Origin of the sequence: Butyrivibrio sp. FC2001 (genome assembly GCF_000424125.1) — a bacterium.
Lineage (GTDB): Bacteria > Bacillota > Clostridia > Lachnospirales > Lachnospiraceae > Butyrivibrio.
Genome location: NZ_KE384132.1, coordinates 413,319 through 528,661 on the forward strand (window position 1 = coordinate 413,319; position 115,343 = coordinate 528,661).

General features: G+C 41.0%; 97 protein-coding genes and 1 pseudogene (2 of these 98 cut by a window edge). 23 read left to right on the forward strand and 75 right to left on the reverse strand.

Features of this window, described 5'->3' with window-relative positions:
• The 3 genes in view from nadD to rsfS are tightly spaced (at most 28 nt apart) and all read left to right on the forward strand, a layout consistent with a single transcriptional unit that may run on beyond the window.
• Positions 1–165: the final stretch of a nicotinate-nucleotide adenylyltransferase gene (nadD, locus tag G601_RS23660; protein WP_051200476.1), read on the forward strand. Its footprint begins 495 nt before the window's first position; only the last 165 of its 660 coding nucleotides appear in the window; its start codon lies beyond the left edge, outside the window; it ends in the stop codon at positions 163–165.
• Positions 166–193: 28 nt separating this feature from the next.
• Positions 194–784: a bis(5'-nucleosyl)-tetraphosphatase (symmetrical) YqeK gene (yqeK, locus tag G601_RS0115485; RefSeq protein ID WP_026665896.1), complete on the forward strand. Its 591-nt coding sequence runs from the start codon at positions 194–196 to the stop codon at positions 782–784.
• Positions 777–1,142, forward strand: coding sequence for a ribosome silencing factor (gene rsfS, locus G601_RS0115490; protein ID WP_035785252.1), 366 nt, complete (start codon positions 777–779; stop codon positions 1,140–1,142). Before yqeK ends, rsfS begins: the two co-directional genes overlap by 8 nt.
• Before the next feature lie 95 nt (positions 1,143–1,237).
• On the opposite strand, the gene lexA is transcribed toward rsfS, so the two are convergent.
• Positions 1,238–1,852, reverse strand: coding sequence for a transcriptional repressor LexA (lexA, locus tag G601_RS0115495; protein WP_026490672.1), 615 nt, complete (start codon positions 1,850–1,852; stop codon positions 1,238–1,240).
• A 399-nt stretch (positions 1,853–2,251) separates the two neighbouring features.
• Here lexA and G601_RS0115500 point away from each other — a divergent pair, with 399 nt between their 5' ends.
• The 5 genes from G601_RS0115500 (at position 2,252) to G601_RS0115520 (ending at position 8,713) form a co-directional block, all read left to right on the forward strand.
• The gene (locus tag G601_RS0115500) at positions 2,252–2,659 is read left to right on the forward strand and encodes a LysM peptidoglycan-binding domain-containing protein (RefSeq protein ID WP_026665897.1); all 408 of its coding nucleotides are present in this window, start codon (positions 2,252–2,254) and stop codon (positions 2,657–2,659) included.
• 147 nt (positions 2,660–2,806) lie between these two features.
• Entirely contained in the window at positions 2,807–3,934 is a 1,128-nt protein-coding gene (locus G601_RS0115505; protein ID WP_026490674.1) for a DUF5692 family protein, read from the forward strand.
• A gap of 91 nt (positions 3,935–4,025) precedes the next feature.
• The gene (locus G601_RS0115510; RefSeq protein ID WP_051205918.1) at positions 4,026–6,818 is read left to right on the forward strand and encodes an FAD-dependent oxidoreductase; all 2,793 of its coding nucleotides are present in this window, start codon (positions 4,026–4,028) and stop codon (positions 6,816–6,818) included.
• Positions 6,819–6,875: 57 nt separating this feature from the next.
• Complete coding sequence (locus G601_RS0115515) at positions 6,876–7,229, forward strand: hydrogenase maturation nickel metallochaperone HypA (RefSeq protein ID WP_026665899.1); 354 nt, start codon at positions 6,876–6,878, stop codon at positions 7,227–7,229.
• Positions 7,230–7,453: 224 nt separating this feature from the next.
• Positions 7,454–8,713 (forward strand): 6-phosphofructokinase, encoded by a 1,260-nt coding sequence (locus tag G601_RS0115520; RefSeq protein WP_026490677.1) that lies wholly within the window; start codon positions 7,454–7,456, stop codon positions 8,711–8,713.
• Between the two features lie 66 nt (positions 8,714–8,779).
• Here G601_RS0115520 and G601_RS0115525 read toward each other — a convergent pair whose 3' ends face one another.
• Positions 8,780–9,835, reverse strand: a complete 1,056-nt coding sequence (locus G601_RS0115525) for a tyrosine-type recombinase/integrase (protein WP_026665900.1) — start codon at positions 9,833–9,835, stop codon at positions 8,780–8,782.
• Between the two features lie 182 nt (positions 9,836–10,017).
• On the opposite strand from G601_RS0115525, the gene G601_RS0115530 reads away from it, so the two are divergent.
• Together G601_RS0115530 and G601_RS0115535 are read left to right on the forward strand one after the other, a co-directional pair.
• Positions 10,018–10,746, forward strand: a complete 729-nt coding sequence (locus G601_RS0115530) for a DUF975 family protein (RefSeq protein ID WP_026665901.1) — start codon at positions 10,018–10,020, stop codon at positions 10,744–10,746.
• A 112-nt stretch (positions 10,747–10,858) separates the two neighbouring features.
• Positions 10,859–11,779, forward strand: coding sequence for a GDSL-type esterase/lipase family protein (locus G601_RS0115535; protein ID WP_026665902.1), 921 nt, complete (start codon positions 10,859–10,861; stop codon positions 11,777–11,779).
• Between the two features lie 54 nt (positions 11,780–11,833).
• Here G601_RS0115535 and pepF read toward each other — a convergent pair whose 3' ends face one another.
• A complete protein-coding gene (gene pepF, locus G601_RS0115540; RefSeq protein ID WP_026665903.1) occupies positions 11,834–13,633 on the reverse strand; it encodes an oligoendopeptidase F in 1,800 nt (599 codons plus the stop codon).
• 125 nt (positions 13,634–13,758) lie between these two features.
• Here pepF and G601_RS0115545 point away from each other — a divergent pair, with 125 nt between their 5' ends.
• The 7 genes from G601_RS0115545 to G601_RS23665 all read left to right on the forward strand — a co-directional run bounded on the left by G601_RS0115545 (position 13,759) and on the right by G601_RS23665 (position 22,015).
• Positions 13,759–14,928, forward strand: a complete 1,170-nt coding sequence (locus G601_RS0115545; protein WP_026490682.1) for an NAD(P)-dependent malic enzyme — start codon at positions 13,759–13,761, stop codon at positions 14,926–14,928.
• A gap of 77 nt (positions 14,929–15,005) precedes the next feature.
• Positions 15,006–15,689, forward strand: coding sequence for a GntR family transcriptional regulator (locus tag G601_RS0115550; protein WP_026490683.1), 684 nt, complete (start codon positions 15,006–15,008; stop codon positions 15,687–15,689).
• Between the two features lie 147 nt (positions 15,690–15,836).
• Positions 15,837–16,754: an ABC transporter permease gene (locus G601_RS0115555; protein ID WP_026665904.1), complete on the forward strand. Its 918-nt coding sequence runs from the start codon at positions 15,837–15,839 to the stop codon at positions 16,752–16,754.
• A 12-nt stretch (positions 16,755–16,766) separates the two neighbouring features.
• On the forward strand, positions 16,767–17,684 hold the full coding sequence (locus tag G601_RS0115560) for a carbohydrate ABC transporter permease (RefSeq protein ID WP_242834433.1): 918 nt from the start codon (positions 16,767–16,769) through the stop codon (positions 17,682–17,684).
• Between the two features lie 63 nt (positions 17,685–17,747).
• Complete coding sequence (locus G601_RS0115565) at positions 17,748–19,490, forward strand: extracellular solute-binding protein (RefSeq protein WP_026665906.1); 1,743 nt, start codon at positions 17,748–17,750, stop codon at positions 19,488–19,490.
• Positions 19,491–19,574: 84 nt separating this feature from the next.
• The gene (uxuA, locus tag G601_RS0115570) at positions 19,575–20,648 is read left to right on the forward strand and encodes a mannonate dehydratase (RefSeq protein WP_026665907.1); all 1,074 of its coding nucleotides are present in this window, start codon (positions 19,575–19,577) and stop codon (positions 20,646–20,648) included.
• 170 nt (positions 20,649–20,818) lie between these two features.
• Complete coding sequence (locus tag G601_RS23665) at positions 20,819–22,015, forward strand: hypothetical protein (protein ID WP_035790834.1); 1,197 nt, start codon at positions 20,819–20,821, stop codon at positions 22,013–22,015.
• Between the two features lie 5 nt (positions 22,016–22,020).
• On the opposite strand, the gene G601_RS0115580 is transcribed toward G601_RS23665, so the two are convergent.
• Entirely contained in the window at positions 22,021–22,914 is an 894-nt protein-coding gene (locus G601_RS0115580; RefSeq protein ID WP_051200481.1) for a helix-turn-helix domain-containing protein, read from the reverse strand.
• Positions 22,915–23,194: 280 nt separating this feature from the next.
• Here G601_RS0115580 and G601_RS23670 point away from each other — a divergent pair, with 280 nt between their 5' ends.
• The 4 genes from G601_RS23670 to G601_RS0115605 all read left to right on the forward strand — a co-directional run bounded on the left by G601_RS23670 (position 23,195) and on the right by G601_RS0115605 (position 30,291).
• Entirely contained in the window at positions 23,195–25,144 is a 1,950-nt protein-coding gene (locus G601_RS23670) for a beta-L-arabinofuranosidase domain-containing protein (protein ID WP_051205920.1), read from the forward strand.
• A 164-nt stretch (positions 25,145–25,308) separates the two neighbouring features.
• Entirely contained in the window at positions 25,309–26,046 is a 738-nt protein-coding gene (locus tag G601_RS0115590) for a leucine-rich repeat protein (protein WP_081673555.1), read from the forward strand.
• Between the two features lie 278 nt (positions 26,047–26,324).
• Positions 26,325–28,253 carry a hypothetical protein gene (locus tag G601_RS0115600; RefSeq protein WP_026665910.1) on the forward strand — a complete coding sequence of 643 codons (1,929 nt, stop codon included), beginning with the start codon at positions 26,325–26,327 and terminating at the stop codon, positions 28,251–28,253.
• Positions 28,254–28,446: 193 nt separating this feature from the next.
• Positions 28,447–30,291: an HD-GYP domain-containing protein gene (locus G601_RS0115605; protein ID WP_026665911.1), complete on the forward strand. Its 1,845-nt coding sequence runs from the start codon at positions 28,447–28,449 to the stop codon at positions 30,289–30,291.
• Between the two features lie 104 nt (positions 30,292–30,395).
• On the opposite strand, the gene G601_RS25280 is transcribed toward G601_RS0115605, so the two are convergent.
• The 41 genes from G601_RS25280 to G601_RS0115810 all read right to left on the reverse strand — a co-directional run bounded on the left by G601_RS25280 (position 30,396) and on the right by G601_RS0115810 (position 79,027).
• Positions 30,396–31,505 (reverse strand): sortase domain-containing protein, encoded by a 1,110-nt coding sequence (locus G601_RS25280; RefSeq protein ID WP_155834556.1) that lies wholly within the window; start codon positions 31,503–31,505, stop codon positions 30,396–30,398.
• Positions 31,506–31,806: 301 nt separating this feature from the next.
• A complete protein-coding gene (locus tag G601_RS0115615) occupies positions 31,807–33,540 on the reverse strand; it encodes a leucine-rich repeat protein (protein ID WP_026665912.1) in 1,734 nt (577 codons plus the stop codon).
• A 121-nt stretch (positions 33,541–33,661) separates the two neighbouring features.
• Complete coding sequence (locus G601_RS0115620; RefSeq protein ID WP_026665913.1) at positions 33,662–36,118, reverse strand: adenosine deaminase; 2,457 nt, start codon at positions 36,116–36,118, stop codon at positions 33,662–33,664.
• A 44-nt stretch (positions 36,119–36,162) separates the two neighbouring features.
• Positions 36,163–36,756 (reverse strand): 5'-deoxynucleotidase, encoded by a 594-nt coding sequence (yfbR, locus tag G601_RS0115625; RefSeq protein ID WP_026665914.1) that lies wholly within the window; start codon positions 36,754–36,756, stop codon positions 36,163–36,165.
• Between the two features lie 65 nt (positions 36,757–36,821).
• Positions 36,822–37,448, reverse strand: a complete 627-nt coding sequence (locus G601_RS0115630) for an AAA family ATPase (protein WP_026490695.1) — start codon at positions 37,446–37,448, stop codon at positions 36,822–36,824.
• A 63-nt stretch (positions 37,449–37,511) separates the two neighbouring features.
• On the reverse strand, positions 37,512–38,456 hold the full coding sequence (locus tag G601_RS0115635) for an RluA family pseudouridine synthase (protein ID WP_081673556.1): 945 nt from the start codon (positions 38,454–38,456) through the stop codon (positions 37,512–37,514).
• Positions 38,453–38,992: a signal peptidase II gene (gene lspA, locus G601_RS0115640; protein ID WP_026490697.1), complete on the reverse strand. Its 540-nt coding sequence runs from the start codon at positions 38,990–38,992 to the stop codon at positions 38,453–38,455. The genes G601_RS0115635 and lspA overlap by 4 nt, the downstream gene beginning before the upstream one ends.
• A 21-nt stretch (positions 38,993–39,013) precedes the next feature.
• Positions 39,014–40,117, reverse strand: coding sequence for a 3-dehydroquinate synthase (gene aroB / locus G601_RS0115645; protein WP_026665916.1), 1,104 nt, complete (start codon positions 40,115–40,117; stop codon positions 39,014–39,016).
• 100 nt (positions 40,118–40,217) lie between these two features.
• Entirely contained in the window at positions 40,218–40,742 is a 525-nt protein-coding gene (locus tag G601_RS0115650) for a cell division protein SepF (RefSeq protein WP_026665917.1), read from the reverse strand.
• A 47-nt stretch (positions 40,743–40,789) separates the two neighbouring features.
• Positions 40,790–42,205, reverse strand: coding sequence for an HlyD family efflux transporter periplasmic adaptor subunit (locus tag G601_RS0115655; protein WP_026665918.1), 1,416 nt, complete (start codon positions 42,203–42,205; stop codon positions 40,790–40,792).
• A 66-nt stretch (positions 42,206–42,271) separates the two neighbouring features.
• A complete protein-coding gene (locus G601_RS0115660; RefSeq protein WP_026490701.1) occupies positions 42,272–42,691 on the reverse strand; it encodes a hypothetical protein in 420 nt (139 codons plus the stop codon).
• A gap of 101 nt (positions 42,692–42,792) precedes the next feature.
• Positions 42,793–43,767 (reverse strand): D-alanyl-D-alanine carboxypeptidase family protein, encoded by a 975-nt coding sequence (locus G601_RS0115665; protein WP_242834434.1) that lies wholly within the window; start codon positions 43,765–43,767, stop codon positions 42,793–42,795.
• Positions 43,751–44,146 (reverse strand): methylglyoxal synthase, encoded by a 396-nt coding sequence (gene mgsA, locus G601_RS0115670; protein ID WP_026490703.1) that lies wholly within the window; start codon positions 44,144–44,146, stop codon positions 43,751–43,753. Before mgsA ends, G601_RS0115665 begins: the two co-directional genes overlap by 17 nt.
• Positions 44,147–44,169: 23 nt before the next feature.
• Complete coding sequence (locus G601_RS0115675; RefSeq protein ID WP_026490704.1) at positions 44,170–45,306, reverse strand: FtsW/RodA/SpoVE family cell cycle protein; 1,137 nt, start codon at positions 45,304–45,306, stop codon at positions 44,170–44,172.
• A complete protein-coding gene (locus G601_RS0115680; RefSeq protein WP_242834435.1) occupies positions 45,296–48,106 on the reverse strand; it encodes a penicillin-binding transpeptidase domain-containing protein in 2,811 nt (936 codons plus the stop codon). Before G601_RS0115680 ends, G601_RS0115675 begins: the two co-directional genes overlap by 11 nt.
• Before the next feature lie 46 nt (positions 48,107–48,152).
• Positions 48,153–48,671 carry a rod shape-determining protein MreD gene (mreD, locus tag G601_RS0115685; protein ID WP_026490706.1) on the reverse strand — a complete coding sequence of 173 codons (519 nt, stop codon included), beginning with the start codon at positions 48,669–48,671 and terminating at the stop codon, positions 48,153–48,155.
• Positions 48,672–48,676: 5 nt separating this feature from the next.
• Positions 48,677–49,543, reverse strand: coding sequence for a rod shape-determining protein MreC (gene mreC, locus G601_RS0115690; RefSeq protein ID WP_081673557.1), 867 nt, complete (start codon positions 49,541–49,543; stop codon positions 48,677–48,679).
• Positions 49,544–50,551 (reverse strand): rod shape-determining protein, encoded by a 1,008-nt coding sequence (gene mreB / locus G601_RS0115695; protein ID WP_026490708.1) that lies wholly within the window; start codon positions 50,549–50,551, stop codon positions 49,544–49,546.
• Positions 50,552–50,567: 16 nt separating this feature from the next.
• On the reverse strand, positions 50,568–51,284 hold the full coding sequence (radC, locus tag G601_RS0115700; protein ID WP_026665921.1) for a RadC family protein: 717 nt from the start codon (positions 51,282–51,284) through the stop codon (positions 50,568–50,570).
• 118 nt (positions 51,285–51,402) lie between these two features.
• The gene (locus G601_RS0115705; protein WP_026665922.1) at positions 51,403–52,692 is read right to left on the reverse strand and encodes a methionine gamma-lyase family protein; all 1,290 of its coding nucleotides are present in this window, start codon (positions 52,690–52,692) and stop codon (positions 51,403–51,405) included.
• Positions 52,674–53,633, reverse strand: coding sequence for a tRNA (adenosine(37)-N6)-dimethylallyltransferase MiaA (gene miaA, locus G601_RS0115710; protein WP_026490711.1), 960 nt, complete (start codon positions 53,631–53,633; stop codon positions 52,674–52,676). Before miaA ends, G601_RS0115705 begins: the two co-directional genes overlap by 19 nt.
• A gap of 61 nt (positions 53,634–53,694) precedes the next feature.
• Positions 53,695–55,794, reverse strand: a complete 2,100-nt coding sequence (gene mutL, locus G601_RS0115715; protein WP_026665923.1) for a DNA mismatch repair endonuclease MutL — start codon at positions 55,792–55,794, stop codon at positions 53,695–53,697.
• A 3-nt stretch (positions 55,795–55,797) separates the two neighbouring features.
• Complete coding sequence (gene mutS, locus G601_RS0115720) at positions 55,798–58,440, reverse strand: DNA mismatch repair protein MutS (protein ID WP_026665924.1); 2,643 nt, start codon at positions 58,438–58,440, stop codon at positions 55,798–55,800.
• Positions 58,441–58,498: 58 nt separating this feature from the next.
• Complete coding sequence (miaB, locus tag G601_RS0115725) at positions 58,499–59,956, reverse strand: tRNA (N6-isopentenyl adenosine(37)-C2)-methylthiotransferase MiaB (protein ID WP_026665925.1); 1,458 nt, start codon at positions 59,954–59,956, stop codon at positions 58,499–58,501.
• Positions 59,953–61,227 (reverse strand): peptidase T, encoded by a 1,275-nt coding sequence (gene pepT, locus G601_RS0115730; RefSeq protein WP_242834436.1) that lies wholly within the window; start codon positions 61,225–61,227, stop codon positions 59,953–59,955. Before pepT ends, miaB begins: the two co-directional genes overlap by 4 nt.
• Positions 61,224–61,841, reverse strand: coding sequence for a DUF5662 family protein (locus G601_RS0115735; RefSeq protein ID WP_051205926.1), 618 nt, complete (start codon positions 61,839–61,841; stop codon positions 61,224–61,226). The genes pepT and G601_RS0115735 overlap by 4 nt, the downstream gene beginning before the upstream one ends.
• A 7-nt stretch (positions 61,842–61,848) precedes the next feature.
• Positions 61,849–63,768 carry a hypothetical protein gene (locus G601_RS23680; RefSeq protein ID WP_207638063.1) on the reverse strand — a complete coding sequence of 640 codons (1,920 nt, stop codon included), beginning with the start codon at positions 63,766–63,768 and terminating at the stop codon, positions 61,849–61,851.
• A gap of 177 nt (positions 63,769–63,945) precedes the next feature.
• Positions 63,946–64,293 carry a DUF1292 domain-containing protein gene (locus tag G601_RS0115745; protein ID WP_051200492.1) on the reverse strand — a complete coding sequence of 116 codons (348 nt, stop codon included), beginning with the start codon at positions 64,291–64,293 and terminating at the stop codon, positions 63,946–63,948.
• A gap of 12 nt (positions 64,294–64,305) precedes the next feature.
• Positions 64,306–65,091 (reverse strand): DUF6033 family protein, encoded by a 786-nt coding sequence (locus G601_RS23685; RefSeq protein ID WP_051205930.1) that lies wholly within the window; start codon positions 65,089–65,091, stop codon positions 64,306–64,308.
• Between the two features lie 130 nt (positions 65,092–65,221).
• Positions 65,222–65,965, reverse strand: coding sequence for a response regulator (locus G601_RS0115755; protein ID WP_026490718.1), 744 nt, complete (start codon positions 65,963–65,965; stop codon positions 65,222–65,224).
• Between the two features lie 15 nt (positions 65,966–65,980).
• Positions 65,981–67,054, reverse strand: a complete 1,074-nt coding sequence (locus G601_RS0115760) for a response regulator (RefSeq protein ID WP_026665928.1) — start codon at positions 67,052–67,054, stop codon at positions 65,981–65,983.
• Positions 67,055–67,072: 18 nt separating this feature from the next.
• Positions 67,073–69,070 carry an ATP-binding protein gene (locus tag G601_RS25285; RefSeq protein WP_051205931.1) on the reverse strand — a complete coding sequence of 666 codons (1,998 nt, stop codon included), beginning with the start codon at positions 69,068–69,070 and terminating at the stop codon, positions 67,073–67,075.
• A gap of 172 nt (positions 69,071–69,242) precedes the next feature.
• A complete protein-coding gene (locus G601_RS23695) occupies positions 69,243–70,370 on the reverse strand; it encodes a DUF4349 domain-containing protein (protein ID WP_051205932.1) in 1,128 nt (375 codons plus the stop codon).
• A gap of 74 nt (positions 70,371–70,444) precedes the next feature.
• Positions 70,445–72,304: an ATP-dependent helicase gene (locus tag G601_RS23700; RefSeq protein ID WP_081673559.1), complete on the reverse strand. Its 1,860-nt coding sequence runs from the start codon at positions 72,302–72,304 to the stop codon at positions 70,445–70,447.
• Positions 72,285–73,739, reverse strand: coding sequence for a glutamate--tRNA ligase (gene gltX / locus G601_RS0115780; protein ID WP_026665929.1), 1,455 nt, complete (start codon positions 73,737–73,739; stop codon positions 72,285–72,287). Before gltX ends, G601_RS23700 begins: the two co-directional genes overlap by 20 nt.
• A 10-nt stretch (positions 73,740–73,749) precedes the next feature.
• Positions 73,750–73,998: a ferrous iron transport protein A gene (locus G601_RS0115785; protein WP_026490721.1), complete on the reverse strand. Its 249-nt coding sequence runs from the start codon at positions 73,996–73,998 to the stop codon at positions 73,750–73,752.
• Positions 73,999–74,106: 108 nt separating this feature from the next.
• Entirely contained in the window at positions 74,107–75,030 is a 924-nt protein-coding gene (aguB, locus tag G601_RS0115790; RefSeq protein WP_081673560.1) for an N-carbamoylputrescine amidase, read from the reverse strand.
• 14 nt (positions 75,031–75,044) lie between these two features.
• Positions 75,045–76,265, reverse strand: coding sequence for an agmatine deiminase (gene aguA / locus G601_RS23705; RefSeq protein WP_051205934.1), 1,221 nt, complete (start codon positions 76,263–76,265; stop codon positions 75,045–75,047).
• 84 nt (positions 76,266–76,349) lie between these two features.
• The gene (gene upp, locus G601_RS0115800; RefSeq protein WP_026490723.1) at positions 76,350–76,979 is read right to left on the reverse strand and encodes a uracil phosphoribosyltransferase; all 630 of its coding nucleotides are present in this window, start codon (positions 76,977–76,979) and stop codon (positions 76,350–76,352) included.
• Between the two features lie 66 nt (positions 76,980–77,045).
• On the reverse strand, positions 77,046–78,284 hold the full coding sequence (nspC, locus tag G601_RS0115805; RefSeq protein ID WP_026665930.1) for a carboxynorspermidine decarboxylase: 1,239 nt from the start codon (positions 78,282–78,284) through the stop codon (positions 77,046–77,048).
• A complete protein-coding gene (locus G601_RS0115810; RefSeq protein ID WP_026665931.1) occupies positions 78,281–79,027 on the reverse strand; it encodes a tRNA threonylcarbamoyladenosine dehydratase in 747 nt (248 codons plus the stop codon). The genes nspC and G601_RS0115810 overlap by 4 nt, the downstream gene beginning before the upstream one ends.
• Positions 79,028–79,236: 209 nt before the next feature.
• Between G601_RS0115810 and G601_RS0115815 the strand changes: the two genes are divergently transcribed.
• Positions 79,237–79,605, forward strand: a complete 369-nt coding sequence (locus G601_RS0115815; protein ID WP_026490726.1) for a response regulator — start codon at positions 79,237–79,239, stop codon at positions 79,603–79,605.
• A gap of 108 nt (positions 79,606–79,713) precedes the next feature.
• Here the strand turns inward: G601_RS0115815 and G601_RS0115820 are convergent, their stop codons facing one another.
• From G601_RS0115820 to G601_RS25290, 15 genes are all read right to left on the reverse strand, one after another.
• Positions 79,714–80,976, reverse strand: coding sequence for a saccharopine dehydrogenase family protein (locus G601_RS0115820; protein WP_026665932.1), 1,263 nt, complete (start codon positions 80,974–80,976; stop codon positions 79,714–79,716).
• Between the two features lie 77 nt (positions 80,977–81,053).
• Entirely contained in the window at positions 81,054–81,917 is an 864-nt protein-coding gene (speE, locus tag G601_RS0115825) for a polyamine aminopropyltransferase (RefSeq protein WP_026490728.1), read from the reverse strand.
• Positions 81,918–81,944: 27 nt separating this feature from the next.
• On the reverse strand, positions 81,945–83,393 hold the full coding sequence (locus tag G601_RS0115830) for an aminotransferase class I/II-fold pyridoxal phosphate-dependent enzyme (RefSeq protein ID WP_026665933.1): 1,449 nt from the start codon (positions 83,391–83,393) through the stop codon (positions 81,945–81,947).
• Between the two features lie 145 nt (positions 83,394–83,538).
• Positions 83,539–84,774: a DUF1015 domain-containing protein gene (locus tag G601_RS0115835; RefSeq protein WP_026665934.1), complete on the reverse strand. Its 1,236-nt coding sequence runs from the start codon at positions 84,772–84,774 to the stop codon at positions 83,539–83,541.
• A gap of 69 nt (positions 84,775–84,843) precedes the next feature.
• Positions 84,844–86,013 (reverse strand): phosphoglycerate dehydrogenase, encoded by a 1,170-nt coding sequence (locus tag G601_RS0115840; protein WP_026490731.1) that lies wholly within the window; start codon positions 86,011–86,013, stop codon positions 84,844–84,846.
• A gap of 29 nt (positions 86,014–86,042) precedes the next feature.
• Entirely contained in the window at positions 86,043–87,125 is a 1,083-nt protein-coding gene (gene serC, locus G601_RS0115845; RefSeq protein ID WP_026665935.1) for a 3-phosphoserine/phosphohydroxythreonine transaminase, read from the reverse strand.
• A 212-nt stretch (positions 87,126–87,337) separates the two neighbouring features.
• Complete coding sequence (locus G601_RS27460) at positions 87,338–87,613, reverse strand: GtrA family protein (RefSeq protein WP_442852402.1); 276 nt, start codon at positions 87,611–87,613, stop codon at positions 87,338–87,340.
• Entirely contained in the window at positions 87,598–89,091 is a 1,494-nt protein-coding gene (locus tag G601_RS0115855; protein WP_081673561.1) for a L,D-transpeptidase, read from the reverse strand. The genes G601_RS27460 and G601_RS0115855 overlap by 16 nt, the downstream gene beginning before the upstream one ends.
• 18 nt (positions 89,092–89,109) lie before the next feature.
• A complete protein-coding gene (gene ilvB / locus G601_RS0115860; RefSeq protein ID WP_026490735.1) occupies positions 89,110–90,795 on the reverse strand; it encodes a biosynthetic-type acetolactate synthase large subunit in 1,686 nt (561 codons plus the stop codon).
• A gap of 77 nt (positions 90,796–90,872) precedes the next feature.
• Positions 90,873–92,537 (reverse strand): dihydroxy-acid dehydratase, encoded by a 1,665-nt coding sequence (gene ilvD, locus G601_RS0115865; RefSeq protein ID WP_026665938.1) that lies wholly within the window; start codon positions 92,535–92,537, stop codon positions 90,873–90,875.
• An 11-nt stretch (positions 92,538–92,548) separates the two neighbouring features.
• Positions 92,549–94,237 carry a glycosyltransferase family 39 protein gene (locus tag G601_RS0115870; RefSeq protein ID WP_196808904.1) on the reverse strand — a complete coding sequence of 563 codons (1,689 nt, stop codon included), beginning with the start codon at positions 94,235–94,237 and terminating at the stop codon, positions 92,549–92,551.
• A complete protein-coding gene (gene leuB, locus G601_RS0115875; RefSeq protein ID WP_026665940.1) occupies positions 94,173–95,273 on the reverse strand; it encodes a 3-isopropylmalate dehydrogenase in 1,101 nt (366 codons plus the stop codon). The genes G601_RS0115870 and leuB overlap by 65 nt, the downstream gene beginning before the upstream one ends.
• A 126-nt stretch (positions 95,274–95,399) precedes the next feature.
• Positions 95,400–95,765, reverse strand: a complete 366-nt coding sequence (gene yajC, locus G601_RS0115880) for a preprotein translocase subunit YajC (protein WP_242830010.1) — start codon at positions 95,763–95,765, stop codon at positions 95,400–95,402.
• A 74-nt stretch (positions 95,766–95,839) separates the two neighbouring features.
• Positions 95,840–97,021, reverse strand: coding sequence for a tRNA guanosine(34) transglycosylase Tgt (gene tgt, locus G601_RS0115885; RefSeq protein WP_026490740.1), 1,182 nt, complete (start codon positions 97,019–97,021; stop codon positions 95,840–95,842).
• An 82-nt stretch (positions 97,022–97,103) separates the two neighbouring features.
• On the reverse strand, positions 97,104–98,195 hold the full coding sequence (locus tag G601_RS25290) for a M15 family metallopeptidase (protein WP_081673562.1): 1,092 nt from the start codon (positions 98,193–98,195) through the stop codon (positions 97,104–97,106).
• Between the two features lie 195 nt (positions 98,196–98,390).
• On the opposite strand from G601_RS25290, the gene aroC reads away from it, so the two are divergent.
• Positions 98,391–99,488 carry a chorismate synthase gene (gene aroC, locus G601_RS0115895; protein ID WP_026490741.1) on the forward strand — a complete coding sequence of 366 codons (1,098 nt, stop codon included), beginning with the start codon at positions 98,391–98,393 and terminating at the stop codon, positions 99,486–99,488.
• Between the two features lie 48 nt (positions 99,489–99,536).
• On the opposite strand, the gene G601_RS0115900 is transcribed toward aroC, so the two are convergent.
• The 15 genes and pseudogenes from G601_RS0115900 to G601_RS0115965 form a co-directional block, all read right to left on the reverse strand.
• Positions 99,537–100,625, reverse strand: coding sequence for a lactonase family protein (locus tag G601_RS0115900; RefSeq protein WP_026665941.1), 1,089 nt, complete (start codon positions 100,623–100,625; stop codon positions 99,537–99,539).
• A 55-nt stretch (positions 100,626–100,680) separates the two neighbouring features.
• Positions 100,681–101,763: a class II aldolase/adducin family protein gene (locus G601_RS25295; protein ID WP_081673563.1), complete on the reverse strand. Its 1,083-nt coding sequence runs from the start codon at positions 101,761–101,763 to the stop codon at positions 100,681–100,683.
• Positions 101,764–101,802: 39 nt separating this feature from the next.
• The gene (locus G601_RS0115910; RefSeq protein ID WP_035790837.1) at positions 101,803–103,074 is read right to left on the reverse strand and encodes a glutamate-5-semialdehyde dehydrogenase; all 1,272 of its coding nucleotides are present in this window, start codon (positions 103,072–103,074) and stop codon (positions 101,803–101,805) included.
• Positions 103,071–103,682, reverse strand: a complete 612-nt coding sequence (locus G601_RS27370) for a 5-formyltetrahydrofolate cyclo-ligase (RefSeq protein WP_255346224.1) — start codon at positions 103,680–103,682, stop codon at positions 103,071–103,073. Before G601_RS27370 ends, G601_RS0115910 begins: the two co-directional genes overlap by 4 nt.
• A pseudogene (locus G601_RS23720) lies at positions 103,674–105,404 on the reverse strand (NAD(P)/FAD-dependent oxidoreductase); the annotation flags it as partial. The gene G601_RS27370 and the pseudogene G601_RS23720, both read right to left, overlap by 9 nt.
• Positions 105,401–106,633 (reverse strand): aminoacetone oxidase family FAD-binding enzyme, encoded by a 1,233-nt coding sequence (locus G601_RS23725; protein ID WP_051205938.1) that lies wholly within the window; start codon positions 106,631–106,633, stop codon positions 105,401–105,403. The gene G601_RS23725 and the pseudogene G601_RS23720, both read right to left, overlap by 4 nt.
• A 4-nt stretch (positions 106,634–106,637) precedes the next feature.
• Positions 106,638–108,260, reverse strand: coding sequence for a hypothetical protein (locus tag G601_RS0115925; protein WP_026665943.1), 1,623 nt, complete (start codon positions 108,258–108,260; stop codon positions 106,638–106,640).
• A 20-nt stretch (positions 108,261–108,280) separates the two neighbouring features.
• Entirely contained in the window at positions 108,281–108,784 is a 504-nt protein-coding gene (gene ybeY / locus G601_RS0115930; protein WP_026490744.1) for an rRNA maturation RNase YbeY, read from the reverse strand.
• Complete coding sequence (locus tag G601_RS0115935) at positions 108,768–110,012, reverse strand: hypothetical protein (RefSeq protein ID WP_026665944.1); 1,245 nt, start codon at positions 110,010–110,012, stop codon at positions 108,768–108,770. The genes ybeY and G601_RS0115935 overlap by 17 nt, the downstream gene beginning before the upstream one ends.
• A 3-nt stretch (positions 110,013–110,015) precedes the next feature.
• Entirely contained in the window at positions 110,016–111,044 is a 1,029-nt protein-coding gene (locus G601_RS0115940) for a PhoH family protein (RefSeq protein WP_026665945.1), read from the reverse strand.
• Positions 111,041–111,520: a 23S rRNA (pseudouridine(1915)-N(3))-methyltransferase RlmH gene (rlmH, locus tag G601_RS0115945; protein WP_026490747.1), complete on the reverse strand. Its 480-nt coding sequence runs from the start codon at positions 111,518–111,520 to the stop codon at positions 111,041–111,043. Before rlmH ends, G601_RS0115940 begins: the two co-directional genes overlap by 4 nt.
• Positions 111,520–112,008, reverse strand: a complete 489-nt coding sequence (locus tag G601_RS0115950) for a hypothetical protein (protein WP_026665946.1) — start codon at positions 112,006–112,008, stop codon at positions 111,520–111,522. The genes rlmH and G601_RS0115950 overlap by 1 nt, the downstream gene beginning before the upstream one ends.
• Positions 112,009–112,109: 101 nt before the next feature.
• The gene (gene gltA, locus G601_RS0115955; RefSeq protein ID WP_035785275.1) at positions 112,110–113,501 is read right to left on the reverse strand and encodes an NADPH-dependent glutamate synthase; all 1,392 of its coding nucleotides are present in this window, start codon (positions 113,499–113,501) and stop codon (positions 112,110–112,112) included.
• A gap of 15 nt (positions 113,502–113,516) precedes the next feature.
• Positions 113,517–114,392 carry a sulfide/dihydroorotate dehydrogenase-like FAD/NAD-binding protein gene (locus tag G601_RS0115960; protein ID WP_026665947.1) on the reverse strand — a complete coding sequence of 292 codons (876 nt, stop codon included), beginning with the start codon at positions 114,390–114,392 and terminating at the stop codon, positions 113,517–113,519.
• Between the two features lie 106 nt (positions 114,393–114,498).
• Positions 114,499–115,343 carry the 3' portion of a chitobiase/beta-hexosaminidase C-terminal domain-containing protein gene (locus G601_RS0115965; protein ID WP_026665948.1) on the reverse strand. 610 nt of this gene lie beyond the right edge of the window, so the window shows 845 of its 1,455 coding nt (coding positions 611–1,455); the start codon falls outside the window, past its right edge; its stop codon occupies positions 114,499–114,501.

The window sequence follows — 115,343 nt, forward strand, 5'->3', positions numbered from 1 at the left end:
AACATTGATATTTCAAGCAGCGATATCAGATCAAGAATTATGACCGGAAGATCTGTAAGATACATGCTTCCTGAATCTGTTATCGAATTTGCCAGCTTGAAAAATATATATAATGGCATGGCGTCTTCAGATGATGACGACGATATGAAAATCTATCACGGTTGATGTATCGGAGGCTTAGTCTTTATATATTATGAAAATGATTGAATTATCACATAAGCTCAGAAAAGAAATGAAGCTTGTACTTAATGCAGACAGATTTGACCATACACTTGGCGTTGCCTACACGGCTGCCAATATGGCTGCGGTTCATGATGTCTCCATTGAAAAGGCGCTGATAGCAGGATTTCTGCATGACTGTGCCAAAAATCTTGATCATGAAGAGCAGATTAAGATCTGTAATAAGTACGGCGTTGAAATAACTGACATAGAAAAGCGTAATCCGGCGCTTATCCATGCCAAGGCAGGAATGTGTCTGGCTGAGCATAAATACAGTTATGATGATCCTGAAATACTTGGTGCCATCAGATGGCATACCACTGGGCATCCCGGTATGAATGATCTTGAGAAAATCGTATTTATTGCCGATTTTATTGAACCAAACAGGAAGCCTTTAGAGCACATGGATATAATCCGGAAGCTTGCATATGCTGATCTTGATAAGTGTATGCTTAAGATATTAGAGGATACGATTCATTATCTCAATAATATTGATAAGGAATGCGATCCTATGACCTGGAACACTTACGAATACTATTTAAAAAAGGAAAAAGAAAATGGCTGAACACTCAATTGAAAATTCTAAGGAAATGGTAAAACTTGCAGTAAATGCACTTGAAGATACAAAGGGCCTTGATATTGAGATCATCGATATCAGCGAGGTATCAACCCTTGGCGATTTCTTTATCGTTGCAAGCGGATCTAACCGTTCACAGATTCAGGCTATGGCAGACAGAGTTGAGGAGACTCTTGGCAGAGCAGGATATGAGAAGAAGGATATCGAAGGCTATGAGAGCGCATTTTGGATTCTTCAGGACTTTGGTGATATCATTGTCCATATCTTTGATCAGGAGAACAGACTTTTCTATGATCTTGAGAGAATCTGGAGAGATGGTAAGCATATTACAAAGGATGAATTATAATTTATAATCACTTTTGAGCATAAAAAAACGCTGCATGCAATGAACATGCAGCGCTTTTTACATTTAAATACTTATTTCGAAATACTAATATCAGATTAGTATAATCTCAGAACACCAAATACACGTCCAAGAATCTCGCAGTCATCTACGATAATGGGATCCATGGTATCATTCTCAGGCTGGAGTCTGATGTGGCCCTTCTCCTTATAAAAGGTCTTAACAGTAGCAGAGTCATCGATAAGAGCTACGACCTGCTCACCGTTACGGGCTGTGTCACAGGCCTCAACAAAAATGCGGTCACCGTTAAAAATACCAGCATTTATCATTGAATCACCCTTAACATTAAGAATGAACATCTGTCCCTTAGGACACATCTCTGCAGGAATAGGGAAGTAACTGTCTATATTCTGCTCAGCCAGAATAGGTGTACCTGCAGCCACCTGGCCAACAACAGGGATGTTAACCATCTCTGTTCTGATCATATTAAATGAATCATCACATATCTCAATGGTACGGGGCTTGGTAGGATCGCGCTTGATATAGCCGTTCTTCTCCAAGGTCTCGAGATGAGAGTGTACGGATGATGTTGATTTCAAATGTACGGTTTCGCAAATCTCGCGAACAGTAGGCGGATAGCCCTTTTCTAATATCTTTTCTTTAATGAATTCGAGAATTTCACTTTGCTTTTCGCTGATCTTTCCTTTTTCCATTGTTATCCTCCATATATTAAGAACCTATGTTCAGTTTAACATATAAAGAAAGAAAAGGCAAACATATATTCGCTGTACTTTTTATTGGACAGGAGATTGTATAGAGTATATACATAAGATCTTTGAATTAATCACAAAACACTCACATTGCTGTGAGTGTCCTGCGATTTTCTTATGAGGGGGAGATAGTGTGATTTGTTTATCAACTACCTTGATACATATATTAAAGGATAAATATGAACAAAATATGAACTCAAACGAAGGAATTATTTAAGATTTTTTTTATAATTTCAAAAGAACAAACGTACGAAAAATGTGTTGACAAAAGAATGGATGTTCGATATATTGTTCTAAGAACAGTTGTTCGTAACATTTGTTCGACAAACGGAGGAGCGAAGGATGAATAAGAGAACAGCAATGAACAGAAACAATTATGTTAATGAGAACGACAGATATAGGAGAGCAGCTCTTGCTAAGAGAAGACGCGAGCGCGCTGCTAGAAGACGACTTGTTATTCTTGGTGTTATGACTTCTGTTATTATCTTCATGGCTATTATTCTAAGCTTTTCATTTAGTTCAGATGCGAGCAACAAGAATAACGAACAGTATAAATACTATACCTCTGTAAGCGTAAATGTAGGTGACTCCGTATGGACTATAGCTGAGGAATATATGGATGATCTTCATTATAGAAGTACTAAGGAATTCGTTAATGATATCGCCAGAATAAACAAGATATCACCTGACACTATGCTTAAAGCAGGAACGAATCTTATAGTTCCTTACTATTCAGATACACTGAAATAACATAGGAAACTACAATTTAAATAATAGTACCCAAAAATATCACCTTAATTATATTACTTTTTGCCAATAGCAATTCTGTATGCAGAATTGCTATTATTAGTTTATAAAGATTTTATAAAAATATAATAAATATTTTGGAGGTGTCTTATGTTATTTCAACTTTACGGCGCCAATGCAAGTTCTCAGCTTATAGGCTGGATACTTGTTTTCGTGGGACTTATTCTCATGAACGAAGTTGGCCGTAGAACAAAGCTTGGGGGAATGATCGTATTTGTGTTCATTCCGACTGTTTTAACAGTTTACTTTATTGCCGCTCATATGGGTGCATTTGGTGGTTCTTCCAATCCCACAGTTGCATTTATGGACGGATGGTTCCATTACTTTAAGTTATATGCTGCTGACATCGGCTGTGTCGGCTTTATGATGATCAAGTATAAATGGGGTATCGGTAAGGAGAAGTGGTTTGCATGGTTCCCCTGGTTTATCGTAGCTGCTAACATCATGATCGCTAATGTTTCTGATATGGAGTCAGCTCTTGCTGCATTCTCTATCTCAGGTAACCTTAACGGCGCATGGTGGGCGTCAAATGAAGGTGTATTCATCTATGGTGGATGGTGGAACGTAGTTAACGCCATTGCAGGTATGATCAACATTTTCTGCATGACAGGTGTTGTTCACCTTTATTCTTCAAGTGATAAGAATCACGCTGACATGCTTTGGCCTGATATGACTATCTGGTTCATCATTGCTTATGATGTATGGAACTTTGAGTATACATACCTCAACCTTCCTACACATTCATGGTATTGCGGCGTAGCATTGCTTCTTGCTCCTACATTTGCTAATGCATTCTGGAACAAGGGTGCATGGATCCAGAACAGAGCTAATACACTTGCAATCTGGTGTATGTGGGCACAGGTAGTTCCCGGATTCCAGCTCTCAAGCAGATTTGCGGCAGCACTTCCTTCAGTTTACGGTGGAGCTTCAGAGAATGGCATTACTACCATGGCTCTTTATGACAAGGCTATCGAGCTTTATAACAACAATTTAGGTAAGACTGCTCAGGCAGGCGAAGTTATCAGTCAGATGGGAATTACGGCAGATCCCAGAATGCAGGGCTTTGTTGCTGTTCTTGCAATAGCAATAAACGTTATCTGCATGGCAGAGATAATTATGAGAGCCTGCAAGCTTGGTAAGAATCCTTATGCTAACGAAGTATTTGGCGATACAAGAGATTTCAAGCTTGCTATGGAGAGAGCAGAAAAGGCTAGCTAAGAAATAATAAATATGTAGCTTTATCAGACAGGGAGCTATCTGGCTCCCTGTTGTTATCTAAAGCTTCAGGGTAAAGGAGATTTTGAAGAAAATGGGTAGAAAGCCACCTTATAAACCGTCTTATGTAAAAGAAGACACAGCTTTACGTGAGCCTATCGTAAAGCTTGGTAAAATGATCACGGACCGTGTACCTTATCATCTTGGTTTAAAAAAGCTCACAAGTGATGACCCGGAATACTGGGCACTTGCAGCTGTTGCAACTGACGAAGAGGCAGAGCTTGCACTCAAAATGGGAGTAAGAAAGCCTAAGACCTTTGCACAGCTTAAGGCTATTTCAGGACTTGAAGAGGAGAGACTTCAGCAGCTCCTTGATCATATGTCGTGGACAGGACTTGTAGAGTATAACTGGGAAAATGAGAACAGAGAAAAGCAGTACCTCGTTCCCATGTATGTTCCTGGCAGTGCTGAGTTTACAAACATGAACGAAGAGCTTATAAATAAGAATCCTGAGATGGGTAAGTTCTTTGATTATATGTCAACACTTCCTCTTGAGAAGATAACACCTATGGTACCTCCGGGAGGAGCAGGAATCGGAATGCACGTTATTCCTGTTGAGAAGGCCATTGAAATGAATAATGAATCTATTTCACTTGAGCATATTTCTCACTGGCTCGATAAATATGAGGGTAAGTATGCAGCATCTCCCTGCTCATGCCGTCGTTCACGTAAGACCTACAACGAGGGCTGTGCGGATGATGAGACTGATTGGTGCATCGCAGTTGGAGATATGGCCGATTATGTTGTAGAAACAGGAAAAGGTGGAAGATATGTTTCCAAGGAAGAGGTTCTTGAGATCCTTAAGAAGGCCGAGGATAACGGATTTGTACATCAGATAACAAACATTGACGGACAGGACAAGATATTTGCTATCTGTAACTGTAACGTTAATGTATGTTATGCACTTAGAACATCACAGCTTTACAATACACCCAACCTTTCACGTTCAGCCTATGTTGCAAAGGTAACAAAGGAAGACTGTGTTGCCTGCGGACGCTGCGTAGAGGTATGTCCTGCAGGTGCTGTTAAGCTTGGACAAAAGCTTTGCAGAAAGGATGGCTCTGAAGTAAAATATCCTAAGCATGTGCTTCCCAGTCAGAAAAAATGGACTGAGGATGACTGGGATTGGAATTACAGAGACAACAACAGAATCAACTGCTATGATTCAGGAACTGCTCCCTGTAAGACAGCTTGTCCTGCACATGTAGCTGTACAGGGTTACCTTAAGCTTGCTGCTCAGGGTAAATACACAGAAGCTCTTGAGCTTATTAAGAAGAATAATCCGCTTCCTGCAGTATGCGGTCATATCTGTAACAGAAGATGTGAGGAGGCATGTACCAGAGGAACAATCGATCAGGCTGTTGCTATCGATGAAGTAAAGAAATTCTTGGCAGCTAGGGATCTTAATGCAGATACAAGATTCATTCCCAAGAAGGTTATTCCTAAGGTTAACGGCGAGTTTGAAGAGAAGATCGCTATTATCGGTGGCGGTCCTGCAGGCTTATCCTGTGCCTTCTATCTTGCAGAAAAAGGCTACAGACCTACAATTTTTGAAAAGAATAAAAGAGCAGGCGGAATGCTTGTATATGGTATTCCTTCCTACAAGCTTGAAAAGGATGTTGTTCAGGCTGAAATAGATATCATAAAGGAGATGGGCGTTACCATTAAGACCGGTGTTGAAGTAGGTAAGGACATCACTATTGAGGAGCTTCGCGAACAGGGCTACAAGGCATTTTACATTGCTATTGGATGCCAGGGCGGAAGAAAAGCAGGAATTCCCGGAGAGGACGCTGAAGGCGTTGTAACAGCCGTTGATTTCCTTCACGCAGTAACAGATGATGAGTCACTTAAGGTTGAGGGCGATGCAGTTGTTATCGGTGGTGGTAACGTTGCTATCGATGTATCCAGAAGTGCAGTTCGCTGCGGCGCATCAAATGTCAAGCAGTTCTGCCTTGAGAGCAGAGATATCATGCCTGCATCCGATGAAGAGGTTCAGGAAGCTGAAGAGGATGGCGTTGAGATTAACTGTGGCTGGGGTCCCAAGGAGATTCTTACTGAAAACGGTAAGGTAACAGGCATTGTATTTAAGAAGTGCCTCTCTGTATTTGACGCAGATCACAGATTCAATCCTCAGTACGATGAGAGTGACACTGTTACAATTAAGTGCCAGCATGTATTCTTAAGTATTGGACAGAGCATCGTATGGGGCAACTTACTTAACGGCTCTTGCGTTGAGCTTGGAAGAGGTAACGGTGCAGTTGCTGATTCACTTACATATCAGACTACTGAGCCTGACATCTTTGTAGGTGGTGACGTATATACAGGCCCTAAGTTTGCAATCGATGCTATCGCAGCAGGAAAACAGGGTGCTATTTCAATCCACCGCTTTGTACAGCCTCATTCATCCCTGACAATCGGAAGAAACAGAAACGATTTCAAGGAGCTGAATAAGGATGATATCTCTATTAAGGATTATGATACCTGCAAGAGACAGATTCCCGGAAAGAGCAATGCTATAGCTGATCCTAAGCATTCCTTCCGTGACCCTAAGCTTGTATTCACAGAGAAACAGGTTAAGGCTGAGACAGCAAGATGTCTTTCCTGCGGAGCTTCAGTTGTTGATACAAACAAGTGTATCGGCTGCGGACTTTGCACAACAAAGTGTGAATTCGACGCTATCCATCTCTACAGAGATAATCCGGATTGCAGCGTGATGAGAAAGAGTGAAGATAAGCTTAAGTATATTCTTCCATATGCTGCAAAGCAGAGAGTTAACATCAGAAAGCAGACTATAAAAGTTAAGTTAAAGAAGGTTAAAAAGAAGTAATTTATAGACCATCTCCTTTTGCAGTAAATGCAGGAGGAGATGGATGAGGGTATTAAAATGCACGAACTTGGTGTAGTATTCCATATCATCGACGACCTGAAGGTAGTTGCTGATGAGAACCAAATAGATAAAATTGAAAAGGTTACAATAGAGCTTGGGGAGGTTTCAACAGTCATTCCTCATTTCCTGACAGATTGCTGGAAATGGGCAGCTGCAAAGGAAACACTCCTTGAATCTACAGAACTAAAAATAGAAACTATCCCGGCTATTACTGAGTGCTCCGACTGTGGCAAACAGTTTGGAACAATCGCCCATGGTAAAATATGTCCATTCTGCGGTAGCGAAAAGACATACCTTGTACAAGGAAACGAATTTCTTATAAAAGAAATTGAAATCGAGGAGCAGGGCTGAAACTATATGTGAATTTTTGGAGAGCATAATTCCTAAGACCATCAGCATAAGGATGACCTTTTATCTAATTTTTTTATGCTCTCCATAAAATTTATATATAGATTTCAGCCCTGCGATTTATATTAATTTTATATATTTATACATTTTTAATGACAAACGTCCCTTTGAATGATAAAATATATGCATGTTGCATAACAAAACTAGATAAGGGGGTATTCATAACCATGGCAACGAAGGAGAAAAGAAACGTTATTGTTGGACAGTCAGGAGGACCTACAGCTGCAATTAATTCCTCGCTTGCAGGTGTTTATCGTACAGCTAAAGATCGTGGATACAAGAAAGTATACGGAATGATCCACGGCGTACAGGGTCTTATGGAAGGTCGTTATATTGATCTTGCCGACCACATTAAGACAGGTCTTGATGCTGAACTGTTAAAGAGAACACCATCTGCATATCTTGGCTCATGCCGCTATAAGCTGCCTGAGATCTTTGAGAGCAAAGAGACTTATGAGAAGATTTTCCAGATATTAACTGACTTAGAGATTGACTGCTTTATCTACATCGGCGGCAATGATTCTATGGATACCATTAAAAAGCTATCTGATTATGCTATTATTTCAGGTTCAGCAGTAAGATTCGTTGGTTGTCCTAAGACAATTGATAATGACCTTGCACTTACTGATCACACACCCGGATATGGCTCAGCAGCTAAATATATCGGAACCTCTGTAAAAGAGATCATCCGTGATGGATGGAGTCTTGAGACAGAGCACGGACAGGTTGTAATCGTTGAGATCATGGGTAGAAATGCCGGATGGCTTACCGGATCAGCAGCACTCTCCAGAGGTGAGGACTGTGACGGACCTGACGCTATCTATCTTCCTGAGCTTCCTTTCGATGTTAAGAAGTTCGTTGACAAGGTTAAAAAACTCCTTAAGGAAAAGGCAAATGTTGTTATTGCTATTTCTGAGGGTATTCATGATAAAGATGGCAAATACATCAGTGAGTATGACAACGGTGTTGAATACATTGATGCATTTGGTCATAAGCAGCTCACAGGTACTGCAAGATACCTTTGCACACTGCTTTCAACTGAGATCGGATGTAAGACAAGAGCTATCGAGCTTTCAACTCTTCAGAGAGCTGCAAGCCACTGTGCTTCCCGTGTAGATATCCTTGAAGCATACGAGGTTGGTGGTGCTGCTATGAAGGCTGCTGATGAAGGTGACAGCGGTAAGATGGTTGTTATCGAGAGACTTTCAGATGATCCTTATCAGGCTGGTACTGAGGTTAAGGACGTTCACAAGATTGCTAATGATGAGAGACTTGTTCCCAGAGAATGGATCAACAAGGAAGGCACATATGTAACAGATGAGTTCATCACATATGTTCGTCCTCTTATCCAGGGTGACGTAGGACCGATCATGGTTGATGGTATTCCGAGACACCTCTTTGTACCTGGATTCCAGGAACTGCTTTAATTTCATAATAACAACAATAATAAGGGCCATTCTTCGTATGAAGAGTGGCCTTTAAATAATTAATGTTTAGTTTGAATAAGGATCGATAGTAGCGGCTCTGCGTCTGTGTTCATCCTCGATAGCAGCGTAGTGCTTGGCGGTAGTATTTATATCCTTATGACCAAGAACGTCAGCTACAAGCCTTATATCACCGGTTTCTTTGTAGAGAGCAGTACCGTAGGTGCTTCGCATCTTATGAGGCGTAAGCTTTTTTCCGGGAACTGCCATCTGAGTAAATTTCTTTACGAGAAGCTCGACGCTTCTTACTGTGATACGTCTTTTTCTAAGAGATAAAAACAAAGCTTTTTCCTTATCGTCAGCGCAAAGTCCGGGCCTTTCAAATTCCATATATTCCTTCAAGGCCTCGGCCGTGGTGCGGTTAAAATAAAGAATCTGCGTATTTCCACCTTTTCGAACAACAGAAAAGGAATTCTCATCAAAATTAAGATCGTCAATATCGAGCCCTACACACTCTGAAACACGGATACCTGTATTAAGCAGAAGAGTGAAAATAGCAGTATCTCTAAGGTTTGTCTTTTCAAGAAGAGATTTTTGCCTGTCAGAGACATTCATCTCGGTATTTATTACCGTATCCATAAGAGTATTAACCTCTTCGGAATTCATCCTGATAATGTCCTTCTTAGGTGTCTTCTTACGCTTTGCAGCACCGAGAGTAGGGTTGTTTTTAAGATAATGATGCTGACACATAAACTCGTAAAAGCCCCTTACGGCAGACATCCTGCGGGCAATACCTTTTTCCTTATTAACGTGCTTGTTTTCGCCGTTATTAAAGGATAAAAATCTTTGAAACTCATTAATGTCCTCAAAGGAAAGATTATCCAAAAGTGATAGATCAATATCCTTTATTTCAGATACATTTTTTAAAAGCGGGTTCTTTTCCTTGAGAAACTGGAAAAAGTTAATGAGATCATAAGCGTAGGATATGACCGTATTTATCTGAGAAGTAAGCTCCTTATCATCTAAAAAAGGCATACAGTAAACCGGAAGTATGCCCTCTAATTCGTGAAGCTTCTCTAAACGTGCTAAATGAAGTTTTCTGTTATATTCTGAATCTGCTCCCATAGCTCCTCCAATCAAGAATAATTTTACCACAAAACATATATGAAGAGATACGGCTGATAATTCACCAAATTATATTATTAAATTATCTTAAATTTCCATAATATTATATACAATTATATGAATTATTATGTATAATCTAATCATCAAAGTAAATTGTTTTAATTGGAAGGGAGATATATAACATGTGGACAAATTCAATGCTTAAACAAAACGGTATGGCTAACTTTACCAAAAACCGTTGGGCCTGCGTTGTAGTTTGCCTGATTTTAGGTATAGCTACAGGAGGCGGTAGTGGCTCCGTAGGAAGTAATGTCGGAAGAAACGCAGGTGGTTCTTCTTCAAACGGCAGTCTTGATTTTAACAATATTGATTGGGATGTACTTATTCCCATAATCATGGCTGTTATGGCAGTTTTGCTTGTTGTTCTTGTAATTGGTCTTGTACTCAAGATTGCAGTTTTTGCTCCTCTTGAAGTAGGCTGCCAGAGATTCTTTATTGTGAACCGTGTTCAGGAAAAGGCACAGATTAACAACGTTGCCTTTGGCTTTAAGACCAACTGGAAAAATATTGTTAAGGTTATGTTCTTTAAGAATCTTTACCTTTTCTTCTGGGGACTGCTTTGCGGTATTCCTGCAATCATAAAGGGCTATTCTTACAGACTTGTACCTTATCTGCTTGCTGAGAATCCTGATATGACAGCAGATGAAGCTATTACACTTTCAAGACAGATGATGAACGGACAGAAGATGAACGCTTTCGTTTATGATCTTTCATTCCTTGGCTGGATCCTTCTTAGCGCACTTACCTGCGGTATTCTCTACATCTTCTATGTAGGACCTTATAAGAAGTGCTCTGACGCTGAGCTTTACACAGCTATCAAGGAGACCTACAATCCTCAGGCTGTTATGTAATAGGCAGCAATAATAAAATTATTATTAAGTTTTAAGGCCTGTACTTATGTACGGGCCTTTTTAATGCGATAATATTCATATAGTTTTCTAAACTTATGAGGGTGAATGGATTATGAAAAATAATAAAAGTTTTAACGTTTGGGCGGTACTTCTTTGGATGTGCTTTGTTTTAGCATTTCCTCTTTTCCTGCAGGGCAATTTTGCCATCCATGCAAAGGCAGCCAATGATGAAAAGGTCTATATCGCAACTAATAAGAGACTATTCCAGAAGTCTGTTCTAAAAAATGAGACCTTTCAGATTAAAATCATAGACTATGGAAAAAGGCTTAAACCCAGCACTCTGAAATTTTCATCAAGTGACGAATCCATAGCTTCCGTTGATTCATCGGGGCAGATAACAACGCACGAGCTTGGTAAAGCAAAGATAAAGGTCTATACAAAGAAATGGCATCATTATCTTTGTACCTTTACCGTGAAGGTTCAGGAGGAGATACCGAGAATCCTGTTTATTGGCGACTCCAGAAGTGTTTATATGTTTAACAGGCAAAACGTAGAGCTGTGCGGCGATATCCGAGACGGCATGTATGTCTACGCAAGAGGCGGAGCCCAGGCGAGCTATGTTAAGGAAGTCATCAATGCGGTAGATCCCAATACCTACGATACGGTAGTGACCTGGATGGGAGCTAACGACAGAGGACAGTTCAAGGAATATAAGAAGTATTATAAGAAAATCCTCAGGATGAATAAAAAGATGGTGGTCTGCACTGTAGGACCTGTTAAGGATGCACTTCTTGATGATATAGGAAAGATATGCTTTAACAGTAAGCTTATGGAAAAATATAACCACGCCCTTGATAAATGGGCTGATGAAAACGACGTCTATCTGGTAGACCTGTACGACTGGATTTTCAAGAAGAGACTTAAAATCGACTCAAATGACGGCGTTCATTATCTGCCGAGACCTACAAAAAGAATATGGAGGCATATTATAAAACATGTAGAAAAGGCAGGAGTCGTAATTAAAAAGGATTAAAAAATAACCCATATCCTCAAATCAAAGGGGATATGGGTTTTATAATGATCAAAATTATTTATATAATTCTTCCATCTCAACGAGTGCTTCTTCAAATACCTTAAGAGCATCCTCGATAGGAGCTGCAGTAGTAAGGTCAACGCCTGCAATCTTAAGAAGACTTACAGGATCCTGTGTGCAGCCGCTCTTTAAGAACTTTTTGTACTGCTCAACAGCAGGTGCGCCTTCCTCGAGAATCTTCTTTGCGATAGAAACAGAAGCTGCAAAGCTTGTAGCATACTGATACACATAGAAGTTGTAGTAGAAGTGAGGTATTCTGCACCACTCATAAGCGATCTGAGGATCAGAAACCATATTCTCGCCGAAGTATTCCTTGTTGAGGTTGTAGTAAACATCAGAGAGGCTCTCAGCTGTAAGAGGTTCGCCCTTTTCAGCCATCTCGTTGGTCTTTCTCTCGAATTCCTCAAACATGGTCTGTCTGTACATGGTTGATTTGAAGCTCTCAAGGAAGTGATTGATGATATAAGCCTTTTCTTCCTTGCTCTTAGCATGATCCTTCAGATAGTGGTAGAGAAGTACTTCGTTAGTAGTAGAAGCAACCTCCGCTACGAAAATCTTGTACTCGGAATTCCAGATGCTCTGCTCGTGCTCAGAGTACCAGGTGTGCATTGAGTGGCCCATCTCATGAACAAGAGTGAACACATCCTCAAGAGTATTGTTGTAGTTAAGAAGCATGTAAGGATGAACGCCGTAAGCACCGCTACTGTAAGCGCCGCTTCTTTTTCCTTCGTTCTCAACAACATCGATCCAGCGATCATCATAAGCCTTCTTAACGATTCCGAGGTACTCATCACCCAGAGGAGCAAGAGCCTTTAAGGAAATATCCTTTGCCTCTTCATAGCCTACTTCCATATCAAAATCGCTTATCATTGACACATAGACATCGTACATGTGAAGCTCGTCAACGCCGAGGAGCTTCTTTCTGAGTGCAACGTATCGGTGCATCTTATCAAAGCCCTTATGGATTGAATTGATAAGTCTGTCGCAAACAGCGGGATCAACATCATTCTCGTTAACGGCTGCTTCGAAATTGGAGTTATATTTTCTGGCCTTAGCATTGAAAATACGAGCCTTAACCTCGCCGTCGTAAAGAGCAGCCCATGTGTTCTTGAACTCCTCGTATCTGCCATAGAATGCCTCAAAAGCCTTCTTTCTGAGCTCTCTGTCCTTGGACATCTGAACAGGAACGAAGCGTCCGTTTGAAAGAACAACCTCTTTTCCCTCAGAATCGGTTACACTGGGGAATTTAAGGTCAGCATCTGAGAGCATATTAAAGCCATTGTAGGGAGTCTGGCTCATTTCGCCTGCAGAAGCGAGAAGCTGCTCAAGCTCCTTGCTTAAAATGTGATCCTTAAGTCTTCTGATTTCCTTTATCTTAAGCTCATAGTTTTTAAGCTCAGGCTCATCAGCATAGAAGGATGCGAGAGTATCGTCAGAAATAGAAAGAACCTCAGGCTCAAGGAAGGATGCCTTCTCACCGATCTGAAGATAAGCAGAGGTAGCTCTCTGATTCATTCCTGTATATTTTGAATCAGCTGAATCCTGATCATGTCTCATGTGAGCATAGGCATGGAATCTGCTGATTAAAAGTGAAGCCTTTTCGAAAAGCTTTAAAACTTCAAGAAGGTTCTTAGCGCTGTCTGCAACCTTTCCGTTGAACTCAGCGATCTTATCAGCTAAGGAAAGAGCTTCCTTTACTTCTGATTCCCACAATTCTTCATTTTCATAAATATCTTCAAGTCGCCAGGTCAGTGCCTCTTCGACTTCGTTTCTTTTAGGTAATTTTCCTTGCATTTACTTATTCTCCTTATTATTATGATAGATAGTGCGCCAAAGTTACTTGTGCACACTCGATAAGTATAGCAAAAATAAATGACTGATACTAATAAATAATTATATAAAATGAGGAGATGAAATCTATGAACTATGCTGAAGAGTCCTTGAGATTACACGGTGAGTGGCAGGGAAAAATTGAAGTTGTTTCAAGAGTTAAGGTTGAAAACAAGGAAGACCTCTCACTTGCTTATACACCCGGAGTTGCGCAGCCCTGTCTGGAGATTCAGAAGGATTACGACAAATCCTACACACTTACAAGAAGACACAACCTTGTAGCTGTTATTACCGACGGAACCGCTGTACTTGGACTTGGAGACATAGGTCCCGAGGCAGGCATGCCTGTTATGGAAGGAAAATGCGCACTGTTTAAGGAATTCGCTGATGTAGACGCATTCCCCATCTGTGTTCGCAGTAAGGATGTTGATGAGATTGTCCGCACAGTTTACCTGATTTCAGGATCCTTTGGAGGAATAAACTTAGAGGATATAGCAGCTCCCAGATGCTTCGAGATAGAGAGAAAGCTTAAGGAAGTCTGCGACATTCCTGTTTTCCATGATGATCAGCACGGTACAGCCGTTGTTGTTGGAGCTGCACTTATCAATGCGCTTCGCGTGGTAGGAAAAGAGATTTCAGAAGCTAAGGTCGTTATAAACGGCGCAGGTTCAGCAGGTATTGCAATCGGAAAACACCTCATGAACCTTGGTGTTAAGAACCTTAAGATGGTTGACCGCTTCGGTGTTCTCTGCGAAGGAGTTGAGATGAACTCAGCTCAGGAGGAGATGGCTAAGAAGACCAATCCTGAAAAGTTCTCCGGCACACTTGCAGATGCCATGAAGGGCGCAGATGTATTTATCGGAGTAAGTGCTCCTCACATCGTAAGTAAGGATATGATTAAATCCATGGCTCCCGGTGCGGTTGTATTCCCTATGGCTAACCCCGTTCCCGAGATTGAGCCCGATGAAGCACTTGAAGCAGGTGCTGCAGTAGTTGGTACCGGCAGAAGTGATCATCCCAACCAGATAAATAACGTACTTTGCTTCCCCGGACTTTTCCGTGGAGCATTAGATGTTCGAGCTAAGGACATCACAGAGGAGATGAAGCAGGCAGCTTCCTATGCACTTGCTAACCTGGTTTCTCCTGAGGAGCTTAATGACAAGTACATTCTTCCTCTGGCTTTCGATAAAAGAGTCGGACCTACAGTAGCTGAGGCAGTTGCAAAAGCAGCGAGAGAGTGCGGAGTCGCAAGAATTTAACTCTCTAAGCAAAATATGAAAATTGCAACCTCGGAACATGTATGGTAGCATACATGTTAAAGAACTTGAGGTGGGCAATGAGAAAAATAGAAAAATATTCATACGAAACAGCCAGAGAATATGCGCTCAGAGCTATAACTGAGAACATCATATCTCTTGATTTGGAACCGGGTACCGCTATAAGTGAAAATGAGATCGCTACTTTTATTGGTGTCAGCAGAACACCTGTAAGAGAAGCCATTCAGGAGCTTCATAAGGCTGCTGTAATTGAGATATATCCTCAGAGAGGAAGCTTTGTCTCAATGATAGACAGTAACTACATTGATGAAGCAGTATTCCTTAGACGTGTACTTGATATTGCAGTTATCGAGGAAGCCTGTGATATAGCTACTGAGGATGATATCAAGGGGCTTGAAGAGAACGTAGCTCTTCAGGATTTCTATCTTCAGAACAATGCCACGGATAAGATATATGAGCTTGATAACGAGTTCCATGAGAAAATCTATGTAGCAGCGAAAAAAGAGACCATTTACGCAATGAAGAGGTCTATTATGATCCATTTCGACCGTGTGCGTAACATGTCCATGCAGACTGTTAAGGACACCAAGATCGTAAATGACCATAAGCTTATGGTTGCTGCGATAAAAGAGCGTGATAAGAGTCAGGCCAGAGAACTGGTAGAGAAGCACCTGAACAGATACCGCGTAGATCACGAGGCACTTATAAAGGCATATCCTCATTATTTTAAAGAGAATAACTAAATACTTAATATTTTTCGTAAATATGCTTGTATAAAACAACCAAAAACACATTTTTGTTTTTGGTTGTTTTTTTAGTTGATTTTCGTACTGAAAAACACTAATATACTTGTATACTAGTAGAGAAGATTATTTGTTGGGAGGATATGTATGAAGACAAACTGGAAAGCATACATTAAAAGGTACTGGCAATTATATGTATTGCTTTTCTTACCTATGGTGTATTTGCTTGTATTTAAGTATGTACCTATGAAATATGTACTTATCGCTTTTAAGAAGTACAGTATAGTTCAGAAGGTAGGAGAGATGCCGTGGGCTGATAACCATGGTATGCAGTATTTCATTCAGGCATTTAAGAACAGAGACTTTTTGAATGCATTGAAAAACACAGTAGTTCTTAATCTCTTGGATCTTATAGTCGGATTTCCTGTTCCGATCATCTTTGCTCTTATTTTGAACGAGCTTACATTTAAGAGATTCAAAAAGACAGTTCAGACCATAGCATATATGCCTCACTTTTTATCATGGGTCATCATCTATGGACTGGCAATTCAGCTTTTTACCCCCAGTACAGGTCTGGTAAATATGCTTATCACCAAGCTCGGTGGAGAAGCAGTTCCATTCCTTAATGATCCGAAGAAATGGGTTGGCACTTATATCTTCCTGGGAATCTGGCAGAGCTTTGGATGGAACTCAATCATCTATCTTGCAGCTATCGCCGGAATTTCACCTGAGTTATATGAGGCAGCAAGCGTAGACGGTGCCGGAAGATTCCGTAAGATGTGGCACATCACACTTCCCGGAATCAAGAGTACGATCATCGTTCTTTTGATCATGGCTCTCGGTAACATCATGGGATCCAGCTTCGACCGTCCTTTCGCACTTCAAAACAACCTTGTTATGAGCAGTGCTGAAGTTATTTCGACCTTCGTTTATAAGAACGGTATTAAGGGTCTGCAGTTCTCATTGACGACGGCAGTAGGACTTTTCCAATCAGTAGTTGGCGTGGCATTCCTGCTATTTGCTAACTGGCTCTCCAGAAAATTGGGCGAGCGCGGAATATGGTAGGAGGATAGCACAGTGGCAACTAGAGTAAAGAAAATTAACGACGAAAATGAAATAACCAGAATGGTGCGATCCGGACATACAAGATTTGGCGATATCATATTCGTGATCATCTGTGTGATCATAAGCCTTGTTTGTCTGATACCGATGATAAACCTTTTATCAAGATCACTTTCAGGAGCTGATTTCCTTGTAAAACATCAGGTTTACCTCCTTCCTAAGGGACTTAACTTCAAGGCTTACCAGACAGTTCTTGGTGATCCCAAGTACATCAAGTCATTTGTATGGACAGTAATACTTACATTCGTATGTACAGTTTTATCACTTACAATGACAACACTGTGTGCTTATCCGCTTATATTCAGTAAGTTGAAGGGACGCGGAATATTCAACGTTATCATCACGATCACAATGTTCTTTAATGCAGGAACAATCCCTAACTACCTGCTTATGAAGGATTTGAAGCTCCTTGATAATCCTCTTGTACTTATAGTTCCGGGATGCCTTAGCGTTTACAACATGATCATTATGAGAAGCTTTTTCTATGGAATCCCTGATTCACTTCAGGAATCCGCTGAAATCGATGGTGCTTCCTTCTTCAGAATACTCTGGAGCATTTACATTCCGCTTTCAAAGCCGGTTCTTGCAACCCTTGCACTTTTCTATGCAGTAGGAAGATGGAACGGTTACTCAGATGCTCTTATGTATATGAAGAACAAGGATTATTATCCGCTGCAGCTTCTTTTGTATAACATCCTTAATAACATGAACTCAGTAGAAGTGGCGACCCAGGAAGGTTTCTCAACTCCTGGATTATCTGAGTCATTAAAGGCTGCAATAGTAATGTTCTCAACCATACCGATTCTCTGCATCTATCCTTTCCTGCAGAAGTACTTTATTCACGGAGTTACACTCGGTGCGGTAAAAGAGTAATGAAAATGACGACAGTATGTCGTTGTTAATAAAACACTTTTCACTACAAAAGGGAGGCAAAAAATGAAGAAAAAAATCGTTTCATTAATGCTTGCGCTCACAATGGCTGCTGGTTTAACAGCTTGTGGCGGTTCAGGTTCAAATACTGCACCCGCTTCAACAGGTGACGGACAGTCAACAACTGAGAGCGGCACAGACACAGCTGACTCTGCACAGAGCACAGACGCTGCTGAAGCTGGGGATGCAGCAGAAGCTACAGGTGAGCTTGTTGACGGTAAGTTCCCGGAGACAAAGCACATCACAGTAGAGGTTTATGATCGTGGTAATGACGGCGGTACAGATCCTACAAACAACATGTACACAGAGTATATTAAAAAGGGAATGCTCGAAGATCACAACGTAGAGGTAGAGTTTGTTTCAGTTCCTCGTTGGACAGAGACAGATGAGATCAACAATCTCCTTGCAGCTGGTACAGCTCCTGACATCTGCCTTACATATTCATATCCTACAATTCAGACCTATGCAAACATGGGTGGTGTAACAGACCTTAAGCCCCTTCTTGATCAGTACGGCAGCCAGCTTACAAACCTTCAGAACTGGCTTGGCGATACCAATATCTATTGGGACCTCAACGATGAAGACGGCACATTATGGGCAATCGAAGGTAAGAGAGCAGTTTCAAGAAGAATACTTACATTCATGAGAAAAGACTGGCTTGATAAGCTTGGTCTTGAAGAGCCCAAGACACAGGAAGAGTTCTACAACGCAATCTGTGCATTCAGAGATAACGCTTCAGAGCTTCTTGGCGCTGACGCTGACAAGATGGTACCTTTCTCAGTATCCTACGATGTAGGTTGGAGAGCAGCTCTTCTTATCGAGTCACAGATGGATCCCGATATCACAGATAAGGAATTCTACATCAACGGCTTCGATGACAGAAAGCTTACACAGAACGGAACAAAGGACGCTATGCGTATCCTTAACAAGTGGTACAACGAAGACCTTCTTTGGAAAGATTTCGCTCTTTACACAGCAGGTGACAGCACAGAGGATGACATGATGAAGGCTGGTTACGTAGGCGCATTCCAACACAACTGGGATTACCCTTACAGAAACGGTGAAGATTCAATCCAGGCTAACTTACAGAGAATCGTTGGTCCCGACGCTAAGTATGTAGCAGTTGACTGCTTCGAGAACAGCAAGGGTGAGACACTTAAGTATGTTGATTCAACAGCTGGTGACAGAAAGATTTTCTTCCCTGCAACAAACCAGGAGCCTCTTGCATCACTCCTTTACCTTGACTGGATTTCAGATCCTGAGCACATTCAGTATCTCCAGATCGGCGATGAGGGCGTTACACACAACAAGCTTGATGATGGCGCTATCGAAGTTGTTCCTGCACAGGGCGATGCTATCATGAACTCCGGTAACAACATCGACTACACAATCACATGTAACGGCTTACACCTTGTTGATGACAACCAGACACTTCTTTCAGCTGCACACGCTTACAGCCCTGCAGATCCTGCAGACGTACAGCAGGCTATCGACTATGCTGATACAGCAAACAAGGTAGCTAAGAACGTTAAGGTTCCTGAGATCAAGGCTGAAGATGGTATGGGTGAAGCTTTAGGTTCAAAGAGAGACGTTGTATTTGATACAGCTCTTGTTGCTAAGCCTGAGGAGTTTGATCAGGTTTGGGATGATGCTATTGCAGATTACCTTTCATCCGGCGGACAGGCTATCATAGATGAGCGTACTACAGCATTTGAAGGCGTATATGGCGATTCAACATCTGTAGATTGATAAAGATTTCAAAGCGCCCCATAATTAAATGTGGGGCGCTTATTAAAAAAAGTATATAAGCTAATTACAGGAGATATCATTGTTATGGAAATGACATTTAGATGGTTTGGAAGTGGATTCGACACAGTTACTTTAAAACAGATTCGCCAGATTCCCGGAGTAACAGGTGTAATTACAACTTTATATGATACCAAGCCCGGAGAAGTTTGGACAAGAGAAAAGATACATGCTTTAAAGGAAGAAGTTGAAGCTTCAGGCCTTCATATCTCCGGAATTGAATCAGTTAATATCCACGATGCAATTAAAACTGGAAGCAGCGAACGCGACCAGTACATTGATAACTACATTGAAACCTTAAGAAACTTAGGCGAAGAGGGAATTCACCTTGTATGCTATAACTTCATGCCGGTATTTGACTGGACAAGAACAGAGCTTGCAAGAGTAAGACCTGATGGTTCTACAGTTCTTGCATACACACAGAAAGCAATTGATGAGCTTAATCCCGAGGAAATGTTCAAGAGTATCGAGGGCAGTGCAAACGGTGCAATCTTACCCGGTTGGGAGCCTGAGAGAATGGCTATTATCAAGGATCTTTTTGAGCAGTACAAGGATATAGACGAAGAGAAGCTCTTTGAAAATCTTAAGTACTTCCTTGAAAGAATCATGCCCGTATGTGATGAATATGATATCAACATGGCAATTCATCCCGATGATCCTGCGTGGTCAGTATTTGGACTTCCCCGTATCATAATCAATCTTGAGAACATACAGAGAATGATGAAAATGGTAGATAATCCGCACAACGGTGTTACTTTCTGTGCCGGATCCTACGGTACAAACCGTGCAAATGACCTGCCTCACATGATTAGATCACTTAAGGGTAGAATACACTTTGCACATGTAAGGAATCTGAAATTCCATTCAGATGATAACTTTGAAGAGGCAGCGCACTTATCAAGTGATGGCGATTTCGACATGTACGAGATAATGAAGGCGCTTTACGATATAGGCTTTGAAGGTCCCATCAGACCTGATCACGGTCGTATGATCTGGGACGAGGTTGCAATGCCCGGTTATGGTCTCTATGACAGAGCACTTGGTGCAACATATTTGAACGGCTTATGGGAAGCAATCGATAAGTCAAACAAAGCTAAATAATAATATGCGAATACCTTACAGCTTCAGCATTAATTTGCTGAGGCTGTTTTTTTATTTCACGAAAACTAGTCCTTCTATGAAAGATAATTAATAGCAATTTAATAATTTTGTATGTGATTATTGTTTATAATCTAAATGGGTAATTGTCAAATGTAAGAGGGGGACACAATATGTATAAAAAGATTCTGGTCTATTTTATGGTTCTTACAATGGCACTGTCTATGTCTGCGTGCGGTTCAAAAAAGAATTCCGATGATACCAATTCAGAAAGCTCTTCAGCTATGTCTGCAGGAAAGCTGAAAGCAGGCACTACAGCCAGTGATGTTAAAGTAGAAGACACTGCTGAAGAAAAGAAACAATCCACAAATCCCATGGTCGGTTATTACAAAATCATAAAATTTATATCCGAAGGTGAAGACATTACCGAAGAGCTTCATGAGATGGAATCCATGGGCTCAAGTATTTATCTTATTGTAAGGGAAGACGGAACCGGCTATGTCAGCATGCTCGGAGAAAATACTGATTTTGACTGGAATGATAAGATATTTACTATGCATGATGCAGACATGGGAGATACTGATACGCCATACACCTTTAAGGATGGTCAGATAACCCTGGCTGCAGATAATACAGAAATGGTATTTGTAGCCATGACAGAAGATGAAGTAAAGGCATTTGATAATGGCGAATCAAATAAAACTGTAGATCAGATCACTGATGAGCTTCTTGATAATGCCCTGGGTGAAGCGATGGATGATGCAACAAAGCAGCTTGATGAAGCCGCTTCGGAAGCAGGGGAAGAAATTGATAAGGCTGCTGAGGATGCGTCAAAAGCTATAGAAGAAGCCAAAGACGATGCAGCAGAGGAAATTGAAAGTGCTCTGACTGACGGAAAGGATGCCATAACCGGTTCATTATCAGGAGGATTATCCGGATCTCATTCAAATAAAAAGGGGGATTCAGGTAATACTTCTTCAAAGTTTGATTCATCATATCTTCCTGATTTGTCAGGCGGAAAGCATATCAATGCCGGATATTACGAAATAATGGCATTCCAGGAAAATGGTACAACCTATTCAAAGGGACAGCTTAAAAATGCTGGTGTTGATTTTGACATGATGCTTTGCCCTGACGGAAAAGGCTATGCTCACTTTATCGGAACCTACTACGATCTGTCATGGGATGATGGAAGCATCTATGTCGCAACAGATGAAGGTCAGGAAAAGATGATCTACTTTGTATCCGATTATGATGGAAAGAACGTAATCACCATAAGCGATTCTTCAATGGCAATGGTCTTTGAATATGTAAAAGAAGCCGATCCAACCTACGAGTGGGCCGGCAATTCAGGGCTTATGCCTAACTGATTAATTTAATAATGAAATAGAAGACGCTTGGAGTAGGTGTTGCGGTATTCACTGGGAGTAAGACCGGTCAACCGCTTAAAGGTACGTGAGAAGTTATGCATATCCGAAAAACCTACTTCAGAAGCTATCTCTGTAATTGTACGGTCACTGTCAGTTAGATAATAACTGGCAGTTTCCATTTTTGTAGATAAAATAAACTGCTTAAGAGAGGTTCCGTTGACTTTACTAAACAGATGGGAGAGATATTTGGGACTATAACCAAAGGCATCTGCAATATCAGATAGTTTTATGTTTTCAGAGATGTTGCGCCTTATGTAGTCTGCAATATCAGAGTAAATCTGTTTGTTTCCCATGGGATCATCTTCAGAAGGAACCTCAACGCGAAGCTGACCAAAAAGCTCGGTAATTATGGCTGTGACTTCTGCATTAAGAGACAGCTCAGGGTAATTATTTCTCTCAAGATCCTGAAGCTGTTTCATTTTTACTATCATTTTCTGAGGTCTTGGAACTACAGACTTCTGAGGCATAATGAAACAATTGGATCTCTCATAGGAAGCATATTCGCCCTGTGAAATGCGAGCAGGGAAATTACACATATCAACAGTAAAGTGAAGCCAATAAAAGGAACAGTAGGCTTTTTTACTGCCTGATCTTAAGGAATTACTGGGCGGAAGAATCAGATATTCTCCGGCTTCCACAGTAAAGTCTTCATCCATATATCTAAGGAATAAAGTGCCTTCTGTAACTACGATCAGCTCGTAGTCAAATATAAGTGGCATTGTTTCATGCTGCCATTCATCTGAAAGGGCTTTAAATTTCCCTGACCGAAGATAACCGAATATCTGGTTCTTTGGAAATAGCATCAGCTTATCTTCCTGTTTTTTCTTCCTTCCTGCCATAGAAACCTCATAAAAAACGGATTATTTAAATAAAAAATGTTAATTATGTCCATTAAGTCAAGACTAATCAATATGTCAATTATACACTAAATAGGTCAAAATGACACAACGACATCATATATCTACACTAATATATATTAAATATTAAGAAAATGCTGATAAATACATGATTTATACATAAGATACATATTGACACCTTTTATATAGTTTTACTATTTTCCTAGCCATTCGAAAATGATATTTTTTTATCGTAAAAAATATATGAGAGAGGCCATATATCATGAAAAATAGAATTATATCTGCAAAACTTTCTGATGTAAAAATAAAAGACAAATATATAGATGAAGCATTCAATCTTCAGCTGACGAATATGCTTAAGCTTGATGATGACAGATTGCTAGCGGGCTTCAGGGAGACTGCCGGACTAATTGCAGGAATGAGTGAACCTCAGATAACTGAGTTTATGAAAAACAAACAGCGGTACGGAGGTATGTGGGAGGATGGACTTATTGGAGGTCATACTCTCGGACACTACCTTACAGCTTTGGCTCAGGCTAAGGTAAATCCTGCACTGACTGCGACTGAAAAGAAGGATGTTGAAAACAGACTTATAAATATACTTGAAGCCTTGAAGGAATGTCAGGAATATACTAAGGAAACTGATGGCGAAGGATTTATATTCGGAGGAGCTTTTCCGAGTAAGGAATTCAGAGAGAATCCTTTTTTACAGTTTGATAATGTAGAACACGGGCTTCAGGAATTATTTACTCAGGCGTGGGTTCCGTGGTATACGATGCACAAAATTTTGTCAGGATTAAATGCAGCTTTCCTTATTGCAGGAGAAAGCCTTGCTCTTGAGATAGCAAATAACCTTGGAATCTGGATTGCAAAGAGAACAGAGGGCTGGTCTGAGGAAGTAAATAAAACTGTTCTTAGCATAGAATATGGCGGTATGAATGACTGCCTTTACGAGCTTTACAGGATAAATCGTGAATTGCATGAGTCGGGAAAAGGCGGCGATCATCCTGAATACGAAAGGTTTAAGGCTGCTGCTCATCGCTTTGATGAGGATAGTCTTTTTGAGAAAGTTTTGACAGGTGAAAAGAACCTCTTTAACAATGTTCATGCCAATACTACAATTCCTAAATTTATCGGTGCGCTGGCAAGATATGAAGCAGATCATAATGAAACAAGATACCTTGAATATGCAGAGAGATTCTTTGATATCGTTGTTTCAAGGCATACCTATGTAACCGGTGGAAACAGTGAGAATGAGCATTTTGGAGAAGACAATATCCTTGATGCTGAGAGAACAAATGTAAATAACGAGACCTGTAACACCTATAATATGCTTAAGTTTGCAAGGCGACTTTATCAGGAGACAGGTAAAAAGAAGTATCTGGACTATGCGGAGAGAACCTTTATTAATGCTATTATGGCTTCGCAGAATCACGAAACAGGCTTTACAACATATTTCCAGGCTATGGCTACCGGCTATCAAAAGGTATTCAATAATCTTGATGGGAATTTCTGGTGCTGCACAGGAACAGGATATGAGAACTTCACCAAGCTTCAGGACGGAATATTCTTTGAGGATGAAAATAAACTTGTTGTAGCAATGTATATTGGTTCTGAGTATAAATCAGAGAACTATACAGTTTCACTTGATTGTGATCTTAGCGTTTCTGATGAAGTGAAACTGACTATAAGACCTAAGGCAGGCATATCATTTGATAAGGATTTATGGCTTATAGTTCCGACATGGGTTAAAGGTGATATTACAGTTGTAAAGGACGCAAAAAAAATAAAGGCTACTGTAAAGGATGGCTTCATGATTATTACTAATGAAAAGCTTAAGTCAGGTTGTGAGCTTAAGTTAACATTGCCTATGGGAATAACATGCCATAATTTACAAGATGGTAAGGACACCTATTCATTTATGTATGGCCCTTATGTATTATCAGCAAGACTTGGCACAGCTAAGATTAAGACTAAATCCCATGGCGTAGCAGTTAGCGTCGCAGCAAAGAAGGCTATAGATAATGACGAGATCGTTGTATCAGGTGAAAGCAGCGTTGATGATTTTATAAATAACATTGATAAGCATCTGATAAAAAGAGATGGCGAAATGGAATTTGATTTATCAGATACAGATAAGAAGCTGATTTTCACAACACATTATAACCAGTATAAAGAGAGCTATGGTATCTACTGGAAGCTTAGAGTATAAGCTTAAATAAAAAGTCAAATTACTTCCCGGAGGCATACTTTCGTATGTTTCCGGGATTTTGTATGTGGTATGAAAAAAATACTCTATCTAGCGGTAGTGAAAATGAAATAATTTTTCTATAATATGTATTGAAGAAAAGGTCCTTATTTTAGAAGGGGGATGAAATGATGAATATAAGAAGAAAGTTTCTATTGTCGACGCTATCATTCTGTTTAGCGTTTTGTTTGCTTGGGACAAATTCCTATGCTGCTCCAACTACTTTTGACAAAAATGATGATGATTATGGCTTTGGTGAGTTTGATCTTGGTACTCTGGTCATTGATTTGTCAAAAGGTGATGCAGTTGTAGACATAGGCAAAGAACCTCAAGGTGAAGCCTATTATTATTCGTTTAAGGGATTGTTATTTCCAGAAACAACCCCGGATGAAAAGCCGGCTACTGTTGAAGCAAACGCTCACACCGTAGGTGAACAGATCACTATTGATGGTGCGATTTATCAGATTACAGACCTCACAGCCGGTAATGAAAGCATAATGTACGTTAAGCCTGAGGATACGGGTATTAAGAGCGCAATTATTCCTGATACTGTGAATATTGATGGCGTAGATTATAAGGTTACTGATATTGAAGATAATGCCTTCAAGGGCTGCAAGAAGCTTAAGAAGGTTACAATAGGCGAGAACGTCCTCAGAATCGGAACAAAAGCATTCTATAAGTGCAAGAAGCTTAAGAAGATCACAATTAAGACATCCGCACTTACAAAGGATTCAGTTGATAAGGGTGTATTTAAGGGCATCAACGAAAACGCAAAGGTGAAGGTTCCTAAGAAGAAGGTAAAGGCCTATAGAAAGATATTTAAGAAGAAGGGATTAAACGGTAAAAACCAGAAGGTAACTAAATAATGAACTGACACAAGAGCAAGCGGAAACAAGCAGGAGGTTCTCATGAGGGAAAGCTGATGAGCTTCCGGATAAGGAATTATTACATCTATATAAATAAATATGAATTAAAAAGGCGGCTAAAATGCCGCTTTTTTAATTATTTTGACACAATTAAGCATGTAGTGGCAAAGCTTAATAAAACATTAAGAAATTCCTTTAATTTAGCACTAGAATATGCGCAATTTTCTGATAATATAGAAACCCGAGGGGAAAATTAAAGGATGTGAAAGAGGAAAAGTATGCCAATACTAGATTACGTGCTGAGAGAAAAATGGGGATACAATGAGGAAATAGAGTCACATCTAAATCATTTGGAAGAAATAAAGCTAGAGCTCCCCAGCAGGGAGACATGTGATGCGGATTATTATGATGCACCACTTATAAAGGTATGTGTCAACTGTCTGAAAAGTGGCATATACTTAAAACCGGATCAGGATATAAAACAACCTATCTATGCGCCAAAGCTTAGGGTTGGTCTTGATTATCTATTAAAATCCATAGAAGAATTACCATCAAATATCAAACTGAATATGGAAGAGATTGTAGAGGAGCTTGAGGCATTTTTCAGATTAAAGCTTCTTGCTGATGATGCAGAGACCTGCGAGCGCATTTTAAACTTCTTTGAAATGCTAAGAGCCTCAAACAGGGAAAATACCACACCTTTAAAGAGTGCACTTTTTCATAGAATGCTGGTGCTTATCTATGAGACAGGAGATTATTATCTTCTAAAATACAACAGATTCCGTCATGCGCTGCAGTTCTACAAAACCGTTGCAGATGTTTCAAAGGATGAGATTGTATTTGAACATGGCAACGATATCAGCCATGAGGATCTTGTTCAGTTAACCAATATCAGACTCTTCGCGGAGCAGTACGCAGAGCTTGATGAAAAATTAAAAGCAAGACAGTACTACGAAGCCATTGCTAACTTCCGCAGAAGAATTCAGTTCGATCACTTAGAGCTTTTGTCATCATACATAGAGACCAACATGATAAGAACAACAGGTAAGGATACTGATGCTCAGCAAAAGCTCATGCTCTGGAATCTTACAAATAAATATTTTGAGACCGGCAAGGATGAGATAAAAAGCTATACCAAAAAGAACCTGTCTGCTCTTAGAAATGAGGTTATAATACTGAACCTTCTTCTTGATCATGCCCTTGATAACGGCTTTTATCTGCACTATATGACTAAGCCTGATGAAGCATTTAAATTCGGTAAGCTCCTTGCAAATTACCCTGAGCTTTCATTTTATATGGATCTTAAGAAGGTGTTCTATACCGGTGGCAGGAAGTTCAGAATGCTGAATAAGTGTCTTGCCACAATGAATTATTACATAAGACTGCTTGATATGAGTCTCGGTGAATTTGAGTGGCCAAAGGAGCTTTCATTTTACACATCAAATGAGAATCTGGAAGACATCCTTCCTATTTCAGGCGATGGTGGGGACACCGGGCATTTTACAGTTATGCATGTAGGTCATATGAATGATCCAATGGAAGGCAGAACCATTTTTGAGGCGATCTCTGAAGACCAGGTATATCCTGAGTACACGGAATCCATAGAATACCCTTATGTTTTCATGAAGAACTTCACTACCAAGATTGATGATCTCACCATGTGGGAGATGTATGGCGACAGAGCAAAGGGCTTCTGCGCAGTAATAGACAGTGCCAGAGCTTCGAAGCATTATGTTCTGAAAAAGGTATGCTATTTACGTAATGAGACAGGCCGCCCCAAAGCATGGATGGAGGATAACGAATCCATGTCAGCAGCGACTGTATCCATGATAAATGACCTTATCTGGAAACTCTCTGACGAATATGCCTGCTTCATAAAAAGAGGCGGCGAAAAGGCAAAGATCATACCTCTTATGCAGCCTATCGCATATTTATTTAAAAAGGCCTCCAATGCTCATGAGGATGAGTACAGAATTATCAGACTTGAAGATGCGGACAGCCCGGCGATAAGACATACATCAGATAAGGGCGGAAAGCTCTTTGTCAAAAGCAATGAGAACACATATATAAAAGAGCTTATCCTAGGACCAAAGGCTGAAAATATTGAAGATAAGATTCCTTATTTACAGTATAGATGCCATTTCTTAAGTAAAACACTGAACATGAGTAGGGTAAACATAAAGGTATCCTCAAAAGAATATATTTAAAAACATGTGTAGAAGTACTTTATATAGTATTTAGAAAAACATAATATCCATCTAATAAAACCAAGGGATGAGAAACAGTATAATAAATTCAGAGCTATGCTTTTTTTCGTATGGAGGAAACCGAGAAAAAGCTATATTTGAAGCGAAATTTTGTTGACATAGATTCATCTACAGGCTGGAGAATGGCGGACAGATGGAAAAAACATTATCCACTTTTTTTAAAGAATATACGGCAAACAGACAGAAGATCTGGAAGACAAACCAGCATCTTCTTGAAGAGATGACCTTTAATAAGTGGAGAGATGTCCTCGTAGAGAGAGCAAAGATTACAAGAGACATCTATTCGGATAATAACAGGTTCATTATAGAAATACGACATTTTCTGCAGAATGGCATAGATGAAAGCATTGCCAAAAAGCTCTTCGAGGTTGTAAAAGGCTTTTATGATGGGGGATACGATGATCTTTTTGTAATGAGAAATCTCGCTAAGCCAGCGATCAGATTCTATGAAGAGCGAAGCGATTATGAAAAGCTCTGCCATCTATATAAGATACTGGGATACGAGTTTTTTGAGTTCTATGGAAGAATCGATAAGGAAAATGGTCCCGATGAGGCAGCGCAATATTACGAGAAATGTATAGCTCTACAAAAGCATTACAGGGATTTAAAGGACGCATCTGCAAGACTATGTATTTTTACTTCTTATAACAACCTGATAGCTCCCATAGGACAGACGACTACTGAATACAGGAGCAGGATGTTCAGGTATTACCACGAGGCCATGGATCTCTGGAATCAGAATTATGTTCAGGAGCTTGACGGAAAGAATGAAGATTTCTTGGCCTGTATAGGCCAGATTGAGGCGAATATCCTGTTTGCTGAGGAATTTGTCGAGAAAATGCCTCTGGATTTTACAATCGAATTTGCTGCAGCTGTTCCATATATAAAAGAAAAATGGAATAAGGAAGGAATGACTGATGATGAAGGCTCGCTGTTCAGAGCTGAAATAAAATGCCGCCTTATTAAAGGTGAAAAATATGAGCCGCTAATCGAGGATACAATAGAATACCTTGATAACATGGGTGATGTCGATTTTGAAAAGGATGAAGAAGAATCAATTATAAAAGTTATGAATTATCATAACTGCAGCTGTACCATTTTTTCGATATTTAAATGGAAGAATGTGGAGCATGACGTGCGCAGAATTTATATGGACAGATTCTGCAAAAAGGTCACTGATTTTCAGAAAAGAATCCCCTTCGGTGTGTGGCCTCAGCTTGTTGATGAGATGTGTGCAGAATGGTTTACAGAATATGCACCCTTCATTGACGATCCCGTTGAAAAGAAAGAACTGCTTCTTAAGCTGGTAATAATCAGGCAGCCTCTGACGTATATTCACAGCCTTATGGTAAGTGAGATTGCAATGCGAATAGCGCATGCTCTGATAACCCAGAAACCTTCATATTTTGTTGGCATTCCTGGATATCCTGATGAAAAAGCTGTGAAAGATAATCAGAAGGAGTTACTGGATTATATCGCAGACTGCGGATTAATACACGACTGCGGAAAATGCAGAATAGTAGGTGTTGTTAGCCGTCAGGATCGCCATCTTTATGATGAGGAATTCGAGATTATAAAACGTCATCCTATGGATGGATTTTTCATGCTAAACCATGATCCCAAATATTCAAAGTACTTTGACATTATTCGCGGGCATCACAAATTTTTTGATGGAAATGGCGGATATCCTGAAAGCTTTGACAATTTAAAGTCTCCATATAAACCGGTCATAGATCTGATATCCATTTCTGACAGCATCGATGCTGCGACTGACATATTGGGCAGAAATTATACAAAAGGTAAGGATTTTTCTACTGTATTTGAAGAGCTATCACATGAAGCAGGAACAAGGTACAGCCCTTCAGTAATAGAGCTGATAAAAAATAAGCACGGTCTGTATGAGGATCTAGATTACCTGACAAAGGATGGCAGGTTCGAGATTTATTTCAGGGCTTACAAGGAAATTCTCTATATTTAAACGTAGCTACAATATTCATTGTGGATAGCAGAATGTATTATTTCGTTAAATCCCTCTTTAACGAAATGGTAGCCAAATAAGCGCAAAGCCCATGGATACTGGGCTTAGTCCACCAATACGCCTAAAACTACGAATCTGAGCTGATCCTTTGAAGTACATGTTGAAAGTGTAACTACCTTCTTGGATTCATTCACAGGTATCTCCGAATCCATATAGGACTTCAATCTTACAGGCTCAGCATCTGCTACGAATTCCTTGGATTTTTCTCCTACATAATCATAGATGACGTAATCGTTAGGTACATCCATGTAAGCAAATATCTCGTATTTGTAGAGATTATCCTCGGTTATTATGTAGAAATACTGATGATCATTGTAGTAGTTCTTATTGTATCTGAAATTCCTCAGGGTACCGAACATAGTACGATTCTTCATATTATGGCCGTATACGATGGAATTAGAATCTGAGAAATCAGCTGCAGATCTGTAATCCAGGAAAATTGCACCTGTATCTGCAGGATTGCCATCATATCCATAGGTCAAATATTTCTCATTATCTTCGCTCTGCATTATGGGATAACTTATGGAGCCATCCTCAAAGTAAAGCCATCCCACTGCATCGTGATATTCGTTCTTTAATTTTTCAAGATACTCATCCATTGCATACAATTTATTATCGCCGGAAGAGTTGTCGGATGAATTATCTTCTTCTGAGTTTTCCGTAGCTTCTTCTGAAGCTTCTTCATCTTTATTTTCAGGCTCAGCCTCTGCTACTTCATTTTCCTGTTCACTGTCTGTATTCTCTACAGCTTCTACAGTTTCTTCAGTTTCTTCAGCTTCATCTGCTTCAGCATTATTATCAGAAACAGCTGCAGTAGTTTCTTCTTCAGTATTACCGGAATTAGCTTTATCATCGGTATTTCCTTCTACATCACCTGCAAAAGCTTCCTTTGTCTGCTCCTCTTCTGCTTTAGGCTCTTCCTCAGGTATCTCTTCTTCAGGTTCATCAACCTCAGTGGTTTCAGGCTCGGTAGCCTCCGGAGCCTCATTTTCATCGGCAGATACTTCTACATCGTTACTTGCAACTGTCTCAGGTTCAACATTTTCTGTAACAGCGACAGGCTGATTATCAGGAGCGATGACCTTGAACTTCCATATAAAGACTCCGACGATCGCTATAATAAGTGCTGCAACAAGAGCGATTTTATTCTTCATAAAGAACCTGAAGATATTAGCAAGAAGGCCAATTATCTTTTCGGGAATATACAAAATAATACTCAGAAATACAATCAGTCCGAGTGTTATATATGTGATATTCCTGGCATGTTTTTTATGCTTTGAATTATAATCTTTTGCGCTAAGCACTATTTTTGTAAAAAGCTTGTTCTTAAAATTATTCACGTAAATCTTCTTTCAGTTATATTAATATAAAAGTCGGACAACTATCGACACTAATAGATTGTATCACAGTTGCCCGACTTTATAATATCAAATTATAAAATTACTAAATAATTTTTTATTCTGCTCTGTACTTGTAAACAGAATTCTTTCCGCCTGCCTTCTTGATCTTCTTGACGATCTTCTTATACTTACTGTAGCTGGGAGCCTTAATAAGGAAGAATGTATCATCATTAGCTGACTTGAATGCGTCCTTACCGAACTTATCAAGTGCAAAGCCCTGGTTCTCAACACGGATGAGCTTTGTCTTTCCTGAGAAAGCGTTGCTTCCGATCTCAGTTACATAAGCACCGATCATTACAGTCTCAACCTTCTTGCACTTCTTGAATGCGTTCTTCTCGATCTTGGTTACCTTGTAAACCTTGCCATCGATAGTAACAGTTGAAGGAATCTTTACGTTCTTGATCTTTGTCTTTGTGCACTTTACAAGAGCTGCTGTGTCTTCGCCTGTTGTCTTGTATACATAGCTGCCTGTTGTGTCATTCTCGTCATTTAAAGAAGTGTTTACAGTAACCTGTGTTCCGTTACCATTGTTTGAACCATCATCAAGTACAAATGTTAATGTAAGGTTTCTGTTGCCACCCTTGCCACCTTTTCTAAGTGTGATGTAAGGATGATTAACTGTCCACTTATCAGCTGTAGCTATAGGAGCAAAAGCACTGTCAGCGGGAAGTGTTATTGTGCAAGCCTTAAGTGCGGAGCTGATGTTCTTAAGAGAACTTCCTAATACAAATACAGGAACTACGTTAGATACCTGATCATTTACAGTAAGGTTTGTACGTGTAGTTGTATTATCAGAATTAAGAACTGCTAACTTATAGTTGCTTGCTGAATATAACTGGTCTTCCTCGTACTTAGCAACCTTTTTATTGGAATCGCTGTGCTTACCATTGGATGTACGAAGCTTTGTGCAGTAATTAACTCTTGTATAGCCATTGTTCTTCATTGTCTTCTGAGAAACGTTGAAGCTATCGTAATTAACCTTGCCCTTCTTTGCCTTGTCGCAAGCAGGGATGTTTGTCTCATACCACTTACCGATCTTAACCTGGTTCCAGCACTTACTCTCATTGAAAAGAATATCGTTCTGAACATCACACTCATCTAAAAGAAGTGAAAATGCAAGAGCATAACCCTGCGAGGAAGCTCTGTGTGTTACAAGTGCGCCATAAGCTGTGTTCTTAAGATCCTTGTTATCGATACCAACCTTAACATTAGTTACGTTATCGATGATCATATTGAAGCACTCAAGCTCCTTTGTGAAAACTGAAGCATCATCATCAATGTTCTTCATGATTCTTTTTACAGCTGACTTAAGATTCTTCTTCTCTGTTGAATAATCGCTGTCACCTGTTTTTCTAAGATATGCGAAGCAGCTATACTTACCGCTTGAATTCTTTACTGTGACAAACTTAAGCTCTGCCATTGCAGGTGCGATCTCATAAGGATTGCTGTAAATGTAAGCACGTCTTGCATACTTGAGATCATCGTTTGAATACTTTTTCTTTTCATCAGAATTTGTATACATGGTATAGAAATTAGATGATTCAAACTGACCCTTGTTAGCAGATGTTACTTCAACACCCTTATCCATAATTCTGGTATCAAGGTACTCATAAGCATCGAAGATCTTCTTCTGACTTTCATTCAGAGCATCCTTAACAGCTGATGATGCAGCTTCTACAGTTACAGGCTCTGAAGCTACGAATGAAACCGGTACTACTGTTACAGCGACTGCTGCAGCAAGAAAAATTGACTGTAAACTTTTGCGAAGCTTACCCTTTGAATTGAACATATAGAACCTCCCTCTAAATTGTTAACTTTTTTCAAAACTAAATTTCATACATTAAGTATAAAATAATATGTCCAACAAATGTCCAACAATATTGCTATCTTTTTCGTAATTATTGTCAAGTTCAGTTTTTATCCGTATTTTGAAGCTTTAAAATTTGAGAAACGATTGGTGAGTCACTATCAAAATATCGTACATAGCCATGTAATGAAGTAGCTTTTTGTTTTAAAGTCTGAGAATGACTCCATATAAAAATAACAGATTTCCCCTTGCCGTTTTTGGCTTCCTGAATAAGATTAGCCGCGGCACTGTTACCATCAAAGGCTACTACCATCGAAGGCCTTCTCTCAAAAATCTCATAGTTAAAGCTCTTATATATGCCCATTCCCTCAGCTTCCGGAGACACTCTTATAAATACGCCGGCTTCCTTAAGCTTATCCCTTTCGTGCCTGGAGATAAGTGAGGGCACAACAGCATATATTTTAAAATTCTTATCATTATGCTCTATCAGATACTTTTCATAGCCTGAGAGCTTATGTCCTATAACAAAGCAGACTTCATCCGGATTAAGGAGCTGTAGAAGCTCATCAAGCTCCTTCTTTCCATCAGGTGTGATCCTTGTTGCTCTTTTTTCAGTATTAAAACTGCCCCCAAGAAGTACTATGGGGAATCTGTCCCAGGTTATATCTTCAATTTCATCCTTCAGTTCTTTATTAGCATCAAGTCTCTTAAGCTTACGCTGACCTGTCTTAGAAATTTTGACGGTCTTCATCTTCTCAAGGAGGACCTCCTCCATATCCCTGTTTTTAATAAGTGAGATGAAGGCAGCCTTTTTATCGGAGTAGGCAATCTGCCCCTCTTCTATTATTCCGCGCTCAGCTTCTCTCATGAGAGCAAGGTCTTCATCAGAGAGCTCAAGCATCTTCTTTAATGAAAGCTCCTCATCGATTGAATTTGTTCCATAAAGGGCTGCTCCGTCAGTTCCCTGAACACAGCGTATTCCCTGTTTAAGGTAGTACTTAAGCGGATGATCCTTTAGGGAATTAAGGTTATTCAGGCGCACGTTACTTGTGAGCTGGAACTCCAGAACAACGTTATTTTCCTTAAGCTGCTTTATAACCTCTTTTCCCTTTTGAGACCTTGGGCTGTAGGTATATAAGCCGTGTCCAAGTCTCATTCTGGGCATGGTCTGTCCCGGAAGAAGGCAGTCCTTAACGCAGGATATACTGTGAGCGATATTATCCTTAAGACTGTCATTTTCACCGGCATGAACCCTTATTACGAAGGATGGATCAATCGCTGCGAATTTTACAAGCTCCTTAAATACAGGCTTTAATGTGATGATGTCATTTATTTCCTCACCTACAAAGTCGCAGCCTGCAACGTAAGGATCAAGGAAGGTCGCCCTTAATACCTCAAGGTTCTGTTCAAGGTAATCAGAAGGTGTTACAGCGTCCTTAACGATTGTCAGGGGTATACGCCTCATGGCCGCAAGGAATCTTATCATTACGCCCGTTTCCTGATAGATTTTGGGCATGACCTCATGAACCTGCTTGAGCATTTCAACAGATTCGTATTTTTTAACCAGGGTTGTATCACTTATTTCTGCGTAGCAAACGCCTTGCTTTTTATAATTTCTTGCTATCCACAGTAGCTTATCCTGGAAAATTGTATTGCCTGCATAATCAGGATTTTCCTTATCCTTAAGCATCTGCCTTAAGGTGTTTTTTACATCAATATCAGGAATCTGACTAATGTTCTCAAGGTCTATCTTTTCCTCATGCTCCTTTGCCTTACAGAATACATATCTGTAGAGATAAACCTTCTCAAGGTTTGTAAATACGGCCTGTCCGTCCTTAATAACAGCAAGGGAACCTCTTATCTTAACTATGTTCATTTCAGCGTTATCGAGATTATTAAGGATAAGGTCTGCAAAATTTATAAAGGTATTATCATTAATTCTTCTATCCAGATATTTTCCCTGAAGACCTGAGGAAATAAACTGCCTTGCAACCTTTTCGCGCTGCTTACTCAGTTTCTCTTCCTGAGCCTCAGTCAGCTTTAAGCCAAGCTTTCTTATGTAATATAGGGGATACCTTATCTGATGATAGATTCCAAGCGCAATAAGAACGTCTCCCGGTAGGTTGCCGTTCATGTGAGTATGGAGATCCGCCTGGAATTTTATATTCTTTTTTATCTGTGTTTTGAAAATTGTTTTGGATAGATCAAGCTGATAATTCTTGGTCTGGCTCATAAGCGTTTTGGCGATTGCAGGAATCGTCGCCTTTAGATCAACGCTGCCATCAGGATAAATACTTGCAACCTCAGTTTTACCGAGCCTGAAAACATAGAATTCCGTATTTGAGGAATCTACGAAGCACGGAACCTCACCCTTAATAACAAGCATTCCTTCGTCGTCCTCTGACAAAGGAAGCTCGCATATAGCAGACAAATTTCTTATCAGATTGCCTGTGTGGTGATTAGGAGTGGACAGCACATAGTACATCCTGTCCAGATCCTTATAGAGACTTACGATTATATCTTTTTCAGTATCAAGGAAAAAACATGTAAAATATGTCATATCAGATCCTTTCGTGATAAAAAAGATTCTTATTAAAAATCAAATCATGAAAGCTCATCAAGAGTTTTGCCATAGGGCTCAAGGAAGTCACTCATGAAATCCTCGACCTCAGGAAGCTCCTTCTTCATCTTTTCAAGTGATTTTAATGTACTCTGCTCCGCTGTCCTGAACTCACTGTTTCCGGCGTTCTTTTCTTCGATACATTTGATAAGTGCTGAGAGCTTATCAGCTGCCTTAACAAGTCTTCGCATGTATTTTTCATCAGCGCCGTCCTGGGGCTTAAATATCACCTCAAAGGCAGGGCGGAGGTCATCCGGAAGCTTATGGAGAAGCTGCGTATCAGCAATTGCTTCTACCTGCTTATAGGCGTTTTTCAGCTCGTCATTGTAATACTTAACAGGTGTAGGCATATCTCCTGTGATTATCTCTGATGCATCATGATAAAGGCCGATGAGTGCAACCTTTTCAGCATTAAGATTTTTGCCATATCTGACATTGCCAATTACACAGAGTGCATGTGCAATCATTGATACTTCAAGGGAGTGCTCGCTCAAATTCTCAGGTCTTGAGTTGCGCATGAGCGCCCATCTCTCGATATACTTCATTCTTGATATTGTTGCGAAAAAATTATAAGCCATGATGTTACAAAAAAAGGAGCAAACACATTTTGTCTGCTCCTTATTCCTTTCTTTTATTATCCAGATTATTTGTTTTCGAAATCTTCAACAAACTGTGCTATAAGATTAACTGTTCCGTCAATGCCGAGAACGCTGCTGTTTATTGTAAGATCGTAGGTATCGGATCTGCCCCATTTCTTGGATGAATAATAGTTGTAATAGCTCTGTCTCTGCTTATCTTTCTTTAGAATCATCTCAAGAGCCTTGTCCTTAGTCGTCACGTCGTCATAACGGCTCATAACTCTCTTGATTTTATCCTCCTCATCACCGTGAATGAAAATGTTGATAACATTGGGATAATCAGCAAGAGCATAATCAGCGCATCTTCCAACGATTACGCAGGGGCCTTCATCAGCAATTTTCTTGATGGTATCAAACTGAGCCAGGAAAATCTTATGGCTGATGGGCATATCCACGAAGCTGGATGAATTATATCCAAATGAATACGTATCCATAACAAGATTATAAAGGAATGATGTTGTAGGTCTTTCATCATGATCCTGTATCATTTCCTGTGCAAAGCCACTCTCCGATGCTGCTCTTGTAAGGAGCTCCTTGTCATAAAACTTAATGCCAAAGCGCTCAGCAACCTTCATACCAATCTCACGACCGCCTGAACCAAATTGTCTGCCTATTGTTATGATTGTATTCATAATAAAACCTCCGTGATAAAAGATTTCATAAATTTGATACAATTATACCACAAAATCGCTCAATCAGTTTAATATATTTAGCAGATGGCTAAAGTATTCCGGCAGCGGTGCATCGGTCTCGATATATTCCCCGGTTACAGGATGCTTAAAGCCAAGGGTCTTTGCATGAAGACATTGTCCCTCAAGCTTAAACTTACTTTTCATTGAAGGTCCGTATACGGTATCACCAAGTAAGGGATGTCCTATATGAGCCATGTGAACCCTTATCTGATGGGTTCTGCCCGTTTCAAGCTTACATTCCACATAAGTCATCTTGTCCTTCTCAAATCTCTTAATAACGCGATAATGGGTAATTGCATTTTTACCCTGCGAATCCGGAACAACGCTCATCTTCTTTCTGTCATTCTGGCTTCTTCCTATATGAGAGATAATTGTTCCTTCGTCGTCCTTAAGGATTCCATGACAAATAGCATGATAAACACGGTTTATGCTGTGCTCCTTTAACTGGTCAGCGATTCCTCTGTGAGCTATATCGTTTTTACAGATGATTACTGAACCTGTGGTATCACGGTCAATTCTATGAACGATACCAGGCCTCATAACACCGTTTATTCCAGAGAGATCATCCCCAAGATAATACATAAGGGCGTTTACAAGGGTTCCGTCGTAATGTCCGGCTGCAGGATGAACAACCATCCCCTTGGGCTTGTTGACTATCAGTACGTCCTTATCCTCATAGATGATATCAAGCGGGATATTCTCAGGCTCGATGTCAGGAATTATGGACTTCGGTATCTCCATGAAAATTGTATCGCCCTCAGAAACTACAGTACTTGGCTTTACATTTTTCCCATTAACAAGAACCTTGTTATCCTTGATGAGCTTCTGAATATAACTTCTGGACATAGAATCAGAGAGAGAGCTCATAACCTTATCAACTCTCTCTCCATCCATATCTTCGTTAACTACATAACTTACACTGTTTTCTTTTTCGATAGAATCTGTCATTTAAACTCCCTGTACTTTTTCTGCTGTTTAAAGCTAAGGAAATCGAAGTCCTTTTCCTTATAATAAAACAGGAACAGAATAATGAACAAAAACGTTGAAACAGTCACATAAATATCCGCCACATTAAAAATGGGGAAATTGATAATTACGAAGGAAATAAAATCAACTACGTAATCATTAACAAGTCTGTCTATCATATTACCTGCAGCGCCGCTGGCTATCATTACAAGTATGATCTGCAGGAATGTGTACTTCTTCTCAAGAGGAAGCTGGAATAATACGTAAGCGATTACAAGAAGTATCATTATAGCTATCATTACGAAGAATACCTTCTGATCCTGAAGTATTCCAAATGCAGCTCCTCTGTTCTTTAAAAATGTAAGCTCAAGGACCCCAGGGATAAGCACGATTGAATCCTTATCCATAAGATGTGTCACAGCAAGGTGCTTGGTAAACTGATCAAGAACAACAAGTAAAACAATAGCTATAAGATCAATTACAAGAAATAATTTCTTTTTGGTTGTTAATTTATTCATAAAAACTCCGGATTATATTTATTATTCAAAGTCCTCAGACCATGTGATTTCTTTGATTGCAGCCCTGGCCTCATCATCTGTAACTGTACTGTCAAGAACAGCCTTACCGACCTTCTTAAGAAGAACGAACTTTATTGTATTACCGTCAGCCTTCTTATCGGAATGCATCAGCTTAATTACTTCGTCAGCATCGATGTCTGTCTCAGAGATTGGAAGTCCAAAAGGAACAAACATATCCCTTATCTCATAATACTCTTCCATTGAAAGGAGCTGTCTCTTCCAGGAAATGAAGGCAGCTGCTACAGCGCCAAGAGCAACACACTCGCCATGGGATAATGTAAAGTTTTTATACTTTTCAATTGCATGTCCGATGGTGTGACCATAATTAAGAAGTGCTCTGTCACCCTTCTCAGTGGGATCCTTTTCAACAACTGCTCTCTTAATGTCGCAGCTCTTCTTAACCATCTTGATAAGAATTTCGGGATCTCTTTCCTGAATCTCATACATATTTTCAATGAGCCAGATATAGAAGTCAGAGTCTTTAATAAGACCGTGCTTCATTACCTCAGCAAAGCCTGAAGCAAACTGCTCTCCTGATAACGTATCAAGTACCTTTATATTCATATAAACAAGTGAAGGCATGTAGAAAGCGCCAACCATGTTTTTATAGCCGTCGAAATCAACGCCTGTCTTACCACCTATACTGCTGTCAGTCTGGGCAAGAAGTGTTGTAGGAATCTGAACAAAAGCGATTCCTCTAAGGTATGTAGCTGCAGTATAGCCAGCCATATCACCGACAACTCCGCCGCCAAGAGCAATGATAAGATCATGCCGATCGAATTTATTCTCAATAAGCACCTTATATATCTTCTGAATCTCAGAGAGGTTCTTGTTCTCTTCACCTGCAGGAATTGCATAAACAATAACCTTGGATGAAATAGCTTCAACTGTCTTAACTACTGTATCTGCATACAGAGGCTCTACATTGGAATCAGTAATTATTGCGAATTTTCTGTTTTTGAATCCAAGCTCTTCAATACGCTTTGAAAGCTCATCGAAGGATGTATCAAAGACGATATCGTAGCAGGGATTACCGTTATACTTTACGTTTAATACTTCAGACATAGTAATCTATCAGCCAGGCTGAAATTCCTTTCAAAGTTTGCTTTATACTCAAAGAAAAGGCAGAAACAAAAGTTTCTGCCTGATAGTTAACTTCTGTAATTTACATAGACTGGAGACCTGATGTTCCCATGGAACTATCAAATGCACCGCCTAAAATGTCCTGAAAATCTCCTGAAATATCAACACTTGCAGGTGTTACGATAAAGATATATCTGGAAATCTTCTGAAGATTGCCGTTGATTGCGAAGCAGGAACCTGATGTGAAATCGATGATTCTCTGTGCAAGCTCAACATCAATGCCCTCAAGATTAAGTACAACTGTACGGTTGTTGAGAAGAGTCTCAGTAATCTCTCTGGCATCCTCGATTGAAGTGGGCTTTACAACGCAAACCTCCATTCCGCTAGCGCTTCTGCTTCTGGGAGCTGCAGTACTTCTGGGAGCAGCCGCAGGTCTCTTAAGCTTCTCTTCATTTATTTCAATTGAGGGATCGTCCTTACCGATTGCGCTAGCCTTATGAATAGGCTCGATGGTGCTATCATAGTAATCATCGTCCTGATCATAGTATCCGCTTTCGTCATCCCCGTTCAGCTTCATAGCTGATAAAAACTTATCCATTACACTCATGTGATTAAACTCCTAACCCCAACAAAATATACAACGATTATATTATGCTAGTTTTCATTCGAAGTGTCAAGGTTCTTAGCATCTCCTTCTACAGTTGACGCATCCAGCACTATGTAATCATATACGCTTAAACCGTAATTTGTATTTGATTTAACGATAGAATACTCATCGTTCTGGTACAAAATGCTTATCTGTCTGAAGTCTGCATAACCCTTATTGATATTGTATACACCGATAAGGGTGTCCTTGGTGTTAACAGTAAACTTCTCCTGAGAATCAGGCATTATCAATAGATCACCATTTCTCAGAGTATCATCATCCACGTAATAGGAATCTTCGTTCTCATTATAAAGCTCAACTTCAATGAACTCAGAAGTCTCATTACCATTTTCATCATATTTATCTCGAAGAACACCGTAGTTGTTATTATTCCCCTTAGTCACGTATGACTTTGGAACAACAAAGAAGCTCTTCTCGGCGATTGAGGAATTGGGGATCTTAAGTCCACTCTCATCCTCTGTGATAAGTTCCACGTTAAGGAATCTGTCCTTTGCAAAGGTGATCATTGAATTTGTAAAGGAAAGTCCAACGAAGGTATCACCTGCATCATTGGTGACATAAGATACCTTGCCCCAGGCCTCATCCTGATTCTTAAGGAATCTGACCTTAACATATTCTCTCTCAGCAAGGCTCTTTACCTTATCAAGGTCATTCTCCTGAATTACTATCATCCAGTCTTCACTGGTTGAAAGCTTAAATGCCGGATCGCCGACACCAACAAGAGAATTATTTATAAGCTGCTTACGCTCATACTTGGAACTGTCCATTAGGTCTGCGGTCATGCTCCCCAAGGTGATGCCTTCATAACCGTCAGTATAATATTGAACAATTCCTGTTCCTGCAGAATAACAATAATTTATACTCTGCATAGCTCCTGAGTTATCTCCAAGAGAATTGATACTTTGAAGTACGCTGGCGCTTGCAAGCTTTTGAACAGTACCATCAAGACTCAGCTTAAAATCATATACAGAGCCAAAGCTCTTGGGGTCAAAATCTGCGCTGTAGCTTACTATCTGGGTTCGAAGCTCGCTAAGATCCTCGTCCGTAAGAGCAGCCTGTTCAGACCCTTGTGTTTTAAGGTAATCAAGCAGATCTCCTGATTCATCAACCGTATATACAAGGTTACCGACAGCTACTCGCTGTCCTTCAGGAGCAAAATAGTTGACATAGCCTGCATTGGCAGCCTCTACTATCTGTTCATCCCTTAGTGCAACCGCTTCATATATGTTGTTTGATGAAAGAGATCCCTCTTTAACCTCATAACCGACTATATGCTTTTTACTGAAGTAAGTAAAAACACAGATAACGACATAAATAAGCATGAATGCAAAAAATACCATTCCCACATTAACATGCAGAAAAACAGGATATCTCGCTATCTTGTTTTTTTGTTTCTTTGCCATATTTTAAAACTAAAGATAAGCCGCGAGATAAAACCGCGGCTTATCCATCCTATCCATAATATATAATTAGAGCGCTGTCATAACCTTAGACTTAACAGCCTCAGGAAGTTCAGATTCATCCATAGATACGCTAAGTACGAAATCTACGTTAAATTTCTCTCCAAGACGCTCAAGCTTTTCAATTGTAGAAGTGATATCTTTTCCCTCAAGACATGCGATACTGAGGAAACCATCGAAATACATTTGCTGAAGATCGTGATCCTGTGAAATCACGCCACTGACGAAACCAAGAAACTCGTCGGAATTCTCAATCATGAACTCCGGAACTACAATAAGGCGAACTTTATTGTTAAGTTCAAACATGTGCTTTGTATTTCTATCAAGAAATACAACGTTCCCCAAAATGTTTTTTACCTCGGTATTGACCTTGTTCAACAGGCATTTTGTTTTACCTTTACCTTTATTCCCAACGATTAATTGAACCATATCCATACCCTCCAGTTTTATATTATTTTTGTGTTTGAGATACTTAGAAATATTTCTAAAAACTTAATGAAAAGTTTTTATCTCGTTAATAATATTATAAATTACTGATTAGTTATCTGCAATAACAAATCGGACATTTCACTATAAAGGGTTCCGGTATCCTCAGCCCTCATAACTACAGCAATATAATTATTACCTGATGTATCGGAAGCAAGCTGAACAAGGCAGTGTCCTGCAGCTGCTGTCGTTCCGGTTTTACCTCCAAGAACTGTAATTCCGGCAGGCATTTCATAATTTCCGTTTATAAATCCATTTGTATTCTTAACATTTACGTCTCTTAGCTCTCCGGAGGCTGTATAGAACTGAGTTGAATAATTGGACATGTGTATGATCTCGGTAAACTTGTCATACTTAAGAGCCTCGTTGAACATCAGATACATATCATAAACACTTGTGTAATGATCATCAGCAGTAAGACCATTTGGATTCATGAAATGTGTATGTGTAGCACCAAGCGCCTTTGCTTCGTTATTCATCTCTTCAACGAAGGCTTCCATGCTTCCGGATATATTATTGGCAATAAGAACAGCTACGTCATTAGCTGAATACAATAAAAGAATATGCAGAGCCTGATCAAGGGTCATGGTATCGCCCTCTTTCAGATTTATCACCTGTGCACCGTCTTCACTGATATAAACGCTGGAATCAGCCCTCAGAACCTGATCAAGAGATCCCTTTTTCAGCGCTACTATAGCTGTCATAACCTTAGTAAGGGATGCGGGATCGAGCTGAAGCTGTGCATTCTTAGCATAAAGAGTCTTTTTCTTACTTAAATCAAATAATCCAAGGCAGGTATTTTCACTCAAAGTAAGGGAATCTCCTATATCCGAATTGGTAACACACAAATCAGAGGCAAATGTCTTCATAACAACTGCCCCGTTCTCACCATAATCAGCAGATGGAATTGTATAAGGAAATGCGTATTCTGTATCAGAACATCCAGTAATAAAGGTCGAAAAAACCAGTACCATGCATAAAGCGGTGACACGGTTTTTCAGATTACTTATACATCTCACGCCACTCAAGGTCTCCTCTATCCAATGATTTAATCAAAAGCTCAGCAGTAGCCAGATTTGTTGCAATCGGGATATTGTGCATATCACAAAGTCTCATTACATTGTTAACATCAGGCTCATGAACCTTCTGAGTGAGAGGGTCACGAAGAAAGATAACAAGATCGATCTCGTTGGCTTCGATTGCAGCACCGATCTGCTGAGATCCGCCAAGGTGACCTGCGAGATATTTATGTATATTAAGATTGGTAACTTCTTCAATAAGTCTTCCGGTTGTTCCGGTAGCATAAAGATCATGCTTTGCAAGAATTCCTCTGTATGCAATACAGAAGTTCTGCATCAATTTCTTTTTCGCATCATGTGCTATAAAAGCAATATTCATTGGTTTATAATCCCCTTCCCCAACTAAAAGTATTTTTTACCCTGTAATCTGACATTGAGCACAAAGCCCATACCAGCAAAACAACTGACTAAGGATGTAAGTCCCGCACTAACAAACGGCAGTGGAATTCCGGTATTAGGAAGTGCACCTGTGGCAACTCCGATATTAAGGAATCCCTGGAATCCTATCCAGGCTCCCATTCCGGTAGCTATGAGCTGTCCGGTGAGATCCTTTGCTCTTCCTGCGATTACCATACATTCAATGGCAATGAGCAGAATCAGGACTATTACTGAACATCCACCTATAAATCCAAATTCTTCACCTACAACGGTGAAAATGAAGTCTGTCTGTGACTCTGAAACGAAACCACCATTCAAAACGGAACTGATCTCATTTGTATTATAGCCTTTTCCCAAAAGCTGTCCCGAACCTATGGCCATAATGGAATTAAGCGTCTGATAGGCATCAGATGAAGCAAAATCCTCGGGATGAAGCCATGCCAAAACACGCCTTTGCTGATAATCACGCAAAATTATACTCCTGTCTGAAAGAGCATCAAATATAACAAGTAAGGCTGTTGGTATTGAGATGGCCAGAACCGTAATAACAAATTTAAGATTTATTCCGGCAGAAAATAGTATGCAGGCAATGATAACCGTTAACATAATGGTCGTAGACAAGTCAGGCTGCAATACAATCATAATAAGCGGTGGTGCCAAAAGCCCAAGGCATATGAAAATAAAGTAAATCTTCTTTACTTTATCCTTATATTTCATTATGAACGCTGAAAAAAATAAAATCAATAATATTTTAGATGCTTCCGAAGGCTGGAACTGTACGCCAAAAAGATTGATCCATCTAGTAGCACCCTTAACCGAGTGACTAAGCGGCGTAAATACAAGTGCAAGTACGCCAAGGTTAAGTACATAGCACAAAATGTAAAACTTGCAGATAAATACATAATCGAGAAGGGATATAAAAATCATCATGAATACTCCCAAAACGATACCCACTATCTGCTTTTTCTTGTATGACGGGTCAGCACTTCCTACGGCCATTACGCCGATGCAGGATAATGCAATTAGCATAATGACCAGTTTGAAGTCATAGTCAAATATATGATAGCTTTTCAGTTTTTCTAAAAAATTCTCAGTCCGCATTAGCGTCTCCACCTTCAAGCTGCTGAGCGGTTCCTGTCTGAACCTCCTCAGGATCCTTAAGACCAAAGTAATATGCTACTGCCTCTTTTGTTATCTGTGCAGCATAGCTGGATGTATAACCATAAGCTATTCTCGTTGCAATCGCAATCTGAGGGCTCTCATAAGGAGCATAGCAAACGAAAAGCGCATGGTTCGCTCTCTTCTTTGACTCCTCGGCAGTACCTGTCTTACCGGCAACATTAACGGCAAGATCATTAAAGTAAGGCTTGTCCTCAACCACCTGGCGCATACCTGTGTGAATTGCGTTCCAGTAGGCTGAATCCATATCAATGTGATTTCTTACGGTAGCACCATATTCATTAAGAAGGTTACCGTCAGAATCACAGGTTTTCTTAACAAGTGTAAGATTATAGCAGGTTCCACTGTTGGCAACCGCAGTTACATATCGGGCAAGTCCAACTGTTGTAAAGGAGTTGGTACCCTGACCGATAGCAGAACGGGTTGAGTCGAGATCTGAAACGATAGGCTCATACTCAGTAACCTCTACTCCGGTAGTCTCGCTAAGTCCGTACATATCAGCGTACTTGGCAAGCTTCTCAAGACCTACGTCAGAGTGGAAATTCTCACCCACAAGACTCAGTCTGTAACCAACTTCAAAGAAGAAGGCGTTACAGGAGTTCTTAATACCGCCCGTAACATCGAGCTGTCCATGGGACCTGGGATAAATCCAGCAGTGTGCGGGGTTGGTATTATCAAGCTTATCGAACACACCTGTACAGGTAATCTGTGATGAAGTATCGATTACTCCCTCCATAAGACCTGCCGTAGCTGAAACCATCTTAAAGGTAGATCCGGGCGCTGTTCTCTGCATCGTCGCATAGTTGATAAGAGGCGATGCCTGATCGCTTCGAAGCTTTGCGTAATAATCAGCATCTACACCGTTAGCCATCTTGTTGTTGTCATATCCTGGATATGATACAAGTGCAAGGACGTCACCGTTATTAACATCAGTAACAACCATTGATCCTGAACAGGGGTCCAGAGCAAGCTGAGCCGGTGTGATATCAAGGTTAGAAATTCTGTTTATGAAAAATGTGTAGGGTGACTCAGCACCTGAAAGCCAGAGTGAAAGCTCCTCCTCAGGAAGCTCAACAACTCCCTGCTCGAGAAGGATATGTCCAACCTCATCACCACTTACAATGTCATCCTGAAGAAGGTATTTATAGAGCTTTTTATTAAACTCATCATCCTCTTCTATATCTTTGAATATATATTCTACGATGGTATTGAAAATCTCCTGGGAATCAACATATTGACTCTCAAGGTCAAGGATGCTGACATCTATCCAGTTGGCAGAAATACAATATCTTATATAATCTGCCAAAGATATGGTCTCATCTGTAGTCCATGCAATATATGTCTTATCTTCCTTATCGACCTTATCAGTAGAGATGACTCCGTTACTATAGAGCTTCTGAGCGATATAACTCATGTAAACCTGATATTCTTTTGATAAAAGGTTGTAAGGCGTATTAGTCTCAGTAAATTCAGCACGAAGTCCTGCATTTACCTGTTCTCTCTTTGTGAGATACTTTGCATATACATTCTTCTCGTTGGTTCCTGCTTCCTCTGACTGCATATGCCTAAGATCGATAATATGGTTATCAAAGCAGGCAAAGTAAACATCATAGATAGGAATCATAATCTCTGAGGATTTCTGATTCTCGCCCTGCAAGAAGAACTTGATGTTCTGAATCTTGGAAACAAGAATACCTGCAAGAGACTGCTCAATTATGTTGTAGCAGGCCTCCTGTAAGTCCTTATCTATTGTAAGGTAAACGTCATTGCCGGCCTTTGAATCAATATAGCTGCTGGTCTCAATAACCTTACCTGTGTTATCAACGTATACTGTCTCACTTCCCTTAGTTCCCTGAAGAACGGACTCCATTGACTGCTCAATTCCGGACTTACCTACAGTATCATTCGAACGATATGCAGGATTCTCCTTCTGGAGTTCTTCAAGTTCGCTGTCAGAAATCTTACCTGTGTAGCCAAGAATCTGTGAAAAATAGACAGAATCTACATAAACTCTCGCTGTATCCTCTTCTATTGAGACACCTTCGAGAACATTGGCATTTTCCATTACATCGGCAACGGTTTTATCGCTTACATTTGTAGCAATAGTGGTATTGATGTACTTCTGGTAACTGTTTGAGAACATCTTATATCTGATAGTTACCAGCTGAAGAATACGATCCTTCTCATAACCAAGGCCCGGAACAAATGACTTTTTGTCGTCGGGATCGGTGTAATCACCTATTCCGAATTTATTACAAAGGTCATCCATAACCTCCTGGGCAGTCTTGGATCTCTCCTCATATTTCAGGTCGCCAACCGAGGTTCTGCCATAAATATCAGCCAAAAATCTAAGAAGGGAATTACCCTCTATCGTAAACTCAAAATTGTTGGAGCTGCTGAGCTGAATATTGAAATCAGTGTCAACAACATCTCCGTCCTTTTCAATGATATCGATTACCTTATTGAGAGTTTCGTTGATTGCCGCATTTTTTCCTGATCCGGACTCATAAACGTCCTCGATCATAACAGAATTAGACAGCTCATTGTAAGCAAGGAGCTTACCATTCCTGTCATAAATATTACCTCTGGCGGCTGCAATGGATTTTTCCTTCATGATCTTGAGCTGGAAGGAATCGAGATAGGTTTCTCCCTTGACTATCTGCAGAAAGAAAAGTCTGTATACAAGCCCTGCTGATGCCAGTATGAGAATTGCTGAAATCATAACAAGGCGTGAAGTTATAAAATTAATAAAGACTTCTTTTATCTTACTAAACAAATTTCTTAGCACTCCTTTGTTCTACTCCCTCAAGATACGTATTGATTTTGATCAGAACAGGGTAAATAAAAACAGCTACAAGTGCTGTGTAAACAGCTTCAGGGAAAATGACATTTACAATGTAATAGCCAATGTCAAATTTATTCCTGAACATAAATAAAAGAACATAACAAATAAATCCAAATAAAAGATCTGATGAAACTATCAGTGCTAGCGGAAGGAGGATATTTTCAGGGAAGAATATCTTATTGAACTTGCCGACGATAAATCCAATATATATATAGATAAGGGCATAGAACCCAAGATACGTTCCGAAAAATATATCACATAAGAGTCCGCAAAACATACCGATAAAGATACCACTCTTATCACCTCTCATAAATGAGTAGGAGGAAGTAAGTATTATCATCAGATTAGGAACAATTCCACTAAAGTCCAATGCTCTGAACACAGTGGTCTGCAGTATGAAACAAATTATTATAGATAATAATGTGAATATAATTCTGCGCATAAAAACTATTCTCCGGTGTTTTTGAGCTTCATGATGACAAGTACCTCATTCATGTACTCAAATTGAACAACAGGAGTAATCTTACCTGACTTTGTAAGATTATTGGAATCCTCTTCTATAGTTGAAATATAACCAATCAAAATTCCGGGAAGATATTTATCACTGATGTTTGAAGTAACAACCTTATCTCCCACATTAACCTTATCAGCTTCATCAACAAGCTTTGAAAACGCGATCTGCCCCTCATTGTAGAGCTCAAGATCTCCGGTAGCTATAAGATTCTCTGAAGCAGAAAGAACTGTCGCACTGACAGAAGAATTATCAGCGATAATGGTCTGGACCTTAGCCCAGTCAGGACCGACATCAGTAATTCTTCCTACAAGGCCGCCTCCGGCGATAACATTCATGTCCACCTCAACACCTTCATCAGAGCCCTTGTCTATAACAAAAGAATGATACCAGTTACCAGCATCCTTAGCGATAATTCTGGCACCAATCTTCTTGTAATCAGAATACTGTGCATCCAGCTCATATAACTCTCGAAGCTTGGTAAGCTCATACTTATCCTGCTCAAGATTAGTGTTTTCAATTGTAAGCTCTTCCACCTGTGTACGCAGCTCATCGTTTTCTTTCTGGAGAGCTCTTATGCTTGCAAGATTATCTGCTGTGCCCTTCATCCAGACACCCACAGTGGTGATGCCCTTCTGAAAAGGAACAACCACAGTTCCTGCAAATGAGTTAACAGAGCTGTTAAACACGCTGGTGTTAAACGTTATTGCGATAAGCCCAATACATAAAATTGTTAAAATAAAGAGGAGATATTTACTTGGAAGTGTAAATTTATCTCCCCCTCTTTTAATGATAGGACTCATTTATACATCCTCTTCAACTGAGTAAGCAAGTGCCTTGTACTGATCATCCTTGATAATCTTGCCAAGACCAAGTGCAACTGAACTGAGCGGATTCTCTGCTAAATTAACATTGAGACCTACACCATTGGAGAGTCTCTGTGCGAGGTGGCAAACCTGTGAAGCACCACCTGTCAGATATAGACCGTGTTTGAAAATATCTGCTGCAAGTTCCGGAGGTGTACGCTCAAGAGTCGCTTTGATGTTATCAAGAATCTGGTCAAAGCTCTCAATAAGAGACTGATCGATGAGGTCTGTAGGAATTGAACGCTCAACAGGAAGACCTGTAACAATATCTCTTCCGTAAACAACAGCGTCCTGACCTGACTTTTCAAGTTCCTTAAGAGAAATCTTTATGTTTTCAGAAGTCTTTTCACCGATGATAAGTGAAAACTCCTTACGGATTACGTTTCTGATAGCGTCATCGAACTTCTTACCACCAACCTTGATGAGCTTACTGATTACGATACCCTTAAGTGAAAGGATGGAAATCTCAGTTGTATCATATCCGACATTAACTACGAGAACACCCTGTGAGTTCATAACGTCAACGCCCATTCCAAGTCCGTCAGCAACAGGCTTCTTAACCATCATGATCTTCTTTGCCTTCACGCCTGACTCCTTGATAAGGTCGTGGAAAGCACGTCTCTCAACTTCGGTTACATCCTTAGGTACAGCAATATAAACGTCAACAGGCTTACTTGCACCCTTCATCTGGTCTGTGATAAAGAGCTTAACAAGAGACTTCATATGCTCGATATCAGCGATAACGCCATTACTTAAGGGATATGAAATCTTAATGTTGCTGGGTGCCTTCTCATACATATCGTATGCTGTATCACCATAAGCAAGAAGTGTTGTCTTATTCTCAACTGCGATAAGGTTCTTCTCTACGGTAACAGTATCTGTTGCCTTGTTGTAGATTTTGATATTGCTTGTTCCAAGATCGATACCAAATGTATTGTTGCCCAAAGTTAAGCCTCCTAAATTACAAATTATTATTCTCTTTAAAACTATAATATCTGTGATCACCGATAATAATATGATCCATTAGCCTTATATCCAATATGAGTCCCGCATCACGTATCTGCTCGGTAATATCCATATCAGCAAAGGATGGTGTCGGATCTCCGCTTGGATGATTATGCAATATAATGATCTTTACTGCACGATTCCTAACTGCGTGGATAAATATCTCTCTCGGTGATAAAGAAGCTGATTTCACAGTTCCAACAGATATCTCATATTCGCAGATAAGCTGGTCCTGAGTATTCAGGCAGGCAAGCACCACGTGTTCCCTCTGGAAATTACACATCTTTTCCATGTAATAATCTGCAACTGTCTCAGGATTCCTGAAATCGAGGGTGCTTCTCGCCCTACTCCGCGCAATTCTGTTTGAAAGCTCTGCGATACACATGAGCTTTACTGCCTTTACCTCGCCTATGCCCTTTATGGATAGAAGATCCTCCATAGACAGATGTCTAATTCCGGAAATACCCTTTCCGTACCTGTCGCACATGCTCATTATTGAATTGCCGATTTCCATCGGAGTTTTTTCTGAAGTTCCGGTTCTGATGATAATGGCGAGAAGCTCTGCATCCGTAAGTGAATCGGCTCCAAGCCTCATGAACCTTTCATGTGGCAGCATATTTCTATAGCTGTCATCTTCTTTTAGCATTTTGTTGATTGATCTGTAATTACTCATTTACCCTTTCTTTATGCTTCTTCGGGCTATAAATAAGGAAAAATAATCAGACCTCAAATGATTATACCACAATTTAGCGTCTCGGCAACATCGCAGTACAATCTAATTATGAAGAAATTTATAATTTTACAAGACCCTTATCATACATTACAGATAAAGTCTTCATTATGCCGTATTTAACGTGCTGCCAGGTAAGTCCACCCTGGAAGAACACTGAATAGGGCTCGCGAAGCGGTCCGTCAGCAGAAAGCTCAATTGAACTTCCGGATACGAATGCTCCTGCAGCCATGATAACCTGTGAGTCGTAACCGGGCATATCCCAGGGCTCCGGAGTAACGTATGAATCTACAGGTGCAGCTGCCTGAATACCCTCACAGAAGGATGTAAGAAGAAGCGGATCATTAAAGGTAATGGCCTGAATAATGTCGTAGCGCTCCTCTGTTCTATTGGGAAGAACCGAAAATCCAAGCTTTTCATATATATTAGCTGCAAAAATAGCACCCATAAGTGCATTAGCTGTAACATTAGGTGCAAGGAAAAGTCCCTGGTAGAACTGAGGAAGTATTCCAAGTGAAGCACCAACCTCCTTGCCGAGTCCGGGTGAAGTCAGTCTGTATGCAGCATTCTCAACGCATTCCTTCTTACCTGCAATATAGCCGCCGATGGGCGCTAGTCCGCCGCCGGGATTCTTTATAAGTGATCCCACAACCATATCTGCGCCTACATCAGTGGGCTCGATGGTCTCGACAAATTCTCCGTAGCAGTTATCAACCATGCAGATTACATCAGGCTTGATATCCTTTATGAATTTAATAACCTCACCGATTCTCTCAACAGAAAGTGTAGGTCTTGTCTGATATCCCTTACTTCTCTGGATTGTAACGAGCTTTGTCTTTTCATTAATAGCATTTTTGATGCCGTCAAAATCAAAGGAGCCATCAGCAAGAAGGTCAACCTGACTGTAGGTAACGCCGTACTCAGCAAGTGAACCCTTTGAAGGCCTTATTCCTATTACCTCTTCAAGAGTGTCATAGGGCTTACCTACGGGTGATAAAAGCTCATCGCCGGGGCGAAGGTTACTCATAAGTGCAAGAGCAAGTGCGTGTGTTCCGCAGGTAATCTGAGGTCTTACAAGCGCATCCTCTGTATGGAAAATTGAAGCATATACAGCTTCAAGCTTATCTCTTCCTATATCATTGTAGCCATAGCCGGTTGTTCCAAGAAGGCATGCCTCGGAAACCTTATTATCCTGCATAGCCTTTAAAACCTTGGCCTGGTTATAATCTGAAATCTCTTTTATCTTCTCAAATCTGGTTTTTAAGCTCTCCCATATTCCATCACAGTAATCATAGACAGCTTCCGGGATTCCCATGCTCTTATACATGGACTTTAATTCATTATTTGCCATTTATCATTTATCCTTCTAATCAAATCATTTGCAATTTTAACATCATCACGCTGAAACTCGGATTTGTCAACCCATATCACATCTTTTTCACGTTTAAACCAAGTGAGCTGTCTCTTTGCAAAATGTCTTGTATTCCTTTTTATCAGCTCTACAGCCCTTTCAAGAGATATGTCCCCATCAAGATAGGAAATGATCTCTCTGTAGCCAAGAGCCTGCATAGAGGTCGCGGATCTGTCGATGTCTCTGGTCAAAAGCTCCTTAACCTCATCGAGAAGTCCCTCCTCCATCATTTTATCAATGCGCTTTTCTATTCTGTCATACAAAACAGCTCTCTCATCAGTAAGCACAAAGTAAAATGAATCATAGGGCGAGCTCTTCTTCCTCTGGTCCTTATTATGTTCAGAGAGTTTCTGGCCTGTTTCCTTATAAAAACATAGAGCACGAATCACTCTTTTTACATTATTCTCATGGACTTCTAAAGCATACTCAGGATCAACCTCTGATAGCATCTCATGAAGCTTATGGATTCCGCCGGGTTCTTCAGAGAGCTTTGTAAGACTGTTTTTGTATTCTGAGAGAACTCCATCATCATAATCATCCGAAAAATCGATATCATACAGAACAGACTGTATATAAAAGCCTGTTCCTCCAACTATTATGGGGAGCTTTCCCCTGGAGGTGATATCCTCTATCGCTTCCTTTGCAAGTCTTTTAAACTCAAAGACATTGAAGTCCTCTTTGGGGTCAAGGAAATCGATCAGATGGTGACGCACTCCCTGCATGGCTTCGGGCTTTATCTTATCGGTACCGATATTCATATCCTTGTATACCTGCATGGAATCAGCAGATATGATCTCACCGTTTAAGGCCTTCGCAAGCTCTATTGAGATTTTTGTTTTGCCGACCGCTGTCGGTCCTGTAAGAATAACTAATTTATCCATAAGCATCCATATCTCTTCCTATAGAGGAAATATGCCTGCAGAGCAGGCATTTGTAAGTGGTTTAGTCCACAACTCTTTTGAATTTTTTCTCTATCTCATACTTACTCATAGAAATTATCGTAGGTCTTCCATGAGGACAGTTGTATGGATTATCAAGTGTCAAAAGCTCATCAATAAGCTTTTCCATTTCCAGTCTGGACATCTTCATGTTGCCCTTTACTGAAGCCTTACAAGCCATGCTTGCAATTTTATAATTTATAACATCAGGTGTTCTGTCAAGATTAGTATCACTTGCAAGCTCATCAAGAATCTCGGTAAACATTGCCTTTTCGTTTTCACAGCCATAAAGGTCTATCGGAACCTCTCTTATAGCATAATCATTCTGTCCGAAGGGTTCGATATTAAAGCCTAGCTTTTCAAAGTCAGCGTGATACTTCTCAAATACATCGATCTCCTGCGCTGTAAGAGAAACGATTATCGGAGGCTGAACGAGCTGGGAAGCTGTTTCCTTCTCGTTATAGCGCTTTATCATCCTCTCATAGTTAACCTTTTCATGGGCTGCATGCTGATCAACTATGTACATCTTATCCTTAAAGGCGATGATCCAGTATGTATCAAAGAGCTGACCAAGAATCTGATATTCATCACGATTGTTCTTGGTGAGCATCTTGTCATCAAAAAGATCCAGCTGAAGCCCCTTCTCAACAATTACTGCATCGGAGCTCTTTATTATAGGTCCTGCAGCCTTGCTGTCCTCTTCAGACTTGGGAGGTGTGTGGTCTCCAAATACTCTTGTCCATACCGCAGACTTCATATTGTCCTCGATAACCACAGGCTCAGGTGACAATCCTTCAGCAAATACAGGCTCAGATTCCTTAAGCTTATTCTCTGAAGTCAGCCTGCTCTTCTCAAAGGGTTCGGGTATCTTTTCTTCCTGAGTCTTAACAGGTTCGATGACAGGCTTTGGTATATTTTCAGAAACTGCAGGAAGAATCTCCTTTTTAACAAAGGCTGATGTCATTGCAGGTTCTTCCTTAACCTGAGAAGGCTTAACAAACTCAGTTGCAGGCTTATTGTAGATCACAGTAGGCGCAGCCTGAGTAATCTGCTTATTCTGCTTATTCAGATAAGCTCTGTCTTCCTTCTCGTTCCTTAAAACCTCAGGAATCATCTCGTGCTTATGCAGAGCCTCTGCAACACTTTTTCTTATGAACTCATATACAGCGGGCTGATTACTGAATCTGACTTCCATCTTGGAGGGATGAACGTTAACATCAACCAGCTCGGAATTCATTCTGATGTGCACTACGCAAAACGGGAACTTGTGCTGCATCAGGTATTCCTTATAGCCCTCCTCGAGAGCCTTTGAAATAACCTTATCCTTGATATATCTTCCATTTACGAAGAAATTCTCAAAGTTCCTGTTTGATCTGTTAAGTGCGGGCTCGCCAAGATAACCCTCTATGGTGTAATTGCCCTCTGTCACAGAAATTGGCACAAGACAGGTTGCAACATCACGTCCGTATATTCTGTAAATAAGCTCCTTAAGGTCGCCATTACCGGAGGTTATAAACTTATCATCTCTGTTATTGATAAAATGGAAGGACACACTGGGGTTATCCATTGCCATGTGCTCCATGATATCACCAACATAAGAGCCTTCAGTCTGAGGTGTCTTTAAGAATTTCTTTCTCGCAGGTGTGTTGTAAAAAAGATCTCTTACGATAATGGTTGTTCCTGTAGGAGAACCAATTTCTTCTATAGACTCTTCGTTACCACCGTTTATACAGTATCTGATACCTGTGAGTTCGTCAGCTGTCTTTGTTATAAGCTCTGTCTGAGAAACTGCGGATATACTTGATAAAGCCTCACCTCTAAAGCCAAGAGACTTAAGTCTGTATATGTCGTCAATACTCATGAGCTTACTTGTAGCGTGGCGTTTAAAAGCATTTCGAATTTCTGACTTATCTATACCACTTCCGTTGTCAGTAACTCTTATAAGTGAGATTCCGCCGTTCTGTACCTCAACTGTAATTGAAGTAGCACCGGAATCTATTGCATTCTCCACAAGCTCTTTTACAACGCTTGATGGTCTCTCAACAACTTCCCCCGCTGCAATCTGGTCTATGGTATTTTGATCAAGCTCGAAAATTTTTGCCATTTCTTACCCCTTCCATCTGTTTTTTAGCTGATTCTGCAGCTTATACAAAGTATTTAAGGCATCCATAGGCGTAAGATTTGAAATATCGATCTCCTCTAAGTCTCTCAAAACATCCTCATCCTTCACTGTGTCAAAGAGAGACATCTGTGAAAGGTCAACGGTGTCATAATGTTTAACCGTTGATTTTTTACTGCTATTTTGATTAACTGTTATCCCCTGAACTTTTTCTGTTATATCATTATCGGATAATTCCTCGGCAATAGCCTTTGCCCTGTCTATTACCATATCCGGTATTCCCGCAAGACGTGCAACCTGAATACCATAGCTCTTATCAGCGCCGCCTTTTATGATCTTGTGAAGGAATACTATGTCATCACCCTTTTCCTTAACGGCGATGCAATAATTGTTTACATTATCGATTTTGCCCTCAAGCTCTGTAAGCTCGTGATAGTGAGTAGCAAAAAGTGTTCTTGCTCCAAGAAGCTTTCTGTTACTGATGTGCTCAATAACAGCCCATGCAATAGAAAGTCCGTCATAGGTTGATGTTCCTCTTCCGATCTCATCGAGAATAAGAAGAGATTTTGAGGTAGCATTTCTTAAAATGTTGGCAACCTCATTCATCTCAACCATGAAGGTACTCTGTCCGCTTCCAAGGTCATCGGAAGCACCGACTCTTGTAAATATTCTGTCCACAACGCCGATCTGTGCTGACTCTGCAGGAACAAAGCTTCCTATCTGCGCCATAAGAACAATAAGCGCTGTCTGTCTCATGAAGGTAGACTTACCTGCCATGTTGGGACCTGTAATGATTGCAACAGCATGCTTCTTATCATCAAGGAACGTATCGTTTGAGATGAACATATCTGTTCTATCCAGCATCTGCTCGATTACAGGGTGGCGTCCTCCTGTGATCTTAAGTGTTCCCTTATCGGAAAGAACAGGTTTTGTATAGTGATTCCTCTCAGCAACATAGGCAAGTGAGCAATATACATCAAGAAGAGCCACGCCCTTGGCGGTCTCCTGTATACGCTCAATCTCCATTGAGATGGAATCCCTGATCTTGCAGAACATCTCATATTCGAGGTTGTTCAGCTTATCCTGTGCATTAAGGATTGTATCTTCAAGCTCCTTAAGCTCAGGAGTTGTGTATCTCTCACAATTTGTAAGAGTCTGTTTTCTTATAAAGTAATCCGGAACCTTATCCTTAAAGGAATTGGTAACCTCGAAGGAATAACCGAATACATTGCTGTACTTGATTCTGAGGTTCTTTATCTCAAGCTTATCCCTTTCCCTGGTCTCAAGGTCAGAGAGCCACTGCTTGCCATTGCTGCTGGCTTGTCTGAAGTGATCTATATTGCTGTCAAAGCCATCCTTAATGATTCCGCCTTCCTTTATTGTAAGCGGAGGCTCTTCGATAATGGCTTTATCTATAAGCTCATAAATATCCTGAAGGCTGTCGATCTGGTTATAAACCATGTCAAGAGAAACGATATCTCTTAAATCCTCAAGGACAATCTTAATTGCAGGAAGCATCTTAAGTGAATTGCGGAAAGCAAGAAGATCACGAGGATTAGCTGTGTGATAGTTGATCTTGGCCATAAGTCTTTCCATATCATAGATAGGTCCAAGATACTCTCTAAGCTCATCCCTTGCGATCGCATTTTTCATAAGGGCCTCTACTGCAGTCTGTCTCTGAAGGATATCGTCAACCTCGATAAGTGGCTGCTCGATAAAGCTTCGAAGCATTCTTGCGCCCATAGCAGTTTTGGTCTTATCAAGAACCCAGAGCAGGGTACCTCGCTTTTGCTTATCGCGCATAGTCTCAATAAGCTCAAGGTTTCTTCTTGTTGAAGAATCAAGGAGCATGTACTTGCTGTTTATATAGGGATAAATGTGTATGATATTTGAGAGTTCATCCTTTTGAAGCTCTGTAAGGTACTTAAGTGTAGCTCCCGCTGCAAGTACTCCGCTGGGGAAATCAGTAATTCCAAGACCTGAAAGTGATCCCACCTTAAAGTGCTTCATAAGGACATTCTTATTTGAATCCTCATCAAAATATCTGGGTTCAAGAGTATTTATTACAATACCGCTTCTGTCCTTTAAGAGCTCAATATCAACGCCGCTGAGCATAAATGCATCGTTACATATAAGCTCTGAAGGCTGGAATTTCTGTATTTCATCAAGGATATCCTTTAGCTGATCAACCTCTGTAAGATAGAAATCACCTGTTGTAACGTCAGCAAAAGAAATTCCGCTCTTATCCTCTGAATAGAAAACGCACATGAGATAGTTGTTCTTAGTCTCATCAAGCGCCTGCATGTTAAGATTTGTTCCGGGAGTAACAACGCGGGTAACATCTCTTTTAACGATGCCCTTAGCTTCCCTGGGGTCTTCCAGCTGCTCGCAGACTGCAACCTTATAGCCTCTGTTAACAAGCTTACTTAAATAGCTCTCAACGGCATGGTGAGGAACGCCGCACATAGGGGCTCTCTCCTCAAGTCCGCAGGCCTTACCTGTGAGGGTAAGCTCAAGCTCCTTGGAAGCCACCTTGGCGTCGTCAAAGAACATCTCATAGAAGTCCCCAAGTCTGTAAAATAATATGCAGTCCTTATACTCCTCCTTAGTCTTCATGTAGTTTTGCATCATGGGACTAAGCTTATCTACCTGTATTTCCAAAAAAACTTTCTCCTGTTTATCCAAATAGTTAAATCATAGCTCCTGTGTAATAGAAGCCATGGCAATCATCAAGACGTACGTCAACGAATTCCCCAATAAGTGATTCATCACCAGGGAAATGAACCAGCGTATTGTTGGACATACGACCTGTAACGAGGCTTGAATCCTGCTCGTTAATCTCCTCCACAAGAACGCGGTGTGTCTGGCCTGTAAAGCGTGATGCACGCTCCTTGGCTGTCTCCTGAACCACCTTAAGAAGTCTGTCGAAGTTAGGCTTACTTACAGACTCCGGTACCTGCTCCCAGCCTGCAGCAGGTGTACCTGTTCTCTTTGAGTAAATAAATGTAAAGGCATTATCAAAAGCGGCTTTTCTAACAACATCAATGGTATCGTCAACGTCGCTGTCAGTCTCTCCGGGGAATCCAACAATAATATCCGTTGTGATGGATACGTCCGGGATTGCAGCCTTTATCTTATCAACAAGCGCAAGGAAGCTCTCCTTTGTATAATGTCTGTTCATCTTCTTTAAGATTTCATCTGAGCCGGACTGCAAAGGAAGATGGATATGTCTTGCAACCTTCTCATTTTCAGCAATAACCTTAATAAGATCATCTGAAAGATCCTTGGGATGAGAAGTCATAAAGCGGACTCTCTCGATTCCATCAACCTTACATACTTCAGCAAGGAGCTCTGCAAAGGTAAGCTGGTCTCCCTCAGGAAGTCCCTTACCATAGGAGTTTACGTTCTGACCAAGAAGCATGATCTCCTTAACTCCGTCAGCTGCAAGGTATTCAATCTCACGAATGATGTCCCTGGGGCTCCTTGAGCGCTCACGTCCACGAACATAGGGCACGATACAGTATGTGCAGAAATTGTTGCAGCCAAACATGATATTGATTCCGGACTTGAATTTATATTTTCTAAGAACGGGAAGATCCTCAACGATCTGGTCTGTATCCTTCCAGATATCGATTATCATCCTGTCTGATTCAAACATTGTGTTAAGAAGCTCTGCAAACTTGAAGATATTATGTGTTCCGAAGATCAGATCAACATGTCTGTAGCTCTTCTGAATCTTCTCGATAACACCCTGCTCCTGCATCATGCAGCCGCAAAGAGCAATCTTCATCCAGGGCTTTTTCTTCTTTATTCCGCCCACATAGCCAAGTCTTCCGAAAACACGCTGATCAGCGTTATCTCTTACAGTACAGGTGTTGTAGATAACAAAATCCGCATCCTCGTTTTCAACCTCTTCAAAGCCAACCTTCTTAAGAACACCAAGAAGCTTCTCTGAGTCGCGGGCATTCATCTGACATCCAAAGGTTACAACGCAGGCTGTGGGCTTTCTTCCAAGCTCCTTCTCAAGGTCAGCTACGTGCTGCTTTACCTTCTCCATATATTCAAACTGGCGTAGTGTCTCCTTGCTGGCATTTTCTACGGGCTTATCATGTAAAAGTGTATTGTTGTTTTTTACTTCATTACTCAAATCTCAAAATCTCCATATGTGCCGCAGATTCCAAGAATAATATCTACGGTCTTTCTCATTTCACTAACTACTGCAAATTCATATCTACCGTGGTAATTGTAACCGCCGGTGCAAAGGTTCGGACATGGAAGTCCCTTGTAGGAAAGCATAGCTCCGTCAGTGCCACCTCTTATCGGAACATCAACCGCTGTGATTCCAAGCTCCTCCATAACCTTCTTGGCATTATCTACAAGATGCATGTGAGGACGGATTTTCTCGATCATGTTGTAGTAGGAATCCTCCATTGTGAGCTCTACAGTGCCTTCACCATATTTCTTGTTAAGGAAATCTACGATGCTTTTAACCATTTCCTTCTTAACGGTGAACTTTTCCATGTCATGATCACGTACAATGTAGTAAACTACTGCCTTTTCACAGGTTCCCTTCATCATTGTAAGATGGAAGAAGCCCTCTCTGCCCTCTGTATACATGGGATTCTGAGACACAGGAAGCATTGACTGGAACTCATAGGCAATAAGAGTCGCATTCAGCATTCTGTTCTTGGCATCACCGGGGTGAACGCTTCTTCCGTTAATAATGAGTTCAACCTCAGCAGCGTTAAAGTTCTCATACTCAAGAGTACCAAGATCACCGCCATCAACTGTATAAGCAAACTGCGCACCGAAGCGCTCAATATCAAAGTGATCTGTACCCTCACCAATCTCCTCATCGGGAGTAAATGCTATTTTGATCTCGCCATGCTTGATATCAGGATTCTTAAGGAAAATCTCTGTCATAGTCATGATCTCAGCAATTCCGGCCTTATCATCAGCGCCAAGAAGTGTCTGGCCATCAGTTACGATTAGGTCCTCTCCGACCTTCTCATTAAGAACAGGGAAATCCTTAGGAGAAAGGACATATTTTCCATCACCTGAAAGCTTAATGTCTTCTCCGTCATATTTTTCTACGATTCTTGCTTTAACGTCCTTACCGCTAACAGCATCAGATGTATCCATGTGGGATATAAAGCCGATAACAGGTGTATTCTTTGATCCATCATTAGTTGCAGGAATTGTTGCGTATACATAGCAATGCTCCTGATCATAATACACATCAGAAGCACCCATTTCAGTAAGCTCCTTATATAAGAGCTTAGCCAGATCATGTTGTCCCGGAGTAGATGGACTTGTATTTGTCTGCTCATTGGACTGAGTATCTATTTTGGTATATCTGATAAATCTCTCTATGAGATCCTCAGGCTTATTCTTTACCTCTTCGCTTAATATTTTCAACGTGTTCTATCCTCCAGTTCTCTCTTCCAGCGGCCTTTATCCTTGCCTTTAAGGAAGATTTCTTTTATGTATTTAAATGTGGCTGCTTCGCCCTGTTCGCCAAGCATATTGAGAAAGAATTCAAGCTTATTTAAGGTGTCCGGATGGACAAGATTTTTGAGTATATGCTTTTCTCTCTCGTAATATCTTTGTGAATCCCAGGAGTTGTATTTATCGCCCCTGTAGGTCATGCAGGCAGCAACTCTGTCCGCTATCATCTCAGCCACATATCTGTCCGGCATGGGACATGGCACAACGCCGTTGTTCTCAGTGCCGTTGATCTTATAAAAATCTATCCAATATTCAAAATGATGCTTATTTCTTCCTTTGTGATGAAGCCATGTTCTTGAATATCCAAAGAGCTCTCTTTCTCGTGTATTCGGTGAGCGTGTGCCCTGATAATATCTGGCACCGTTCCAGAATTCAGAGGGTGAATACTTCGAAAGATCATGGGTAAGTCCCTGATAAAAAAGCCCCATTTTAAAACAGTGCTTCCTCACAAGGCGCCTGTGCTTCGTAATGGTCTTAAAATGAAGCAAGGTGCTCTTAAGAGTTATCTTGTCGTTATTTTCCATGTCTGTTTCACTTTGTCATCTTTTTTGTAGTCTTCTTAACCGGTTTGCCGATTCCGATAAGGATCTTTACGGATCTCTCACTACATTCAATCTTGGTCTGGTCCTTGATCGAACTCATTTTGAAATTATCGGAAGGCTCCTCTGTGTCATTAAGCACCTGCCAGGTCATTCCCTCAGGGAGCTTGGGAAGTGCGAAGGTCACAGGATTCCAATGCATGTTATAGGCAATATAGAAGAAGTCCTGCTCCTTATCTGCCTTCTCATAGAGACCGCAGTACAGCATACCTATACTGTGACTGTAGTTTGAAAGGTCAGGTCTCCAGGCCTCGATTCCGTGATAAGAAAGGTCAGGATATCCGCAGGCCTTATAGTCCATAAGCTTAAATGCCTTGGATTCATGCAGTATCTTATACTTAAATCTGAGTGCCACAAGGAATTTAAGATAAGCGGTTATTCCGGGATTACAGCCCTTTTCAGCCTGACTCCAGTCCACCCAACCGGTGGCGTTATCCTGACAGTAGGGATTGTTATTACCATCCTGGGAATTACCGAATTCATCTCCTCCGAATATCATGGGTGTTCCCTGTGAAAACATGAGCATTGTAAGCGCATTTCTTATTTGCTTTGCTCTGAGATTAAGGATAGCCGCTCTTCTGGTTCTACCCTCCATACCGCAGTTCCAGCTCAGGTTGTTATCAGTACCGTCACTGTTATTTTCGCCGTTTGTCTCATTTCTCTTATGCTCATAGGACACAAGATCCGCAAGGCGGAAGCCCTCATAATCGCATAGATAGTTAACTGTGCCGGCATTCTCTGAATTCTCAAGCATTGCTCTTATGAAGTCTCCAAGTGAATTGTCATCACCCTTTAAGAATCTTCTGGAAGCATACATGAAATCAGGCTTAAACTCGGCAAGTGTGCGTACATCGGCCTTTTTACCACCATAAATGCGTCCGTAATCAAAGCCGTAATACCATATTTTGATATCTGATAATGCAGGGTCCTGGGCAACCATGGCGGGAGCAAGGTAGCTTCCCTTCATGTGCACGCCATCTATGTGATAATTGAAAACCCAATGCCTTATTGCAGCGCATACCAGATCTTCCTTGGCGTTCTCTTCAAAGAAAAACTGCATAATAACTTCTATTCCGTTCTTATGCATCTCCTTGACCATATCCTTGAACTCAAGGTCAGCATTCTGGGAATCCATGGCATAAGCAGTTCTGGGAGCAAAGTAAAAGCCCTCTTTATAGCCCCAGAAATTAATCTTCTGTCTTACGGAGCCGCTGTTTTTGATAGCACCGTTTTCGCTATACATAACCTTGCCACTGGTACCGCCGGAATGCTTAAAGGAACCTTCAGGCATATTACCGCCGTTGTTGGCATTACCCTTTTTAGGAACCTCGAGAACATTCATCTCATAAGCGGGCATAAGCTCAACTGCAGTTACGCCAAGGCTTTTAAGATAAGAAATTTTCTCGATTAATCCCTTGTAGGTTCCTCTCTTTTTAAGTTCGATTCCACTTGAAGGGCTTTTGGTATATCCCCTTACGTGGAGTGTGTATACAAATGAATCCTCATACTTTGTTCTGGGGAATTTGTCCTGTCCCCAGTCATAGTCACTTTCATCAAGTCTGCAGCGGCAATCCTCTGGCTTTACGAGCTTACCCCATTTATCATAGCCTTCTACATAAATGGCATAAGGATCAGCAAATAATGTGCCGTTCTCATAAAGCATATAGCCAGTATATTCATCGGTATCTCCGGTAATAAGTGCGCAGAATACCTTGCCATAACGGAATTCCTCTGAGAAGGTAACAAGGGTTCCTTCCCTGTCATTCTTCTTATAGAGCTTTATTCCGCAGTTTTTCCTTGACTGGAAGGTTGCACAGACGCGGATTCCTTTTGATGTTCTTTTTACTCCCATTGGATAAGGCCGGGAGGCTGCCAATTTCAGTATATTTTTCATGAGTCTTCCTTTTTTTAGATATACGACACAATATTATAACACATTCGATTTTTTATTTCATACGAAATAAAAGAAGCAGTATGGAATTTTTCCATACTGCCTCGTATAGTTAAAAACAATCTCTGCCTGGTCTTTTCAGTCTTCCGGATCAGCGTCAATCAGTTCATCAAACTCTATATCGTCAAGATACTCATCAAAAGCATCTGCAACTGCCTCGTACTCATCATCATCTTCGATATAGCCAAGCTGAGGCTCTTCATCCTTAGACTTCTGAATGAACTCATAGAACCAGACATTACCATCATTATTCTGGCCATGCTCATCAAGAGGTAATAATACGATATAATCCTTCTCCTGAACTGTAAGTACTATCAGAACGGCACAGGTTACGTTTCTTCCGTCATCGAGCTCGATGTCGACTGTAATCTGCTCGTCATTCTGAATCTTGGTATTCATCTCTGTAGCGATCTCTGAAAAGATCATAAGCACCTCCGTTTAGACTGTGAAGTCAATCTTATGACCAAATCCCTTAACAGGAGTAGCCTCGATCTGGCTCCAGTCTACATTTTGAATTTTTTCTAATAGTTCTTCTGCCGAATCAGCGTAAACTGTAGTGGTTTTCTCATAAGGAGGCTCTTTCTTTCCGTAAGGATTAGTCCCGTGTCCGTCACGGAGTCTCTCTAAAGCTTCCTCCCGCTCTTTATGCTTCTTGGCCTTTTCTTCCTCAGCCTTAGCAGCTTCCTTATCTTCAGCAACCTGCTTCTGATATTTTTCGTTCTGCTCCTTTATCTTTGCAAAGAACTTAACTGCACCCTCTGCATCGATATTGATCCCGATGGATTCAACCTCCTGACCGGATTCTTCAAGCTGTTCCTTGATCTCGTCAAGCTTACCGGTGGATTCCTCGATTATACCCATGTATTTGTTCTTGGTCTCCTCGTCGGCAGCCATCTTTTCAAGGGTCTCAGGATCGATCAGAACACTGTATTCCTTAGTGCCTCTGGACATAATATCCTGAGCTTCCTCATCTGAAGAATAGTTTGACACAAAAAAGTCCATATTTCCATACTTTTCTTTGAGTTCGTCCAAAAGTTTTTTTGCACCCTCAGATAACTCAAGGCCTTCCTGGATATGACTCTCGGAAACCTGCTTGTTTTTCTGCATACCAATGGAAGCTTCCGACTTTTTCATGTTGTCAACTTTTTCGGGATCGCGTTTTTTAGGTTGATAAGCACTTAACTGGCTCGCAATATTGGAACCAATGCCATTTACCATATTCATATGAAACCCTCCTTTGTTTTTAGAACCCGTGACCTCCGTGTCACTTAGATGGATATACTACTCCAATATTTTTATCGGACGGTTTACGTTAGTACTTTATAGTTATATAAAAATATTTTTTGTACAAAAATCATTTCATTCTAAAGTAGTTGTCTATCTTTAGATGAAGTGAGTTTCTGTCAACTGTTTTAAGAATGTAATCCGCAGGCTTAAGCGCAAGCACTCTTACGATGCTGGCCTTATCGCCCTTGGCTGTAAGGAACATTACAGGAATATCCTTAATACTCATATCGCTCTTGAACATCTCAAGAACCTTGGGCCCCGGTGTTACAGGCATCTCATAATCAAGAAGGATAAGATCAGCCTTGTTCTTTGCAAGCCAGGTGATCGCCTGTATTCCGGAATTAGCCATTGAAACCTTGTAGTCGTCCTTTAGCCAGTCTCTGATGGTTCTCATATAGGTGACATCATCATCAACTATGAGAATGCTCTTTTTATTAGTCTCCATCATCACGTCCATGAAGAATTTATCCATGGTCTCGATGAAGGCATCCATCTGGAGAGGTCTCTCAAAGAAGCTGTGGACATGGGACTCAGGAAGATACGTAAGCGCCTCCTCGTACTCAAGAGGATTACTTATGAAAATTACCTGCCTGTGGGTCTCAAGGCACAGATCCTTAAGATAGATCAGGGATTTTGGTACGATTTCATCAAGATAATAGATGAAAACATTAGCAGATTCCTGATTCTTCTGCAGATCCTCAACCTTATCTGAAGAGAAGGTTGCCTCAATTCCGACGCCCTGCAACTTCATGATAAGTCCCTTTACCATAAAGGTTTCATTTGAACTTATGATAGTAACTTTCTTAGCCATAGTTTTCTCCGAATCCTATCTCTCATCTATAAGCTTCTTCATGTCTTCCCAGTTAAGCCCGGTTAAGAGTCTTTCCATTTCCTTGAAAATCTTGTCATCCTTTTCCGGCAGCTTATAATCCTTCATGGATTTTATGACCATATCGGCAAGATCAAAATCCATGGCATCTATAAATTCATTAAGAGATGCGTATGCGTCATTTAAAGCTGATTCATCAACAGGAGGCTTTTCTTCCTCTTCTTTTTCATTGGACATAAATGATAGCTTTTCTTTAAATGACCTGTAGGCTGTCAAAAGAGCATCCGTTTCGTTCTTTATCTTTTCAATATTGTTATTGTTTCCTGCTTCCTCAAGGTCCTTCGCATCCTGCCATAGCTGCAGGGCACCTATCAGGTTGGCTGAACTCTTTAGTGCGTGAACCTTTATTGTATAGTTCTTATAGTCCTCGTTGTTATAATAGTTCTCTATTTCATCAGCCTTTACATCAATTGATGTATAGAAAATTTCAAGGGCTGTCAGGTATCCATCCTCCGAGCCGCAAAGTGAAATACCCTTTTGTACATCAATTTCAGCGACACCCTCCAAAGCCTTTAGCGTATCGTTTCCTGCAGGCTCAGGTTCTGGTTCTGGAGCTCTCGCAGCCATAGGCGCTGCGGTTATAGGTCCCTGAATGCTGTTTTTATCTTCGGTTGGTAGCTTCAGGTCACCTCGCACGCTGTCAGGTAAGTACATGATAAGAACTGCTGTAAGCTGTTTAAAATCAACAGGTTTATCAAGGTAATTGGCAAATCCCGCTTCCAAACAAAGCTTTCCTTCGTCGGGATCATCCGGTGATACAAGGGCTATAACCGGAGTTGATTCATTTTTGTTTCCGTTACTTCCTCTTATCTTGTTCAGAGTCTCTATTCCGGTCATGGTCGGCATCAGATAATCCATAAGTATCAGCGCATACTCATTTGAGCGGACTGATTTCAAGCACTCTTTTCCGCCCTCAGCCTCCTCTGACTCAATGCCCAGATAACTAAGGAGTTTTTTTATAAAAAATCTATCCAGTTCGGAATCGTCAACTATCAAAACTTTTTCGTTCACTTTAACCTCCGAAACAATTTAGTCCATGTTCGCCCTGTGCATCAGTAGTCCAATTGCATCGTAAAGCTCTTTATCGTCGCTGTAGTTCTCTCGTAGCTCCTTTATATCAGCTACATTGTCAACAGCGTTAGTCGTGATCACCTGTTTTATTATTTTAACAGGCCTCTTTTTCACCTTCTCTTTTCCGCCGTCGGTATTGACCTTTTCTTCAGGCAGATACTTAATGAGCATCCTCTCTAAGTTATCACCGATAATGGGCTTTGAAAGATAATCCTGGAAGCCTGACTTTTGGTATACATCTCTTGCCCCCGCAAAGGCATTGGCCGTAAGTGCTATGCTCGGTGTATCCTTATTAGGATTATTCTCATCGCTCTTAAGTCTCCACAGGAGTTCCATTCCATCCATCTCAGGCATTCTGTGGTCAATTAGCATGATGTCGTATTTCTTTTCCATGGACATCTCAAGCGCTTCTTTACCGGATGCGGCTGTATCAATGTTTACCAGCGTATCCTTCAAAAGATTCCTTGCAACCACCAGGTTTACATCATTATCATCAACAATGAGAACATCAACATCCGGAGCTGTAAAGAGCTCCTTGTACTTCTTATCGCCCTGAATGATCTTTTCATAGGTGACCTTAAAGTCCCCTATAGGCTCCCAGCTTCTGGCCTTTTGTTTTACAACAAAGGAAAAGGTTGAGCCCTTTCCATATTCGCTCTTAACGTGTAGCTCAGAATTCATGAGCTGTAAGAATTTCTGTACGATGCTCATTCCAAGTCCTGAACCCTCTACATTTCTGTTTCTGGATCCTTCAAGTCTCTCAAAGGGAGCAAAGAGCTTTTGCATATCCTCCTCGCGGATACCAATACCAGTATCAGATACTGATACCTTAAGCCCGATTATTCCCTGAACATCAAGGTGTCCGCCGGAAATATAGTCCACGGCAAATCTTACTTCGCCATGCTCCGTATACTTTATTGCATTAGTAAGAATATTAAGTATTATCTGCTTAAGTCTTACATTATCTCCATATAGCAGATGCGGGGTCTGGCTGTTTACAACGACATTTAATTTAAGTCCTTTGTTTTTGGCTCTTTCATCGACCATATTGATGAGCTCCGAGATCATATCTGCAAGATCATAGTCGACGTTATAAAGCTCCATCTTTCCTGCTTCGATCTTTGAAAAATCAAGTACATCATTTACAAGAGCCAAAAGAGTGTTGCCCGCAGTTTTAATGCCATGAGTGTACTTTTTAAGATCCGGATCATCATATTCTCTGATGATCAGCTCGTTCATACCTAAAATGGCATTTATGGGAGTTCTTATCTCATGGGACATCTGGGATAAAAACTGTGTCTTTGCACCATTTGCCGCTATGGCATTAGCCTCTGCTTCTGCAGCTTTAGTTCCAAGATCCACGAGACTTGCTGCATTAAGTGCCTCTCTGATACGCAGGTTTACAAGAATGGTCGTACTGATTGCGGATACAAAAAGGCAGGAAATAACTGAAAAAACATCTCTGGAGGAATAAAAATTTTCCTTCCAGATAAAGCAAAGCACACAAAATACCGCAGCCAGCGAAAGATCGAAAATTATATATAGCTTCAGCCTGTCTATATAAATGATTGAAAACATTATGAGGAAAAACGGAAACAAGCCGGCATGCTGATTTTTGTAAGGAAGAATATCGATACTGATAAGTGCCAGATATAAAAGGCCATAAAAGAAAACGGACTCTGCCCGGCACATTTTCATCGATACAACTCTGTCCTTTAAATACTGGTTTGTAATAAAAAATACAACAATAAGTGTAAAAAGCGCATAGTATGTCTTATGAACGCGAAAGCCCTGAAGTAAAGCCCTTGCGATGATGAGCATTATGAGGAAGATGCCCACAAGAATAACAGACATCTTTCTCTGAACAGACATATTCATTTGAATTATGCTTTGTTCACAGATTTCGAAGTACTTATCTTCTTCTTTCTTGAACCGTTCAAGAGCCTCTCTAAGCATCGGCAAACATCTCCGTAAAATGCTTAATAATCAACATACTCCCACTTATAAAATTACTTTTTTTCATCATAACATTAGCGGTTTTCAATAACAATAATCTCAGTTATTAAAAAAATATAAGAAAAAAATGCCCTTGGAATTTATAATTTTCCAAGGGCATTCAAAGCATCATTTAGTTCTTAGGTGGCTCATCTTTTGTCACAGGTTTATCCTCTATAGACGACTTTCCATAGGTGGTAGGTCCCTGAGGAATCGGAGGTACGCTCTTACCCTGTGCAGTTCCCTGATTAGGCTTGTCGTTTGGACGAACAGGCGGCATACCACCGGGTACAGGTCCTGGCATAACAGGAGGTCTGTTGGCAAGTCTCTCCTTACTCTTTTTATTTGCAAATCTTACGATAGCAATGATGATGATAACAATGATTATCAGGATCGTAAGCACAGGCAAATGAGTGATTATAAGCAGTGCAAATTCCTTGAAGAAGGTTGCTACACCTTCACAGTTATCAAGGAAGCCATCCCTTGCTCTCTCCCAGAAGGAAGGATTCTTAACAGGCTCGGGTGTATATTCAATAACCTCTCGGACAGTTACTCTTAAGGTACTGTAGGTTATCTGATTATCATAGGTTCTTAGCTGTGACTCCATGGACTCAAGCTGATAGCGTACATCCGTGAGCTTATCCTGGATAGTCATGATATCTTCAATGGTTTCAGCTTTCTCCATAAGAGTAAGGAGCTGCTCTTCCTCAGCACGAAGTGCATTCCTGTGACTTTCAAGATCTGCGTAGGTTAAAGTTACATCAGTAACATTCATCTCCTGGGAAGTGATATTACTTACATCTGCAACCTCTGTCACAAAGCCTGAAAGCTTTTCCTCGGGAATCCTAAGAGTAAGATTAGCTGTGCGCTCTTCTGAATAGGAGCTCTTATCAGTACTAAAGCTTTCTACATAACCATCGAGTTCCTCAGTTCTCTTCTGAAGGAAATCAACAGTCTTGTCAAACTCCTTTGTTTCCGTGTTCATGCTCATATTTGTAATGAGCTTGCGCTTTTGCTTGGCTGATGACTTTTCTTCTGTTATCTCCTCAGCCTGGGTGCTGCTGTTAGTAGAGCCCTCATCATAGGCTTCTTCGTATTCAGCATCGTATACTCCGCCCTCCATGGCTGATTCTGTAGCGTAGCTTTCATCCATGCTTTTTGTAGCATAAGCCCCGTCGCTACTGCCGCAACCGGTAACTACCATCATATAGACCATAGCCCCGGTCAAAAGCCTTAAAACTTTTACGTATTTCCTTTTCATAGTTACCCTCCAACAAATATTTAAAGCTAGGATTATTCTATCAAAATACCGCACTATTTTCTATTATTTTATAGTTATTTAACATCTATACCGGCATCAAAAATATCCCGAACAGGCCTAAGGAACCCTGACATTCTCATGGGATTTTCCTTGGTGCCTTTGACGAAGCTAAGATAAAGTTCCTCCTTAGCCCTTGTCATAGCAACATAAAGCATGCGCCGCTCTTCTTCAATTTCCTCACTGGTTATGCTCTTCCTCGATGGTACGATGCCCTCGTTTAAGTCCGGAAGGAAAACAACCTTAAATTCAAGTCCCTTAGATGCGTGCATAGTCATTATCCTAACACCGCTTTTATTTACAATCTTAGTATTTCGCATCTTATCAAGAACTCTGGAGGTATCTTCCAGATACTCAATCAAATCCTCATAGGTTTTAAAGCCGGCGCAGAGCTTCTCGAATTCATCAAGCTCCTCCTTATGAATGGTCCACACCTTTTCATTTCCAATGAACTTTTCCTTAAGGTATTTATCGTAGCCAAGGTACCCTCTTATAAAGTGAACCGAGCCCTTTGGACTAAGCTTTGATAATAGCTTCATATCCCTGAAGAACTTCTGCACTGTAGTGGTCATTCTTAGCTTACCCTTTTTCTGGTAATACATTGTAAGGTCGCTTTCTTTTATTATCTCCCTGGAACAGCATTCTCTGCAGATATATCTTACAGGTTTATTCATGATTCGTATAAAGTCGCTTCGCTTCTGGCCTGCCTTGGCAAAGGCCATATAAGATAAAATATCCATTACAACAGGCTTCTCATGAAGTGCAACGATTTTCTCCTTGTAAAGACAAGGTACATTTGCATCGTTTAGTATTCTGGCAATACCAGTAGCTTCAGTGTTTGTCCTTACGATTATTGCTATGTCGGAGAGCTGCATATTCGTCTTCATGGAATTCAGCTTACGGATTATGCCTGTATATTGTTCACTTCTGTCTGTGAATGATGCACCTCTGAAAATCCCTGCATTTTGGCATTTGCCGGATTTAATGTCTTTTCTATACCTTATCTTGTTTTCGTCGATCACAAGCTTTGAAGCGTCCAATATGGCAGGGGCGCATCTGTAATTCGTATCAAGAATTATCCTTCTTGCGTCCTTAAAATACTCATCAAAGGTCAGCATTAATTTAGGATCAGATCCTCTAAAGCCATATATAGCCTGGTCATCATCGCCTACCACAAAAAGATTATTCTTTTCATTAAGAAGGAGCCTTACAACCTCAAACTGCATCTTATTTATATCCTGATATTCATCAATCTGAATGAACTTTAATCTATCCTGCCACTTCTTTCTTACGTCAGGTCTGTCTATCAGATAATCTCTGCACAGGAGCACCATATCATCAAAATCCATTAATGACTGCTCCTTTAAAATCTCGCAGTATTCAGAATAAATTTCAGGGAAGTCCTCGTAAAAGGGTACACCCTTATCACGGTTTTCTATTGGCTCACCCGTATTTTTAAGCCTTGATATCTCAGAGAGAATAAGCCTAATAGATTCATTGTCATAATCCTTCCCCTGCAGGATATGCGAAAGAATCCTGTACTTATCAGGCTCCTTTAAAATTGAATAATTTCTGTTGTCTAAAATATGATAAAAAATGGAATGGAATGTTCCGAAGAGAACCTCCGGATACATGGAATCAGTTTCTTTAATAAATCTCTGCTGCATTTCGATGGCAGCTGCCTTTGTAAAGGTTATCGTAAGGATCGATCCGGGACTAACTCCCTTCCGGATCAGATTAAGTATCCGCTGAATAATAACAAAGGTTTTACCGCTGCCTGGACCTGCTATAACACAAGCAGGTCCTTCAAAGTGCTCTATTGCACTTTTCTGAGCGGAATTACATTTTACATTCAGGTCAGGCCTCAAGCTTGGCAATAGACTCTTTTAATCTCCTAAGAGTCTCTTCCTTTCCAATAACTTCCATTGCTTCGGTTGCACCGCAGGGAGTCATGGCTTTACCTGAAACTGCTATACGAATCGGCCAGAGTACATAGCCGTTCTTGTATTCTTTCTCCTTGATGTATTCCTGGAGTCTTGCATAGAGGGCGTCATTGCTGTAGTCCTCCTGAGCTTCAAGAATAGGAAGAAGATCCTTCAATACTGCAAGGGATGAAGCCTCATCAGTCTTCATCTTCTTATGCTTGTAAATAGATACGTCGTAATCGGGCATCTCCTCGAAGAAGTCGATCATGTCCGGAATATCAGGCCATATCTCAATTCTTGTCTTGATCATAGCTGAGATCTTATGAAGATCAAGATCCTTCTTGATAACTTTCTTCATGTAGGGCTCTGCAAGCTTGTAGAACTCATCCTCATCCATCTTCTTGAGATATTCGCCGTTCATCCAGCGAAGCTTTGTATAATCAAAGACTGCAGGAGACTTACTGATTCTGTGATAATCAAACTTCTCAATAAGCTCGTTCAGGCTCATGATCTCAGTATTGTCATCAGGTGACCATCCAAGAAGCGCCACAAAATTAACAATTGTCTCGGTAAGGAAGCCCTGCTCAACGAGATCCTCGAATGAAGAATGTCCGCTTCTCTTACTGAGCTTATGATGATCCTCATCTGTGATAAGAGGACAATGGATGTACTTCGGTACTTCCCATCCAAATGCATCATAAAGTCTGTTGTACTTAGGTGATGAAGAGATATACTCGTTACCTCTTACAACATGTGTGATTCCCATAAGGTGGTCATCAACAACGTTTGCAAAGTTGTATGTAGGATAGCCGTCAGACTTGATAAGAACCATGTCGTCAAGCTCTGCATTTTCAACTGTGATATCTCCGTAAAGCTCATCGTGGAAGGTTGTCTGACCCTCTGTAGGATTGTTCTGTCTTATTACATAAGGCATTCCCTCAGCGAGGTTCTTCTCAATCTCTTCCTTTGAGAGGTGGAGACAATGCTTGTCGTACTTGCTTACTTCCTTGCCATCGATAACCTGTACAAGTGTAGAAAGTCTCTCAGGTGTGCAGAAGCAATAATAAGCTTCACCCTTCTCAACAAGCTCCTTGGCATATTTAAGATAAAGTCCTTCCTTCTGTCTCTCACTCTGAACATAAGGGCCTACGCCTTTATCCTTATCAGGACCTTCGTCATGGATAAGTCCTGTTTTCTCAAGTGTTCTGTAAATGATCTCTGTAGCGCCTTCAACATAACGCTCCTGATCTGTATCCTCGATTCTGAGGATGAAATCACCGCCCTCATGCTTGGCAATAAGGAACTCATAAAGAGCTGTTCTGAGATTGCCAACATGCATTCTTCCCGTAGGGCTCGGTGCGTAACGGGTTCTGATCTTCTGTGCCATAACTCTCCTTCTACATAACCTCCGGGAATTCCTTTTTCTCGAATTCCACGATTATTCCGGAAGCTACGTTGCGGCATAATGCTATCTGTTTTTTCTCAACCTGAACGATGAGACCGCCGCGTTCTTTTTTATTAATAACTTTAATGTGAGATCCGTATTTGATCCCAATGGACTTAAGTCTTTTGGAATAGACGTCCTGTTCAACGTTCATCTCCTTTACAAGATAAACGCCGTTTTTCTCCCCATCAGTTAGTGTCATACAACTACCTCATAGAACATTTTTACATGTCAAAACACATGCTTTGAAATTATATAACACTATATAACAAATGAAAAGAGCACCGCTTTAATTCGGTAAAGTATATAATCAATCGGTAATTTCTTTGTAGCATTCAGGCCTTCTGTCCCTGAAAAGTCCCCATGACAATCTGTTCTGACGAATCTCGTTAAAGTCATAAACTGCCATTATGATTTCTTCAGTGTTATTTCCTGCCTGTCTTAATATATCTCCGGTCTCATCAGTCATGAAGCTGTGTCCGTAGAAATTAAGTGATGAAAGCTGACCACCATTTTCCTCTGAAGGAATAACCTTCTCTGTACCAATTCTGTTTGCTGCAACAACAGGAATAATGTTCGCTGCAGAGTGTCCCTGCATGGTCCTCTGCCAGTGTCCCGAGCTGTCCACGTTAAGAATAGGCTCTGAGCCGATGGCTGTAGGATAAAGGATAATGTCAGCACCCTGAAGTGCAAGACATCTTGCAGTCTCCGGGAACCACTGATCCCAGCAGATACCTATACCGACTCTTCCGTAAGCGGTTTCAAATACATGAAAGCCTGTATCTCCGGGAGTAAAATAGAATTTTTCCTGATAATAATGGTCATCCGGAATATGAGTTTTTCTGTAAACTCCAAGAATATCGCCGTCAGCGTCTATCATTGCAACTGAGTTATAAAGGACATTACCTTCACGTTCATAGAAGCTAATGGGCATAACGACTGAAAGCTCTCTGCAGACATCCCTGAAATGCTGAACTGCAGTATTTTTTGCTGTAGTAGTTGCAAAATCGTAATAGTCATATCTTCTTTCCTGGCAGAAATACTGTCTTTCAAAGAGCTCTGAAAGAAGAATTATCTGAGCGCCCTGAGAAGCAGCTCTTCTTACAAGCTTATCAGCTTTTTTTATATTGGCTCTGACGAGCTCATAATCCGATATCTCCGGATTATTATAGGCTTCCTTACCACAGGCAAACTGTATTGCCGCAACTGTTGTAGATGAATAGTCCTTATACATGTTGTTAGCCTCTCTTATTCGAAATTTACGGTCTTGCGTTTCATATTACTTACCTTTGCAGGAATCTGCTGAGTAATGCAGTGAATATTGCCGCCTCCTAGAAGAATATCTCTTGCAGGAATAGAGACAACCTCTCTGTTCTTGCATATCTTCTTTAGTATATTTACGGCCATGAGGTCGCTTTGCTTGTTTTCTCCACCAAAGGCAGGAACAAGCACTGATGAGTTTGTAAAATAGAAATTCACATAGCTTGCGGCAAGTCTCTCGCCTTCCTCGCGTTCATCCTCGCCGTCCTCAAAATCATAATTATCAACATCATCTTCAGTGATGCAAACAGGATTTTCAGGTATGGGCATCTTATGAATCTTTATCTGACGTCCTCTGGCATCAGTCTCGCCCTTAAGATATTCATAGCATGAAAGCGATAAGTCAAACTGCGGATCAAGCATATTGTCTGTCCATGCAAGAACCACCTCACCGGGAGCCACAAAGGCACAGACATTGTCTACGTGCTCGTTGGTTTCATCGTTATAAATTCCGGAAGGGAGCCATAAAACCTTTTCTGCCCCAAGGTATTCCTTCAGCTTATTTTCGATCTCATACTGACTAAGGAAAGGGTTTCTTCCTTCGCTCAAAAGGCAGCTCTCGGTAACCATGATAGTGCCTTCACCGTCAGAATGTATGGATCCGCCTTCAAGTACAAAGGGATGAGCGTCATAGCATTCTTTTCCAATAAGCTTACAAAAGCTGCTTGCTACAAGGTCGTCTTTGTCCCAATTTGCATAAAGGCCATCCACGTGTCCGCCCCATGCATTGAAAGCCCAGTCTATTCCTCTGATGTCACCCTCTTCATTTCGAACAAAGGTAGGGCCTACATCTCTTGCCCACGCATCATCGGTCTCCATTTCAACAAGGTAGATTGTACCTGTGTCCCTGGGATTTATCTGGATGATTTTATTATCATCGCTCCTTACGTTAAATATTTTCTTTAAATTCATGGTATTTCTTTTAATAAAGTCCTTCGCCTCATAAGCGTCCTTCTCGTTTACAAGGACAAAGAGAACCTCAGACTTTATTATTTTAGAAAATATCCTGCAAAAGGCCTTCTTTGCAGCAGTTGAGTCTATTCCCCAGCTTCCCGGTCTTACCGGCCATATCATTATTGTTGCATCATGCAGATCATATTCTGCAGGCATGCTATATCCATCTTTACCAGGTGTAATCATATCAGCCATATTGTCACTAACCTCTAAAAAAGCTGGAACTTACTAAAAAGAAATACTTTAAAGGGTTCCAGCTTTATATTTAATAACAACTAATTATTTTGTTCCAAAAATACGATCTCCGGCATCGCCAAGTCCGGGAACGATGTACTTGTTCTCGTTAAGGCAATCATCAATATGAGCAACAGTGATCGGTACATCAGGATGCTCTGAAACAACCTTGTCAATTCCCTCAGGAGCAGCGATAAGGCAGATAAATCTCATCTTCTTAACGCCCTTCTGCTTGAAAAGCTCGATTGCATCGCAGGCAGAACCGCCTGTAGCAAGCATGGGATCAAGGATAATAACCTCTCTCTCACCGATATCCTCGGGAGCCTTAAAGAAATAATTAACAGGCTCGAATGTCTCTTCATCACGGTACATTCCTACGTGAGCGATCTTCGCATTGGGAATAACCTTAAGTACTCCGTCAAGAAGTCCCATTCCAGCTCTCATGATAGGAGCAAATGCATAATTATCTTCGTTAAGTCTTCCCATTTTTATTGTCTTAATAGGAGTCTCAACTACTGTCTCCTCAAGCGGAACATCACGCATAGCTTCATATACAAGATAAGCTCCGATCTCACCTACAAGCTCTCTGAAAAGCTTTGTACCTGTGTGCTTGTCTCTTAAGATGGACAATTTATGTTCAATCAAAGGATGATCCAAAACTGTAACATTTTTCATATTTCCTCTACCTCCGTCAATTAACTGTTAGCATAATATCATAAATTCGAGTGTTTATAAAGTCTGTTACAGCCTACATTTGAAATCATCATAGCCAAATTTTTTCACAACCTCCGTAGAGGAATCTTCGTGAAGCACAGCTATATCAGGTAATGGCATTCCGTTAAAGGTGTTGTTCTTTACCATGCTGTATATAGCCATGTCCTCAAAGCAGAGCCTGTCACCTATTTTTATTTCGTTATCAAAGCTGTAATCGCCTATGACATCTCCGGCAAGGCAGGTCCTTGATGAAAGTCTGTAAGTATACTTCTTCTCTTCTGGCTCGCCGCCATCCCTAAGCGGAGGTCTGTAGGGCATCTCCAGCACATCAGGCATATGGCATGCAGCAGATGTATCAAGGATAAGTACAGGATATTTCTCTGTATTAACAATGTCCATGACAGTAGTTATAACATATCCTGCATCCAGAGCTATTGCCTCTCCGGGCTCAAGGTATACCTGGAGCCCATAGGTGTTTCTTATATATTTAACAAGCTCTATGAGACCTTCTCTGTCGTAATCGGGCTTTGTGATATGATGTCCGCCGCCAAGATTTATCCATTTAAGATGACTGACATTATTTTTACCAGGCAAATACTTCCCGAAGGCTTTTTCAAAGGCTTCAAAGGTCTCCTTTAAGGGCTCAAAGCCCTGCTCACATAAAGTATGGAAGTGCAGTCCTTCTACGCCATCAGGTAATTTGTCCCCGAGATCGCAGACTCTTATTCCAAGTCTTGATCCGGGAGCGCAGGGATCGTATATCTCATGGTCATCCTGAGTTGAGAATTCGGGATTTACCCTTATACCTACTGAAAAGCCGTTTCTTACTTTAGGTTCATCGTTTGAGCCCTTCTCGTTAACAGCCTTTTCCCATACAGCTCTGTGATGCTCAAGCTGATTTATGGAATTAAAAACCAGATGGTCAGCTATATCGCATATTTCCTTCATCTCCTCATCGCCAAAGGCTGGCTCAAAAACATGTATCTCAGGAAGCTTTGTACTTGAGGTTATGTTTGAAGCTTCAAGGTGCTTTCTTTGCTCCTTAGTGTAAAACTCCTCACAGGCAAGCTTTGCCTCAAAAAGACCGGATGACGTGGTTCCTGCAAGGTGCTCAGCAATTACCGGATAAGTGCTATAGGCTGAAAATGCCTTTTGAGCAAGAAGTATTTTCGCGTCGGATCTTTCCTGTACATCCTTTAAAATTCTGCAGTTTTCTATTAGTTTCTTTTCATCTATAACATAGACCGGAGTCTTTAGATTGTTCATTTATCAGAGCATCCTTCCTTAAGTAAATCCTTCACCACCTCGCTTGCGATAACAAGTCCGCAGGCAGCAGGTGTAAATGCGGTGCTTCCGGGTGTACTTCTTCTTGAAGAGCCTGATGCCTTAAGCTCTGCGGCATCCTCCGCTCTTACAGCAGGCTTAATTGGTTCTTCATCAGAAAATACAACCTTAAGCTTTCTAATATTTCTCTTTTTAAGCTCGCGTCTCATAACCTTACATAAAGGGCAGACACTGGTCTTATAAATGTCAGTCACCCTGAATCTTGAGGGATCAAGCTTATTGCCGGCGCCCATGGCACTTATTACAGGTGTGCCACATTCCTTTGCTCTCATTATGATTTCAAGCTTTGCGGTAACTGTATCCACCGCATCAACTACATAATCATATTTATTAAAATCAAAATCATCGGCATTTTCGGGAAGATAAAAACAGTTATGGATATTTATCTTCACATCAGGATTGATTGCAAGCATCCTCTCCTTCATAACCTCTGTTTTATATTTCCCAACAGTTGTTTTTAGAGCGATTATCTGTCTGTTTAAGTTACTTTCAGCTACAGTGTCGCTATCTATAAGATCAAATGAACCGATTCCGCTTCGTACAAGGGCTTCACACACATAGCCGCCAACACCGCCGATGCCGAATATAGCAACGTGGCTGTTATGGAGTTTTTCTATAGCATCTTCTCCCAAAAGAAGGCCGGTTCTTGAAAACATCTCTTCCATTAGCTACTCTCCTATAAAATTTGCACAATCATTTTACTTCATTTTTATGTAGCTGTAACTAAAATCAGACCAAAATCAGAATTTATTTTTCTTTAATGAAATTGTAACTCTTTTTTATTGGATATTAGGTAATTTTGTTGTAATAATATTTTATAGGAGATTTTTATTAATATAAAACTATTGTCTGATTCATAGGGATTGGAGTAAAAATGCGCAAACGAATTCTAATAGCTGACGATACAACATTTATGCGTGAAATGCTTAAATCATCACTGGACAAGGAAAAATATGAGATCATCGGAGAAGCAAAAACAGGTAAGCAGGCTGTAGATCTGTTCAAGGATAAAAAGCCTGATCTTCTCATTCTCGATATTAATATGCCCGAAATGAACGGTATTGATGCACTTACGGAAGTAATGGAATTTGACCCTAAGGCAAACGTTATCATGTGCTCTGACCAGAAGCAGGAGCCAATGATCGTGCTTGCTCTTAAGAAGGGTGCAAAGGATTTCGTCGTAAAGCCCTTCATGGCCAGCGATGTACTTCGCGCTTTGAGTAAGGTTTTTAAGGACGACTGATTATTTGTATTTTCAATATGCCTTTCATGCACGCGTCTGTGCATATAAATAAAATCAGGACAAGCCATCATAGCCTGCCCTGATTTTTCTTTATGTTCATTATTTTTATCAATCGATAAGTGTAGGGTTCTCCTCAACAACCCAGGGAAGTCCATACTCATTAAGCATCTCCATGTACGGATCAGGATCGAACTCGTCTGTAGTAAATACGCCGGGCTTCTTCCACTGACCTGTTACAACAAGAGCTGTACCGATCATTGCAGGTACACCTGTTGTGTAGCTGATAGCCTGTGAGCCAAGCTCCTTGTAGCATTCCTGGTGATCACATACGTTGTAGATGTAGATTGTTCTCTCTTTACCATCCTTGATACCGCGGAAGATACAACCGATATTGGTCTTACCAACGGTTCTGGGACCAAGGCTTGCAGGATCAGGAAGAAGTGCCTTCAGGAACTGGATAGGAACAATCTCCCTTCCCTCGAACATTACAGGACTTGTTGAAAGCATTCCAACATCCTCAAGACATCTCATGTGATCAAGATAGCTCTGACCAAAGGTCATGAAGAAACGGATTCTCTTAACCTCAGGGAAGTTTCTTCCAAGAGCCTCGATCTCCTCATGATGAAGAAGGTACATATCCTTCTTACCAACCTGTGCAAAATCATACTCTCTCTTGATCTCCATGGGCTTGGTCTCAACCCAGTGTCCATCCTCCCAGTAGCTTCCGTTTGCAGAAACCTCACGAAGGTTGATCTCAGGGTTGAAGTTGGTAGCAAAAGCATAGCCGTGATCGCCACCGTTGCAGTCCATGATATCAATATAGTGAATCTCATCAAAGTAATGCTTCTTTGCATAAGCTGTAAATACAGAGGTTACGCCGGGATCAAAGCCTGTTCCCAGAAGAGCTGTAAGACCTGCCTCCTTGAACTTATCAAAATAAGCCCACTGCCAACTGTAATCAAAGTATGCTGTAAAGCCCTTCTCCTTGCAGCGCTTCTCGTAGATCTTTCTCCACTCCGGATCGTCTGTATCCTCAGGCTCATAGTTAGCTGTATCAATATAATCAACCTTGCAGGCAAGGCATGCGTCCATGATTGTAAGATCCTGATAAGGAAGTGCTACATTAAGCACTGCATCAGGCTTATAGCTGGTAATAACTCTCTTGATATCCTCTACGTCATCAGCATTTACTGTATCTGTTGTAATCTTAACAGGTGTGCCTGCCTTCTCAAGCTTTTCCTTAAGAGCATCACACTTACTTACTGTACGTGATGCAATGCACATCTCTGTGAAAACCTTGCTGTTCTGTGCGCACTTCTGAATTGCAACCTGTGCAACACCGCCACAACCAATTACTAATAATCTACTCATTTTTTATCCTCCTAATTACCCTCATCTGGCACTTCGTGACACCTTCCCCAAAAGGGGAAGGCTTTGCATATGATGGATTATCTAGACATAGCCTCTTCTTCCTGCAACAAATCCTCAACGTATTTAGGAAGCATGAATGCGCCCTTGTGAAGATGTGTTGTGTAATACCAGGTCTTTATATTTCTCTCATCCCATCTGTCAGGATTGAAGTCCTTCAAGGGATGATATTTCTTACTTGCAAATCCGAATAACCAATATCCTGCAGGGCAGGTAGGAATATGTGCCTGATAAACCCTGTTAATAGGGAATACTCTGTAGGCCTTCCTGTGCATTGCTCTGCAGCTCTCCTCGTCCTCGTCATAGAACGGGCTTCCGTGCTGGTAAACCATGATTCCATCATCGTGAAGAGCCTTATAGCAGCTGCCGTAGAATTCCTTTGTGAAAAGTCCGGCCTCATGTCCCAGGGGCTCTGTTACGTCGTTGATAATAAGGTCGTACATATCCTCACATTTTCTGAGGTACTTAAGACCGTCCTGATAATAGATATGAACTCTGTCGTCATCAAGACCACAGGCATTGTCCGGGAAGTACTGCTTACAAACCTCGACGAACATATTATCAGGCTCAACCACGTCAATAACCTTGATCTCTTCGTAGTGACTGAGTTCTCTGGCAACACCGCCATCGCCGCCGCCAAGAACAAGGACTCTCTGAACCTTAGGATGAACAGCCATAGGCACATGAACTATCATCTCGTCGTAAGTGAACTCGTCCTTTTCTGAAAAAATAATATTACCGTCAGAAGCAAGGAATTTACCAAATTCCGGAGAATCAAATACGTCTATTCTCTGAAATTCACTTGATCCTGAAAAAAGCTGCTTCGCAAGTCGAATGCTGATCTTAACATTCTGCGTATGCATATCACTGAACCAATAATCCATTTCAGCCATAGTCAATCATCCTTTCTTTTACTTTAAAACCTGTAATTCGGAAATGTCCTCACTCTCAGGTCCCTGCATGGAGCATCCCTTCTCCTTGGCAGTCATAATGTAATCAAGAATCTCCTCTGTAACCACCTCACCGGGAGAAATGATTGGAATTCCCGGAGGATAGCACATAACTGATTCCGCAGAGATTCTTCCAACAGTCTCTCTTATGGGAAGTGCTTCCTTCTCAGCATAGAAGGCCTCCTGAGGAGTTGCCTTAACTATAGGTGTTACATATTCTGCAGAGAAAAAGCTCTGCTCTGGCTTAGCGTAAAGTCTTCTGATATCTGAAAGTGCTCCTGCGAGTCTCTCGATATCCTGAAGCCTGTCACCGATGGAAATATACGCCATAACGTTTGATAAATCACCAAATTCCATCTGTATGTCATATTCATCACGAAGAAGATCATAGACTTCAATTCCGGTGAGGCCGACACCTCTTGTGTTTACAACAAGCTTGGTCTCATCAAAGTCATAGATACTTCCGCCGTTTATAAGCTCGTGACCATAGGCATAATAGCCGGGAATCTCGTTAATCTCTTCCCTTGCATATTTTGCCATTCCTGTAACCTTCTCAAAGGAATCATGTCCATGAAGAGCAAGGTTTCTTCTTGAAATATCAAGACTAGCTATAAGCAGATAGCTTGCACTTGTGGTCTGTGTAAGGTTAACGATTCTGCTTATGTATCCTATATTAGCATTTTTGCCGCAAAGAAGAATTGAGCTCTGGGTAAGGCTTCCACCTGACTTATGCATACTGATTGCAGCCATGTCAGCACCGGCCTTCATACCGCATAAAGGTAGGTTTGGTCCAAAATAAAGATGAGTTCCGTGAGCTTCATCAACCAGAGCCTTCATGCCGTTTGCATGAGCCAGGTCAACAATAGCCTGCAGATTAGAACATATTCCATAATATGAAGGGTTGTTGATAAGAATTGCCTTCGCATCAGGATTTTCCCTGACAGCAGCCTCTACATCTGAAAGCTCCATTCCGAGCGGAATTCCAAGCTTTATATCAACCTTGGGATCAATATATACGGGAACCGCACCGCACAGGATAAGAGCATTAATGGCACTCTTATGGACATTTCTTGGCATGATGATTTTCTCACCATGCTTAACAGATGATAAAACCATGGCCTGAACAGCGCTGGTAGTTCCATTTACCATTAAGAAAGCATGCTCTGCTCCAAAAGCATCAGCAGTCAGCTCCTCAGCATCTTTAATTACAGAAACGGGATGACAAAGATTGTCCAGAGGCTTCATGGAGTTTACATCGATACCAACACACTGTTCTCCAAGAAAGCGCACTAATTCCGCATTACCGCGACCTCTCTTATGTCCAGGTACGTCAAAGGGCACCACTCTCTGTTTTCTAAATCTCTCAAGCGCTTCATATACAGGCGCTTTTCTCTGACGGTCCAGATTCAATTTAAACAAACCTCCGGCTCTAAAATATATCGAATAAAAAGGGCGGTATGCCTTTTGCATACTGCCCTTTTTAATTCATTTTATAAAGGCAAAAACATCTTATCATTAATAGTAGTAAAGTCAAGTGAAATAGATGTTATTTGCTTCAAATAGCATGTATAAATAAACCGCTTAAAAGCTTTGGCTCAAACCAGGTTGATTTAGGTGGCATAAGCCTTCCTGCATCAGCTACCGCAAAGAGCTCATGGATATCTGTAGGATACATGGAAAATGCAAGAACGCAGTCCTTTTCACATCTCTTTTCAAGCTCACCAAGGCCTCTGATGCCGCCGACAAAATCTATCCTCGGATCGTTCTTGGGATCGCTGATATCAAGAACCGGTGTAAGTACGTTGTTCTGCAATATGCTTACATCAAGGCCGTCAACCGCATCATCAGACATGATATCCTTATGAGCATTCAGTCTGTACCATTTCTTTCCAAGGTACATTCCTGCTTCACCCTTCTTTGAAGGCTTCACAGCTTCCTTTTCCTCGGTTATATCATATTTTTCAGCTATCTTGTCTTTAAACTCATCCTCGCTAAGTCCGTTGAGGTCCTTTATTACGCGGTTGTAATCCATGATCATAAGCTCTTTATCTGCAAATAATACAGACAAGAAGAAATCATATTCCTTATTGCCGTTTGCATCAGGATCCGCAGCTCTTCTTTTTTGAGCTACCTTAACTGCAGAGGCGCATCTGTGGTGACCGTCAGCGATATAGATACTGTCCATACCCGCAAAGGCATCAGCAATTATTTTTATGTCGTTATCATTGGAAATAACGAAAACTCTGCTCTTTACATCCTGAGTAGTTACAAAGTCATAGACAGGCTTATCGTTATTCCTTACTCTTTCCATGACCTCACGGATAGCAGCATTTTCTCTATAGCATAAGAAAATCGGACCGGTCTGGGCGTCGCAGGAATCAACATGATGGATTCTGTCTGCCTCCTTCTTGGCGAGTGTATTCTCATGCTTCTTAATAATATTGTTCTCATAATCAGCAACTGAGCTGCAGGCAACAATACCTGTCTGAACTCTGCCGTTCATGGTCTGCTCGTAAAGGTAATAGCAGGGCTTATTTTCATGAACAAAGGTCCCGTTCTCAATTTTCTCCCAAAGCATGTCATGTGCCTTCTGATATACCTCCTCGGCATACATGTCGTAGTCCTCAGGAAACTGAGTCTCGGGTCTGTCTATTGCAAGAAATGACATAGGCTCGCGCTGTACTTCTACTCTAGCCTCTTCTCTGTTGTAAACATCATAGGGAAGCGCTGCAACTCTTGAAGCTACTTCCTCATTTGGTCTGTACGCAGCAAATGCTCTTATATCAGCCATTTTTCACCTCTCAGTAATAAAAGATTAAGGCGCAAGGCTTTTACCCTGCGCCTGTAAACGTCTTATTTATTATACATCTTTTCTGACAACACGCACTCTGATAACGTCTTCAATCTTCTCGATTTCTTTTACAAGATCATCGGAGATACCACTCTCTACATCGATGATAGTGTAAGCATAATCGCCTCTTGATTTGTTTGTCATGTTAGAAATATTGTAGTTTGCGTTACCAAGTACCTGTGTGAACTTTCCAATCATACCGGAAACGTTCTTGTGAATGATAGCGAGTCTGGGACCTGTGCAGATTCCCTGCTCACAGCGGGGCATGTTAACTGAATTAACGATGTTACCGTTCTCAAGGTAATCCTTCATCTGAAGAACAGCCTTAACAGCACAGTTGTCCTCTGACTCCTCTGTTGATGCACCAAGGTGAGGAATTACGATACAGCCGTCGTGTCCTGATGTAACTGTGTTCGGGAAGTCTGTTACATACTTTCTGATCTTGCCGGAGTTGATTCCTGCAAGGATATCAGCCTCGTTGCAAAGAATGTCTCTTGCAAGGTTAAGGATGATAACGCCCTTCTTCATCTTTGCAATTGCTTCTGCATTAACCATGCCCTTTGTGCTGTCAAGTGCAGGAACATGGATTGTGATGATGTCGCACTTTGAATAGATATCATCTACATTTGTAACGTGCTTAACATCAGATGAGAGGCTCCATGCAGCATCTACTGAAAGATAAGGATCATATCCAAATACTTCCATACCAAGGTTTCTGGCTGCGTTGGCAACTCTTACACCGATTGCTCCAAGACCGATGATACCAAGCTTCTTACCAGCGATCTCAGTTCCGGCAAACTTTTTCTTTGTCTTCTCTGTGAGCTTTGCGATCTCAGGATCACCTGCGTTTGCTCTAACCCACTCTACACCGCCGATGATGTCACGGGAAGCGATAAGCATTGCTGCAATAACCATCTCCTTAACACCGTTAGCGTTAGCACCGGGAGTATTGAAAACAACAATACCTTCCTCAGCACATCTGTCTACAGGGATGTTGTTTACACCTGCGCCTGCTCTTGCGATTGCAAGGAGGTTCTCAGAGAACTCCATCTCGTTCATGTTAGCGCTTCTTACAAGAACGCCATCAGCATCGTCGATATTATCAACTACTTCATACTGGTCTGTGAAGTTGTTAAGACCAATCTTTGCGATAGGATTAAGGCATTTATACTTAAACATTTTATTTATAATCTCCCTTCAGATTGAAATTACTGGTTTGCTTTCTCAAAGCTCTCCATAAAGTCAACGAGCTTCTGAACACCTTCCTTAGGCATAGCGTTGTAGATACTAGCACGCATACCACCAACTGTTCTGTGTCCCTTAAGGCTTACGAGACCGTTTGCAGTTGCCTCAGAGATGAACTTGGCATTGAGCTCTTCGCTGTCTGTGATGAAAGGAACGTTCATAAGTGATCTGTCCTCAGGTCTTACTGTTCCCTTGAACATCTTGCTGTTATCAAGGAAGTCATAGAGGATTGCAGCCTTCTCTTCGTTTCTTCTCTTCATCTCCTCAAGACCGCCCTGTGCCTTAAGCCATTTGAATACAAGACCGCACATGTAGATAGCCCAGCAGTTAGGTGTGTTGTATAAGGAACCGTTATCTGCCTGAGTCTTCCACTTAAGCATTGTAGGAACATAATCCGGAACATCATCTCTGATGAGATCTTCTCTGATGATGCTGATAACAAGACCGGCAGGTCCCACGTTCTTCTGAACACCGCCGTAGATTACGCCGTAATCATTTACGTTTACAGGTTCAGATAAGAAGCATGAGGATACATCAGATACAAGGATATGTCCCTTTGTGTTGGGAAGCTTCTTAAACTTTGTTCCATAAATTGTGTTGTTCTCGCAGATGTATACGTAATCAGCATCCTCAGGAATTGCGAGATCTGAGCAATCAGGAATATATGAGAAGGTCTTATCAGCACTTGAAGCAACCTCTACAGCATCGCCGTATTTCTTAGCTTCTGCCAGAGCCTTCTTAGCCCACTGACCAGTTACGATGTATGCAGCCTTCTTATTCTGCATAAGGTTCATGGGAACTGCAGCGAACTGCTGACTTGCACCACCCTGGAGGAATAATACCTTGTAGTTATCGGGAATGTTCATAAGATCCCTGATATCCTGCTCAGCAGTCTGGATAACCTGATCAAAAGCCTTGGATCTGTGGCTCATCTCGTTGATGGACATACCACTACCATTGTAATCAAGCATTTCTGCTGCAGCCTGTTTTAAAACCTCTTCCGGAAGTACTGCCGGACCTGCACTAAAATTGTAAACTCTGGACACTGTTTTTTCCTCCTATGGATTGTTTTCAAAAATCATAATTTTTTATGATTTTTATTTTTCGTTTTTCTTAAAGTTAAATTCATTTTAACCGTAAAATATTTTTTGTCAACTACATATTCCATAATTGATGTTATTTAATCATTTTAATTAAACTAATTCAAAAAAAGTGATGCTTTTTAGCATCACTTTTATCTCTTAAATACAAATTTTCTTTAAAAATAATAGAACATAAAAAACAGCAAAAAGTCAGTAGAAATCTTGCTTAGCACCTCTTTTCCTCCAATCATCCTGTGAAGATTTGCAACAATAAAAGCACTTATCAGCATCTGACTTGTTGAAACAATTAAAAATCTATAAAGTGTGTCTTTTTTACGATGTTTTTTCTTAAAAACAAAGCGATGATTGAAGTTATATGACATGGTTGCAGATATAATTCTTCCATAACAACAAATAATTCCTGATATAAAAAGAACTAATAATATAATAATACGGGAACGCCTACTTCCACGGTTTCATATAGCTTTTCCATCAGTTCGAGAGGCGAATTTATACATCCGTGAGATCCTGAATGCTTATATATTTCGCCGCCAAAATCCTTTCTCCAGGTAGCATCGTGAATGCCTATTCCCTTATTAACTCCAAGCCAGTAATTAACGTAAGAAGCATAATCAACGCCTCTTAAGATTGTATGGTATCTCTTGTTATAGATATGGAAAAGTCCAACCGGCGTACCTCTTCCAAGCCCTGTATTACCGGTTACTATATCGTACTCGATTTTAACCTTGCCATTTTTATAATATCCAAGATGCTGGTTCCCCATATCAACGAGGATATACTCTTTACCAAGCTCTGTGCCATCTATGACAAAGGATTTACCCGGGAAGGTAACCTCGGTCTGCTCAGGGCCTGTGCCTGTAACTGCCTCTACAAAGCTGGTATATTCCTTGGCAATATCATAGAGCTTACCATTTTTATTGCCGCTGACATAAATGAGGCCTTTTCCATCCTTCTGGAATCTGTCTATACACTTATTAGTATCGACATAGCTAAGGCTATTCTCAAGGAAATCATATATCTTGGAGCAGCTAAGAAGAATGTTTCCGGCTTCATCCGTAACAAAATTCTCTTCAATCTTGTATTTGTCAGGGAATTCAATAACCTTATCTCCGGCAAGGAACATTCCATCCCCGGGATTTTCATCAGATAGCTCTTCATTCTGAGCCTTTGTAAGCTCATCAATTGTGACCATCCATTCAGAAACTGAAGACGGCTTTGCTGAAATCTCTGCTTCACCGATCTTTATGGAAGCCTTGAGATTCTGAACCTTTTCAATCTTCTGATAAAGGTCATAAAGCTTTTCATCCTCTTCGGATGCAGTTGCAATGTCATACAGTTCCTCATCGGTGCTGAGGTCCAACGCATACTGTCTGTTATAGAGACCGGCTTTGATATTCTCAAAATACTTATCAAAATTAGCTGATTTAATCTCGTTCTCTACAAGATAATAGCCTTCATCATCCTTTTTCAGCTCATAGATATCCTTATCATGGACATCAAAAATGACCCACGTTGAAAGAAGAGCCTTTAATTTCTCTTCATCAAATGTAGGATTACCAATAATTTCCCTATCCTTAGACTTAAACATATTAAGTCCCCAGGCAATCGGATTCTGTCTGTCGAGCATCTGCGTAAGCTCTTCAAGATAGTCCACATTGTAATCTATGGCTCCGGAGTCGACAAAAAAATCATTCCCATCCATGCCTGTGACCACCATTCCGTTGTAGAAGGAATGGCTTTTAAGTTCCTCATTGGCCTGCGCAGGAGTTTTTCCAGTGCAATAGACCTCATTGATCCATGTGCCATAGGAAAAGCTGTCTGTGTAGTAAAAGCCCAAAAGCAGATATAATGTCAGACAAAGTCCCGCAGATAACGCCAATATTATGTATAGAATTCCCCTCTTTTTCATACCTTATACTTTGACAGATTATGCTCTATCCTTTCCCTCTAAATCTTTTTCATCAAAAGCTTCGCTTATTGAACCACCGGGTGAAACCATAGGAAATACCTTATCATCTGAATCAACGGCGATATCAATAAGAACTGGTCCTTTTGCAGCCAGAGCTTTTTTAAGAGCAGGCTCAACCTCATCCTTTTTCTTTACTCTTATAGCCATACAGCCAAGACCTTCAGCAACCTTGCAGTAATCAACCTTATCAGTAAGAACTGTATTTGAATAATGCTGGTTATAGTAAAGGTTCTGCCACTGTCTGACCATACCAAGTACCTGGTTGTTTATCACGATCTCAATAACATGAATATCGTATCTGCTTGCAGTTGCAAGTTCGTTCATATTCATTCTAAAGCAGCCATCACCTGCAATGTTTACAACAGTCTTATCAGGCATACCTACCTTTGCACCTATGGCAGCGCCAAGGCCGTAGCCCATTGTTCCAAGACCACCTGAAGTAAGGAAGGTTCTGGGAGTCTTGAATTTATAGAACTGTGCAGTCCACATCTGATGCTGACCAACATCTGTTGAAACGATTGCTTCTCCGTTTGTAAGCTTATCCAGTGTCTCGATTACATAAGGACATGTAAGTGCATTTTTATCATAATCAAGTGGGAAGTTCTTCTCGTATTCCTTGATGTGTGAAATCCACTCAGCGTGATTCTGCTGAGTAAGCTTATTATTTATTTTTGTTAAGACTTCCTTCAGATCGCCTACAATGTAATAGTCAGCGTGGATGTTCTTATTGATCTCAGCTGCATCAATGTCTATCTGCAGGATCTTGGCTTTCTTTGCAAAGGTCTTGGCGTTACCAATGACTCTGTCAGAGAATCTTGCACCAAGAGTTATAAGAAGATCGCACTCACTTACTCCGAAATTGGAGGTCTTTGTACCATGCATACCGATCATTCCGGTATAAAGGCTGTTGTGACCACTGAAGGCACCCTTACCCATAAGTGTATCGCATACAGGAGACTGTATTCTCTCAGCCAGGGTCAGAAGCTCCTTATCAGCACCTGATATAACAGCACCGCCACCTACATAAATAAAGGGTCTCTTGGCATGCTCGATCATCTTTACAGCTGTCTGGATATCCTCCTCTGTGTACTTAACAGGCTTTTCCTTATGTACAGGCTTTGCAGGCTTATAGTCACACTTATTAGCTGTAACATCCTTTGTAATATCAACAATAACAGGACCGGGACGTCCGCTTCTTGCAATATCAAAGGCTTTTCTGATTGTATCTGCAAGCTGCTTTACATCCTTTACGATATAGCCATGCTTTGTTATAGGCATGGTAATGCCGGCGATATCTACCTCCTGGAAGGTATCCTTACCAAGAAGTGGAAGGTTAACATTACAGGTAATTGCTACAAGCGGAACTGAATCCATATAAGCTGTAGCAATACCGGTTACAAGGTTGGTTGAACCAGGACCGCTTGTTGCGAGACAAACGCCCACCTTACCTGTTGCCCTTGCGTAGCCGTCAGCAGCATGGGAAGCACCCTGCTCATGAGATGTCAGAATGTGCTTTATCTTATCCTGCTGTTTGTAAAGTTCATCGTATACATTAAGAATTGTTCCGCCCGGATATCCGAAAACAGTGTCAACACCCTGTTCCTTAAGGCATTCCAAAACTATTTGCGCTCCTGTTAACTGCATAAGTTAGACTCCTTTTTCCAAATTCCTCATCTGTCACCCATGTGACAACTTCCCCATAGGGAAAATATTCTATAAAATTACTTCACTTCAAGAATAGCACCTCTGTTACCGCTGGTTACCATCTTTTCGTATCTTGAAAGATAACCGGTTGTAACCTTGGGATCTCTGGGCTTCCACTCTGCTTTTCTCTTAGCGAGCTCCTCATCTGAAACCTTCATATCAAGCTTATTGTTGTTGATATCGATAGAGATGATATCTCCCTCTTTTACAAGAGCGATAGGTCCGCCTACAGCTGCTTCAGGAGATACATGTCCTATAGAAGCACCTCTGCTGGCACCTGAGAAGCGTCCGTCTGTAATAAGAGCAACTGATGAGCCAAGTCCCATTCCTGCAATTGCAGATGTAGGATTGAGCATCTCTCTCATTCCGGGGCCACCCTTAGGCCCTTCGTATCTGATTACAACAACGTCACCCTCTACGATCTTACCGCCAAGGATAGCTGCGATTGCATCCTCCTCGCAGTCAAATACTCTTGCAGGTCCTTCATGAACCATCATCTCGGGAACTACTGCAGATCTTTTAACGATACCTGTATCAGGAGCAAGATTACCCTTAAGTACAGCAATACCGCCGTTAGGCATGTAAGGATTCTCGATAGGTCTTATAACCTCAGGATCAAGATTATGAACACCGGCAATATTCTCACCTACAGTCTTGCCTGTACATGTAATAAGATCAAGGTGAAGAAGGTTCTTCTTTGCAAGCTCTGACATAACAGCATAGATTCCGCCTGCCTCGTTAAGATCCTCCATGTATGTAGGACCTGCAGGAGCAAGGTGACAGAGATTAGGAGTTCTGTCAGAAATCTCGTTTGCCATCTCCATGTTGATCTCAATTCCTGCCTCATGTGCGATTGCGGGAATATGAAGCATTGTGTTTGTTGAGCAGCCAAGTGCCATATCCATAGCGAGAGCGTTCTCAAATGCTTCCTTTGTGAGAATGTCTCTGGGACGTATATTTTTCTCAATAAGCTCCATGATCTGGTAGCCGGCCTTCTTGGCAAGTCTGATACGTGCAGAATAAACTGCAGGGATTGTTCCGTTCCCCCTAAGTCCCATACCGATTGCCTCTGTAAGGCAGTTCATAGAGTTAGCTGTATACATACCTGAGCATGAACCACAGGTAGGACAAACCTTTTCCTCAAATTCAATAAGCTCATCAGCTGTCATCTTACCTGCTGAAACGCTTCCTACAGCCTCGAACATTGAGCTAAGGGATCTCTTTTTACCATTTACACGTCCAGCCATCATAGGACCGCCGGAGCAGAAAATTGTAGGAATATTGATTCTTGCTGCAGCCATAAGAAGTCCAGGAACGCTCTTATCGCAGTTAGGAATCATAACAAGTCCGTCAAAGGCATGTGCCATTGCAAGGCACTCTGTACTGTCTGCAACAAGATCTCTTGTTACAAGTGAATACTTCATTCCAATGTGTCCCATTGCGATACCGTCACATACGGCAATTGCAGGAACAACTACCGGCATACCACCGGCTTCAGCTACGCCGAGCTTTACTGCCTCAGCAATTCTGTTAAGCTCCATATGTCCGGGAACTATGTCGCTCTGTGAGCTGACGATACCAATAAGAGGCTTTTTCCTCTCTTCTGCGGTGAAACCAAGTGCATTAAACAAGCTTCTGTGAGGAGCCTGTTGAAGTCCTTCCATTACGCGATCACTGTTCATAAAAAACCTCCTTATCTCTTATAAAGAACAAAGTCTTCATTTTCGTAAAAAATATAATAATGAGAATTCACATAATCCCATGGAATAGTCTCATAATTTACATAAAACTTCCAATAATCTGATCCGGTGTAGCCTTCCTCCATCATATTCCTGTCTATAAGAATATAATCACAGTCAGTAACATCGGTATTTTCACATTCAATGCCCCATCCGAATTTAAGTAAGTACTGCTGATCACAATCAAGTGCGCATATATTCTTATTCTCAGAGGGATGAGCTATATAAAGTGCATTATAGCAGTTAGTCTCACGCTGCCCATACTGAGCATTATACTCAGGTTTAGTCATCATAAAAATAACAAATATGAGTATTCCTATAACAGGAACGGTGGCAAAGATATTTCTTGCAACCGGTGAATCAGATGTATTTCTAATAATCTGCCTCGCCATACGGCTAAGGTGCTCAAGAACATAGGCAAAGGAAATTGCTGACAACACTCCCACATAGGAGAATACTCTGTAGTAGGGAAGCTTTGCCTGGAGTATAAGCATTATCGGGTATCCAATAATGTTAAATATCATCAGCAGATTGAATATAGTTCTGCTGTTTTCAAAATGCCTTATGCACTCCGCGATAAGAATTATAAGGGCACATATTGATAAAAACAGCGTAACCACGTTAAATCCGGGATACATATAAGAGCAAAGGGATTTACACCATTCAACAAAGCTCTGCATATATCCTATTCTGCTAACGCTCTGAATATATGGCTGTGAAAGCATATAATCAAGGCCTTCCTTTGCAGCCGCAAGAGGATGAGTAAGAATAAGCTTCACGTGAGACATTCCAAAATAAATGCTCGCCTCATCCTTAACAAGAAGGTTTGATCCAACTGCAAGCCATATAACCAGATAAAGACCGAAAACTATTACCGCTGATATGAGTCCTGTGATTATACAGTTTTTCAGTCTCTTAAAATATCTGGTATTCCATACAGAGCCTTTAAAATCATAGCTCCTATATCCATTTACTATTAAGAAAAACGCTGCTGCACAGCAGGAAGGAATAACCCAGTAAATACTGCTCGGAAGCGTATATAAGCCAAGTATAAGAAATATTCCAAACAGTATGTAATCAATGAGCTTAAACTCCTCGGATCTGCATATTAGGGTGAGTTGCCTAAGAACCAGTAAAAAGCAGGTACATCCAAGAGTGTAGCCTCTTCCCTGAATAGAGAGGTCATTTACCAGCATACAGCAAAAATACAAAAGCATCGCGCCGTATGAATACCAGTCCTCCATAAATTTCTTGCTTAGCCTGTAAACAAGAAGCGGATTGACAACTGCGCAGATGAACGAAACACCTCGAAGTCCTATGTATGAGTTACCAAACATATCAAGCAATGATGATAATACCGAATAGCCGACATGGTTATTGGGAAGCGGCCAGTGAATCGCTGCATACACAGGTCCCCTGCTTATAAAATAGTAATAGGTGTAAAGCTCATCATACCAGGGAGTAAGATATGTCGCCCTCCAGATATAGTAAAAAGCCATACCTATAACTGTAAGGACAACAAGCATATCTATAGGTTCCTGGGGTAAATAATCATATAAAGTTAATGATTCTTCAGATTCATTCGATTCTCGAAGCAATGATATCTCCCATCTTACTGCATCCGCATTTCTTATCTTCTGCAATACTCTCACCACTGCGAATGAGATCTACTGTTCTATAGCCATCCTTGAGAGCTTTTTTAACTGCATTCTCTATGCTCTCAGCTTCCTTCTCAAGCTTAAAGGTGAACTTGAGCATCATAGCTGCTGAAAGGATAGTTGCTATAGGATTGGCAATATCCATACCGGCAATATCAGGAGCGCTGCCATGGCTGGGCTCATAGAGTCCAAAGCTGCTCTCGTTAAGAGAGGCACTGGGAAGCATTCCGATAGAGCCTGTGATCATGCTGGCTTCATCAGATAAGATATCACCAAACATATTCTCCGTAAGAACCACATCAAACTGTGAAGGATCCTTAACAAGCTGCATTGCACAGTTATCTACAAGCATGTGTGAAAGCTCAACCTCAGGATAATCTGCAGCAACCTCCTCTACAGCCTTTCTCCAAAGTCTTGAGGAATCAAGAACGTTTGCCTTATCTACACTTGTCACCCTCTTTGATCTCTGCATGGCAACATCAAAGGCCTTGATAGCGATGCGTCTGATCTCACTCTCTTTATAAACAAGAGTATCTGTTGCTACAAGCTCTCCGTCAACTTCCTTGGTAAATCTGTCACCAAAATACAGACCGCCTGTAAGCTCGCGCATGATAAGAAGATCAAATCCCTTATCAGAGGTCTCCTCCTTAAGCGGACATGCATCAGCAAGCTCAGGATATAAAAATGCAGGTCTTAAATTTGCAAATAAATTCAAGGATTTACGAAGCCCAAGAAGACCGGCTTCAGGTCTAAGAGAAGGCTCAAGCTTATACCATGGTGACGTAGAAGTATTACCGCCGATTGAACCCATAAGTACAGCGTCAGCCTGTTTACATTTGTCGATAGTTTCATCAGTGAGCGGCTTGCCATAGGCATCGATAGATGCGCCACCCATTAAAACATCAGTGAATTCCATTTCGTGTCCGTATACGGAGCAAACCTTATTAAGTACTTTCTTAGCTTCCGCAACGATCTCCGGTCCGATTCCATCGCCCGGGATGCAGGTTATCCCCATTTTCATACTTATTCTCTCCCTATATAATGATAGCCGGCAAATATAAAGTTCGCCGGCTGCCCACTTTATAATGCAGACTGTAACCAGTCTTCTTTTAATTCATTGATATTACGTAAAACTAAAAATCAATAATTACTTGGATTTCTCATCCTTTGAGCTATCCTTAAGCGCATCCTCAGGCTTCTCTACCTCTACGATAGCATCCTTAACCATAGGGATACGGCAGTTCTTGTTATTACCGAACTCAACTATTACTGTTGAAGACTCATCGTCGATATCGATTACTGTTCCGATGAAACCGCCAGTTGTGCGAACGCTGTCACCAACTGCAAGCTGAGAAAGAAGCTGTGCCTTCTGCTTCTGCTCTTTTCTCTGAGGACGGATCATAATAAAATAAAGAACCGCAAAAATAGCAACGTATACCAGAATGATCATCATGCTTCCGGTTCCGCTTACAGCTCCTGCACTTTCAAGAGCCATCATGTTAACAAAACTCATATCAACCTCCAAATTTCCTTATTAAACATATGATTTATCTTACAATTAATACAACTTTAAAACAAGTATACTTTTTAACCCTTTTTCCAACCTTTTGCTATATCGTAACGGGTTGTGGGTTCCTCTGAATCATACTCAAGCATCGAATCAAGAGTATTCTTCTTAAATTCCTTGTATCTGCCTTCATCCAGAGCTGTTCTGATATCTGCCATAAGATGATTATAAAAATACAGATTGTGAAGAACGCAAAGTCTCATCCCAAGCATCTCTCCTGATTTAAGCAGGTGTCTGATATAGCTTCTTGAATATCTTCTGCAGGCAGGACATCTGCAGCCCTCCTCGATTGGTCTGTCATCAAGCTCATATTTCGCATTGAGAAGATTAATGTGACCTCTCTTTGTGTAAAGATGACCGTGTCTTCCGTTTCTGCTGGGATATACGCAGTCAAAGAAGTCAATTCCTCTGTCAACGGCTTCAAGAATATTGGCCGGTGTTCCGACTCCCATAAGATATGTAGGCTTATTTTCAGGAAGATGCTCTGTAACTATATCAAGAACGTGATACATCTCCTCATGAGTCTCACCTACTGCAAGACCACCCACAGCGTAGCCGTCAAGCTCCATCTCGGAAATACGCTTTGCGTGCTCAATTCTCAGGTCATCAAAAATCGCTCCCTGATTGATTCCGAACAAAAGCTGATTCTTATTTATTGTATCAGGAAGGGAATTAAGTCTGTTCATCTCATCCTGACATCTCTTAAGCCATCTTGTTGTTCTGTCTACAGACATCTTCACATAATCGTGATCTGCTCTTGCGGAAGGACACTCGTCAAAGGCCATGGCGATAGTTGATGCAATATGAGACTGAATTCGCATACTTTCCTCAGGTCCCATGAAAAGCTTGTGTCCATCGATATGGGATCTGAAGTAAACGCCCTCTTCCTTTATTCTTCTGTTTTCAGAAAGTGAGAAAACCTGGAATCCGCCTGAATCAGTCAAAATAGGCTTATCGCAACTCATAAATTTATGAAGTCCGCCCATTTTGTAAATTACATCATCACCCGGGCGAAGATGCAGATGATAGGTATTAGATAAAACAACCTGAGTATCAATCTGCTCAAGGTCCTCAGTTGAAACAGCGCCCTTAATAGCAGCAACCGTAGCAACATTCATAAACACAGGAGTCTGAATGGTTCCGTGCACTGTCTTAAATTCAGCGCGCTTTGCCATCCCCTCTTTTTTAAGTAGTTTGTACATGTATTAACCTTACCTTTTATAATATTTTGAGGCAGTTAAAGATAAAAGAAGCTGTTGCAATTAACGCAACAGCCCCAAATACTCAATCATACAAATAATTATCCCAGAATTCTTCCAAGCAGAGATTTTCATTATACATAATTGTAGCAGCGTCTACACCGACATATCTGAAATGCCAGGGTTCATACTCGATACCGGTAATATTCTCCTTACCCTTAAGATATCGAACAACAAAACCGAATTTGTAGCTATTGTCGGCAAGCCACTTACCTGCCTCTGTGTCACCAAACCCCTCATCAAGATTATAATATGAACCGCAGACAATATCAAATGCCAAACCAATCTGATGCTCTGAAGATCCCGGAACAGTAACTGCCTGAGATGTTACATTGTAAGCATCCATATAAGACAGACCTGCTTCAAGGTAATTGTTTATTTTTCTGGCAAAAAGCCCTTCCTGACGATTGCTGTCTCTGTAAGGAGAACAGATTGCAAGATTTATGCCATCATCGGCAGCAGCCTTAAGCATTGCCTTAAGAGGAGACAATACTCTCTGATCGCATTTCATTTCTTCATTGATATCACCGAAGGGGAATTCATATCCATCCGGTATGGGATGCTGCTTATTTACAAGAATAAGCTTCCAGTCAGTAGCATCAAAGGATGCATCAGCACTATCAGTTGCAGCTTCATAGCTCTTAGCTGCTGATTCACTTATATCATCGATATCATCTGCCAGAAGAAATCCCTCTGCCAGCTCCTGATCCTCAGATACTCCCTGATCACTCTCGATGATCTTTTCCTTATCTACATGTGTAACCTTTGCAAGTTCAGCATTGGATTCCATAACAACTGCTTCCAGGGAATCTGATGTGTAATACTCGCCGGACTCTTCCACCTTCTCCAAATCAGTAACAAAGCTGACATTCAGCTTCAAAGCATCAGGATAAGTAAAGCTACTGCTAGCAATGAAGAAAAACAATATTGTTGCAAGGCATGTGCATCTCTTTGTGTTATGATAAAAAGCCAGGCCGAAGTTGTAAAAGAGAAGTACAGCCATTGCGTAAAGCATTCCAAGAAACCTTAGTCTCTTGTGCTTTCTGTTAAAAGTGCGGACCCTATCCATAACCTTATCTCTAAAGGTCGGCCCCATCTGTAAACGATTCGCACGCATGACTATGTAACCTCATAAAAAATTATATTACTTTAACATTATAACGCATTTCTTAATTTTTGAAAGAAAAAATTAAGAATAAATTAAGAAATATCATATATTTTAGTAGAAATCTGGGTTTTAGTGTTTGTAATAGTTTCCAAACTGTGTAAAAATAGATGGGTATATATTGACAAAATAAGAAAGGCTAAAACTATGAGCGGATCAACATTTGGAAAAAATATTACCATGTCAACCTGGGGCGAATCCCATGGAAAAGCTCTTGGCGTTGTACTCGACGGGTTTCCTGCAGGACTGGAAATTTCTGAAAAAGATATTCAGGCATTTATGGACAGAAGAAAGCCCGGCTCCTCTGAGGTAACAACCCCCAGAAAAGAGGATGATGAAATCGAGATCCTCTCAGGCATATTTGAAGGAAAGACAACCGGAACCCCCATATCACTTATGGTCAGAAATACTTCTCAGCGCTCCGGAGACTACTCGGAAATATCCCGGTATTACAGACCCGGTCATGCTGATTTTGGTTTTGATGAAAAGTATGGCTTCAGGGATTACAGAGGTGGCGGACGTTCCTCCGGACGTGAGACAATAGGCAGAGTTGCTGCCGGTGCAATCTGCCAGAAGCTCCTTAAGGAAATGGGAATTGAGGTTACAGCCTATACCCGATCGATCGGTGATGTTGATATTGATGATAATAAATTCGACAAGGCTCAGATAACAAAATCAATTACTGCCATGCCCGATGCAGATGCCGACAAGAAGGCTGTTGAACTAATTAACAAATGCAGGGCAGACGGTGATTCCGTAGGCGGAGTTATCGAATGTGTAATAAAGGGAATGCCAGCAGGCGTAGGCGAACCCGTATTTGATAAGCTCGATGCGCTTCTCTCCCACGGTATAATGAGTATCGGTGCCGTAAAGGCAGTTGAGATTGGCGATGGAATCGCTGTATCAAAGTCCTATGGAAGCACCAATAATGATGCCTTTTGCATGGACGAATCATCAGTATCAAAAAAGACCAATCACGCAGGCGGAATACTTGGAGGAATGAGCGATGGCTCCGACATAATCTTAAGGGCCCATGTAAAGCCAACCCCCAGTATCTCAAAGCTCCAGAAAACCGTTAATAAAAGCGGCGAGGAAATTGATGTAAGCATCAAGGGCCGTCACGATCCCGTTGTTGTTCCAAGAGCCGTTGTAGTTGTTGAATGTATGTGTGCATTTATCGTTTTGGATCTTCTTATGTCCAACATGCACTCAAGAATAGATTATCTTAAAGACTTTTATAGCTAAGCATAAAAGAAACCGCAATGTCAGCGGTTTCTTTTACTATCTCGATTATTATCTTACTTTCTTTCTCTCACCGAGCTTGTGGAATACGATACAGTTAGGTCTGTCGATCGGAAGCTCAGGTCCATTCATTACAAGAGTATTGTTATCAAAATTAACTGTAAAGAATGTCATAGAGTTTGACTCCTGGTTTAGTGATACAAGGTGCTTGTTATCAGGGAACATGCAGGCATCCTTCGGATACTCTCCTGAGATAGGAAGCTCGATCTTCTTTGTCAAAAGACCTGTCTCCTTATCAACCTTGTAAATGACTACGTTGTTCTCACCTGCAACTGAGCTAACAAGGTAGTTGTAGTCATCTGAGAACTTAAGAGCACTACTTGCAACACCGATTGTATCCTGCTCGTCAGAATTCTGTACTGACTGGATTTCCTCGAATGAAGGAAGTCCCTTATCCTCTGAGTACTGATATACATTAATGCTGCACTGCTGCTCAAATACTACATACAGGAATTTACCATCGTATGAGAACTGCATATGTCTGGGAGATGATTCCTGATCACAGTGAATCACATCAATATCGGAAATCTTACCGTGCTCAGTATCGAATTTGTATACGTTTACACGATCCATACCAAGGTCAGCAGCTAAAAGATATTTGTTATCCTTAGTAACCTTGATGCACTGAACGTGAGGAGTATGATTTCTACCTGCAATTGTTCCAAGACCTTTATGGAACTTCTCATCAGTGATCTCGCCGATGCTTCCGTCCTCATTAAGTCTTAAGATAGTAACCTTACCATCATGGTAGCCTGCACAAACCAGGAATCTGTCAAACTGGTCCATGTTGATATAACAACCACGCATACCGTTGATAGATGCCTTATTGAGAATTGTAAGACTTCCGTCGTCCTCAATATGATATGCCTCTACACCGGCATCGGTAATTGAATAAAGTGTCTCCTTGCTATGTGAAAGAACAATATAAGAAGAGTTCGTGATCTTAACCTTTTCCTTCTCAGTCAATCTACCGTTCTTCATGTCTACATCATAAATACGGATACCATAGTTGTCCTTTGATCCCGAAGTATAACTCGCTACATACGCAACATACTTGTCAGTTTTTGTTTCCTTCGCCATAATCTGTCACCTCATAAAAATTCTGTTATTTAGTTATTTATAATATAATTTTATTTTATTTCACGGAATTTGCAAGGACACTATAATTCTTTCTATAGTTTCTGTTCATCTTAAAACAATCACGTAATGAGATGAACGAACCCTCTCCGAATCTTGTAACTGCGATGTGCGCAATGCAGCCTTTATCAAGGACTATAGCCGCTGCAACAGCGTCATCCTCAGTCGTACCAAGGCAATACGCACCATCGTTATACGCAAACACAGCATTTATGTGCTTTTTCACGGTCAGCGGTGTACCCTCTGCGGTCGGAATTCGAAGGCTTGTACCTATGATCTGAGCAAAGTCATCAAGTAGGGGTCTCATGTGATTTGCCCTTCTCGAGATGGTCATAACCGACTCTGATTTATTGTGAAAAATATATCTAATGTCCGGTCTTTTCGCATAAATATGCTGATGAATGAGTTTTATTCTCTCCGGAGTATCGCTTCTGAGGTAAACTATTTTATCGTTCTCCAGTTTACTAGAAAATCCTTCTTCAATTTCATTATTAATGTCAGTTCTGCAAATACTGAATATGTATTTCTTAGCTGCTCTCTCAAGCTTAATTGCTTCCTTGACAGCTTCATCGGCGTTATGCCCAAAGCACACAGCGCCGTGATTAGCCATTATGATGCTTCTGGTCTCATTGTTCTTAATAGCACATTCCTTGATATTTTCAGCAAGTGCTGTAGTTCCGGGAAGTGCATATTTAGCAATGGGGAAAATTATCTTCTTCTCCTTATGCTCTGCCTTAAGCCTATTTTTACCGAGTGCACCTACACAGGTAGCGTAAACCTGATGAGTATGAACAATAAACTCGGCATCCTTTCTGGCTTTGTAGATAGCCGTATGTACGAGGCTTTCACTTGAAGGCTTATACTCTCCTTCAAATGAATTGTCCTTTATGGAAACTACCGGAAGCATTTCCGGTTTCAGGTCTTCATATCGAATACCGCTTGGTGTGATCAGATAATGATCATCGTCAATTTTGGCGCTTATATTCCCCCAGGTTCTTACTATAAGTCCCTGTTCAAGAAGAGATAATGAAACATCTATTATCTCCTCCCTCAATCTAAGAATTTCCTCTTTGGTTTTCATTTGTGTTTTTGTCTACTTTCTAAATAGTTTTTGGCTTTATCAGCCTCTTATCTGACCATCACCGGTAATCTCAAACTTATATGAGGTCAGCTCCTTAAGTCCCATGGGGCCTCTTGCATGAAGCTTCTGGGTACTTATTCCAATCTCAGCTCCAAAGCCGAACTGGAAGCCGTCTGTAAATCTGGTAGAAGCATTAACATAAACGCATGCAGCATCTACGCCCTTAAGAAATGCCTTAGCAGCTTCCTCATCCTCAGTTATGATGCTCTCTGAATGACCTGTATTGTATTTATTGATATGGTCGATTGCTTCGTCTACACTCTTAACCGTCTTTACTGACAGAATATAATCAAGATACTCCTTGCCAAAATCATCCTCGTTTGCAGGCTTTGCCTCAGGTAAAAACTTTATTGAAAGCTCGTCTGCACGAAGCTCGACATTATGCTCCTTCATAGCTTTATGAAGCTCAGGCAAAAATGCATCCTTAATATCCTCATGAACAACCAGGGATTCGGCTGCATTGCACACGCCTATTCTCTGTGTCTTTGCATTAATGATAATAGGAATCGCCTTATTTATATCAGCAGTCTTGTCTATATAAATGTGGCAGTTTCCGCTTCCTGTTTCAATTACAGGGATTCTGCTGTTTTCGCAGACCATTCTTATAAGTCCGGCACTTCCTCTGGGAATTACCACATCGATGTACTCCCTAAGCTTTAAAAGCTCACCGACAGCGGTTCTGTCCGTAAAGGGAACAAGCTGGATAAAGTCAGGATTAAGTCCTTCCTTTTCTATCGTTTTTCTTATAACCTCAGTTATGGCCATATTGGAATTGATGGCATCTGAGCCGCCCTTTAAGATAACTGCGTTACCTGATTTAAAGGAAAGACTGAAGGCATCAGCAGTTACGTTCGGTCTTGATTCATAAATGATGCCGATTACGCCGAGAGGCACGCTGACCTTTTTGATCTTAAGGCCATTATCAAGAGTCCAGTCATCAAGAATTCTTCCAACGGGATCAGGAAGCTCAGCAACCTGCTTTATTCCCTCTGCCATATCCTCGATTCGCGCTGTAGTTAAACGCAGTCTGTCGAGAAGTCCTTCATGCATTCCGTTTGCTTCGCCCTGCGTTATATCCTTATCGTTGGCAGCAAGAATATCCGCTGCTTTTTCAACCAAAGCATCAGCAACCTTTAAAAGGACTGAATTCTTTTCAGCTTCAGACAGCTTTTGAAGTTCAAATTTCGCATTATATGCGTTTTGACCAAGCTTATTAATAGTGTCACAAATTTTGATGTTGACTGCGCTCATGATCTGTAAATCTCCTTATCCGTAATAACAATGTTTGCCTTAATATCATCGCCAGACATATACCCGGACAGATCGTCCAGAGTATGCTGAAAATCGTAACCAATAGCTATAGAATTCATATTACCATTATGAAGCTCATTCTCAAAGAGTTTCATGTAATTATCGTAATATCCGCCACCATATCCGATGCGATTGCCAAAATTATCAAATACAAGCCCTGGTAAAACAATAATAGCTTTTCCCATATCCTTCTTATAAGTAACGGAACTACTGTTATACACCGGCTCAGGAATTGAGTACTTTCCTTCTGTAAGCTCATCCGGAGAACTGATCTGTACAAACTCCATTTTCCTCGCTTTAGTATCCGTTATCTTAGGACAAAATACCTTCTTATTTTCTGAAAGTGCTTTATTAATTATAGATATCGTAGAAGCCTCACTTCCAAAGCTGTTAAATATAAGTATATTTTCTGTTTCCTTATATTCCTCTAAGCTAAGAAGGTTGTCAGTTATGCACTCATCAAGCTTTTCCTTTTCATCGGATGGTAGCTCTTCGCGGCGCTTCTTCATGATATTCCTGTAGTAGTCCTTGCCGCTTCTGTAATGCATGGCTATTCTCTCAGCCACCTTCATTCCATCCATGGCTGCTGATGTAATGCCGCCTGCATAGCCTGCGCCTTCTCCGGAAGGGTAAAGTCCCTCAATGCCGATAGCCTCAAGATTATCATCTCTGTTTATCCTGACTGGCGATGAGGTCCTGGACTCTATTCCCGATAAAAGGGCTTCATCATTATCAAAACCCTCTATCATACGTCCAAAGTGCTCCATTCCATCAACAATTGATCTGTTTATTCTAAGGGGCAGAATCTCATGAACGGGAGCAAATTCCCAAATCCCCTTTATGCAAGGCTGGTTTCTGTCTTCCTTACCGTGCTCATTAATTGAATTTATGAGCGCAGTATTTTCTTCTGAAACGTCAGCTCCGCCTTCCTTTTTCGTTAATATATCTACGCCACACTTAAAGTCGTCGAAGTACTCAACAGGAACCTTGCCATCAGCAAGCTTATATGCCTTCTCTTCAAGATTTCTCTGAAACTCAACACCTGATAAAACGTCATCGCCGCCAAAGTCTGAAGGCTCAATGGTAACAACGATTGCGCTGTTTGCGTTTTTGCCGTCTCGTCCTGAGTAGCTCATTCCATTTACGCAGAGCCTGCCATCCTCTGATGAAGCATTAACGACATATCCGCCCGGGCACATACAGAATGAATATACGCCTCTCTCATCGCTGCTCCTTGCAGTAACCTTATAGGGTGAAGGAGGAAGGCTGGTGGGATTTTCAATGCCATACTGGGACTTATTAATTAATGTCTGCTCATGCTCAACTCTAAGTCCGATCGCAAAGGCCTTGGGCTCCATGTTAAGTCCCTGATCCTTAAGGGCATAGAAGGTGTCTCTTGCGCTGTGTCCTATTGCAAGAACCACAACATCCGACTTGAACTCCTTTCCATCCATACACCTTACGCCTTCGATCTTGCCATTATTTATCAAAAGCTCGGTGACCCTGGTCTCAAAATAAAAATCGCCACCATGAGAGATTATCTCATTTCTGATATTCTTTATAACTGTTCTAAGGACGTCCGTTCCGATATGAGGTTTTGATTCAAAGAGAATATCCTCTGACGCACCATACCTGTGGAAAATCTTAAGACACTCAAGGCCAAGACCGTTCTTATCCTTGATCATGGTATTAAGCTTACCATCAGAAAAGGTGCCTGCGCCGCCCTCACCAAACTGGACATTACCTTCAGGCATAAGCTTTCCGCCCTTCCAGAAGACTTCAACAGCGTCATGTCTCTTATCAATGTCATAGCCGCGCTCAAGCACGATCGGGCAATAGCCTGCCATGGCAAGCTCGTATGCGCAAAAAAGACCGGCAGGTCCTGCACCTATGATGATAGGTCTGGACGCACCCTTAGTCTCTCTTTTTAAGGCTTCATCTTCTTTTCTGTTACATGGAAATCTGTATATCTTTTCAGAAACAACAGCTGCAGATTTGCAGCCTGATTTCTTGATTATCTTTTCTTCGGATAAGCCCTTTATATTTACGCTTACATCTATGACATAAACATCCATAATCTCAGGCTTTTTTCTCGCATCTATGGAATGCTTTCTTATAATTACGTTATCTATGTCGGATAAACCAATCTTTAACAGCTTTGATGCCTTTTTCGAAAGCTTTCTTTTTATGACATCAATTCTGTCCGGTTCTTTTTCAGGGAGCTTTTCGTGTCCGCTGTTAACTATTTTTACTGAATTTAATCTTATCATAAGCAGCTTGCCGCCTCTCCCGCTATATATCCGCTTGTCCATGCCCACTGAAGGTTATAGCCTCCGCAGCGTCCATCCACATCACATAATTCGCCTACTACAAAAACTCCGGGAGTCTTCTTGCTCTGAAGCGTATCATCAAGATCTCCGAGACTTATTCCGCCTCTTGTAACCTGCGCCTTTTTGTAGTCACCAAAGCCAGATATCTTAATGTGAAGCGCCCTGTATTTATGAAGCACACAGGAAATCATGGATTCACCCACGTTCCTAACCTTCATATTACCGCTAAGCTTCATTCGTTTTAATATCATCTCATTAATATTGGAATTGCAAAAGCCTTCAAGAAGCTCAGAGAGCCTTCTCTCACCGGGAAGCTCCAGCATGGCTTTTACAAGGCCGTCGAATTCTTCATCATTATATCCTGGAAAGAAATTAATGGATGCGGTAACAGGTCTCCCCTTGGAAAGATGCTCAGCAACAGTACCTGATGACTGCATCACAGGGATACCGGATATTCCTTTTCCTGTTATCTGCACTTCACCATATTCAGATGCGATAACACTATCACCGATAAGGAAATTAACTCTCGCAAGGGCTCTTACTCCACTCTCCTTTGGCAGTGTCTCATCCTCGGAATTAAGTGACACAAGAGCAGGATATGTATCCTTCTTGGTCATTCCGAGCTTTTCACAAATATAATAGCCGTCACCAGTAGAGCCTGTAGACTTAGGTCCTGCAAGGCCTCCCACAGAAAGGATCACAGCCTTTCCCTTATGAACTCCGACAGAGGTTTTAACGGTAAATTCTCCGTTATCCTCCTTTGTAATCTGTTTTACCTGCTCATTAAAGAAAAACTCTACGCCCAGTCTCTTACATTCATTTACCAAAACAGAAACTACTGAAGTAGCCTGTCCTGAAATGGGATAAAGGTAACCGTTCTCACTTATAACAACAAGTCCTAAAGACGTAAAAAAATCCGCAGCTTCATTAACTCCGAATCTTTTTAACCATTTCTTCATCCTGTCTCTTGCATTAGGATTATAATCATCAGCTGATATATTCAGATTGGCAAGATTACACCTGCCGTTACCGGTCATTGAGAGCTTTTTACCACAAGAATCTGTCTTCTCAATAACCGTAACCTTAGCGCCATCCCTGGCAGCAGCTATAGCCGCACAAAGCCCGGAAGCTCCGCCGCCGGCAATAATCACATGATTTTCATTAGCCAATAGCTTAATCCCTTTCTCTTCCGATCATATCAGAAACAAGTGCAAAGTAGTCACCAAGGGGCATTCTCTCAACCTCGTATCTGTTGACACTGCCAAGCACGATAAGAAGTATCATATATACCAGAAATGCCACTGCAACCGCAATTATAAAGGTGAGTATCTCACCAATAACATTCACAAGAAGTCTGTCTATAAGCAGCGCTGCAAGTCCTGAAATAACCGCAGCGATAAGAGGCAGCAAAATATTTCTGATCATCATAAGGTTTACATCAAGCATCACCTTGATCTCAAAAATACCAAGAATACCCTGCACCACAAACATAGCTGCAAATGCTGCTATTGAAGCATGGATGCCAAAACCTCCTGCATAAGACATTGCGAGAAGAACTGCGATATGAACGATAACTCCAACCACAAGATTACCGATCATAACAACCTTGTTCTTAAGCTGCTTAAGTAAAAATGACTGGAATATAATGACGGCCCCGGGTATAACAACGGGAATTGCCATTATAACCATATCAACTCCTGCTTCATTACTCTTACCGAAAATAACGGTATTAAAGGTGTGAGCCAGAAGCATTATCCATATAACCACAGGAAAAATAAGCATAGCTTCAAAGTGAATCAGATGCTGTAATCTTCCTCTTGCAGCCTTATAGTCTTTTTTAACGATGCTGACATGAACACCGTACCAGGATTTTACAAAGGGAAGCGCCGTAATAAATACGAAGAATATCACAACTGCAACACACTGACCGATGTAAATACCCCAGTTATTAATGTTGTTGTCGTTTGGATGAAGCTTGTGAGCAACATTCAAATATACACACTCATCAATAAATACGAGAATACCTGTGGTCGCTGCGATAAGGCAGTTTACGATAAGGTCATTCACACATTCATTCTTCTGGTTATTAACTACAGGTGTACTCTCCTCAGCGATTTCCTGAAGATCTCTCTTTCTAAGAAGGAACATTATAGTTACAAAAATAAGACTGATAAGAGCACTTAAGGAAATTCCAATCGCAGCACCGATCGCGCCATAGGCTGGTGCAATATCATTTACATGCATAAGAGCATCAACCTTTTTACCATAGTCATATACTGCATTTGACATAACGAAGGTTGTTGCAAGTGTAATAACAGTCAGAATAGCATCTGAAATAACAGAAACAAGAGCATATCCTGATCCGCTGAGATACCCTCTAAGAACGCCCTGAATACTCAAAAACAGAAACGCCGGCGATGCCATAAGAAGAACATAAAAGCTTCTCGGCGAATGGAATACCAGATTGGCAAATACAATTGAAAGACCTGCCATAAGCAGAGATATCACAAAGCCTCCAACAAAGCTTATTATCATAAGCTGTTTAACATTTTTTCTGGCACAGTTCATCTGCCCTCTGTAAAGTCTGTTTCTTACCATTTCCTTGGTCGTGGTCTCAAAGGCACAGATAAATACGCAGTAGGCAATCATGAAAAGTATTATAGGTGCTGCAAGAAAGCCTACACCATCCGAACCTGTCAAATCAAAAAATACAATAAGCAGCGCCATAATAGACAAAATAAAAATCATTCCGGACGCAAGAACTACATCAGGTCTAATCTTAAACTTTTTACTCATACCTCTCACCCTTTTTACACTTAATCTCTGGTGATATTAAGTGTCTGTAAAACCTTTTCCTGTTTCCCCTCCATAACAGCTGCTTCATCGGCTTCCATGTGATCATATCCGCAAAGATGAAGCATTGAATGAGCCACAAGGAAGGCGAATTCCCTGAGCTCACTGTGTCCATATTCAGCAGCCTGCTCTCTTACCCGTTTTTCATTAATTACGATATCCCCAAGAAAAACCATTCCGCTTTCAGGATCTATAATATCTATCCGCTGATCGCCCTCTGCCACGGAAAAATCCCCCGGAGCATCGTACTCGATATTTGGAAAAGATAACACATCTGTCGCAGAATCAATATCACGAAACTGCGAATTCATCTCTCTAATGCCTTCATCATCAGTGATGAGAAGACTTATCTGAACATCAAAGGGGCATCCCTCGCTACTAAGCACCTCAGCTGCCACCTTTTTTGCCACCTCTTCAATATCAAACGAAAAAGCAGCATCCACCTCATTATCAACGAAGAAAATCATAGTAGAGCTTCTCCTTTTTCATAAGCTTCTTCATTCTCTCTATCTCATAGAGGGAAATGTCATAGTTGTAAAGTTCATTATTCTCCATCTTGTGAATAAAGATCTTATCTATAAGCTCATCATAATTGATCTTGGTATCCTTATCCTTCTCAAAAAGATAATTAATGGAAGCGATAAGTGTTTCACACATATAAATAATAGCAGATTCTTTGGACAATGGCTTGGATTTATCGTTTTCAATATATTCCTTAAGATAATCCACTGCCTCCTGGGGGAAATTATTCTCGATATAAAAATGTTTCACATCAGCCCAGGTCTTAGAGCCATCTATAACACCGATCTTATAATAATAAGACATCGTCTTTACTGCTCTGGCATTAAGCCCAAGGTCCAAAGCAATTCTCTCTGCAAGATACGCAATATGGATTGCTCTGAAATATGCATTCTTGTCCTTTTCCTTAAGCTGAACAAGAAGCGGATACTCAGTATCATTAATGTCCATATACCTGTCATTACTCTTCCTGATTACGTAAACACCGAAAATATTTAGAAGAATAAGCGTAAGTATAAGGTTGATGAGAATATTTACCAGCGGCGCAATGAGCATCGTAAGTGAAAAGGTTCTGTTCTGAAACAGAATGTCAAAGGCCACCAGGAGCATAAACAAAAGCGAAACCACTATAAAAAGCGGAGCTCCGAGCTTTGTTGTCTCAGTAAGATCTCTTAAAAGAACAAGTATTACCACACCTGTCAAAAAGTAAATGAAAAATTCAGCATAGCCGCCTTCTTTTTCAAGAAGTACCGCAAACATCACGAGCATTGAGCCTGAAAACAGTCCAATCTCATTTGTTGAAAAAAGCCCAAGCAAAAGAAAAATAAACATAAAGGGCCATATCTCAGGTGTTACCAGAGGCAGAAAAACAGAAATAATCAGTCCTATATAATATGAGAAAACAAATCTGTTTCTCTTTTGGCCATTATCATAGGAAAACAGCCCCCTCACACTTGCATCATTTAGCATATATATAAGTATACCGCCACACAAAAAGCCGGTGACTGTATTTCTTATAATATTTTCCGTTTTTAATCCATAAAGTATTGAAAATACCAAAAGGATAATTCCTGTCACAAAAAAGATAGAGCCGAACAGAAGCTTTATAGCTCTTTCACTTTTGTCAAACGTAGAATTCAGAACAGCATTATCCTTATTCTCATTTATATTTTCCATGATTTAACGTCTTTCCCGTTTCTTTATTGCTCTCTTTTTTTCTTCGTTGGTCCTGGACTTTTCAAAGTCCTCGTAGGCCTTTACAATCTGCTGAACAAGAGGATGACGAACAACGTCTCTACTTGTAAGATTGCAAAATGCTATATCATCGATTTTCTTAAGGACTGCCGAAGCAATATCAAGACCTGACTTTGTATCAGCAGGTAAATCCTTCTGGGAGGAATCACCGGTTATGATAACCTTTGAACCAAAGCCAATTCTTGTAAGGAACATCTTCATCTGAGCAGGAGTTGTATTCTGGGCCTCATCAAGAATGATAAAGGCATTATCCAGAGTCCTTCCTCTCATATATGCAAGAGGCGCAACCTCAATAAGTCCCTTCTCCATATTCTTAACAAAATTATCAGCGCCCATTATCTGGTAAAGAGCGTCGTATAAAGGTCTAAGATACGGATCAACCTTACTCTGTAAGTCTCCTGGTAAAAAGCCAAGCTTTTCTCCTGCTTCAATCGCAGGTCTTGTGAGGATAATCCTCTCAACCTCACCCTTCTGAAAAGCAGTGATGGCCATTGCCATACCAAGATAGGTCTTACCAGTTCCGGCAGGACCAAGTCCGAACACTATCATCTTATTACGAATGGCATCAACATATTTCTTCTGTCCGAGAGTCTTGGGCTTAATGGGCTTTCCATTGACAGTGTGACATATTACATCGCCTTCTATCTCAGTAAGCACATGTCCTGCAGCCTTCTCCTCATCCTCGGAAGGGTCATTCTTAAGAGCTATGGCATAGTTAACGCTCTGCTCCTCAATCTCCGATCCCGTCACTGACAGTCCTGCAAGCTCACTTATGATGTCATAGGCTTTATTAACGCTTTCGCCTGTACCTATAATGTGAAGCTCGCCGCTTCTGTCAATTATTTCAACCTTAAGGTTATCCTCGATCTTGCGGATGTACTTATCGTGCTGACCGAAGATGCTCTGCATCTCTTCTATTCCAAGATGCATGGTTTTCTCAGTAATATTACTCATTTATGATATGGTTCTCCATTTATTATTCTGTAAGCTCTGTAAATCTGTTCAAGCAGAATTACTCTCATCATCTGATGAGGAAATGTCATGTCGGAAAAGCTAAGCTTCCTGTCACACGTCTTTAATACCTCATCAGAAAGTCCAAGGGAACCTCCTATTACGAACTGCATTCTGCTGCATCCCTGAACGCTCTCATTTTGAATCACACCAGCAAAGCCTGTTGATGAAAAGCGTTTACCGTCTATAGCCAAAGCAAATTTCAAGGCCTTGGGATCCAGATATTTTAAAAGCTTCTGGCCTTCCTTATCCTTGATCTGCTTCTCAACGGACCAAGGAGCATTGTCAGGAGTTTTCTCATCCTGAACCTCTATTATCTCCAGCTTACAGTATCTTGAAAGTCTCTTGGAATATTCTGAAATTGCATCATTCCAATATTTCTCTTTTATTTTACCAACACAGAGAATATCAATAGCAATCAATTTTCATCTCCAAATACTTTTGTATAAAAACCGTCAATAAAGGAATCTATAAGCTCCTCATCAACGTTCATAAACTGTTTTTCAATTCTTTTCTTTATGTACTCTGTACGCTTGAAGTAAAGATCCTCTTTATCTGTGAGCTTCTCGTATACTTCATCGTCATCATACATATGCTCGTCAATTACTTCAGCCTTGAGCTCTTCTTCACACCACCCGGTGATCTTATCAAGAACCGTATCCTCCTCGGCTGCTTTACCTTTGAATATCTTATAGCTTCTTACAGCTAAAATCCCCATAACGAAAAACAACACAAACAGAGCTCCCATAACTCCGCATGTGAGGTATTTATTAAACATAGGCATGTTTAGTGGATTTTTAATTAGAAAAAAGATATCCCCAATGAGACCCAGAGTCCCGACAGTAATCAGCATAATTCCTGAAGACTGATTGTCCTCGGCTTTTTGCGCACTGCTTTGATATACCATATACTTCCCCCAGTATTACCCTCATCCGGCAGCAAAGCTGCCGACTTCCCCCAGAGGGGGAAGTCTTTAGTTGGCACAAAGTGCCGGATAATGGTTATTTTTTATTTATTACTTAAATATTCATCAATACCCTGTGCTGCAGCCTTACCTGCACCCATTGCAAGAATAACTGTTGCAGCGCCTGTAACGGCATCTCCTCCGGCAAATACGCCATCCTTTGAAGTCTGTCCGTTTGCTTCATCAGCAACGATACATCTTCTCTTATTTACATCAAGACCCTCTGTGGTGCTTGAAATAAGCGGGTTAGGGCTTGTTCCGAGTGACATGATAACTGCATCGCACTCGATCTCAAACTCAGAACCGGGAACCTCAACAGGGCTTCTTCTGCCACTCTCATCGGGCTCACCAAGCTCCATTCTGATGCACTTGCAGCCTCTTACCCATCCGTCCTCATTCTCAAGAACTTCTACAGGGTTGCAAAGAAGGTCAAAAATGATGCCTTCCTGCTTAGCATGCTCAACTTCCTCTTTTCTTGCAGGAAGCTCTTCCTCACTACGTCTGTATACGATGTGAACCTCTGCACCGAGACGAAGAGCTGTTCTTGCAGCGTCCATAGCAACGTTACCACCGCCGACAACTACGCACTTCTTTGGTCTCATGATAGGTGTTGTGCTGTCCTCAGAGAAAGCCTTCATAAGATTGCTTCTTGTAAGGAACTCGTTAGCTGAGAATACACCGAGAGCCTGCTCACCGGGAATATTCATGAATCTGGGAAGACCTGCGCCTGAACCGATAAATACAGCCTCAAAGCCTTCGTCCTTCATAAGAGAGTCGATAGTAACTGACTTTCCGATTACTACGTCCTTCTCGATCTTAACGCCAAGTGACTCAACGTTCTCGATTTCCTTCTTAACAACAGCGTCCTTGGGAAGACGGAATTCAGGAATACCGTAAACAAGAACACCACCTGCCTCATGAAGAGCCTCGAAAATAGTTACGTCATAGCCCATTCTTGCAAGATCGCCTGCGCATGTAAGACCTGCAGGGCCTGAACCGATAATGGCAACCTTCTTGCCCTTCTTCTCCTTAGCGCCCTGGGGCTTAATGCCTCTTTCTCTTGCTGCATCAGCAACAAATCTCTCAAGCTTACCGATTGCAACTGCTTCGCCCTTGATACCGCGTACACATTTACCCTCACACTGACTCTCTTGAGGGCAAACACGTCCACAAACTGCAGGAAGTGCGCTGGACTCACTTATTGTCTGATAAGCCTGCTCAACATTGCCTTCCTTAAGCTCCTGGATAAATTTAGGAATATTAATAGATACGGGACATCCCTGAACACACTGAGGATTAGGGCAGTTAAGGCATCTTGTAGCCTCATCTACAGCTTCCTGTTCGTTGTATCCCAAGCATACTTCTTCAAAATTGGTAGCGCGAACCTTCGCATCCTGCTCGCGAACCGGAACTCTTGTCCAAACGTCTTGTGCCATTTTTATCTCCAATCTTTAATTACAGTTTCCACATCCGCCATGGTGGGTATCGCCTTCCTGCTCTTTAAGTGCAAGACGTCCCTCCTCAGTCTGATAAAGTCTCATACGCTTCATAGCCTGGTCAAAATCAACCTCGTGTCCGTCGAACTCAGGTCCGTCAACACAGGCAAACTTAACCTTTCCACCTACTGTAAGACGGCATGCACCGCACATACCAGTACCGTCAACCATGATAGTATTCATGCTGACTATAGTGGGAATACCAAGCTCTTTTGTAAGCTTGCAGACAAACTTCATCATGATCATGGGTCCGATAGCTACACAGTGATCATAGCGCTTTCCTTCATCGTAAAGGTCCTGAAGGCACTTTGTAACCATACCCTCTCTGCCGTATGATCCGTCATCTGTTGTAACATAGAGATTACAAACTGTCTTGAATCTCTCTTCGAGAATTACAAGATCCTTGTTTTTGGCACCAATGATAACATCACAATCAACACCGTGCTCCTTGAGCCATTTAGCCTGAGGATATACGGGTGCTGTACCTACGCCACCGGCGATAAATACAATCTTCTTTTTCTTGAGTTCTTCAATATCCTCACTGCAAAGATCTGAAGCATTACCAAGGGGTCCTACAACATCTGCAAGAGAGTCCCCTGCCTTCTTTCGGCAGATCTTGCGTGATTCAGCACCAAGTGCCTGAACAACGAGCTCAACAGTACCTTTTTCTCTGTCATAGTCGCAGATAGTAAGCGGAATACGCTCTCCATCCTCTTCAGCACGAACAATAAGAAATTGTCCGGGCAAACATGTGCCGGCTACGCGGGGAGCTTCTACGATAAGCTGATGAATATTCGCAGCTAGCTCATTAGCCTCTAAAATTTTGAACATTGCTCTCCTCCTGAATCTTTAAATTCTCTAAAATCATTATGATAAAAATAATAATAGATACATAAATCATTTTCAAGCTTTGATATGGTAAAGTGTTAAAGAATTTTTATCTGTTTGAAATAGTGATAAGAGTATAGTTACCACTTGAGTCATAACCAAGTCGGTTTACTTTACCATCATGCTTGTTTACGGCATACAAAAGACCTGTGTCACTTGTATGGCCATCATTAAATACGTGGGTCTCGGTAAACATGTAATAGTCTCCGGAGCCAGCTATCTCAATATCACCACTGTAAACATAATCGTAGTGACCCTCTTCACCTCTTACTGATCCGCTCATATCAAGCAGGATATCAAGCTTATACAGTATCTTTATTATGCTTTCCCTTGCCTGATCTACGGAAACCATGGTGGTATATGACAGGTGATAATTCTTCTCTACAACTTCACTGTAGTTACCCTCATCATCCACGGTTACGAACTTAAAGGTCGTTGTACCTACAGGCATTGAAATCGGTGCCGTATACTCAGTGGAGCTCTCAGTAGGAGTACTTCCGTCTGTTGTATAGAAAATTCTGCAGCCCGGATCACACACAGCAACTATCATTGTAGCTGAAGTATATTCACCGCTTTCCTCCATGACTGTAGGCTCTGCAGGACCAAAGTTCTCAAGATGGAAAGTGGCTGTTGATACATCACTTTTAATACCATACCTGTTAACAATAGCAGTTTTAATTACGTAATTGCCTTCCTCTTCAAGGACAAGCTCGTTTTCATATAAAATGCTTGTCTCATCAGGCTCTGCGCCATTAACGGTATAATATATATTTCCATCCGTTGAATCGGTTATTCTAACATTGACAGGTTCCTCATAGGTACCCTCTTCAGGATAAATCTTGGGAGCTTCAGGCAAATACTTACGGTATTTTTCCTTTGCTACAGTAAGATCAG

Bases quoted from the DNA above. Each gene is read 5' to 3' on its own strand.
- yqeK (WP_026665896.1), top strand. From the start codon at position 194: ATGAAAATGATTGAATTATCACATAAGCTCAGAAAAGAAATGAAGCTT.
- rsfS (WP_035785252.1), top strand. From the start codon at position 777: ATGGCTGAACACTCAATTGAAAATTCTAAGGAAATGGTAAAACTTGCA.
- lexA (WP_026490672.1), bottom strand. From the start codon at position 1,852: ATGGAAAAAGGAAAGATCAGCGAAAAGCAAAGTGAAATTCTCGAATTC.
- G601_RS0115500 (WP_026665897.1), top strand. From the start codon at position 2,252: ATGAATAAGAGAACAGCAATGAACAGAAACAATTATGTTAATGAGAAC.
- G601_RS0115505 (WP_026490674.1), top strand. From the start codon at position 2,807: ATGTTATTTCAACTTTACGGCGCCAATGCAAGTTCTCAGCTTATAGGC.
- G601_RS0115510 (WP_051205918.1), top strand. From the start codon at position 4,026: ATGGGTAGAAAGCCACCTTATAAACCGTCTTATGTAAAAGAAGACACA.
- G601_RS0115515 (WP_026665899.1), top strand. From the start codon at position 6,876: ATGCACGAACTTGGTGTAGTATTCCATATCATCGACGACCTGAAGGTA.
- G601_RS0115520 (WP_026490677.1), top strand. From the start codon at position 7,454: ATGGCAACGAAGGAGAAAAGAAACGTTATTGTTGGACAGTCAGGAGGA.
- G601_RS0115525 (WP_026665900.1), bottom strand. From the start codon at position 9,835: ATGGGAGCAGATTCAGAATATAACAGAAAACTTCATTTAGCACGTTTA.
- G601_RS0115530 (WP_026665901.1), top strand. From the start codon at position 10,018: ATGTGGACAAATTCAATGCTTAAACAAAACGGTATGGCTAACTTTACC.
- G601_RS0115535 (WP_026665902.1), top strand. From the start codon at position 10,859: ATGAAAAATAATAAAAGTTTTAACGTTTGGGCGGTACTTCTTTGGATG.
- pepF (WP_026665903.1), bottom strand. From the start codon at position 13,633: ATGCAAGGAAAATTACCTAAAAGAAACGAAGTCGAAGAGGCACTGACC.
- G601_RS0115545 (WP_026490682.1), top strand. From the start codon at position 13,759: ATGAACTATGCTGAAGAGTCCTTGAGATTACACGGTGAGTGGCAGGGA.
- G601_RS0115550 (WP_026490683.1), top strand. From the start codon at position 15,006: ATGAGAAAAATAGAAAAATATTCATACGAAACAGCCAGAGAATATGCG.
- G601_RS0115555 (WP_026665904.1), top strand. From the start codon at position 15,837: ATGAAGACAAACTGGAAAGCATACATTAAAAGGTACTGGCAATTATAT.
- G601_RS0115565 (WP_026665906.1), top strand. From the start codon at position 17,748: ATGAAGAAAAAAATCGTTTCATTAATGCTTGCGCTCACAATGGCTGCT.
- uxuA (WP_026665907.1), top strand. From the start codon at position 19,575: ATGGAAATGACATTTAGATGGTTTGGAAGTGGATTCGACACAGTTACT.
- G601_RS23665 (WP_035790834.1), top strand. From the start codon at position 20,819: ATGTATAAAAAGATTCTGGTCTATTTTATGGTTCTTACAATGGCACTG.
- G601_RS0115580 (WP_051200481.1), bottom strand. From the start codon at position 22,914: ATGGCAGGAAGGAAGAAAAAACAGGAAGATAAGCTGATGCTATTTCCA.
- G601_RS23670 (WP_051205920.1), top strand. From the start codon at position 23,195: ATGAAAAATAGAATTATATCTGCAAAACTTTCTGATGTAAAAATAAAA.
- G601_RS0115590 (WP_081673555.1), top strand. From the start codon at position 25,309: ATGATGAATATAAGAAGAAAGTTTCTATTGTCGACGCTATCATTCTGT.
- G601_RS0115600 (WP_026665910.1), top strand. From the start codon at position 26,325: ATGCCAATACTAGATTACGTGCTGAGAGAAAAATGGGGATACAATGAG.
- G601_RS0115605 (WP_026665911.1), top strand. From the start codon at position 28,447: ATGGAAAAAACATTATCCACTTTTTTTAAAGAATATACGGCAAACAGA.
- G601_RS25280 (WP_155834556.1), bottom strand. From the start codon at position 31,505: ATGAAGAATAAAATCGCTCTTGTTGCAGCACTTATTATAGCGATCGTC.
- G601_RS0115615 (WP_026665912.1), bottom strand. From the start codon at position 33,540: ATGTTCAATTCAAAGGGTAAGCTTCGCAAAAGTTTACAGTCAATTTTT.
- G601_RS0115620 (WP_026665913.1), bottom strand. From the start codon at position 36,118: ATGACATATTTTACATGTTTTTTCCTTGATACTGAAAAAGATATAATC.
- yfbR (WP_026665914.1), bottom strand. From the start codon at position 36,756: ATGGCTTATAATTTTTTCGCAACAATATCAAGAATGAAGTATATCGAG.
- G601_RS0115630 (WP_026490695.1), bottom strand. From the start codon at position 37,448: ATGAATACAATCATAACAATAGGCAGACAATTTGGTTCAGGCGGTCGT.
- G601_RS0115635 (WP_081673556.1), bottom strand. From the start codon at position 38,456: ATGACAGATTCTATCGAAAAAGAAAACAGTGTAAGTTATGTAGTTAAC.
- lspA (WP_026490697.1), bottom strand. From the start codon at position 38,992: ATGAATAAATTAACAACCAAAAAGAAATTATTTCTTGTAATTGATCTT.
- aroB (WP_026665916.1), bottom strand. From the start codon at position 40,117: ATGTCTGAAGTATTAAACGTAAAGTATAACGGTAATCCCTGCTACGAT.
- G601_RS0115650 (WP_026665917.1), bottom strand. From the start codon at position 40,742: ATGAGTGTAATGGATAAGTTTTTATCAGCTATGAAGCTGAACGGGGAT.
- G601_RS0115655 (WP_026665918.1), bottom strand. From the start codon at position 42,205: ATGGCAAAGAAACAAAAAAACAAGATAGCGAGATATCCTGTTTTTCTG.
- G601_RS0115660 (WP_026490701.1), bottom strand. From the start codon at position 42,691: ATGGTTCAATTAATCGTTGGGAATAAAGGTAAAGGTAAAACAAAATGC.
- mgsA (WP_026490703.1), bottom strand. From the start codon at position 44,146: ATGAATATTGCTTTTATAGCACATGATGCGAAAAAGAAATTGATGCAG.
- G601_RS0115675 (WP_026490704.1), bottom strand. From the start codon at position 45,306: ATGCGGACTGAGAATTTTTTAGAAAAACTGAAAAGCTATCATATATTT.
- G601_RS0115680 (WP_242834435.1), bottom strand. From the start codon at position 48,106: ATGATTTCAGCAATTCTCATACTGGCATCAGCAGGGCTTGTATACAGA.
- mreD (WP_026490706.1), bottom strand. From the start codon at position 48,671: ATGCGCAGAATTATATTCACATTATTATCTATAATAATTTGTTTCATA.
- mreC (WP_081673557.1), bottom strand. From the start codon at position 49,543: ATGAGTCCTATCATTAAAAGAGGGGGAGATAAATTTACACTTCCAAGT.
- radC (WP_026665921.1), bottom strand. From the start codon at position 51,284: ATGAGTAATTACAGATCAATCAACAAAATGCTAAAAGAAGATGACAGC.
- G601_RS0115705 (WP_026665922.1), bottom strand. From the start codon at position 52,692: ATGGCAAATAATGAATTAAAGTCCATGTATAAGAGCATGGGAATCCCG.
- miaA (WP_026490711.1), bottom strand. From the start codon at position 53,633: ATGGATAAATTAGTTATTCTTACAGGACCGACAGCGGTCGGCAAAACA.
- mutL (WP_026665923.1), bottom strand. From the start codon at position 55,794: ATGGCAAAAATTTTCGAGCTTGATCAAAATACCATAGACCAGATTGCA.
- mutS (WP_026665924.1), bottom strand. From the start codon at position 58,440: ATGATGCAAAACTACATGAAGACTAAGGAGGAGTATAAGGACTGCATA.
- G601_RS0115735 (WP_051205926.1), bottom strand. From the start codon at position 61,841: ATGGAAAATAACGACAAGATAACTCTTAAGAGCACCTTGCTTCATTTT.
- G601_RS23680 (WP_207638063.1), bottom strand. From the start codon at position 63,768: ATGGGAGTAAAAAGAACATCAAAAGGAATCCGCGTCTGTGCAACCTTC.
- G601_RS0115745 (WP_051200492.1), bottom strand. From the start codon at position 64,293: ATGATCTTTTCAGAGATCGCTACAGAGATGAATACCAAGATTCAGAAT.
- G601_RS23685 (WP_051205930.1), bottom strand. From the start codon at position 65,091: ATGAATATGGTAAATGGCATTGGTTCCAATATTGCGAGCCAGTTAAGT.
- G601_RS0115755 (WP_026490718.1), bottom strand. From the start codon at position 65,965: ATGGCTAAGAAAGTTACTATCATAAGTTCAAATGAAACCTTTATGGTA.
- G601_RS25285 (WP_051205931.1), bottom strand. From the start codon at position 69,070: ATGCTTAGAGAGGCTCTTGAACGGTTCAAGAAAGAAGAAGATAAGTAC.
- G601_RS23695 (WP_051205932.1), bottom strand. From the start codon at position 70,370: ATGAAAAGGAAATACGTAAAAGTTTTAAGGCTTTTGACCGGGGCTATG.
- gltX (WP_026665929.1), bottom strand. From the start codon at position 73,739: ATGGCACAGAAGATCAGAACCCGTTACGCACCGAGCCCTACGGGAAGA.
- G601_RS0115785 (WP_026490721.1), bottom strand. From the start codon at position 73,998: ATGACACTAACTGATGGGGAGAAAAACGGCGTTTATCTTGTAAAGGAG.
- aguB (WP_081673560.1), bottom strand. From the start codon at position 75,030: ATGTATAAGGACTATTCATCTACAACAGTTGCGGCAATACAGTTTGCC.
- aguA (WP_051205934.1), bottom strand. From the start codon at position 76,265: ATGGCTGATATGATTACACCTGGTAAAGATGGATATAGCATGCCTGCA.
- upp (WP_026490723.1), bottom strand. From the start codon at position 76,979: ATGAAAAATGTTACAGTTTTGGATCATCCTTTGATTGAACATAAATTG.
- nspC (WP_026665930.1), bottom strand. From the start codon at position 78,284: ATGAACAATCTAAAGACTCCGGTCTATGTTATAGATGAAAAGAAACTA.
- G601_RS0115810 (WP_026665931.1), bottom strand. From the start codon at position 79,027: ATGGAAGAGATGTTTTCAAGAACCGGCCTTCTTTTGGGAGAAGATGCT.
- G601_RS0115815 (WP_026490726.1), top strand. From the start codon at position 79,237: ATGCGCAAACGAATTCTAATAGCTGACGATACAACATTTATGCGTGAA.
- G601_RS0115820 (WP_026665932.1), bottom strand. From the start codon at position 80,976: ATGAGTAGATTATTAGTAATTGGTTGTGGCGGTGTTGCACAGGTTGCA.
- speE (WP_026490728.1), bottom strand. From the start codon at position 81,917: ATGGATTATTGGTTCAGTGATATGCATACGCAGAATGTTAAGATCAGC.
- G601_RS0115835 (WP_026665934.1), bottom strand. From the start codon at position 84,774: ATGGCTGATATAAGAGCATTTGCTGCGTACAGACCAAATGAGGAAGTA.
- G601_RS0115840 (WP_026490731.1), bottom strand. From the start codon at position 86,013: ATGTTTAAGTATAAATGCCTTAATCCTATCGCAAAGATTGGTCTTAAC.
- G601_RS0115855 (WP_081673561.1), bottom strand. From the start codon at position 89,091: ATGAAAAAGAGGGGAATTCTATACATAATATTGGCGTTATCTGCGGGA.
- ilvB (WP_026490735.1), bottom strand. From the start codon at position 90,795: ATGCAGTTAACAGGAGCGCAAATAGTTTTGGAATGCCTTAAGGAACAG.
- ilvD (WP_026665938.1), bottom strand. From the start codon at position 92,537: ATGAACAGTGATCGCGTAATGGAAGGACTTCAACAGGCTCCTCACAGA.
- leuB (WP_026665940.1), bottom strand. From the start codon at position 95,273: ATGAAAATGGGGATAACCTGCATCCCGGGCGATGGAATCGGACCGGAG.
- yajC (WP_242830010.1), bottom strand. From the start codon at position 95,765: ATGAGTTTTGTTAACATGATGGCTCTTGAAAGTGCAGGAGCTGTAAGC.
- tgt (WP_026490740.1), bottom strand. From the start codon at position 97,021: ATGTACAAACTACTTAAAAAAGAGGGGATGGCAAAGCGCGCTGAATTT.
- G601_RS25290 (WP_081673562.1), bottom strand. From the start codon at position 98,195: ATGCGTGCGAATCGTTTACAGATGGGGCCGACCTTTAGAGATAAGGTT.
- aroC (WP_026490741.1), top strand. From the start codon at position 98,391: ATGAGCGGATCAACATTTGGAAAAAATATTACCATGTCAACCTGGGGC.
- G601_RS0115900 (WP_026665941.1), bottom strand. From the start codon at position 100,625: ATGGCGAAGGAAACAAAAACTGACAAGTATGTTGCGTATGTAGCGAGT.
- G601_RS25295 (WP_081673563.1), bottom strand. From the start codon at position 101,763: ATGAAAACCAAAGAGGAAATTCTTAGATTGAGGGAGGAGATAATAGAT.
- G601_RS0115910 (WP_035790837.1), bottom strand. From the start codon at position 103,074: ATGAGCGCAGTCAACATCAAAATTTGTGACACTATTAATAAGCTTGGT.
- G601_RS27370 (WP_255346224.1), bottom strand. From the start codon at position 103,682: ATGCATTACAGAAGCGGCAAGGACTACTACAGGAATATCATGAAGAAG.
- G601_RS0115925 (WP_026665943.1), bottom strand. From the start codon at position 108,260: ATGAGTAAAAAGTTTAAGATTAGACCTGATGTAGTTCTTGCGTCCGGA.
- ybeY (WP_026490744.1), bottom strand. From the start codon at position 108,784: ATGATTTTCTTCGTTGATAATGAGGTGGATGCTGCTTTTTCGTTTGAT.
- G601_RS0115935 (WP_026665944.1), bottom strand. From the start codon at position 110,012: ATGGAAAATATAAATGAGAATAAGGATAATGCTGTTCTGAATTCTACG.
- G601_RS0115940 (WP_026665945.1), bottom strand. From the start codon at position 111,044: ATGAGTAATATTACTGAGAAAACCATGCATCTTGGAATAGAAGAGATG.
- G601_RS0115950 (WP_026665946.1), bottom strand. From the start codon at position 112,008: ATGGTATATCAAAGCAGTGCGCAAAAAGCCGAGGACAATCAGTCTTCA.
- gltA (WP_035785275.1), bottom strand. From the start codon at position 113,501: ATGGCACAAGACGTTTGGACAAGAGTTCCGGTTCGCGAGCAGGATGCG.
- G601_RS0115960 (WP_026665947.1), bottom strand. From the start codon at position 114,392: ATGTTCAAAATTTTAGAGGCTAATGAGCTAGCTGCGAATATTCATCAG.